This window comes from Streptomyces sp. NPDC031274 (assembly GCF_055570235.1).
Map to the genome: position 1 here is coordinate 121,135 of NZ_JBVIHP010000009.1, position 115,343 is coordinate 236,477.

Annotated in this window: 94 protein-coding genes, 1 tRNA gene and 2 pseudogenes (1 of these 97 running past the window's edge); 50 read left to right on the plus strand and 47 right to left on the minus strand. The window is 69.5% G+C overall.

Going from position 1 to position 115,343, the window contains the following annotated elements; genetic code table 11:
- Positions 1 to 176 precede the first annotated feature (176 nt).
- On the minus strand, positions 177 to 1,010 hold the full coding sequence (locus ACZ5CR_RS16765; protein ID WP_468857978.1) for an aldo/keto reductase: 834 nt from the start codon (positions 1,008 to 1,010) through the stop codon (positions 177 to 179).
- A gap of 288 nt (positions 1,011 to 1,298) precedes the next feature.
- On the opposite strand from ACZ5CR_RS16765, the gene ACZ5CR_RS16770 reads away from it, so the two are divergent.
- The gene (locus ACZ5CR_RS16770; RefSeq protein WP_468857979.1) at positions 1,299 to 2,327 is read left to right on the plus strand and encodes a chitinase; all 1,029 of its coding nucleotides are present in this window, start codon (positions 1,299 to 1,301) and stop codon (positions 2,325 to 2,327) included.
- A gap of 12 nt (positions 2,328 to 2,339) precedes the next feature.
- On the opposite strand, the gene ACZ5CR_RS16775 is transcribed toward ACZ5CR_RS16770, so the two are convergent.
- The 5 genes from ACZ5CR_RS16775 to ACZ5CR_RS16795 form a co-directional block, all read right to left on the minus strand.
- Complete coding sequence (locus tag ACZ5CR_RS16775; RefSeq protein WP_468857980.1) at positions 2,340 to 3,164, minus strand: ABC transporter ATP-binding protein; 825 nt, start codon at positions 3,162 to 3,164, stop codon at positions 2,340 to 2,342.
- The gene (locus ACZ5CR_RS16780; RefSeq protein WP_468857982.1) at positions 3,161 to 5,992 is read right to left on the minus strand and encodes an ABC transporter permease subunit; all 2,832 of its coding nucleotides are present in this window, start codon (positions 5,990 to 5,992) and stop codon (positions 3,161 to 3,163) included. The genes ACZ5CR_RS16775 and ACZ5CR_RS16780 overlap by 4 nt, the downstream gene beginning before the upstream one ends.
- Positions 5,993 to 6,007: 15 nt before the next feature.
- On the minus strand, positions 6,008 to 7,270 hold the full coding sequence (locus tag ACZ5CR_RS16785; protein ID WP_468857984.1) for an ABC transporter substrate-binding protein: 1,263 nt from the start codon (positions 7,268 to 7,270) through the stop codon (positions 6,008 to 6,010).
- Between the two features lie 133 nt (positions 7,271 to 7,403).
- Positions 7,404 to 9,227 carry an AMP-dependent synthetase/ligase gene (locus tag ACZ5CR_RS16790; protein WP_468857985.1) on the minus strand — a complete coding sequence of 608 codons (1,824 nt, stop codon included), beginning with the start codon at positions 9,225 to 9,227 and terminating at the stop codon, positions 7,404 to 7,406.
- Between the two features lie 204 nt (positions 9,228 to 9,431).
- The gene (locus ACZ5CR_RS16795; protein WP_468857987.1) at positions 9,432 to 10,988 is read right to left on the minus strand and encodes an MFS transporter; all 1,557 of its coding nucleotides are present in this window, start codon (positions 10,986 to 10,988) and stop codon (positions 9,432 to 9,434) included.
- A 111-nt stretch (positions 10,989 to 11,099) separates the two neighbouring features.
- Here ACZ5CR_RS16795 and ACZ5CR_RS16800 point away from each other — a divergent pair, with 111 nt between their 5' ends.
- Positions 11,100 to 12,113 carry an Lrp/AsnC family transcriptional regulator gene (locus ACZ5CR_RS16800; protein ID WP_468857989.1) on the plus strand — a complete coding sequence of 338 codons (1,014 nt, stop codon included), beginning with the start codon at positions 11,100 to 11,102 and terminating at the stop codon, positions 12,111 to 12,113.
- A gap of 6 nt (positions 12,114 to 12,119) precedes the next feature.
- Here ACZ5CR_RS16800 and ACZ5CR_RS16805 read toward each other — a convergent pair whose 3' ends face one another.
- Positions 12,120 to 13,004 carry a LysR substrate-binding domain-containing protein gene (locus tag ACZ5CR_RS16805; RefSeq protein ID WP_468857990.1) on the minus strand — a complete coding sequence of 295 codons (885 nt, stop codon included), beginning with the start codon at positions 13,002 to 13,004 and terminating at the stop codon, positions 12,120 to 12,122.
- Positions 13,005 to 13,130: 126 nt separating this feature from the next.
- Between ACZ5CR_RS16805 and ACZ5CR_RS16810 the strand changes: the two genes are divergently transcribed.
- Positions 13,131 to 14,198 carry a bile acid:sodium symporter family protein gene (locus tag ACZ5CR_RS16810; RefSeq protein ID WP_468857992.1) on the plus strand — a complete coding sequence of 356 codons (1,068 nt, stop codon included), beginning with the start codon at positions 13,131 to 13,133 and terminating at the stop codon, positions 14,196 to 14,198.
- Here the strand turns inward: ACZ5CR_RS16810 and ACZ5CR_RS16815 are convergent.
- The 3 genes from ACZ5CR_RS16815 to ACZ5CR_RS16825 form a co-directional block, all read right to left on the minus strand.
- Entirely contained in the window at positions 14,134 to 15,390 is a 1,257-nt protein-coding gene (locus tag ACZ5CR_RS16815) for a DUF4185 domain-containing protein (RefSeq protein ID WP_468857994.1), read from the minus strand. The genes ACZ5CR_RS16810 and ACZ5CR_RS16815 overlap by 65 nt on opposite strands.
- Positions 15,391 to 15,400: 10 nt before the next feature.
- The gene (locus ACZ5CR_RS16820) at positions 15,401 to 17,302 is read right to left on the minus strand and encodes an exo-alpha-sialidase (protein WP_468857995.1); all 1,902 of its coding nucleotides are present in this window, start codon (positions 17,300 to 17,302) and stop codon (positions 15,401 to 15,403) included.
- A gap of 511 nt (positions 17,303 to 17,813) precedes the next feature.
- A complete protein-coding gene (locus tag ACZ5CR_RS16825) occupies positions 17,814 to 18,419 on the minus strand; it encodes an RNA polymerase sigma factor (RefSeq protein WP_468857997.1) in 606 nt (201 codons plus the stop codon).
- A 693-nt stretch (positions 18,420 to 19,112) separates the two neighbouring features.
- Between ACZ5CR_RS16825 and ACZ5CR_RS16830 the strand changes: the two genes are divergently transcribed.
- From ACZ5CR_RS16830 to ACZ5CR_RS16840, 3 genes and pseudogenes are all read left to right on the plus strand, one after another.
- Positions 19,113 to 19,787: an alpha/beta hydrolase gene (locus ACZ5CR_RS16830; protein ID WP_468857999.1), complete on the plus strand. Its 675-nt coding sequence runs from the start codon at positions 19,113 to 19,115 to the stop codon at positions 19,785 to 19,787.
- Between the two features lie 83 nt (positions 19,788 to 19,870).
- Positions 19,871 to 21,151, plus strand: coding sequence for an alpha/beta hydrolase (locus tag ACZ5CR_RS16835; RefSeq protein WP_468858001.1), 1,281 nt, complete (start codon positions 19,871 to 19,873; stop codon positions 21,149 to 21,151).
- 29 nt (positions 21,152 to 21,180) lie between these two features.
- Positions 21,181 to 21,390, plus strand: a pseudogene (locus ACZ5CR_RS16840) (MarR family winged helix-turn-helix transcriptional regulator); the annotation flags it as partial.
- 112 nt (positions 21,391 to 21,502) lie between these two features.
- Here ACZ5CR_RS16840 and fdhD read toward each other — a convergent pair.
- The 5 genes from fdhD to ACZ5CR_RS16865 are packed head-to-tail and all read right to left on the minus strand — an operon-like array spanning position 21,503 to position 28,129.
- Positions 21,503 to 22,366: a formate dehydrogenase accessory sulfurtransferase FdhD gene (gene fdhD, locus ACZ5CR_RS16845; protein ID WP_468858003.1), complete on the minus strand. Its 864-nt coding sequence runs from the start codon at positions 22,364 to 22,366 to the stop codon at positions 21,503 to 21,505.
- 5 nt (positions 22,367 to 22,371) lie between these two features.
- Positions 22,372 to 23,232: a 2Fe-2S iron-sulfur cluster-binding protein gene (locus ACZ5CR_RS16850; RefSeq protein ID WP_468858005.1), complete on the minus strand. Its 861-nt coding sequence runs from the start codon at positions 23,230 to 23,232 to the stop codon at positions 22,372 to 22,374.
- Positions 23,229 to 25,193 carry an NADH-ubiquinone oxidoreductase-F iron-sulfur binding region domain-containing protein gene (locus ACZ5CR_RS16855; protein WP_468858007.1) on the minus strand — a complete coding sequence of 655 codons (1,965 nt, stop codon included), beginning with the start codon at positions 25,191 to 25,193 and terminating at the stop codon, positions 23,229 to 23,231. Before ACZ5CR_RS16855 ends, ACZ5CR_RS16850 begins: the two co-directional genes overlap by 4 nt.
- 13 nt (positions 25,194 to 25,206) lie before the next feature.
- Positions 25,207 to 27,129, minus strand: a complete 1,923-nt coding sequence (locus ACZ5CR_RS16860; RefSeq protein WP_468858009.1) for a molybdopterin oxidoreductase family protein — start codon at positions 27,127 to 27,129, stop codon at positions 25,207 to 25,209.
- A gap of 22 nt (positions 27,130 to 27,151) precedes the next feature.
- Positions 27,152 to 28,129, minus strand: a complete 978-nt coding sequence (locus ACZ5CR_RS16865) for a 2-dehydropantoate 2-reductase (RefSeq protein WP_468858011.1) — start codon at positions 28,127 to 28,129, stop codon at positions 27,152 to 27,154.
- Positions 28,130 to 28,347: 218 nt separating this feature from the next.
- On the opposite strand from ACZ5CR_RS16865, the gene ACZ5CR_RS16870 reads away from it, so the two are divergent.
- The 4 genes from ACZ5CR_RS16870 (at position 28,348) to ACZ5CR_RS16885 (ending at position 31,657) form a co-directional block, all read left to right on the plus strand.
- The gene (locus ACZ5CR_RS16870) at positions 28,348 to 29,685 is read left to right on the plus strand and encodes an OFA family MFS transporter (RefSeq protein WP_468858012.1); all 1,338 of its coding nucleotides are present in this window, start codon (positions 28,348 to 28,350) and stop codon (positions 29,683 to 29,685) included.
- Positions 29,654 to 29,797, plus strand: coding sequence for an MFS transporter small subunit (locus ACZ5CR_RS16875; protein WP_468858014.1), 144 nt, complete (start codon positions 29,654 to 29,656; stop codon positions 29,795 to 29,797). Before ACZ5CR_RS16870 ends, ACZ5CR_RS16875 begins: the two co-directional genes overlap by 32 nt.
- Positions 29,798 to 29,919: 122 nt before the next feature.
- Positions 29,920 to 30,867, plus strand: a complete 948-nt coding sequence (locus ACZ5CR_RS16880) for a beta-ketoacyl-ACP synthase III (protein WP_468858016.1) — start codon at positions 29,920 to 29,922, stop codon at positions 30,865 to 30,867.
- 109 nt (positions 30,868 to 30,976) lie between these two features.
- Positions 30,977 to 31,657, plus strand: coding sequence for a GntR family transcriptional regulator (locus ACZ5CR_RS16885; protein WP_468858018.1), 681 nt, complete (start codon positions 30,977 to 30,979; stop codon positions 31,655 to 31,657).
- Positions 31,658 to 31,661: 4 nt separating this feature from the next.
- Here the strand turns inward: ACZ5CR_RS16885 and ACZ5CR_RS16890 are convergent.
- Positions 31,662 to 32,079, minus strand: a pseudogene (locus ACZ5CR_RS16890) (PaaI family thioesterase).
- A gap of 267 nt (positions 32,080 to 32,346) precedes the next feature.
- Here ACZ5CR_RS16890 and ACZ5CR_RS16895 point away from each other — a divergent pair.
- The 16 genes from ACZ5CR_RS16895 to ACZ5CR_RS16970 all read left to right on the plus strand — a co-directional run bounded on the left by ACZ5CR_RS16895 (position 32,347) and on the right by ACZ5CR_RS16970 (position 52,671).
- Positions 32,347 to 33,528, plus strand: a complete 1,182-nt coding sequence (locus tag ACZ5CR_RS16895) for an ROK family transcriptional regulator (protein ID WP_389900718.1) — start codon at positions 32,347 to 32,349, stop codon at positions 33,526 to 33,528.
- A 218-nt stretch (positions 33,529 to 33,746) separates the two neighbouring features.
- Positions 33,747 to 35,264: a sugar ABC transporter ATP-binding protein gene (locus ACZ5CR_RS16900; protein ID WP_468858020.1), complete on the plus strand. Its 1,518-nt coding sequence runs from the start codon at positions 33,747 to 33,749 to the stop codon at positions 35,262 to 35,264.
- Entirely contained in the window at positions 35,261 to 36,280 is a 1,020-nt protein-coding gene (locus ACZ5CR_RS16905; protein WP_468858022.1) for an ABC transporter permease, read from the plus strand. Before ACZ5CR_RS16900 ends, ACZ5CR_RS16905 begins: the two co-directional genes overlap by 4 nt.
- Before the next feature lie 50 nt (positions 36,281 to 36,330).
- The gene (locus ACZ5CR_RS16910; protein ID WP_468858024.1) at positions 36,331 to 37,380 is read left to right on the plus strand and encodes a substrate-binding domain-containing protein; all 1,050 of its coding nucleotides are present in this window, start codon (positions 36,331 to 36,333) and stop codon (positions 37,378 to 37,380) included.
- A gap of 48 nt (positions 37,381 to 37,428) precedes the next feature.
- Positions 37,429 to 38,646: a Gfo/Idh/MocA family protein gene (locus ACZ5CR_RS16915; RefSeq protein WP_468858026.1), complete on the plus strand. Its 1,218-nt coding sequence runs from the start codon at positions 37,429 to 37,431 to the stop codon at positions 38,644 to 38,646.
- A 12-nt stretch (positions 38,647 to 38,658) separates the two neighbouring features.
- Positions 38,659 to 39,660 carry a sugar phosphate isomerase/epimerase family protein gene (locus tag ACZ5CR_RS16920; protein ID WP_468858028.1) on the plus strand — a complete coding sequence of 334 codons (1,002 nt, stop codon included), beginning with the start codon at positions 38,659 to 38,661 and terminating at the stop codon, positions 39,658 to 39,660.
- A 343-nt stretch (positions 39,661 to 40,003) separates the two neighbouring features.
- A complete protein-coding gene (locus tag ACZ5CR_RS16925; protein ID WP_468858030.1) occupies positions 40,004 to 42,499 on the plus strand; it encodes a PQQ-dependent sugar dehydrogenase in 2,496 nt (831 codons plus the stop codon).
- Between the two features lie 18 nt (positions 42,500 to 42,517).
- On the plus strand, positions 42,518 to 43,888 hold the full coding sequence (locus ACZ5CR_RS16930) for a ThuA domain-containing protein (protein WP_468858032.1): 1,371 nt from the start codon (positions 42,518 to 42,520) through the stop codon (positions 43,886 to 43,888).
- A gap of 152 nt (positions 43,889 to 44,040) precedes the next feature.
- Positions 44,041 to 45,210, plus strand: coding sequence for an inositol-3-phosphate synthase (locus tag ACZ5CR_RS16935; RefSeq protein WP_468858034.1), 1,170 nt, complete (start codon positions 44,041 to 44,043; stop codon positions 45,208 to 45,210).
- Positions 45,207 to 46,352, plus strand: a complete 1,146-nt coding sequence (locus tag ACZ5CR_RS16940; protein ID WP_468858036.1) for an SCO3242 family prenyltransferase — start codon at positions 45,207 to 45,209, stop codon at positions 46,350 to 46,352. The genes ACZ5CR_RS16935 and ACZ5CR_RS16940 overlap by 4 nt, the downstream gene beginning before the upstream one ends.
- Entirely contained in the window at positions 46,349 to 47,281 is a 933-nt protein-coding gene (locus tag ACZ5CR_RS16945; RefSeq protein ID WP_468858038.1) for a sugar phosphate isomerase/epimerase family protein, read from the plus strand. Before ACZ5CR_RS16940 ends, ACZ5CR_RS16945 begins: the two co-directional genes overlap by 4 nt.
- Positions 47,278 to 47,979 carry an EboA domain-containing protein gene (locus tag ACZ5CR_RS16950; RefSeq protein ID WP_468858040.1) on the plus strand — a complete coding sequence of 234 codons (702 nt, stop codon included), beginning with the start codon at positions 47,278 to 47,280 and terminating at the stop codon, positions 47,977 to 47,979. Before ACZ5CR_RS16945 ends, ACZ5CR_RS16950 begins: the two co-directional genes overlap by 4 nt.
- Positions 47,979 to 48,827, plus strand: a complete 849-nt coding sequence (locus tag ACZ5CR_RS16955; RefSeq protein WP_468858042.1) for a TatD family hydrolase — start codon at positions 47,979 to 47,981, stop codon at positions 48,825 to 48,827. The genes ACZ5CR_RS16950 and ACZ5CR_RS16955 overlap by 1 nt, the downstream gene beginning before the upstream one ends.
- A gap of 3 nt (positions 48,828 to 48,830) precedes the next feature.
- On the plus strand, positions 48,831 to 50,000 hold the full coding sequence (gene eboE / locus ACZ5CR_RS16960) for a metabolite traffic protein EboE (RefSeq protein ID WP_468858044.1): 1,170 nt from the start codon (positions 48,831 to 48,833) through the stop codon (positions 49,998 to 50,000).
- A complete protein-coding gene (locus ACZ5CR_RS16965; RefSeq protein WP_468858046.1) occupies positions 49,997 to 51,373 on the plus strand; it encodes a nucleotide pyrophosphatase/phosphodiesterase family protein in 1,377 nt (458 codons plus the stop codon). Before eboE ends, ACZ5CR_RS16965 begins: the two co-directional genes overlap by 4 nt.
- Before the next feature lie 134 nt (positions 51,374 to 51,507).
- A complete protein-coding gene (locus tag ACZ5CR_RS16970) occupies positions 51,508 to 52,671 on the plus strand; it encodes a sugar phosphate isomerase/epimerase family protein (protein ID WP_468858048.1) in 1,164 nt (387 codons plus the stop codon).
- A gap of 119 nt (positions 52,672 to 52,790) precedes the next feature.
- Here the strand turns inward: ACZ5CR_RS16970 and ACZ5CR_RS16975 are convergent, their stop codons facing one another.
- From ACZ5CR_RS16975 to ACZ5CR_RS16995, 5 genes are all read right to left on the minus strand, one after another.
- Positions 52,791 to 54,167 (minus strand): OFA family MFS transporter, encoded by a 1,377-nt coding sequence (locus tag ACZ5CR_RS16975; protein WP_468858050.1) that lies wholly within the window; start codon positions 54,165 to 54,167, stop codon positions 52,791 to 52,793.
- Between the two features lies 1 nt (position 54,168).
- Positions 54,169 to 55,557, minus strand: coding sequence for an OFA family MFS transporter (locus tag ACZ5CR_RS16980; RefSeq protein ID WP_468858052.1), 1,389 nt, complete (start codon positions 55,555 to 55,557; stop codon positions 54,169 to 54,171).
- Positions 55,558 to 55,672: 115 nt separating this feature from the next.
- Positions 55,673 to 57,817 (minus strand): acetate--CoA ligase family protein, encoded by a 2,145-nt coding sequence (locus ACZ5CR_RS16985; protein WP_468858054.1) that lies wholly within the window; start codon positions 57,815 to 57,817, stop codon positions 55,673 to 55,675.
- A gap of 3 nt (positions 57,818 to 57,820) precedes the next feature.
- Positions 57,821 to 59,053: a formyl-CoA transferase gene (frc, locus tag ACZ5CR_RS16990; protein WP_468858056.1), complete on the minus strand. Its 1,233-nt coding sequence runs from the start codon at positions 59,051 to 59,053 to the stop codon at positions 57,821 to 57,823.
- Positions 59,054 to 59,065: 12 nt separating this feature from the next.
- Entirely contained in the window at positions 59,066 to 60,760 is a 1,695-nt protein-coding gene (locus tag ACZ5CR_RS16995) for a thiamine pyrophosphate-binding protein (RefSeq protein WP_468858058.1), read from the minus strand.
- A 200-nt stretch (positions 60,761 to 60,960) separates the two neighbouring features.
- Here ACZ5CR_RS16995 and sucC point away from each other — a divergent pair, with 200 nt between their 5' ends.
- The 4 genes from sucC to ACZ5CR_RS17015 all read left to right on the plus strand — a co-directional run bounded on the left by sucC (position 60,961) and on the right by ACZ5CR_RS17015 (position 65,084).
- A complete protein-coding gene (gene sucC, locus ACZ5CR_RS17000; RefSeq protein WP_468858060.1) occupies positions 60,961 to 62,100 on the plus strand; it encodes an ADP-forming succinate--CoA ligase subunit beta in 1,140 nt (379 codons plus the stop codon).
- An 11-nt stretch (positions 62,101 to 62,111) separates the two neighbouring features.
- Entirely contained in the window at positions 62,112 to 62,990 is an 879-nt protein-coding gene (gene sucD / locus ACZ5CR_RS17005) for a succinate--CoA ligase subunit alpha (protein WP_468858062.1), read from the plus strand.
- A 134-nt stretch (positions 62,991 to 63,124) separates the two neighbouring features.
- Entirely contained in the window at positions 63,125 to 64,678 is a 1,554-nt protein-coding gene (locus ACZ5CR_RS17010; protein WP_468858064.1) for an aldehyde dehydrogenase family protein, read from the plus strand.
- A gap of 318 nt (positions 64,679 to 64,996) precedes the next feature.
- Positions 64,997 to 65,084 (plus strand) — tRNA-Leu (locus ACZ5CR_RS17015).
- An 88-nt stretch (positions 65,085 to 65,172) separates the two neighbouring features.
- Here ACZ5CR_RS17015 and ACZ5CR_RS17020 read toward each other — a convergent pair.
- Positions 65,173 to 66,444, minus strand: coding sequence for a tyrosine-type recombinase/integrase (locus ACZ5CR_RS17020; RefSeq protein WP_468858066.1), 1,272 nt, complete (start codon positions 66,442 to 66,444; stop codon positions 65,173 to 65,175).
- Between the two features lie 5 nt (positions 66,445 to 66,449).
- A complete protein-coding gene (locus ACZ5CR_RS17025) occupies positions 66,450 to 67,016 on the minus strand; it encodes a hypothetical protein (protein ID WP_468858068.1) in 567 nt (188 codons plus the stop codon).
- Positions 67,017 to 67,186: 170 nt separating this feature from the next.
- On the opposite strand from ACZ5CR_RS17025, the gene ACZ5CR_RS17030 reads away from it, so the two are divergent.
- From ACZ5CR_RS17030 to ACZ5CR_RS17050, 5 genes are all read left to right on the plus strand, one after another.
- Complete coding sequence (locus tag ACZ5CR_RS17030; RefSeq protein WP_468858069.1) at positions 67,187 to 67,357, plus strand: helix-turn-helix domain-containing protein; 171 nt, start codon at positions 67,187 to 67,189, stop codon at positions 67,355 to 67,357.
- 781 nt (positions 67,358 to 68,138) lie between these two features.
- Entirely contained in the window at positions 68,139 to 68,399 is a 261-nt protein-coding gene (locus ACZ5CR_RS17035; RefSeq protein WP_468858071.1) for a hypothetical protein, read from the plus strand.
- Between the two features lie 134 nt (positions 68,400 to 68,533).
- Positions 68,534 to 69,232, plus strand: coding sequence for a hypothetical protein (locus ACZ5CR_RS17040; RefSeq protein WP_468858073.1), 699 nt, complete (start codon positions 68,534 to 68,536; stop codon positions 69,230 to 69,232).
- Positions 69,233 to 70,163: 931 nt separating this feature from the next.
- Positions 70,164 to 70,397, plus strand: coding sequence for a helix-turn-helix domain-containing protein (locus ACZ5CR_RS17045; RefSeq protein ID WP_468858235.1), 234 nt, complete (start codon positions 70,164 to 70,166; stop codon positions 70,395 to 70,397).
- 48 nt (positions 70,398 to 70,445) lie between these two features.
- Entirely contained in the window at positions 70,446 to 71,360 is a 915-nt protein-coding gene (locus tag ACZ5CR_RS17050; RefSeq protein WP_468858075.1) for a phage major capsid protein, read from the plus strand.
- 859 nt (positions 71,361 to 72,219) lie between these two features.
- Here ACZ5CR_RS17050 and ACZ5CR_RS17055 read toward each other — a convergent pair.
- The 4 genes from ACZ5CR_RS17055 to ACZ5CR_RS17070 all read right to left on the minus strand — a co-directional run bounded on the left by ACZ5CR_RS17055 (position 72,220) and on the right by ACZ5CR_RS17070 (position 74,907).
- A complete protein-coding gene (locus ACZ5CR_RS17055; RefSeq protein WP_468858077.1) occupies positions 72,220 to 73,050 on the minus strand; it encodes a helix-turn-helix domain-containing protein in 831 nt (276 codons plus the stop codon).
- The gene (locus ACZ5CR_RS17060; RefSeq protein ID WP_468858082.1) at positions 73,047 to 73,547 is read right to left on the minus strand and encodes a DUF6879 family protein; all 501 of its coding nucleotides are present in this window, start codon (positions 73,545 to 73,547) and stop codon (positions 73,047 to 73,049) included. The genes ACZ5CR_RS17055 and ACZ5CR_RS17060 overlap by 4 nt, the downstream gene beginning before the upstream one ends.
- A complete protein-coding gene (locus ACZ5CR_RS17065) occupies positions 73,531 to 73,737 on the minus strand; it encodes a hypothetical protein (RefSeq protein ID WP_468858085.1) in 207 nt (68 codons plus the stop codon). Before ACZ5CR_RS17065 ends, ACZ5CR_RS17060 begins: the two co-directional genes overlap by 17 nt.
- A gap of 402 nt (positions 73,738 to 74,139) precedes the next feature.
- On the minus strand, positions 74,140 to 74,907 hold the full coding sequence (locus ACZ5CR_RS17070; RefSeq protein WP_468858087.1) for an SDR family NAD(P)-dependent oxidoreductase: 768 nt from the start codon (positions 74,905 to 74,907) through the stop codon (positions 74,140 to 74,142).
- A 137-nt stretch (positions 74,908 to 75,044) separates the two neighbouring features.
- On the opposite strand from ACZ5CR_RS17070, the gene ACZ5CR_RS17075 reads away from it, so the two are divergent.
- The 4 genes from ACZ5CR_RS17075 (at position 75,045) to ACZ5CR_RS17090 (ending at position 79,869) form a co-directional block, all read left to right on the plus strand.
- Complete coding sequence (locus ACZ5CR_RS17075; protein ID WP_468858237.1) at positions 75,045 to 75,521, plus strand: MarR family winged helix-turn-helix transcriptional regulator; 477 nt, start codon at positions 75,045 to 75,047, stop codon at positions 75,519 to 75,521.
- 166 nt (positions 75,522 to 75,687) lie between these two features.
- Positions 75,688 to 77,919, plus strand: coding sequence for an MMPL family transporter (locus tag ACZ5CR_RS17080; RefSeq protein WP_468858089.1), 2,232 nt, complete (start codon positions 75,688 to 75,690; stop codon positions 77,917 to 77,919).
- 64 nt (positions 77,920 to 77,983) lie between these two features.
- Positions 77,984 to 79,165 (plus strand): sensor histidine kinase, encoded by a 1,182-nt coding sequence (locus tag ACZ5CR_RS17085; protein WP_468858091.1) that lies wholly within the window; start codon positions 77,984 to 77,986, stop codon positions 79,163 to 79,165.
- Between the two features lie 23 nt (positions 79,166 to 79,188).
- On the plus strand, positions 79,189 to 79,869 hold the full coding sequence (locus tag ACZ5CR_RS17090; RefSeq protein ID WP_468858093.1) for a response regulator transcription factor: 681 nt from the start codon (positions 79,189 to 79,191) through the stop codon (positions 79,867 to 79,869).
- A gap of 57 nt (positions 79,870 to 79,926) precedes the next feature.
- On the opposite strand, the gene ACZ5CR_RS17095 is transcribed toward ACZ5CR_RS17090, so the two are convergent.
- Complete coding sequence (locus ACZ5CR_RS17095) at positions 79,927 to 80,787, minus strand: hypothetical protein (protein WP_468858094.1); 861 nt, start codon at positions 80,785 to 80,787, stop codon at positions 79,927 to 79,929.
- A gap of 166 nt (positions 80,788 to 80,953) precedes the next feature.
- Between ACZ5CR_RS17095 and fes the strand changes: the two genes are divergently transcribed.
- Entirely contained in the window at positions 80,954 to 82,231 is a 1,278-nt protein-coding gene (gene fes, locus ACZ5CR_RS17100; RefSeq protein WP_468858096.1) for an enterochelin esterase, read from the plus strand.
- On the opposite strand, the gene ACZ5CR_RS17105 is transcribed toward fes, so the two are convergent.
- The 9 genes from ACZ5CR_RS17105 to ACZ5CR_RS17145 all read right to left on the minus strand — a co-directional run bounded on the left by ACZ5CR_RS17105 (position 82,216) and on the right by ACZ5CR_RS17145 (position 92,164).
- Positions 82,216 to 82,359, minus strand: a complete 144-nt coding sequence (locus tag ACZ5CR_RS17105) for a hypothetical protein (protein ID WP_468858098.1) — start codon at positions 82,357 to 82,359, stop codon at positions 82,216 to 82,218. The two genes, fes and ACZ5CR_RS17105, sit on opposite strands and share 16 nt — an antisense overlap.
- The gene (locus ACZ5CR_RS17110) at positions 82,356 to 82,571 is read right to left on the minus strand and encodes an MbtH family NRPS accessory protein (RefSeq protein WP_468858100.1); all 216 of its coding nucleotides are present in this window, start codon (positions 82,569 to 82,571) and stop codon (positions 82,356 to 82,358) included. The genes ACZ5CR_RS17105 and ACZ5CR_RS17110 overlap by 4 nt, the downstream gene beginning before the upstream one ends.
- Complete coding sequence (locus ACZ5CR_RS17115) at positions 82,568 to 86,491, minus strand: amino acid adenylation domain-containing protein (RefSeq protein ID WP_468858102.1); 3,924 nt, start codon at positions 86,489 to 86,491, stop codon at positions 82,568 to 82,570. The genes ACZ5CR_RS17110 and ACZ5CR_RS17115 overlap by 4 nt, the downstream gene beginning before the upstream one ends.
- Positions 86,488 to 86,718, minus strand: a complete 231-nt coding sequence (locus tag ACZ5CR_RS17120) for a phosphopantetheine-binding protein (protein ID WP_383271642.1) — start codon at positions 86,716 to 86,718, stop codon at positions 86,488 to 86,490. Before ACZ5CR_RS17120 ends, ACZ5CR_RS17115 begins: the two co-directional genes overlap by 4 nt.
- A 1-nt stretch (position 86,719) precedes the next feature.
- Positions 86,720 to 87,352 carry an isochorismatase family protein gene (locus ACZ5CR_RS17125; RefSeq protein ID WP_468858104.1) on the minus strand — a complete coding sequence of 211 codons (633 nt, stop codon included), beginning with the start codon at positions 87,350 to 87,352 and terminating at the stop codon, positions 86,720 to 86,722.
- Positions 87,353 to 87,450: 98 nt separating this feature from the next.
- Positions 87,451 to 89,106 (minus strand): (2,3-dihydroxybenzoyl)adenylate synthase, encoded by a 1,656-nt coding sequence (locus ACZ5CR_RS17130; protein WP_468858105.1) that lies wholly within the window; start codon positions 89,104 to 89,106, stop codon positions 87,451 to 87,453.
- Complete coding sequence (dhbC, locus tag ACZ5CR_RS17135; RefSeq protein WP_468858106.1) at positions 89,103 to 90,323, minus strand: isochorismate synthase DhbC; 1,221 nt, start codon at positions 90,321 to 90,323, stop codon at positions 89,103 to 89,105. The genes ACZ5CR_RS17130 and dhbC overlap by 4 nt, the downstream gene beginning before the upstream one ends.
- A gap of 39 nt (positions 90,324 to 90,362) precedes the next feature.
- Complete coding sequence (locus tag ACZ5CR_RS17140) at positions 90,363 to 91,148, minus strand: 2,3-dihydro-2,3-dihydroxybenzoate dehydrogenase (protein WP_468858107.1); 786 nt, start codon at positions 91,146 to 91,148, stop codon at positions 90,363 to 90,365.
- The gene (locus tag ACZ5CR_RS17145) at positions 91,145 to 92,164 is read right to left on the minus strand and encodes an ABC transporter substrate-binding protein (RefSeq protein ID WP_468858108.1); all 1,020 of its coding nucleotides are present in this window, start codon (positions 92,162 to 92,164) and stop codon (positions 91,145 to 91,147) included. Before ACZ5CR_RS17145 ends, ACZ5CR_RS17140 begins: the two co-directional genes overlap by 4 nt.
- A gap of 156 nt (positions 92,165 to 92,320) precedes the next feature.
- Here ACZ5CR_RS17145 and ACZ5CR_RS17150 point away from each other — a divergent pair, with 156 nt between their 5' ends.
- The 3 genes from ACZ5CR_RS17150 to ACZ5CR_RS17160 all read left to right on the plus strand — a co-directional run bounded on the left by ACZ5CR_RS17150 (position 92,321) and on the right by ACZ5CR_RS17160 (position 95,477).
- Positions 92,321 to 93,409, plus strand: a complete 1,089-nt coding sequence (locus ACZ5CR_RS17150) for a FecCD family ABC transporter permease (protein WP_468858110.1) — start codon at positions 92,321 to 92,323, stop codon at positions 93,407 to 93,409.
- Between the two features lie 131 nt (positions 93,410 to 93,540).
- Positions 93,541 to 94,611: a FecCD family ABC transporter permease gene (locus tag ACZ5CR_RS17155; protein WP_468858239.1), complete on the plus strand. Its 1,071-nt coding sequence runs from the start codon at positions 93,541 to 93,543 to the stop codon at positions 94,609 to 94,611.
- Positions 94,612 to 94,616: 5 nt separating this feature from the next.
- The gene (locus tag ACZ5CR_RS17160; RefSeq protein WP_468858112.1) at positions 94,617 to 95,477 is read left to right on the plus strand and encodes an ABC transporter ATP-binding protein; all 861 of its coding nucleotides are present in this window, start codon (positions 94,617 to 94,619) and stop codon (positions 95,475 to 95,477) included.
- On the opposite strand, the gene ACZ5CR_RS17165 is transcribed toward ACZ5CR_RS17160, so the two are convergent.
- The 3 genes from ACZ5CR_RS17165 to ACZ5CR_RS17175 all read right to left on the minus strand — a co-directional run bounded on the left by ACZ5CR_RS17165 (position 95,455) and on the right by ACZ5CR_RS17175 (position 98,966).
- A complete protein-coding gene (locus ACZ5CR_RS17165) occupies positions 95,455 to 96,591 on the minus strand; it encodes a M20 family metallopeptidase (RefSeq protein WP_468858113.1) in 1,137 nt (378 codons plus the stop codon). The genes ACZ5CR_RS17160 and ACZ5CR_RS17165 overlap by 23 nt on opposite strands.
- A 63-nt stretch (positions 96,592 to 96,654) precedes the next feature.
- On the minus strand, positions 96,655 to 98,109 hold the full coding sequence (locus tag ACZ5CR_RS17170; protein ID WP_468858115.1) for a VWA domain-containing protein: 1,455 nt from the start codon (positions 98,107 to 98,109) through the stop codon (positions 96,655 to 96,657).
- Positions 98,106 to 98,966 (minus strand): AAA family ATPase, encoded by an 861-nt coding sequence (locus ACZ5CR_RS17175; RefSeq protein WP_468858116.1) that lies wholly within the window; start codon positions 98,964 to 98,966, stop codon positions 98,106 to 98,108. Before ACZ5CR_RS17175 ends, ACZ5CR_RS17170 begins: the two co-directional genes overlap by 4 nt.
- 223 nt (positions 98,967 to 99,189) lie before the next feature.
- On the opposite strand from ACZ5CR_RS17175, the gene ACZ5CR_RS17180 reads away from it, so the two are divergent.
- From ACZ5CR_RS17180 to ACZ5CR_RS17190, 3 genes are all read left to right on the plus strand, one after another.
- Positions 99,190 to 99,687, plus strand: coding sequence for a winged helix-turn-helix transcriptional regulator (locus ACZ5CR_RS17180; protein WP_468858118.1), 498 nt, complete (start codon positions 99,190 to 99,192; stop codon positions 99,685 to 99,687).
- Between the two features lie 181 nt (positions 99,688 to 99,868).
- Positions 99,869 to 100,462: an SRPBCC family protein gene (locus ACZ5CR_RS17185; RefSeq protein ID WP_468858120.1), complete on the plus strand. Its 594-nt coding sequence runs from the start codon at positions 99,869 to 99,871 to the stop codon at positions 100,460 to 100,462.
- Positions 100,462 to 101,556 (plus strand): LLM class flavin-dependent oxidoreductase, encoded by a 1,095-nt coding sequence (locus tag ACZ5CR_RS17190; RefSeq protein WP_468858121.1) that lies wholly within the window; start codon positions 100,462 to 100,464, stop codon positions 101,554 to 101,556. Before ACZ5CR_RS17185 ends, ACZ5CR_RS17190 begins: the two co-directional genes overlap by 1 nt.
- On the opposite strand, the gene ACZ5CR_RS17195 is transcribed toward ACZ5CR_RS17190, so the two are convergent.
- Together ACZ5CR_RS17195 and ACZ5CR_RS17200 are read right to left on the minus strand one after the other, a co-directional pair.
- A complete protein-coding gene (locus ACZ5CR_RS17195) occupies positions 101,462 to 102,673 on the minus strand; it encodes a methyltransferase (RefSeq protein WP_468858123.1) in 1,212 nt (403 codons plus the stop codon). The two genes, ACZ5CR_RS17190 and ACZ5CR_RS17195, sit on opposite strands and share 95 nt — an antisense overlap.
- Positions 102,674 to 102,806: 133 nt before the next feature.
- Positions 102,807 to 102,950, minus strand: coding sequence for a hypothetical protein (locus ACZ5CR_RS17200; RefSeq protein ID WP_468858124.1), 144 nt, complete (start codon positions 102,948 to 102,950; stop codon positions 102,807 to 102,809).
- 159 nt (positions 102,951 to 103,109) lie between these two features.
- On the opposite strand from ACZ5CR_RS17200, the gene qcrB reads away from it, so the two are divergent.
- Both qcrB and ACZ5CR_RS17210 read left to right on the plus strand, forming a co-directional pair.
- Positions 103,110 to 104,759, plus strand: a complete 1,650-nt coding sequence (gene qcrB / locus ACZ5CR_RS17205) for a cytochrome bc1 complex cytochrome b subunit (RefSeq protein WP_468858126.1) — start codon at positions 103,110 to 103,112, stop codon at positions 104,757 to 104,759.
- 102 nt (positions 104,760 to 104,861) lie between these two features.
- On the plus strand, positions 104,862 to 105,722 hold the full coding sequence (locus ACZ5CR_RS17210; RefSeq protein ID WP_468858128.1) for a metallophosphoesterase family protein: 861 nt from the start codon (positions 104,862 to 104,864) through the stop codon (positions 105,720 to 105,722).
- A 43-nt stretch (positions 105,723 to 105,765) separates the two neighbouring features.
- Here ACZ5CR_RS17210 and ACZ5CR_RS17215 read toward each other — a convergent pair whose 3' ends face one another.
- The 5 genes from ACZ5CR_RS17215 to ACZ5CR_RS17235 form a co-directional block, all read right to left on the minus strand.
- Positions 105,766 to 107,988, minus strand: a complete 2,223-nt coding sequence (locus ACZ5CR_RS17215) for a terpene synthase family protein (RefSeq protein ID WP_468858129.1) — start codon at positions 107,986 to 107,988, stop codon at positions 105,766 to 105,768.
- A gap of 101 nt (positions 107,989 to 108,089) precedes the next feature.
- Positions 108,090 to 109,661, minus strand: coding sequence for an AbgT family transporter (locus ACZ5CR_RS17220; protein ID WP_468858131.1), 1,572 nt, complete (start codon positions 109,659 to 109,661; stop codon positions 108,090 to 108,092).
- A gap of 71 nt (positions 109,662 to 109,732) precedes the next feature.
- A complete protein-coding gene (locus ACZ5CR_RS17225) occupies positions 109,733 to 110,683 on the minus strand; it encodes a CE1 family esterase (protein WP_468858133.1) in 951 nt (316 codons plus the stop codon).
- A gap of 104 nt (positions 110,684 to 110,787) precedes the next feature.
- Positions 110,788 to 111,639 (minus strand): creatininase family protein, encoded by an 852-nt coding sequence (locus ACZ5CR_RS17230; protein WP_468858135.1) that lies wholly within the window; start codon positions 111,637 to 111,639, stop codon positions 110,788 to 110,790.
- A complete protein-coding gene (locus ACZ5CR_RS17235; protein ID WP_468858136.1) occupies positions 111,636 to 112,331 on the minus strand; it encodes a FadR/GntR family transcriptional regulator in 696 nt (231 codons plus the stop codon). Before ACZ5CR_RS17235 ends, ACZ5CR_RS17230 begins: the two co-directional genes overlap by 4 nt.
- Before the next feature lie 219 nt (positions 112,332 to 112,550).
- Here ACZ5CR_RS17235 and ACZ5CR_RS17240 point away from each other — a divergent pair, with 219 nt between their 5' ends.
- Both ACZ5CR_RS17240 and ACZ5CR_RS17245 read left to right on the plus strand, forming a co-directional pair.
- Positions 112,551 to 113,810 (plus strand): alpha-L-fucosidase, encoded by a 1,260-nt coding sequence (locus ACZ5CR_RS17240; protein WP_468858240.1) that lies wholly within the window; start codon positions 112,551 to 112,553, stop codon positions 113,808 to 113,810.
- A gap of 50 nt (positions 113,811 to 113,860) precedes the next feature.
- A protein-coding gene (locus ACZ5CR_RS17245; protein ID WP_468858138.1) for a beta-N-acetylhexosaminidase family protein crosses the window boundary here: on the plus strand, positions 113,861 to 115,343 show its 5' portion. 455 nt of this gene lie beyond the right edge of the window; 1,483 of the gene's 1,938 nt are visible here — the first part of the coding sequence; the start codon lies at positions 113,861 to 113,863; the stop codon falls past the right edge of the window.

The window sequence follows — 115,343 nt, forward strand, 5'->3', positions numbered from 1 at the left end:
TGGCGGCGGCCGGGAGATCGTTCCCTCCCGTGCGGGGGGTTGCGCCCCCCCCCCCCCCCCCCCCCCTCCCCCTCCCCCCCCCCCACCCCCCCCCCCCCCCCCCCCCGGGCCAGAATTTCGTACGAGAGCACGAGGGAAAGCCTCAGACCTCAGACCTGAGACCTCAGACTCAAGCCTCAGACCACGTCGAACTCAGCCGGATCCGCTCCCAGCCGCCGGTCCTCGTTCAGCGCGCTGATCGCCGCCATGTCCTCGGGGTCGAGCTCGAAGCCGAAGACGTCGATGTTCTCCTTGATCCGCGACGGCGTCACGGACTTGGGGATCACCACGTTGCCCAGCTGGATGTGCCAGCGCAGGACGACCTGCGCGGGCGTGCGCCCGTGCTTCCGGGCGATCGCGACGATCGCCGGGACGTCCAGGAGGCCCTTGCCCTGGCCGAGCGGGGACCAGGCCTCCGTGGCGATGCCCTGTTCCGCGTGGAACTCGCGGGATACGCGCTGCTGGAGGTGCGGGTGGAGTTCGATCTGGTTGACCGCCGGGACGACCGACGTCTCGGCGAGCAGCTGCTCCAGGTGCTCGGGCAGGAAGTTCGAGACGCCGATGGACTTCGCGCGGCCGTCGGCATGGATCTTCTCGAACGCCTTGTACGTGTCGACGGCGAGGCCCTTGGAGGGCAGCGGCCAGTGGATCAGGTACAGGTCCACATGGTCGAGGCCGAGCTTCTCCAGGGACGCGTCGAAGGCGCGGAGCGTGGAGTCGTAGCCCTGCTCGGCGTTCCAGAGCTTCGTCGTGACGAAGAGCTCTTCGCGGGCGATGCCGGAAGCGGCGATGGCCTTGCCGGTGCCCTCTTCGTTGCCGTAGATGGCCGCGGTGTCGATGCTGCGGTACCCGGCCTCCAGCGCCGTCGCGACGGCTGTCTCGGCCTCGGCGTCCGGCACTTGCCAGACGCCGAAACCGAGCTGCGGCATCTCGACGCCATTGTTCAGGATGATCGGGGGGACCTTGCTCACGAGCTCTCGATCCTTAAGTCGTCGGGTGGTGCTCCCATGGTCAACGATCAGATGCGGTGCTGCATTCCATGACCACTCCCGGGTGAAGCCCGGGTGTTTTTTGGTCCGCACCATTGACCGCGTTCCGTCATGCCGCGACTCTATTGCACGTCACTGAACGCAGAACACTCATGTGAACGCCTGGTGAACTCCTCACCGCACCCCCGCTCCATCCCCTTCACCAGGGCCTCCCGCGTTTTCAGATCGTTAGGAACCCTTCCTAACAACGCAAAGGAGAACACACCCCCCATGTCACCCACCCCCCGCAAGGCGGCCACCGCGCTGGCCGTGGCCGGAGTCCTCGCGACGACGGCGTCCCTCGCCCTGGCCGCGCAGTCGTCGGCCGCACCCCTTCGGGCGGCAGCCGACGCGCCGGCCGTCAAGGCGTCCGGCACCATCCACGCGGCCCCGTACGAGTACCTCGGCTGGGGCAGCCCCCAGAAGCCCACCGACGTGATGGCCGCGACCGGCGTCAAGTGGTTCACGCTCGCCTTCATCCTGTCCGACGGCGGCTGCAACCCGGCCTGGGACGGCAGCCGCCCGTTGAAGGGCGGCTCCGACGAGTCCGCCATCAAGTCCATACGCGGCGCCGGCGGCGACATCGTCGTCTCCGTCGGCGGCTGGAGCGGTGCCAAGCTCGGCGAGAAGTGCGCCAGCGCCTCCGCGCTGGCCGGGGCGTACCAGAAGGTCATCGACGCCTACAAGCTCAAGGCGTTCGACATCGACATCGAGGACACCGAGTTCAGCAACGCGACCGTGCGCCAGCGCGTGGTCGACGCCCTCAAGATCGTGAAGCAGAAGAACCCCGGAATCGTCACCTACGTGACCATGGGGACGACCCCGAGCGGTCCTGACGCCACCGGCAAGGACCTGATCAAGCGCGGCGCCGCGGCCGGTCTCGACAACAACGCCTGGGTGGTCATGCCGTTCGACTTCGGCAGCCACAGCGGTTCCATGGGCGACGCCTCGGTCAGCGCCCTCGAAGGCCTGAAGGGTGCGGTCAAGAGTGCCTACGGCTACAGCGACGCCGACGCGTACAAGCGCATCGGCATCTCCTCGATGAACGGCAAGACCGACGTGGCGGGCGAGACCGTCACCACGGGCGACTTCAAGAAGATCCTCGCCTACGCGCAGCAGCACCACATCGCGCGGTTCTCCTTCTGGGCCGTCAACCGCGACCGCGACTGCTCGTCCGGCGGAAGCGCCGGGGACTCGTGCAGCGGCGTGTCGCAGGCTCCGTACGACTTCACCAAAATCGTCGCTCAGTACGGAGGCTGAGGGCGCCGACCGTCAGGCCGTGGTGGTGCCGAGGTAGGCGTCCCGCACTCTCGGGTCCGCTCGCACCTCGGCCGCCGTGCCCTGGGCCAGGACCTTGCCCAGGTCGAGGACGACCACGCGGGCGCAGAGCTCCATCACGAAGGCGACGTTGTGCTCGACGAGGAGCACGGCGCAGTCTTCCTCGTCCGTGAGATGCCGGATGACGGCCGACAGTTGGCCTCGCTCGTCGGCCGTCATTCCGGAGGCGGGCTCGTCCAGGAGCAGCACCCTGGGCGGGTCCGCCACCGCGCGCGCCAGTTCCACCATGCGGGCCCGGCCGACGGGGAGGGCTCCCGCGTAGTCCTCGGAGAGGTTCTCAAGTCCGCATTCACGCAGCACAGTTGAGGCGCGGGCCCGCCTCTCCCGCTCGTGGGTGCGCCGGGTGGGCGCCGCGAGCAGATCGGCGGTGAACCCGCCACCACCGCCCCGCCACTCCTGCGCGACGAGCAGATTGTCGGCCACCGTGAGCTGCCCGAAGAGCTGCTGACGCTGGAAGGTGCGGCGCATGCCGTGTCGGGCGCGCCAGACGGGGGAGCGGCGGGTGACGTCCACGCCGTCCAGCAGGACGCGCCCCTGGTCGGGGCGGCGGATGCCGGACACGACGTCGAACAGCGTGGTCTTTCCTGCCCCGTTGGGGCCGATGAGGCCGCAGACCTCGCCGGAGCCCAGGCTCAGGTCCACGTGGGCGAGGGCGTGGACACCGCCGAAGCGGACGCCGATGCCGGTGGCTTCGAGTACGTGGTCGCCCGTGGCTTTGAGTACGTGGTCGCCCGTGGCTTCGAATGCGCCGTCGCTCATGCCGTGCCCACTCCTTCGGTGTGGCCCGTCGCGGCCATGCCCAGATAGGCCTCGGTCAGCTGGTCCGCCCGGACCTCGGAACGCGGGCCGCACCAGGAGACCCGGCCCTGCGCGAGGTAGGCGACGGTGTCGGCGATGCCGAGGATCTCGGCGGCCTTCTCCTCCACCAGGAGCAACCCCGTTCCCGCGTCACGGAGTTCGGCGAGGAGACGGAAGACCTCCTCGACCACCCGGGGCGCGAGGCCCAGGGACGGCTCGTCCGCGATCAGCACCTTGGGCGGGCGCTGGAGGAGGGGTGCGAGGGCGAGCATCTGCTGTTCGCCTCCGGAGAGGGAGCCCGCGGTGACCTTGCGCCGTGCGGCGAGGCCGGGGAAGCGGTCGTAGACGGCCTCGCGGGCGTGCCCATCGGGGAGGTGCAGAGTGAGGTTCTCCTCGATGGTGAGGGAGGGGAAGATACCGCGGCCTTCGGGGGCGAGGACGACTCCCGCTCGGGAGCGGTGGACGGGGCCGTTCTTCGTCGCGTCAGCTCCAGCGACGTATATCTGCCCCTCGGTGGGGGCGAGGAGTCCGGCGGCCGCCCTGCACGTCGTCGATTTGCCTGCCCCGTTGGGGCCGAGCAGGGCGAGGATCTCGCCGGGGTGGACGGCGAGCGTCACTCCGTGGAGGACGGGGGTGCCGTCGTATCCGGCGTGGACGTCACGCAGGGCGAGGGAGGGCGGGGTCGGCGGTGTCGGCCGGGTCGGCGGGGTCGGCGGGGTCTTCTCCCCGGGCCCGCCCCTTCCTGATACCGGCTCCGCCGTCACCGGCGGCCGTAGATCACCGCCTCCGCCGAGTTCGTCCTCAAGCGCCGGACGGGCTGAAAGCTCTCGCCCTCCGGGGTCCGGAAGCGAACCGCCGGAGGCAGCCCCAACCCCCACCATCCATACCCGCCTCCGATGCAACCGCACCGAAACCGCCGCACAGTACCCATCAGGATCATTGGCCAACGCAAGCCCCGCCAACCCGAACAGAATCACCGGCAACTGCACGGACTCCGTCACGTAGTCGGCGACCAGATGCGGCACGATCGCGAAGACAAGCCCCGCCACCACCGCGAACTGCGGCCTGCGCACCCCCGCCGCCACCACCACCGCCAACCAGATGAGCCCCGTCATCGCGGTGAAGTCCGTGGCCGTGATCCGGGTGTTGAACGACGCGTACATCACGCCGCCGAACCCCGCGAGCCCCGCCGACAAGGTGAACACAAGCAGCTTCGTCCGCACCACCGAGACCCCGGAGGCCATCGCGGCGGCCGGAGCGGACCGCACCGCCAGCATCGCCCGCCCCGTCGCGGAACCCCGCAGCGCGCTCAACGCGGCCACGGTCACCGTCACCAGGACGACCATCGCCACGCCCATCGCGCGATCGTCGCTCAGGTCGACGGGGCCGAAGACGGCCCGCGGGATCTCCCATCCGGTGTCGCCGTTCCTCAACCAGCCCATCTGGAAGAGGACTTGATCGGCGAGGAAGGCAAGGGCGAGCGTGGCAAGCGCGAGCGACCGGCCGCCCAGACGCAGCGCCGGCAGCGCGACAAGGGCGCCGAGCACCGCCGCCCCGCACGTCCCGACCAGCGCCGCGGCGATGAACGGCCACCCATGGCTCATCAGCAGCCCCGCCACGAGGGCCGCGCCCGTCACGAACGTCGCCTGCGCGAGGGACACCATCGCCCCGAGACCTGTCACCACCGTGAAGGAGATGAAGACCAGCGAGATCGCCAGCCCCTGGGCCAGGATGCCGCTCCAGAAGGGTGTGGTGACCGTGTAGAAGGACAGCGCGAGCAGCACACCACCCACCGCCCACGGGCCCCACCTGCGTACCCACGACTTCCCGGCGAGATAGTCGATCGGCGGCGCGTCCACCGCCGCCGTGCCCGCGGTCCGCTGCCGCCGCGTCATCAGGAGCAGCCCGGCGAAGAGGATCAGGAACGGTACCGCCGTACGGAAGCCCGTGATCTTCTCCGCGAAATCGGCGTACCCGGCGACCAGATTCTGCAGGACACCAAGGCCGAGTCCGCCCGCGAACGCCAGCGGAATCGACATGAAGCGCCCGAGGACGGCGGCCGTGGCCGACACGAACAGAAAGAGGGTGAAGTCGTGTGACGACAACCCCAGCAAGGGAGTTGCCAGCACACCGGCCAGGCCCGCGAGAGCCGACGACAGCATCCACGCCACCGACGAGAGCCGGTCCGCGCTCATGCCCCGCAGCTCCACGAGGGAGCGGTTGTCCACCGCGGCCCGCAGCCGCAGTCCCAGCGGCGTGTGCCGCATCAGGATCCACAGGCCGACCGCGACCACGGCCGTCGCGACCCACGTGATCAGCTGGTCGGAGTCGATGCCGACGCCGTCCAGCAGCTGCCAGTTCTTGGCGGGGCTGGGCCCGACGCCCGGCAGGCCGAACTGGTTCTCGGCCGGTTTGACGGACGCTCCCGCGTCCTGAAGGAGCTCCACCACCCACAGGCCCAGCGCGGGCAGCGCGACGAGCAGCCCGATCGTCGCGACGATCTGCGCGGTCTCGCCCACCCTCGCCAGCTTGCGGAACATCAGCCGGTCGAGGCCCCAGCCGAGCGCGGGCGCCACGACGCAGACGAGAAGCAACGCCGTCGGCACGGCGGGCCAGCCGAAGCCGGAGTGGAGTTCGTAGAAGGCGAGCGCGCAGAGGTAGCCGGTCGCGCCGTGCGCGAAGTTGAAGAGCCCTGAGGCGGAGTAGGACAGGACGAGGCCCGTCGCGAGCAGCGCGTACAGGGCGCCGGAGACGAGACCGCTCAGCACGAATCCCAGCAGGTCGGACATGGCTGCCCCGCCCTTCTACTTGAAGGGGATGGGTTCGTAGCACGTGAAGGGCGAGGACACCGAGTACTTCCCGTCCTTCAGCTGGACGAGGGCGCCGCAGCCGAACGACTCCTTCTGCCCCTTGGGCAGGCTGCGGTCGCCGACCATCGTGCCCTTGTCGAAGAAGCCGTTCGCCGCCTGCTGGAAGGAGTCGACGGTGAGGTCCTTGCCCGCCTTCTCGGCGATCGAGAGGAAGAGGTCCGCCGACATGTAGCCGGTCATCATGTGCATGTTGAGCGGGACGTCCTCGCCCGCCGCCTTCCTGATGTCCGCCTTGAACTGCCGCATCGCCGCGGTGTTCTGCTCGAACGGCTGGAAGGACAGGAGGATGTGCACGCCGTCGAGCGCCTTCTTCGTCGCGCTCTTGGCGAGGAGGCCCGGGTCGTAGTCGGTCGGGTCCGTGATCACGCCCTGGAAGCCGGAGCGCTTGACGGCCGTGAACAGGCCGATGTTGTACGGGGTCTGCATCACGGAGACGACGACGTCCGGCGCCTTGCCGCCGTCGGAGCGCAGGATCTCCTTCGTGTACGCCGACCAGTCGCTCGGCACGGAGGTCGCGGGCACGGTCGACTTGGCGTACGTCACCTTGTAACCGGCCGCCGCGAAGCTCTGCTTGTAGGTGCGGACGGCGAAGGTGCCCGCGTCGTTGTCGTTGGCGAGGATCGCGACCGACTTGCCCTTCGAGCCGTCCGTCACCTTCTTCAGGCCCTCGGGCCAGCTCTGGGTGATGGTGCCGCCGGGCATCGGCACCATGCAGCCGCCGAAGCCGTACATGTAACTCGGCCCGCAGAACGGCGGGATGGTGCCCCAGCCGAACGTCGGGACCTTCTGCTTCTGGAGGAAGTCGGCGCCGGAGAAGGTGACCGAGCTCATCGGGGAGACCGCGAACACCTTGTCCCGCTGGACGAGCTTGCGAGCCGCCGCGAGATTCTTGCCGGGGTCCTGGCCGTCGTCCTCCGCGCCCAGATAGTCGATCTTCCGCCCGTGTACGCCGCCTTCGGCGTTCGCGCGGTCGTAGCGGGCTCTGGCCCCGAGGTCGGTGTCCTTCTTGCTGTAGCCGCTCGCGGTCGTCATGGAGACGATGCCGCCGACCTTGATGGAGTCGGCGCTCACACCGCGTACGGAGCCGCCGTCCTTGCCGTCGCCGCTCGAACCGCTGCTGTTGGAGGCGGAGTTGCAGGCAGTGGCGAGGAGCAGTGCGGCCACGGCGGCGGTGATGGTGCGGAACGATCGCGACACGGGTGAGCCCCCTCCGACGAAGTGAGGGTGATTCTGTGCGCGACCTGATGAACCGTCAATAAGCGACGCCACGGTAATTGATGAACCGTCAGAAACCTTCCGGGTCAACTCAAGGGCTACCTCAAGGGTCACCTCAAGCGCGGTACAGCGCCTCGACCTCGGCTGAGTAGGCCGTCTCGATCGCCTTGCGCTTGAGCTTCAGCGAAGGCGTGAGCAGCCCGTGCTCCTCGGAGAACTGGTGAGCCAGTATCCGGAACGTACGGATCGACTCGGCCTGCGAGACAAGGGTGTTGGCGGCCACCACGGCCCGCCGCACCTCGGTCTCCAGATCCGGGTCGCGTACCAGGTCGTTCGGGGACATCGACGGCTTGCGGCGCATGGTCAGCCAGTGTTCGACGGCCTCGCCGTCCAGCGTGACGAGCGCCGCGATGTAGGGGCGGTCGTTGCCCACGACGATGCACTGCGCGACCAGCGGATGGTCGCGCACCCGCTCCTCCAGCTGCCCCGGCGAGACGCTCTTGCCGCCGGACGTCACCAGGATCTCCTTCTTGCGCCCGGTGATCGTGAGGTAGCCGTCCTCGTCGAGGGCGCCCAGGTCACCGGTGGCGAGCCAGCCCTCGTACAGGGTGGCGTCGGTGGCCTTGGGGTCGTTGAGGTAGCCCTGGAAGACGTTGCCGCCGTTCAGCCAGATCTCGCCGTCGTCCGCGATGTGCACGGTGGTGCCGGGGATCGCCTGGCCCACCGTGCCGTAGCGGGTGCGCTCGGGCGGGTTGGCGGTCGCGGCTGCCGTGGACTCCGTCAGGCCGTAGCCCTCGTAGATCTCGACGCCCGCGCCCGCGAAGAACAGGCCGAGGCGCCGGTCCATCCCGGAGCCGCCCGACATCGCGTGGCGCACACGGCCGCCCATGGCGTCGCGCACCTTGGCGTAGACGAGCTTCTCGAAGAGCGAGTGCTGCATGCGCAGGGCCGCCGAAGGTCCGGGCCCCGTGCCGAAGGCCTTGGCCTCCATCGCGTCCGCGTACCGCACGGCGCACTCCACGGCCCTGTCGAAAGGACCCGACTTGCCGTCCTTCTCGGCCTTGCGCCGTGCCGCGTTGAAGACCTTCTCGAAGATGTACGGCACGGCCAGGATGAAGGACGGGCGGAACGCCGCCAGGTCCGGGATGAGCGCCGCCGCGTTCAGGCTCGGCTGGTGGCCCAGCTTGACCCGGCCGCAGACCGCGGCGACCTGCACCATCCGCCCGAAGACGTGGGCCAGCGGCAGGAAGAGCAGCGTCGTCGCCTCGTCGCCGCGCCGGGAGTGGAAGACCGGCTCCCAGCGGTGGATGACCGTCTGGGCCTCGAACATGAAGTTCGCGTGGGAGATGAGGCAGCCCTTGGGGCGACCCGTGGTGCCCGAGGTGTAGATGATCGTGGCGATCGAATCCGGGGTGACGGCGCGGCGGTGGCGGTTGACCACCTCGTCGTCGACGTCCTGGCCCGCCCGGTACAGCTCGTCCACGGCGTCGGCGTCCAGCTGCCACAGCCTGCGCAGCTGCGGCAGCCGGTCGATCACCGAGCCGATCGTCATCGCGTGGTCCTCGTGCTCGACCATGGCGGCCGACACCTGCGCGTCGTGCAGCATCCAGAAGACCTGCTCGGCGGAGGACGTGGGGTAGACCGGCACCACTTGGGCGCCGACCGTCCAGAGCGCGTAGTCGAAGAGCGTCCACTCGTAGCGGGTGCGGCACATGATGGCGACGCGGTCGCCGAAGCGCACGCCCTGGGCGAGCAACCCCTTGGCGAGCGACATCACCTGGTCGCGGAACTCCGCCGAAGTGATGTCGCGCCACACGCCGTCGGTCTTGCGGCCGAAGGCGATGTGGAGCGGATCCTCAAGGGCATGGTCGAACACGACGTCGGCAAGGCCGCCCACCAGCGGCGCCGACGCCATCGGAGGGTTCGTGAACTCGCGCAATGATGCTCCTTGTGGCGCTCCGCACAGCGCCGGTGACGGTACCCCACCGCGGAGCCGGGCGGGAGAGGGGTGAACTACCCCTCGGTACGTACCATTCACGCTGGTCAGCCGGTGAAATCCGGCCACAAGGGGAGAGGCGGGACAGATTACTTACGGTTGAGTAAGTTTCGGTGGCGTAATCTCCACCGAATCTGTACGCAGCGGTTACGGCTGTGACGCCCCTTCGGAGACCCGCTCGACGGGCGCCGGAATCTTCGCTTCCGGTGTCTCCGTACCCGTACCCGTACCCGTGCCCGTGCCCGTGCCCGTGCCTGTGCCTGTGCCCGTACCCGAGCGTGCGGACCGCACCATGACGAGTACCGCCGCCCCCGCCACCAGACCCACCACACCCGCGACGACCGCCGCCGAGTTCAGACCGGAGGCGAACGCCGTCCGCACCGCATGATCGGAAAGCGTGCCACGCATGGCCGACGCACCGCCTCCCGCGACGGTGTGAGCCGCGTCATGGCCGAGTGTGTCCTGCATGCGCGAGGTCATGACCGTGCCGAAGACGGCGACGCCGAGCGCGTACCCGAGCTGGCGGAACGTGTTGACCGCGCCGCCCGCCATCCCCGAGTTCGCCGGCGGCACCGCCGCGAGGGCCGCGCCCCCGAGCGCGGGCGAGACCAGGCCGGTGCCGACGCCCGCGAGCGTGAGCCCGGGGATGAGCGCACCCCAGGACGATCCGGCGTCGAGCACCGCGAGTGCGACCCCGCCCGCGCCGATCAGGAGCAGACCCACGCCGATGGTCAGCCGCGCGGGTACCCCGTGAAGGAGCCGTCCGCCCAGCGCGGCGACGACGAACGAGGTCGCGGCCAGCGGCAGCATGACGAGGCTGCCGTGCACCGGGCTCATGCCGAGCACCGTCTGGAGCCAGATCGAGAGGTAGGGCATCAGGCCGAACGCGGCCGCGTTGTAGCCGATCGCGCCGACCAGTACGCCCGTGAAGGCGGGCATGCGCAGGAGCTTCAGGTCAAGGAGTGGGTGCGCGACGCGACGTTCGACGGCCACGAAGGCGGCGAGCGCGAGCACCGCGACCGTCAGGGTCAGCACGGTGGGCGTCGACGTCCAGCCCTCCGAACCGGCCCGCACCACTCCGTACGTCAGCCCGCCCGCGAAGAGCGCGAACGTCACCGTGCCCGCCCAGTCGACCCGGCGGCCCGCCTGTCCCTTCGACTCCGGCACCACGCGCAGCGTCAGCCACATCGACGCGACGCTCACCGGCAGGTTCACGAAGAAGATCCACCGCCAGCCCGGCCCCTCGGTGAGCAGCCCGCCGACGATCGGCCCCATCGCCGCCGCGGCCCCGCTGACCGCGCCCCAGACGCCGAGCGCGACCGACCGGTCCCGCCCCTGGTAGGCGGCGCCGAGCAGTGGCAGGGTCGTCGCGAACATCGCTGCGGCGCCGAGCCCCTGCAACGCGCGGGCGGCCACCAGGACCTCCGCGTTCGTGGCGAGCCCGCAGCCGAGCGAGGCGAGCGCGAAGAGCGCGGTGCCCGCCACGTTGAGCCGCCGCCGGCCGAGCACGTCCGCCGCGGCCCCGACCCCGAGCAGCAGCGCGGCGAGCGCGAGGGCGTAGCCGTCGATCACCCATTGCAGATCGCTCAGCGAGGCGTTCAGCGCCCTCGCCATGTCGGGCAGTGCCACGACCACGATGGTCACGTCCAGCAGCAGCATGAACGTCCCCAGGCATACCGCTGTGAGCGGCCCCCATGTACGCATTGTCAACTCTCCTCGTGCGATTTCTACGACGCGTGTGCGTTCCTCGTACGATGGAGTCCGTCCGGACGATCCAAGTCATCAGTCACGAGAGATCGAAGGAATTCGACACTGATGGGCAGTACAGCAACGGAATCCCCCACGTCGGCCATGCAGGACTCGCTCGACGTCAGACTGCTCCAGGCGCTGGAGATCGACGGCCGCGCGCCCTTCAGCAAGATCGCCGCCGTCCTCGGCGTCTCGGACCAGACCGTCGCCCGCCGCTACCGCAGGCTGGTCTCCGACGGCAGTCTGCGGATCGTCGCCGTCCGGGACCACGAGAAGCTCGGCCAGGACCAGTGGATGCTGCGGCTGCGCTGCGCTCCCGAAGGAGCCGACGCCATCGCCACCGCCCTGGCGCGGCGCCCCGACACCTCATGGATCGGCCTCACCTCCGGCGGCACCGAGGTCGTCTGCTGCACCCGGCCCCGCACCCGCACCGACCAGGACGAACTGCTGCTCGCCAAGCTCCCGCGCACCCCGCACATCGTCGACATCCGCGCCCAGCAGATGCTGCACCGCTTCTTCGGCGGCCCGGACGGCTGGCTGATGAAGCACGGTCCGCTCGACGCGGAGCAGATCGCGGCCCTGCGCCCCGCGCAGCAGCCCGCGTCCGCCGTCCGCACCGACGTGCCCCAGCGGATCGAGCCGGAGGACGAGCCGCTGGTCGCCGCGCTCGAACAGGACGGCCGCGCGACCTACCCGGAGCTTCAGCAGGCCACCGGGCGTTCGGAGTCGGCCGTCAAGCGCCGCCTCGGCGCGCTGCTCGCCTCGGGTGCGCTCTACATCGACATCGAGTACGCCAACGCCCTCATCGGTCTGCACGTCGGGGCGATGCTCTGGATCACCACCGCTCCCTGGGCCATGGAGTCGGTGGGCAACGCCCTCGCGTCGCATGCCGAGATCGCCCACGCCACAGCGGTGGCAGGCCCCTCCAACATCATGGCGACGGCAGTGACCCGCGACATTCCCGCGCTCTACACCTATCTGAGCGGAAAGCTGGGGCAGCTCGACGGCGTCCAGCACGTCGAGACCGCGCCGTTCATGCGCCGCGTCAAGCAGCTCACCTACCGGCCCTATCCCCGCTGACGGCCCCTACCTCCGCTGACGCCGCCGGTGCAGCCGGTCGCCGCCCGCCAGGATCGAGGCGGCGAGCGCGTCCGCCGCGCCCTGCGCCCCTTGGGCGGGAGCCCGCCGCTCGCCGTGCAGGAGCACGAAGTCGACCGCGCCGAGCTCCGGAAGGCCCGCCCGCTCCGGGACGCGGACCAGGCCCGGCGGGATCAGGCCGTGGGAGTGCGCCATCACGCCGAGTCCCGCGCGGGCCGCGGCGACCAGGCCGTTCAGGCTGCCGCTCGTACAGGCGATCCGCCACGCACGGCCGCGCCGCTCCAGGGCCTCCAGGGCGAGGGCGCGGCTGATGCCCGGCGGCGGGAACACGATGAGCGGCACCGGCTCATCGGGGTCGAGCCGCAGCCGCTCGGCGCCGATCCAGACGAGTTCGTCGTGCCAGACCAGCTCGCCGCGCGGGTCCTCCGGGCGCCGCTTGGCAAGGACCAGATCGAGCTTGCCCGCGTCCAGCTTCTCGTGCAGCGTGCCGGACAGCTCGACCGTCAGCTCCAGATCGACGTCCGGATGGTCGTGCCGGAAGGACTCGAGGATGTCGGTGAGCCGGGTCAGGACGAAGTCCTCCGACGCCCCGAACCGCAGCCGCCCGCCGAGCCGCGTCCCGGTGAAGAACGCCGACGCCTGCTCGTGCACCTCAAGGATCCGCCGCGCGAAGCCGAGCATGGCCTCGCCGTCCTCCGTCAGCTCCACCGAGTGCGTGTCACGCGCGAAGAGCTGGCGTCCGGTGGCGTCCTCCAGGCGGCGCACGTGCTGGCTCACCGTGGACTGGCGCAGACCCAGGCGCCGGGCGGCCTGCGTGAAGCTCAACGTCTGGGCCACGGCGAGGAACGTACGGAGCTGGGCGGGGTCGTACATGGTCACGAGGCTATCGCAGGTTATCGCGGAACGTGATGACAGTCAGTGCGGTATCCGGGATTCCCGATTGCGGTGATCAGGAGGATCATCGAGAGGGCACGACATGAACCGAACCGATGGAGCGAAGTGAAACGCCCGAGCTGGCCCACCTGGATGCCGATCGACCCCTACATCCTGGCGTTGCTCGGCACAGTGGGCGTCGCCGCGCTGCTGCCCGCGCGCGGCGTCGGCGCCGACATCGCGGGCGGGGCGTCCACCGCGGCGGTCGCGTTCCTGTTCTTCCTCTACGGAATGCGGCTCTCCACCCGCGAGGCGCTTGACGGGCTCAAGCACTGGCGGCTCCATGTCACCGTCCTGGCCTGTACGTTCATCGCCTTTCCGCTGCTCGGTCTCGCGGCCAAGGGCCTCGTTCCGTACGTCCTGACGCCCGCCCTCTACAGCGGGTTCCTCTTCCTGACGCTGGTGCCCTCCACGATCCAGTCGTCGATCGCCTTCACCTCCATGGCGCGCGGCAACGTACCCGCGGCGATCTGCGCGGGCTCCTTCTCCTCGCTGGCCGGCATCGTCGTCACACCGCTGCTCGCGGCCGCCCTGCTCGGCAACAGCGGGGGCGGGTTCTCCACGGATTCGCTCGTGAAGATCGTGGCTCAACTCCTTGTGCCGTTCCTGGCCGGTCAGCTTCTGCGCCGGTGGCTCGGTGGCTTCATCGCACGGCACAAGAAGGTGCTCGGCTACGTCGACCGGGGCTCGATCCTGCTCGTCGTCTACACCGCGTTCAGCGAGGGCATGGTGGAAGGCATCTGGCACCAGGTGACGCCGCTGCGGCTCGGCGCGCTGCTCGGCGTGGAGGCGGTGCTGCTCGCCGCGATGCTCGCCCTCACCTGGTACGGGGCCAAGCGGATGGGCTTCGACCGGGGGGACCGTATCGCCATCCAGTTCGCCGGGTCCAAGAAGTCGCTCGCGGCCGGACTTCCCATGGCGAGCGTCCTGTTCGGGGCCCAGGCCTCACTGGCCGTGCTGCCCCTGATGCTCTTCCACCAGATGCAGCTGATGGTCTGCGCGGTGATCGCCAAGCGGCGCTCGCGCGACGCCACGGACGCCGAGGACGCCACGGACGCCGAGGACTTCGTCACCCAGCCGTCGCAAGCCGAAGAGACACGAACCGCGGTCGGTACAGGGACACGTTCCGGCTGACGTTCGCCTGCGCGCTCGCGGGCGCCGCGTCCAGCCAGTTGACGTCGTAGCTGAGCAGCAGCCGCCCGTTCCCGCTGAGCGCCGGATGGGCCTGGGGGTTGTACGCGGCCATGTCCTGCTCGGCCGAGCCGTCCTTCGGCAGCGGCGGCGAGAAGCCCTTCGCGGGGCCGTGCCAGGGACCGGTGGGCGAACACGCCCAGTAGGAGGTCACATCGGTCAGACCCTGGGTGCCCGCGGCCATGGTGAACAGGACGTACGTCCCCTTCACGCGCACCACCGTGAACGCGCTGCCCACACCCTTGCGTTCACCGTCACCCAGGACGTGGCGCGGCTTCCCGGACTCCGTCCAGCCCGTGCCGTCCCAGTACCGCCACGCGCCGGGCTCCGCGAGCCTGCCCTTGGGGACGCGCGCCACATAGGCGTGCGAGGCGGGGCGCGCGGCGGCCTTGCCGTCGTTGCCGCCGAAGACGTACGTCCAGTCCCCGTCGTCGACCGTCGTCGTCCCGTACAGGACGCGCTTGTCCGGGTCCGGCACCGCTTGCTGGTCGGAGACCTTGACGATGCCCTCGACGCGCAGATCGGGCAGGGAGAGCGTGGCGACCTCGGTGGCGAGCGGGACGCCGTAGATCCACGGGCCCGTCCCGGTGGCGCGGGTCCACAGCAGGACACGTACGACGTTCTCGGACGAGCCGGGGGAGCGGGGCTCGACCTTCGCGGCGACCGGCCAGCGCCACTGCTGCGGCGCCGGGTCGGGGAAGAGCGGGGCGGGCAGGGTGTTCTGCAGGGTGCCCGAACGTGACATCACCACACCCGAGTTGCGGACCATGGGGGTGGTCGCGTCCCGCCATGTGTGGGGCTGGCCCACCGGGTTGGGCGGCGCGTGCACCTGGCCGAGGAAGGTGTCGGAGAACAGCCAGAGCAGCCGCCCGTCCGGCAGGCGCACCGAATGCGTGCCGTCCCCGCCGGTCCAGTCGTCGGCCCGTGCGGTGTCGTCGCCGTAGCGGGCGAACGCCCCGGTGACCTTGTCGTCGGCGGCCCAGGACGAGACGGTGCGCGCCCGGCATGCCACGCCGCCCTCCCGGTCGTCCGGGAGGGCGGTGAGCAGCACGGCCGCGCAGGCCAGGACGAGCAGCAGGACGATCCAGATCCTGCGCGCGCTCGGGCCGCCGCGTGGACCTTGGTCGGCGGGCACGTGCGGGACGTTAGTTGCTCGCGCGCACGTGGTCCATGGGGAGCCACGCCACGGTGTCCCGCGTCACAGGAGTCTTGGACCCGCTGTCCCCGCCGAGCCGTGTCAGCTCGGCGTCACTCAACGCCCGGTCGTATACGCGCACTTCATCGATGGAGCCCGTGAAGTGAGCCCGGCTGTCGACCCGTTGACCGACATGGAAGCCGTATCCGGAGTTGCGGGTGACCGAGCCGGGGACGTCGGCCGTGGTGATCCGCGTGCCGTCGATGGACAGGGTGAGCTGCCCCGCGCCGCGGCGCAGCGCGATGTGGTGCCACTGCCCGTCGTTGTACGCGCCCGTGGTGCGCACGGACGCGGACCTCGGGGCGGTGGCGCCGTCGCGCGTGGTGATCAGGCCCGTGACGCGGTTGCTCGCGGGTTCACCGCGCAGCCACACCTGGGGCTGGTTGGTGCCGATGCCGCCCATCCACAGCAGTGGCTGTTCCCCGCTCGTCGCGGAGTAACGGAACCACAGGGAGGCGGTGAAGTCCTTGGTGCCGAGCGGGAGTTGATCGCGGTAGGGCAGGCGTACGGCGTCGTTCGTCCCGTCGAAGGAGATAGCTTTGCCGAACCGGCCTTCGGTCGTGGACGCCCCGCCGAGCACGGCCGCGGGCTTCGCGCGCGGCGCGCGGTCGGCGGTCGTCGGGTCGGGGCCCCTGCGCGGCTGCAGCCAGTCCTCGGTGAAGCGGGCGAAGCGGATCTCGTCGCGGGCGTCGACCGCCCCGCCCTCGTACATCAGGCCCACGTGTTCGCCGTCGGCCCGCACCATGTCCGAGTAGCCGGACCAGTCCGTGGTCACCGTCGTGCCGCGGTCCACGCTGTCCCAGGTGCGGCCGCCGTCGTAGGAGGAGCGGATCTGCATCGTGCGGCGGCGGTCGGGGTCACCGGGGCAGGCGAGCAGCATGCGCTTGCCGAACTGGAGCGTGGAGCCCTGCACTTGGGGTGTGTAGAGATCGGGGATGGCCTTGAACGGCGCGACGAAACTCTCGCCGCCGTCGCGGCTGACCGCGTGGGTGCGGTGCCCGAGATCGGTGCCGTCCTGCTCGCGCCCGCTGACGTAGAGGGCCCCGTCCGGGCGCTCCGTGACGGTCATCTCCGACGGCTTCTGCCGGAAGGTGCCGTCGGCCGCTATCGGATACGAGTCCGTCGCGCCGATCCTCCAGTTGTCACCGCCGTCGTCGCTGACGACCAGCGCCGCGTGGTTCGCGGTGACCCGACTGCCGTTCCAGGTCTCGGTGTTGACGGTGAAGACGAGCCGTCCCGCGTGCCGGCCGCGGGTCAGCTGGAGTCCGTGCACGGGGCCAGTCGCGTACCAGGAGTTCCAGTCCTTCGGCAGGATCTGATCGCTCAGGTCACGCGGCGCCGACCAGCTGCGGCCGTCGTCGTCGCTGTACTGGAGGTGCGGGGTGCGGTCGCAGGGTATGGCGCAGTTCTGCCCGTCCGTGCGGCCCGTGTTGTACGTCTGGGCCAGGAGGATGCGGCCGGTCCTGCGGTCCACGATCGGGGCGGGGTTGCCGTGCGTGTCGCCCGCGCCCTCGTTGACGACCTGGAGCGGACTCCAGGTGCGGCCGCCGTCCTGCGACCGCTTGACCACGATGTCTATGTCGCCCGCGTCGCTGCAGTCGTTCGTCCGCCCCTCGGCGAAGGCGAGGAGCGTGCCCTTGACCGTCTTCACGACGGCGGGGATGCGGTAGCAGGCGTACCCGGGGTCCTGCGAGGCCTTGAAGAGCACCTGCTGCTCGAACCCGGTGGCGCGGGTGTCCGGCGCCGCCTGCGCCGCGGGCCCGGGGAGCAGCACCCCGAAGGCGACGACGGTCAACGCGGCGGCGGTGGCGGTGCGGAGGGATCTGAGGCGTACACGGAGAGCTGATGGCATGGCGCGGTCCACCCTTCGAGGTGACTGGACATCCTGACATCCCACGTCCAACGTTCGCGCCTCAGACGCTACTGGGACGGCTCGACACCTCACAAGAAGCGTGCGTGGCACGAATGGGTGTGGCCTGGTCGGCCGGGTGCTTGTATCTCCCGGAGGGCGTGAGGCAGACAGCCGCAGCCCCGGCTGCGGCTGCGGTTGCGGCTCTTCTACGGTGCGACTGGTCTAGGCGCCTCGTCCGGTGGGGAAGTGGCGGGTGAAGGTGACGTGCTGTGGCTCGGGCTGGCTGGTGGGGGAGTGTCGGCGGGGACTGACGGGTCGTCCCGTGAGAGGAGTCGTGGCAGCACGAGGAGGACGGCTGCCAATGCTGCGGCCAGAAGGACTACCGCGGCCTTGCGCAGTCCGGGGTGGATGGCCATCCGTGCGCGGATCGATGGTGGGGAGGCCGGGCGCAGGGTGGTGACTTGGTTGGCCCGGGCGTGCAGTGCGGCGCGAAGGCGGTCCTCGACGGCTGTCATGGCGTCTCCTTCAGTCTTCTGGCCAGAGCCGTGAGTGCCCGGCTCGCTGTGGACTTCACCGCACCCCGGGACAGGCCCAGGGTCGCTGCGATGTCCGCTTCTGACATGTACGACCAGTACCTGAGGACGAGGACCTCCCGCTGGCGCACGGTGAGCAGTCTCAGGGCGCGCAGCACTTCCTGGTGTTCTTCCTTGAGGAGGATCTCTTCCTCCGGTGGTGGTGCGGGGAGGATGCGCGGGGGGATGTAGGCGCGCACGGTGCGCCTCCTGCGCAGGACGTCCCTGGAGGTGTTGACCACGCTGCGCCGTACGTAGGCTTCGGGGTCGGCGATGCTGTCGAGCGTGTTGCCGTGACGCCGGTAGAGGCCTGCGAAGGCTTCCTGGACGACGTCCTCGGCTGTGGGGATGTCGTCGACCAGGAGGACGGCCAGGCGCACGAGGTCGAGCCTGCGCCGGCGGTACAGCATGTCGATTTCTTCCGGCACTGTGACGGACGAGCGGCCCTTGAGGTCTGCTCTCCTTCCGCCCTGGGAGAGGCGGGCCAGGAGCCATCGCCACCGGCTGCGCGGGACAGCACCTTCACAGGTGAGAACGGCAGCCATCAGCGCCCTTCCCCAGCCGACGGCATGGTGACGTTCTGACGGTGTGCGTGTCGGCCGTCATCCGACCCGGGGCGCCGGGGGGACGCCGGGAAGGTGCCGCAGCCGGTTTCCCGGCGGGTCTTTTCTGGCATGGGGGTCAATTACCTGTCGAATGATTCGAGCGGTTCGAGGCCTTCAGAGGATGCCCTCCACTGACAAAGACGTGTGAGGCTCCCACAGGTTGCAGTTCACCTCGCGCTGTGAGCGTGCGGCTGTGGCCTGGCCTGGCCTGGCCCGTCTGCCGCCTCCGGAACCTAACTCGTCGGCAGCGTCCTGCAACCTCGGGCGGACCCGCACGTCTGTCAGGTCGTGAAGGGAAGTTCCGTCCTGGCACGGAACCCGTGTGCCTTGCTTGTGTACGGCACACCGACGTGCAGGTTGAACCTGAGGATTACTGTGCTGAGAGTCAGAGTCGTTGCCGCTGTCGCGCTGGGCTGTCTGGGCCTGGTATCGGGCTGTTCGGGCCCGGCTGACAAGCCGGCGCGTGACCCGGAGGCGGGGGCGTCGATGTCGTCGACGTCCTCCGCGCCGGCGCCGTCCGGGACAGGGAGCCGTGCTCCCGCGCCGCCGCCGGATCATGAGCCGGTCTCGTACAAGCCGAGCTGGCCCGACCGGACCGCGCGCACGGCTCGGGGACATCGCGTCAACACGTGTGTGCCGAAGGACCTGAGGAGCAAGGCCACCACGCTGACGACCAGCGACGGGGTGCATCTGTCGGCGCTGGTCCTGGGGGACGGGCCCGACGGTGTTCTCCTGGATCACGAGCAGGGCTACAACATCTGCTCGTTCGTCGACATCGGGCGGAAGCTGGCGGAGCGTGGCTACCACGTGGTGATCCCCGAGTACCGCAATCACGGTGCGTCCGAGCACGTGGCCGACAACGAGCACATCGACCGCGACGCCCGGGCCGGACTGGCTGAACTGCGCCGTGTCGGTGCGAAGAGGGTGTTCTTGGCGGGTGCGTCGTGTGGCGGTACGACGGCAGCTGTCGCCGGCGTGGACACACCTCTGCGAGTGGTGGGCCTTCTGATGATGTCCTCGCCTGCCCGGTGCCTCGGGGCGGACGGCGGGGCGGACGGCGTGACGGCGGTGCGGAAGCTGAGGGTTCCGACGCTGTTGGTGGTGTCGCCCGGTGACATGCAAGGCGCGGTGGAGAAGCAGGTCCGTGAGGTCTACGCGGCCTCCGCTGCCGGCAAGAAGAAGGAGCTCGTCATCAACAAGAGCGGTTTCCACGGAACAGACATGATCAGGCGGGCCGGTGCCTCAGGGGCCGCGTTGCAGGACCGGGTCATCCAGTTCGTGGTGGATTCCTACGACGCCGCCCGCTGAGGACGGCCTTCACCTGTACCCCGGGCGACGGCCACGAGTGGGACTGGACGCTCCGGGCCGGACCTGTACTCACCGAGAGAGACATGATGAAGCGACACAGACGTACGAGGACTTCGGCTCGTCTGCTGGGCCTGTCGGCAGCGGTGCTGTCCGCCGCGGCAGCAGCCTTCACGTATACGGCCGCGACCGGTGTCGCGGCACAGACCGAGGCGACGGGACGGAACGCGGTACCTTCGTCCGGGGCCACCAGGACGGTCCGCTACGACCTGGGCGATAAGGCCTGGCGACTGCCACAGACCGGTCAACCGGGCGAGCTGACCGGGGTGGTGCACTACCCCGCCGACCTGGGCACGGGGCGGCATCCACTGATCGTGATGCTGCACGGCCTGCACGACACCTGCGCCGACCGGAAGGCGGACGCGGCGCGCACAGCTGCCGAGCACGATGGTGACGACGCCGCGTACGAAGCTGCCAATGCCAAGCTGTCCGCCTGGCCGTGTGCGTCGGGAACACCCGCGTTGCCCAGTGAGCGCGGATACGACTATCTGGGCCGCAGGCTGGCCGCCCAGGGGTTTGTCGTGGTCTCGGTCGGCGCCAACGGCATCAACGCCTCCTCCGTGACAGGGGATGACAACGCTGCCGCGCGCGCGGATCTCATCAACCGGCATCTGCGCATGTGGCAGGAGCTCAGCTCCAAGGACAAGGGCGAGCTCGCCGGGAAGTTCACCGACACGGCGACCGGAGCGGCGCGACGTGTCGGCTTCGCCCACCACGTGGACATGGGCAACGTGGGGATCATGGGGCATTCCAGGGCAGGCGCCGGGGTCACCTGGCAAGCGGCTGACAGCCATCGGGGGCAGTGGCCCAAGGGCGTCGAGGTCAAGGCGGTGGCCGCTGTGGCGCCCGCCTACAACGTGATGACGGAGGACATGTCCAACTACACGATCACCAAGACCCCCTTCGCCTCCTTCCGGGGAACATGCGACGGACAGGTGGGCGGTGAGGCACTCTGGTTCGCGGCCGACGCGGCCAAGGGGAACCGGAGTGGCTTCTACCGGTTCGCGATCCACGGGGCGAACCACAACTACTTCAACACGCAGTGGTCGCCCCAGAGCCGTCAGGTCGCGGCCTCCGACGACGCCATGCCGGTGGAAGGACACCCCGGGCAGTGCACTGACCGTGAGGGTGCGGCGCCGACCAGGCAACTGACGGAGCCGCAGCAGCGTCATGTCGCCGCCACGTACCTCGATGCCTTCTTCCGCCGCCACCTCCTCGGCGACACCGGGCAGGACCAGGTCCTGACGGGGGCGCGGCATCCCGACGCGGCCATCACGGAGGTGGACGTCACCACCGCTGCTCCCTGAACGGCAGCCGTCTGCGTAAAGGGGGCAGCCTTCAGGAGGCCGGACTCGTCCTGCGCGCGCCCGACCCCGCCGACCGCCGCAAGAACGCGGTCACGATTACGGAGGACGGCGAGCGGACCCTCGTCCGCTGTGCCGAGGCGGCGCGGCGCGCCAACGATGAACTCCTGGCTTCTCTTTCGGCTGCCGAGCGTGAGCAGTTCCTCTCACTGCTCACCCGGATCTCGGGCACCGAGGCGTAAAGGGGCAGAGACATCTAGAAGTACGGAGACGGAGCGGGACCGGGACCCCGCCGGCGCAGGGGGCGCTCCCCGCCGGTCGGGATCCCGCCGCCGTGCAGCGGGGAGCAGCCGGTCAGCCCTTTGAGGCCGAGGCCCGCACGGCGATCCGGTGCTCGCCCGCGTACACGTTCATGGAGGAGCCGCGCAGGAAGCCGACCAGGGTCAGACCCGTCTCGGCGGCCAGGTCGACGGCGAGGGAGGAGGGTGCGGAGACGGCGGCGAGCACCGGAATGCCCGCCATCACCGCCTTCTGTGCCAGCTCGAAGGAGGCGCGCCCCGACACGAGGAGCACGGCACGCGACAGCGGCAGACGGCCCTCCTGGAGGGCTCGCCCGACGAGCTTGTCGACCGCGTTGTGCCGGCCCACGTCCTCCCGTATGTCCAGGAGTTCACCGTCCTCGGAGAAGAGCGCCGCCCCGTGCAGGCCCCCGGTCCGGTCGAAGACCCGCTGCGCCGCGCGCAGCCGGTCGGGGAGGCACGCGAGCAGGTCGGTCCCGAGCCGGACCGGGGGAGCGCTGCCGCCGTCCGTGTCGTCGATCGCCCAGCGGGCCGTCGTACGGACCGCGTCCAGGCTCGCCTTGCCGCACAGGCCGCAGGACGAGGTGGTGTAGACGTTGCGTTCGAGGGTGATGTCGGGCAGGACGAGTCCCGGGGCGGTCTTCACGTCGACCACGTTGTACGTGTTCGAGCCGTCCGCCGTCGCCCCCGCGCAGTAGACGATGGACTGGAGCTCGTCCGCGGAGCCGAGCACCCCCTCGCTCACCAGAAATCCCGCCGCGAGCGCGAAGTCGTCACCCGGAGTGCGCATGGTGATCGCAAGCGGCTTCCCGTTGAGCCGGATCTCCAGCGGTTCCTCCGCGACGAGGGTGTCGGGCCGCTCGGTGACGGCCCCGTCCCTGATGCGGATGACGCGGCGGCGCTCCGTGACTCGTCCCATGTCGATCAGTCCCGGTTCTGTACGTGCTGGTAGCCGAAACGGCCCTTGATGCAGAGGTTGCCGTGGGTCACCGGATTGTCGTGCGGTGAGGTGACCTTCACGATGTCATTGTCCTGCACGTGCAGCGTCAGGTTGCAGCCGACTCCGCAGTACGCGCACACCGTCGTCGTCTCGGTCTGCTGCTCCTCGTCCCAGGTCCCCGCGGCCCGCATGTCGAACTCGGACTTGAAGCTGAGGGCTCCGGTCGGGCAGACCTCGATGCAGTTCCCGCAGTACACGCACGCGGAGTCGGTCAGCGGTCCGTCGTGCTCGACGGCGATCCGGGCGTCGAAGCCGCGGCCCGTCACGGAGATGGCGAACGTGTTCTGCCACTGGTCGCCGCAGGCGTCGACGCACTTGTAGCAGAGGATGCACTTGTCGTAGTCGCGGACGTAGAGGTCGTTGTCGACCTTGGGCTCCTCATTGAGGCGTGCGGCGTCGGGGCCGAAACGGTCGGGCTTGGCGTCGTACTCCTTGAGCCAGCCCGCGACCTTCGGGGTCGTCGACATGTCGACGGACGAGGCGAGGAGTTCAAGGACCATTTTCCGGCTGTGCCGCGTGCGCTCGGTGTCGGTGAGAACGGTCATGCCCGGTTCGGCCGTGCGCGAGCAGGCCGGGGCCAGAGTGCGGGCGCCCTCCACCTCGACGACACACACCCGGCAGGCGTTCTTCGGGGTGAGGGTGTCGCCCTCGCAGAGGGTCGGGACGTCCTTGCCCGCGACCCGGCAGGCGTCCAGGATGGTCGACCCCTCAGGCACTCTGGCGTCCTGCCCGTCCAGCGTGAACTCGATGAGTCGGCGCGGGATTCCCAGCGGTACGGCGGTCACTTGTACGCCCCCAGGCGGTCGATGGCGGATTCCACGGCGTTCCACGCGGTCTGGCCGAGCCCGCAGATGGAGGCGTCCCGCATGGTCCGCCCCACCTCGCGCAGGAGAGCGATGTCACCGGCGGCCTCGGCCCCGGTCCGGTCGACGATGCGGTGCAGGGCCTCCTCCTGCCGGACGGTGCCGACCCGGCAGGGCACGCACTGTCCGCAGGACTCGTCCCGGAAGAACTCGGCGATGCGCACAAGGACGCGGGGGAGCGGCACGGTGTCGTCCAGGGCGAGGACGACGCCGGAGCCGAGGGTGGTGCCCGCCTCCCTCGTCCCCTCGAAGGTGAGCGGGACGTCCAGCTCGTCGGGGCGTACGAAGCCTCCGGCCGCGCCGCCCAGGAGGACCGCGCGGAGGTTGTCCGGCATCCCGGCGATGCCCAGGAGCTCGCCGAGGGTGGCCCCGAAGGGGAGCTCGTAGACGCCGGGGCGTTCGACGCTTCCGGAGACGCAGAAGAGCTTGGGTCCGGTGGACTTCTCCGTGCCGATGGCGGCGTACGCCTGCGCGCCCATGGTGAGGATGGGAAGCACGTTGACGAGGGTCTCGACATTGTTCTCGGCGGTGGGCTTGCCGAAGAGCCCCTTCTCCACGGGGAAGGGCGGCTTGGACCGCGGCTCTCCTCTGTACCCCTCGATGGAATTGAAGAGGGCGGTCTCCTCACCGCAGATGTAGGCGCCCGCACCACGCCGGATCTCGATGTCGAAGGCATACCCCTGCCCCAGGACGTCGTCCCCGAGCAGCCCACGCGCGCGTGCCTGCGTGATGGCGTGGCGCAGCCGTTCCAGGGCGCGCGGGTACTCGCCGCGGAGGTAGAGATAGCCGAGGTGGGCGCCGGTCGCGTACCCCGCGATGGTCATCGACTCGATGAGTGAGTACGGATCGCCCTCCATGATCACCCGGTCCTTGAAGGTGCCGGGCTCGGATTCGTCGGCGTTGCAGACGAGGTAGTGGGGGTGGTCGGGTTGCGAGGCGGTGGCCTGCCACTTCCGTCCCGTGGGGAAGGCGGCGCCTCCTCGGCCGAGGAGGCCGGAGTCGGTCACTTCACGGATGACGGCGGCGGGACCCATGGCGAAGGCGTTCCGCAGGGCGGTGTAGCCGCCGTGCGCGCGGTAGTCGTCCAGGGAAGACGGGTCCAAGGTGCCGATTCTGCTGAGGAGCAGGAGGCCTTCTTGGCCTGCTTGGGGGACGGCGAGGGCCGCGGGCGGCTCCGCGGGGGCGGTCTCCGGGGCGAGGGCGGCTCGGGTGAGGGTGTCGGGTGTGGCGGGGGCGAGGGTTGCGGTGACGTAGGTTTTCTCCCCGCTCCTCAAACGCCGGAGGGGCTGAGAATCAGCCCCTCCGGCGTTTGAGGACGAGCCGTCAAGGCGATGGGCGGTAACACCAGGCCCCCGCGCCAGCGGGTTTTCGGGAGGGGGCGGGGTGGGGGACAGAAGCGCCGCAGGCTCACCCGCCCGCACCACCAGCGCAGCCGGAGCCCGCTCGCACAAGCCCAGGCAAGGGCTCTGCTCGACAGCGACCCCGGGCTCCGGGGCGAGCCGCGCCTCCACCTCCCCGCAGAGCGAGGCCCCGCAGACGAGGTCCGTACACACCCGCACCACCGTCGCGGGACGCGGCCGCACCGAGAACATCGAGTAGAACGTGGCCACCCCGTACCCCTCCGCCGGCGGCACCATCAGCCGCCGGCAGAGGTAGTCCAGACCCCCCGCGCTCACCCACCCCACGCGGTCGTTGAGCGCGTGCAACCCCGGCAACAGCTCATCCCGCCGCTCCCGCGCCGCACGGCCTCCCCGTGCCCACCGCAGGTCCGCGTCGCTGCGGTCGTCGGAGCCCTCCCACGCCGACTCGGGCGGGCCGAGCAGCGCGTCGACGGCCTCCCGCTCCTCGTCCGTCGGCTTGCTGTCACCGAAGTGCAGATCCATACGTCACGTCACCTCACGTCGCGGGCACGGTCAGCTTGTCGATACGTATCGCCGACGCCTTGAACTCCGCCGTGCCCGCGATCGGGCAATTGGCCTCGATCGTGAGCTGGTTGGTGTCGACCTCGTCGGGAAAATGCATGGTCATGAAGGCCAGGCCGGGGCGCAGCCCGGTATCCACCCACACGGGCGCCGTCACCGCACCGCGCCGCGAAGACACCCGGACCTGCTCGCCGACCACGACCCCGTACCGCTCCGCGTCCTCCGGGCACAGCTCGACGAACTCACCGCGCCGCAGCGGCGAGGCGAAACTCCCGCTCTGCACACCGGTGTTGTAGGAGTCGAGCCGCCGCCCCGTCGTCAGGCGGATCGGATACACGTCGTCCGTGAGATCGACCGGCGGGTCGTGCGCGACGAGACCGAAGGGCGCGAGTACGCCCCGCCGCGCCGGGTCCGCGTCCCACAACCGCCCGTGCAGGTAGGTCGGTTCGACCCGGTCCTCCGACGGGCACGGCCACTGGATGCCCTGAAGGGATTCGAGGCGGTCGTACGTCATGCCCCAGTGGTCCGGCGACACCGACCGCAGCTCGTCCCAGACGGCCTGCGCGTCCGCGTACTTCCAGTCGTGGCCGAGCCGCTCGGCGAGATCGCAGAGGATGTCGATGTCCTCACGCGCCTCACCGGGCGGCCGCACGGCCTTGCGCACCCGCTGCACGCGCCGCTCACTGTTGGTCGTCGTGCCGTCGGTCTCCGCCCAGGCGGCGGTCGCCGGGAGGACGACATCGGCCAACTCGGCCGTCTTCGTAAGGAAGATGTCCTGTACGACGAAGAAGTCCAGGGCCCGCATCCGCCGCGTCGCCTGCTCGCTGTCCGCCTCCGACTGCGCGGGGTTCTCGCCGATGCAGTAGACAGCCTTGAGCGCCCCCTCTTCCATCGCCTCGAACATCTCCGTCAGGTTCAGTCCGTGGCGCGGCTCGATGACCGTGTCCCAGGCCGTCTCGAACTTCAGCCGCGATTCCGGGTCGAGGATGTCCTGGAAGCCGGGCAGGCGGTTGGGGATCGCGCCCATGTCGCCGCCGCCCTGCACGTTGTTCTGGCCGCGCAGGGGTTGCAGGCCCGAGCCGTAGCGCCCCACGTGGCCGGTCAGGAGCGAGAGGTTGATCAGGGCGCGGACGTTGTCCGTGCCGTTGTGGTGCTCGGTGATGCCGAGCGTCCAGCACAGCTGCGCCCGCTCGGCACGCGCGTAGGCGTGCGCCAACTCCTTGATGGCGGCGGCGGGTACGCCCGTCACCTTCTCGGCGAGCGAGAGCGTCCACGGCTCGACCAGGGCCGCGTACTCCTCGAAGCCGGACGTCGCCCGCTCGACGAACGCCCGGTTGGCAAGACCCGCGTGGATGATCTCGCGGCCGATCGCGTGCGCCATCGGGATGTCCGTGCCGACGTTCAGGCCGAGCCAGCTCTCCGCCCACTCGGCGGTCTTGGTGCGGCGCGGGTCGACGGCGTACATGCGGGCGCCGTTCCTGATCCCCTTCAGGACGTGCTGGAAGAAGATCGGGTGCGCGAAGCGGGCGTTGGAGCCCCACATCACGATCAGGTCGGTGTGTTCGACCTCTTCATAAGAAGACGTGCCGCCGCCCGACCCGAAGGCGGCGGAGAGGCCCGCGACGCTCGGGGCGTGGCAGGTGCGGTTGCAGGAGTCGACGTTGTTCGTGCCCATCACCACGCGGGCGAACTTCTGCGCCACGTAGTTCATCTCGTTGGTCGCGCGGGCGCAGGAGAACATCCCGAACGCGCCGCGCGCGGCCCGCAGCCCCGCCGCCGTCCTGGTCAGCGCCTCGTCCCAGGTGGCCCGGCGCAGCGGCTCGTCGCGCGCGTCGCGGACGAGGGGGTGGGTGAGCCGGGTGTACGTCTTGGGCACCCGGTCCCGTTTCCTGCTCATGCCGCGCTCCTCATGTTCTCGCTCATGCCGCGCTCCTCATACGGTCGGCCAGCAGGTCCGAGATGGCGTGGACGGTGCGGAGCGTCGGCACCGGGACCCCGGTGATCTCCGCGAGCTCCACGACGGCCGCGAGCAGCACGTCGAGTTCCAGCGGTTTGCCGCGCTCCAGGTCCTGGAGCGTCGAGGTGCGGTGGTCGCCCACGCGCTCGGCGCCCGCGAGGCGCCGCTCGACGGAGATGTCCGGGCGGCAGCCGAGGGCCGCCGCGACGGTGAGCGTCTCGGTCATCATGATCTCGATGACGCGGCGCGTGCCGCCGTGCAGGCACATCTCGCGCATCGTGGCGCGGGCGAGCGCGCTGATCGGGTTGAAGGAGATGTTGCCGAGCAGCTTGATCCAGATGTCGCCGCGCAGTTCGGGTTCGACGGGGCACTTCAGGCCGCCCGCCCGCATGGCGTCGCTGAAGGCGAGACAGCGCGCCGAGCGCGAGCGGTCGGGCTCCCCGATGGAGAACCGGGTTCCTTCCAGGTGCCGGACAACTCCGGGCCCCTCCAGTTCGGTTGCCGCGTACACCACGCATCCGATGGCCCGCTCGGGCGCGATCACCGCACTGACCGCGCCGTCGGGGTCCACGCTCGCGACGCGGTGACCGTCGTGCGGGCCGCCGTGCCGGTGGAAGTACCACCAGGGGATTCCGTTCTGGGCGGCGATCACCGCCGTCCCCTCGTGCAGGAGAGGCTCGATCAGCGGCCCGCACGCCGCGTACGAGTTGGCCTTCAGGCCCAGGAAGACGAAGTCGACGGGGCCGATGTCGGCCGGGTCGTCGGTGGCGTGGGCCCGCGCGGTGAAGTCGCCGCGCGGGCTGTGGACACGTACTCCGTGCTGCCTCATGGCCGCGAGATGCGGTCCACGGGCGACGAGATGGACATCGGCTCCGGCGCGGTGCAGCGCGGCTCCGACGTAGGCGCCGATCGCACCGGCGCCGAGGACTGCGACTTTCACGGTGGCGCGCTCCGTTCGGTTGAGGGATCCGAAGAAGGCTCGAGAGATGCGGAGAGAGAAGGCTCAGAATCGACATCGCACACATGAAGTGTCGACGGAATATTGTCTACAGTATGGAAGTTGAGCCAGCAAGAGGTCGCGCGGCACATTGCATACCGTCGACGGAATCGGCTCGACCCCCTTCACAACCGCTCACATGATTCCTACTGTTCGGGATCATGAAGCCTCCCGTCGCACCTCCGGGATGGAGTCGCTGGCTCGTACCGCCCGCCGCCCTGTCCGTGCACCTCTCCATCGGCCAGGCCTACGCCTGGAGCGTCTTCAAACCCCCGCTGGAATCAGCCCTCCACCTCAGCGGCACGCAGAGCGCGCTCCCCTTCCAGCTCGGCATCGTGATGCTCGGCCTCTCGGCGGCCTTCGGCGGCACGCTCGTCGAGCGCAACGGGCCGCGCTGGGCCATGACGGTCGCCCTCGTCTGCTTCTCGTCCGGCTTCCTGATCGCGGCACTCGGCGCGGCGACCAGTCAGTTCTGGCTGATCGTCTTCGGCTACGGCTTCGTCGGCGGCATCGGCCTCGGCATCGGCTACATCTCGCCCGTGTCGACACTGATCAAGTGGTTCCCCGACCGCCCAGGCATGGCGACGGGCATCGCGATCATGGGCTTCGGCGGCGGCGCGCTCATCGCGTCGCCGTGGTCGGCGCAGATGCTGGACTCCTTCGGCAGCGACAACGACGGCATCGCGCTCGCCTTCCTCGTGCACGGCCTCACGTACGCCGTCTTCATGGCGCTCGGCGTGTTCCTGGTGCGGGTCCCGCGTACGGAGGGGGCGCGGGCGCCCGGTGCTCCCGGTGTGCTCGACGGGCCGCAGGTGTCCGCGCGGGCCGCCGTGCGGACACCCCAGTTCTGGTGCCTGTGGATCGTGCTCTGCATGAACGTGACCGCGGGCATCGGCATCCTGGAGAAGGCGGCGCCGATGATCACCGACTTCTTCTCCGACACCTCGACGCCGGTCTCGGCCGCTGCGGCGGCGGGCTTCGTCGCTCTGCTCTCCGCCGCCAACATGGCCGGACGCATCGGCTGGTCGTCGGCGTCCGACCTGATCGGCCGCAAGAACGTCTACCGCGTCTACCTGGGCGTCGGCGCGCTGATGTACCTGCTGATCGCCCTCTTCGGTGACGCGTCGAAACCGCTCTTCGTCGTCTGCGCGCTGGTGATCCTCTCCTTCTACGGAGGCGGCTTCGCGACGATCCCGGCATACCTGAAGGACCTCTTCGGGACGTACCAGGTCGGCGCGATCCACGGGCGTCTCCTCACCGCCTGGTCCACGGCGGGCGTCCTCGGACCGCTGATCGTCAACTGGGTCGCCGACCGCCAGGAAGAGGCGGGCAAGCACGGGGCGGGGCTCTACGGACTCTCGCTGACGATCATGATCGGGCTGCTGATCGTCGGCTTCGTCGCGAACGAGTTCGTCCGTCCCGTCCACGTCCGCCATCACATCGCCGCCCCGAAGGAGGCCGCCACCCATGACGACACCGACGAGCACGCCGCAAAGTAGTCCGCCTCGCCGCCGTGCGCTGATCGTCGGCGCCTGGCTCTGGGTGGGGCTTCCGCTCGCATATGGGGTGTATGAGCTCGTACACAAGGCCACTCAGCTCTTCACCGGGTGACGCGATGATGAGAAGTGTCCAAACCCCGCGCCCGTTTCCTGTTGCTTTACCTGTCTCGTTACTGGTGAGTCGCTGACCAGACTGGACCGTCCCGCATCTCCGGCACCAAGGGGGACCCGTTCATGCACGGCTCACGCATCGCCGCCGTCGGCCACTACCAGCCCGCCAAGATCCTCACCAACGAGGACCTGGCGGGCATGGTCGACACCAGCGACGAGTGGATCCGCTCCCGCGTGGGCATCCTCACCCGTCACATCGCGGGACCCGAGGAGCCGGTCGACGAGCTCGCCGCGCACGCGGGGGCCAAGGCCGTCGCCGCCGCGGGCCTCGCGCCCGACGACATCGACCTCGTCCTCGTCGCCACCTCCACCGCCATCGACCGCTCGCCGAACATGGCGGCGCGGGTGGCGGCCCGCCTCGGCATCCCGTCACCGGCCGCCATGGACATCAACGTCGTGTGCGCGGGCTTCACGCACGCGCTCGCCACGGCCGACCACGCCGTGCGGGCCGGGGGTGCCACCCGTGCCCTGGTGGTCGGCGCGGACAAGATGTCCGAGGTGGCCGACTGGACGGACCGCACCACGTGCGTCCTGGTCGGGGACGGTGCCGGTGCGGCCGTCGTCGAGGCGTGCGAACCGAGCGAGGTCCCCGCCATCGGCCCCGTGCTCTGGGGCTCGGTGCCCGAGATGGGCAACGCCGTCCGTATCGAGGGCACGCCCCCGCGGTTCGCGCAGGAGGGGCAGAGCGTCTACCGCTGGGCGACGACGCAGCTGCCGCCGCTCGCCCGCAAGGCCTGCGAGCGGGCCGGTCTCACACCGGCGGACCTGGCGGCTGTCGTGCTGCACCAGGCCAACCTGCGCATCATCGAGCCGCTCGCCGAGCGGATCGGCGCGGTCAACGCGGTCGTCGCGCGCGATGTCGTGAACTCGGGCAACACCTCGGCGGGCAGCATCCCGCTCGCCCTGTCCAAACTGGTCGAGCGCGGCGAGATCGTCCACGGGGATCCGGTGCTGCTCTTCGGCTTCGGCGGGAACCTGTCCTACGCGGGCCAGGTCATCCGCTGCCCGTAGCGGGCGGATCACCGCTGTTGGGCTGTGTGACGGGCCCAACTCCCCCTGGTGCTGGCCATTGTGCTCGGTAGACTGTAGACAAAAGGCAATCGTCGACGAGGGGACCGCGATGTTGTCCACAGGACTGCCGCAGGGGGCGGTGCCCAAGCTCGAACGGCCAGGTCCGCTCCGTGAGCGGGTCTACGAGGCGCTGCTCGAGCTCATCACGACCCGCGCGCTGCAGCCGGGCCAGCACCTCGTGGAGAGCGAACTGGCCGGGCACCTGGGGGTGTCACGGCAGCCGGTGCGCGAGGCGCTGCAGCGGCTCAACACCGAGGGCTGGGTCGATCTGCGCCCCGCGCAGGGCGCGTTCGTGCACGAGCCCACCGAGGAGGAGGCGGACCAGCTGCTCACGGTCCGTACGCTCCTGGAGGCGGAGGCCGCCCGGCTCGCCGCGGCGAACGCGGGGACCGCCGGGATCACCGCCCTGGAAGTGCTGTGCGCCAAGGGTGAACAGGCCGTCGCGGACGGCGAGGTGGACCTGGTGGTGACCACCAACGCGGCCTTCCACGCCAAGGTGATGGAGCTCGCGGGCAATGTCGTCCTCGCCGAACTCGCCGGGCAGGTGGACCGCCGGGTGCGCTGGTACTACACACCGGTGGCCCGTCGGCGCGGCAAGCAGTCCTGGATCGAGCACCGCGCGCTGATCGCGGCGATCGCCGAGCGCGACGAGCGCCGGGCCACGGAGATCATGCGCGCGCACACGGAGCACACGCGGGAGACGTACCACCGGCGCGAACGCGAAGCCTGACGCGTCAGCCCGTCCGGGCCGCGAGGACGGCCTGGGTCTGCGTCGTCTGCCCGGCCGGGCGCCCCTTGTCGTCATGGACGTCGGTCTGTACGACGACGAAGGAGCGGCCCACGTGCAGCGGGCGGGCCACGGCGCGGGCGCCGCCCGCGCGCACGGCGCGGAAGAAGTTCGTCCTGGACTCCACCGTGGACGTGGCCGCCCCCCGCCGGCAGATGGAGAAAGGCGCAGACCGCGCCCATGGTGTCGGCGAGCGTCATGAGCGCCCCACCGTGCAGAACACCGTCCACCGTGCACAGCTCCGCCGACCAGGCCAGGGCGCCGGTGGCACGGTCGGCCGTGGCTTCGTCGAGGGTGATGCCCAGGCGCCCGGCGAAGGGCAGGGCGGCCAGGAGAGCGGCTGTACTCACGGTGCCGGAAGGCATGCGGTCGCTGTGCCCGCGATGCCGCGGGGCGGCCATGACCTCGGAGGTAATGGGGCGCGCGCGTGCCCCTCGCGGCGGAGCCTTGCCCGCCTCTTTGTCCTGTGACTGGAGAAAGTCATGGGTAATTCCTGCGCAACTTCTTCCCACTCCCGGCAGGCGCTGCTACGTTCCCCTCGAAAGCCCGACGCGACGGCGAGAATCCGCCGCTGCGGGACGAGTGGGACGACATGAGTTGCCCAAAGAGGCGGGGAGGGGCGCGTGAGACGTATGACGGCTCGACCCGCCAATGCGCACCAGGCGCGACTGCTGCGGCTGCTGCGTGACGGAGGGCCCAACTCCCGTGCCCAGCTGGGCGATCAGGTCGACCTCTCCCGGTCGAAACTGGCCGTCGAGGTGGACCGGCTTCTGGAGACCGGACTCGTGGTCGCCGACGGACTCGCCGCCTCGCGCGGCGGCCGCCGCTCCCACAACATCCGCCTGGCCCCCGGCCTCCGCTTCCTCGGCGTGGACATCGGCGCGACCTCGGTCGACGTAGCGGTGACCAATGCCGAGCTGGAGGTGCTCGGCCACATCAACCAACCCATGGACGTGCGCGAAGGCCCCGTTGCCGTCTTCGAGCAAGTCCTCGCCATGGCGGCCAAGTTGAAGGCCTCCGGGCTCGCGGAAGGGTTCGACGGCGCCGGAATCGGCGTCCCGGGCCCCGTCCGCTTCCCCGAGGGCGTCCCGGTCGCCCCGCCCATCATGCCGGGGTGGGACGGCTTTCCCGTACGGGAGGCCATCAGTCAGGATCTGGGCTGTCCCGTCATGGTCGACAACGACGTGAACCTGATGGCGATGGGGGAACAGCACGCGGGCGTCGCACGCTCCGTGGGCGACTTCCTCTGCGTCAAGATCGGTACGGGCATAGGCTGCGGAATCGTCGTCGGCGGTGAGGTCTACCGAGGGGTGACCGGCAGCGCGGGCGACATCGGCCACATCCAGGTCGAACCGGACGGGCGGCCCTGCGCCTGCGGCAACAAGGGCTGCCTAGAGGCGTACTTCAGCGGCGCGGCACTCGCCCGCGACGCGGAGGACGCCGTCGGCCAAGGGCTTCTCCAGGAGCTCGCGACCCGGCTTGAAACCGCGGGCAGGCTCAGCGCGGTCGACGTCGCCGCGGCCGCCGCCGCCGGGGACGCCACCGCACTCGACCTCATCCGCGCGGGCGGCAACCGCACCGGCCAGGTCATCGCGGGCCTCGTCAGCTTCTTCAACCCGGGCCTCGTGGTGATCGGCGGCGGTGTGACCGGCCTCGGCCACACGCTGCTCGCCGCGATCCGTACGCAGGTCTACCGCCAGTCGCTGCCTCTGGCGACCGGCAACCTCCCCATCGTCCTTGGCGAGTTGGGGCCCACCGCCGGTGTCATCGGCGGTGCCCGGCTCATCAGCGACCACCTGTTCTCACCGGCCTGACCGGTACGTTCTCGCCCGGCCGACCGGCACGCACGACCCGTAGCACTGTCCGTGCATACGTACGACCCGTAGCACTGCCCGTACGACGCCACGCACCACACCCCACCCAGTACAGCGCGCTGCCTCGCCCTGCTCCGAAACAGGCTCTGCCCCCCATGGGCCGTCGCCCTACCCCGCCCTGCCCTGTAACCGGCCGCACCCGCCTTAGGGAACCTGTCATGGCACCAGAACCACCGCTGCTCACCATGTCCGGCATCACCAAGTCGTTCCCCGGTGTCCGCGCCCTCGACGGCGTCGACCTCCAGGTCCAGGCCGGTGAAGTGCACTGCCTCCTCGGTCAGAACGGCGCCGGGAAGTCCACGCTCATCAAGGTCCTCGCGGGGGCCCACCAGCCCGACGACGGCGAGATCACCTGGCGCGGCGAGCCCACCACGCTCAAGTCGCCCATCGCCGCCATGCGCCTGGGCATCGCCACCATCTACCAGGAGCTCGACCTGGTGGAGGGCCTGTCCGTCGCCGAGAACGTCCACCTCGGACATGAGCCGACCGCGGCCGGTTTCGTCGTCAAGGGACGCGAGGCGAAGGCCTCGACCGCCGCTCTGCTCAAGCGACTCGGGCACGCCGAGATCGACCCGGCAACGCTCGTCGGCGACCTCTCCGCCGCCCATCAGCAGATCGTGTCCATGGCCCGTGCGCTCTCCCACGAAGTACGTCTCATCGTCATGGACGAGCCGTCGGCCGCCCTCGACCCGGACGAGGTCGACAACCTCTTCCGTATCGTCGCCGCTCTCACGGCGGACGGCGTCGCCGTCGTCTACATCTCCCACCGCCTCGAAGAGATCCGCCGCATCGGCGACCGCGTCACCGTCCTGAAGGACGGCCGGGCGGTCGCGGGCGGACTCCCCGCGAAGGAGACCCCGACCAGCGAGGTCGTCGCCCTGATGACGGGCCGCAACGTCGAGTACGTCTTCCCGGACCGCCCCGCAGGACCACCCACGACCGAGCCGGTGCTGAAGGCTTCAGGGCTCGCCCGCGAGGGCGAGTTCGAACCCATCGACCTCGAACTGCGCCCCGGCGAGATCGTCGGCCTTGCCGGACTCGTCGGCTCCGGGCGCTCCGAGATCCTGGAGACGATCTACGGGGCTCGCAAGCCCTCCGCCGGTCAAGTGACGGTGGACGGGCAGGTGTTGCGGCCCGGCAGCGTACGCGCCGCCGTGCGCGCGGGGCTCGGCCTCGCCCCCGAGGAGCGCAAGGCGCAGGCCCTGCTGATGCTGGAGTCCGTCACCAACAATGTGTCGGTCTCCACCATGTCCCGCTTCTCGCGCGGAGGCTGGCTCGACCGGGGCGCCGAGAAGAAGGCCGCACAGGCCGCGACCCGCGAGCTCTCCCTGCGCCCCGACAACCCCTCCGCCCCGGTCCGCACGCTCTCCGGCGGCAACCAGCAGAAAGCCGTCCTGGCCCGCTGGCTGCTCCGCGGCTGCCGCGTCCTGCTGCTCGACGAGCCGACCCGCGGCGTGGACGTCGGCGCCCGCGCCGAGCTGTACGCCGTGATCCGCCGCCTCGCCGACGACGGCCTCGCCGTCCTGCTCGTCTCCAGTGAAGTGCCCGAAGTCCTGGGCCTCGCCGACCGTGTCCTGGTCCTCCGCGAGGGCCGCGTCGTCCATACGGCGCCCGCCCGTGACCTCGACGAACACCGCGTACTCGACCTCGTACTCGAAGGGAGCCCGGCGTCATGACGCAGCCCGCATCGCCGCCACGGCCCGCCGCATCGAAGGCTCAACCGGCGGACGGAGCAAGCCCGTTGCGGTCGCTCGTCGCACGTGCCGACGTGCGGACGCTGTCCCTGCTCGGTGTGCTCGCCGTCCTCGTCGTGATCGGCGGCATCACCCAGCCCGACTCGTTCCTCGACACCGACAACGTCCAGCTGATCCTCACTCAGTCCTCTGTCATCGGCGTCGTGACGGTCGGCATGACCTTCGTGATCATCTCCGGCGGCATCGACCTGTCGGTCGGCGCGATCGTCGCGCTCGCCTCTGTGTGGGCGACGACGGTGGCGACCCAGGAGTACGGCTTCGCGGGCATCCTCTTCACCGCGGTGATCGTCGGCATGGCCTGCGGCCTGGTCAACGGAGTGCTCATCGCGTACGGCAGGATGGTGCCCTTCATCGCGACGCTCGCGATGCTGGCCGCGGGCCGGGGTCTCGCCCTGCAGATCACCGACGGCAAGACCCAAATGGTCACCGTCGACGGGGTGTTGAAGCTCGGCGAGCGTGACTCGTACATCCTCGGCATCCCGCCGCTCGTGCTCGTCTTCGCGGCCGTCACCGTCGTCGGCTGGCTGCTCCTGAACCGCACCACCTTCGGGCGCCGCTCGGTCGCGGTCGGCGGCAACGCGGAAGCGGCGCGGCTCGCAGGCATCGACGTACGAAGGCAGCGGCTCTATCTCTACCTGCTCTCCGGCCTCTGCTGCGGGATCGCGGCCTTCTTGCTGATCATCCTTTCCGGGTCGGGCCAGAACACCAACGGCAACCTCTACGAGCTCGACGCCATCGCTGCCGCGATCATCGGCGGAACCCTGCTCAGCGGCGGCCGCGGCACCATCACCGGCTCCGTGCTCGGCGTGCTGATCTTCATGACGATCCAGAACATCTTCGCGCTGAACAATCTGGAGACCGCGACCCAGCAGATTGCCAAGGGGGCGATCATCGTCGCCGCGGTGCTCGTGCAGCGACGTACGGCCTCAACTCCCTGACCCGCAGACCCGCAGACCCGCAGCCCCGCAGACCCGAAGGGTTCACCGCCATGCCAGAGACATCACCATTCGCGAGCCGCAGAGGACTGCTCTTCGGAGCCGCCGCTCTGTCCACCGGCGCCCTCATCACGGGGTGCACCAGCAATGACCCCAAGGACGAGGGCTCGGACGACAAGTCCCAGCAGGTCGCCGACGACAAGCCCGGCAAGAAGGTCACCATCGGCTTCGCGGGACCGCAGGCCGACCACGGCTGGCTGAACGCGATCAACGAGAACGCCCAGGAGCGGGCGAAGAAGTACGCGGACGTCACGCTGGAGGCCACCGAGGGCTCGAACGACACCGCCGCCCAGATCGGCCAGGTCGAGACGCTGATCAACAAGAAGGTCGACGTCCTGGTGATCCTGCCGGCCGACGGCAAGGCGCTCACCCAGGTCGGCCTGAAGGCCATGAAGGCGGGCATCCCCGTCGTCAACCTCGACCGGGTCTTCGCATCGCCGCAGGCCTACCGCTGCTGGGTCGGCGGCGACAACTACGGCATGGGCCTCAGTGCGGGGCACTACATCGGCGAGAAGCTCAAGGACAAGAAGAGCGCCAAGGTCGTCGAACTCGCGGGCCTCGACAACCTCGAACTCACCAAGCAGCGCTCGAAGGGCTTCGACGACGCCCTGAAGAACTACTCGAACATCGAGAAGGTCGCCCGGCAGGCCGCCGACTTCACCGTCGAGTCGGGGCAGTCGAAGATGTCTCAACTCCTGCAGGCCCAGAAGAACTTCGACGCCCTGTGGAACCACGACGACGACCAGGGCGTGGGCGCCCTGCGCGCCATCAAGCAGGCAGGACGCGACGACTTCCTGATGGTCGGCGGCGCGGGCGCGCTCTCCGCGATGCAGGCCATCGAGTCCGACGACAGCGTGCTCAAGGCCACCGTTCTCTACCCGCCGACGATGGCCGCCTCCGCGATCGACCTGGCGCGCGCCCTCGGGCAGGGCAAGGGCGTCAGCGGCATGGCCGAGTTCGAGATCCCGGCCTTCATCACGCTCTACTCGGCCGTGGTCGACAAGGAGAACGTCGGCAAGTACATGTCCACCGGCTTCAAGTGATGCGCGCGTCCGCACCCCCCACCGAGCATTTACGAGGAGGAGTACCGCATGCCTGAGACGGAACACGAGGCTGAGACCGGTAAGCGGCCATTGGGGGTGGGCATGGTCGGATACGCCTTCATGGGCGCCGCCCACTCCCAGGGCTGGCGCACCGTCGGACGCGTCTTCGATCTGCCCCTGCGGCCGGTCCTCTCGGCGGTCTGCGGACGCGACGGCTCCGCCGTGCGCGCCGCTGCGGACCGCCTTGGATGGGCGGCCGCGGAGACCGACTGGCGCGCACTCGTGGCCCGTGACGACGTCGACATCATCGACATCTGCACCCCGGGCGACAGCCATGCGGAGATCGCGATCGCCGCCCTTGAGGCCGGTAAGCACGTGCTGTGCGAGAAGCCGCTCGCCAACACCGTCGAGGAGGCCGAGGCGATGGTCGAGGCCGCGGAACGGGCCCGCGCGCGGGGGCAGGTGGCCATGGTCGGCTTCAACTACCGGCGCGTTCCCGCTCTCGCGCTCGCCCGGCAGATGGTCGCCGACGGGCGGCTCGGCACGCTGCGGCACGTGCGGCTCACCTACCTCCAGGACTGGCTGGTCGACCCCGGCTTCCCGCTGACGTGGCGGCTGCGCAAGGACCGCGCGGGTTCGGGTGCGCTCGGTGATCTGGGCGCGCACATCGTGGACCTCGCGCAGTTCCTGGTGGGGGAGCCGGTGGCGGGGGTCTCGGCGCTGACCGAGACGTTCGTACGGGAGCGGCCGCTGCTCGAAGGGGCGTCGAGCGGTCTCACGGCGGAGGGGGGCGCCGCGGTCGGCCAGGTCACGGTGGACGACGCGGCGGTCTTCACGGGGCGCTTCCCGTCGGGCGCCCTCGCGTCCTTCGAGGCGACCCGGTTCGCCGCGGGCCGCAAGAACGCGCTGAAGCTCGAACTCAACGGCTCCGAGGGCTCGTTGGCCTTCGACCTGGAGCGCCTGAACGAGCTCTCCTTCCACGATCACACGGAACCCGCCACATCATCCGGCTTCCGCCGCATCCTGGTCACCGAGCCGGGCCACCCGTACCTGGAGGCCTGGTGGCCGCCGGGTCACGGACTCGGCTACGAGCACACGTTCGTGCACCAGGCCCGCGACCTGCTGCACGCCATCGCCACGGGCGAGCAGCCCGAACCGTCCTTCGCCGCGGGCCTCTCGGTGCAGCGGGTGCTCGCCGCCGTGGAGGAGAGCGCGGCGAAGAACTCGGTCTACACCTCCATAGCTGCCACCCCCGTCACGGTCTGAGGAGGCCTGTTCATGCCCCGCGACTTCACGCTCTTCACCGGCCAGTGGGCCGACCTGCCCCTCGAGGAGGTCTGCCGCCTCGCCCGCGACTTCGGCTACGACGGTCTCGAACTCGCCTGCTGGGGCGATCATTTCGAGGTCGACAAGGCGCTGAGTGACCGTTCCTATCTGGACTCTCGCCGCCAGCTGCTCGACAAGTACGGCCTCAAGTGCTGGGCCATCTCCAACCACCTGGTCGGGCAGGCCGTCTGTGACGCGATCATCGACGAGCGGCATCAGGCGATCCTGCCCGCCCGCATCTGGGGCGACGGCGAGGCGGAGGGGGTCCGGCAGCGCGCCGCCCGCGAGATCGAGGACACGGCACGCGCGGCGGCCGCCTTCGGCGTCGACACGGTCGTTGGATTCACCGGCTCGGCGATCTGGCATCTGGTGGCGATGTTCCCGCCGGTGCCGGAGACGATGATCGAGCGCGGCTACGACGACTTCGCCGAGCGCTGGAACCCGATCCTCGACGTCTTCGACGTACAGGGCGTGCGCTTCGCCCATGAGGTGCATCCCTCGGAGATCGCGTACGACTACTGGACGACGCGGCGCGCTCTGGAGGCGGTCGACCACCGCACGGCCTTCGGCCTGAACTTCGACCCCTCGCACTTCGTCTGGCAGGACCTGGACCCGGTCGGTTTCCTCTACGACTTCAGGGACCGGATCTACCACGTCGACTGCAAGGAGGCCAGGCGCCGCCTGGACGGCCGCAACGGCCGCCTGGGCTCGCACCTCCCGTGGGGCGACCCGCGCCGCGGCTGGGACTTCGTGTCGGCGGGTCACGGGGACGTCCCCTGGGAGGACGTGTTCCGGATGCTGCGCTCGATCGCGTACGAGGGTCCGGTCTCTGTGGAGTGGGAGGACGCGGGGATGGACCGCCTTCAGGGGGCGCCGGAGGCGCTGAAGCGTCTGAAGGCCTTTGACTTCGAGCCGCCGACGGCGTCGTTCGACGCGGCGTTCGGAGGCAATTAGCCCGCCCGGCGATCGACGACGAGCTCGGCGAAGCCGGTGATCGGGCGACACCCTGGGCCTTCGCGGTCCAGGGTGCGGCCCCCGGCTACGGCAGGGGGGGTGGGGCGGGGCGGTTCGCCCTGCCCGCACGCACCCACCCGCTCACCCACCAATCATCCACTTTGTCCCGCGCAAGGCAAAAGCCGAACTCTGATGCAGTGCAAGGGCTTTCCGCCACGGACAAACGTGGCTACCGTCCCTGATGTGTACAGGACATGAATCTTCCCGGGGTGACGGCGCACCCCGGCGCCCGGCGTCACCGCACCACACCCGCGTACGACCGTCCCCCTTCCGGAGGAACCCCGTGCACAGGAAACGCCTGAGACTCCGCAAGACCCTCGCGCTCTTCACCGGCACCCTGCTGGCCGGCGCCAGCCTCACCCTCGCCGCCCCTCTCGCGAACGCCGCCGACCCGGAGGCCGTCCGCGCCGCCCAGGCGCAGGCGGACAAGGCAGCCGACGGCAAGGCCGCCGCCGCCGAGGACTTCCAGCAAGTGACCCTCGCCAAGGGCGGTACCGAGACGGGCGAGCCGATGACGCTCGCGGTCATGCCCGACCGTTCGGTCCTGCACACCTCCCGTGACGGCACGCTCCGACTCACGGACGCCGCGGGCAACACCAAGATCGCGGGAAAGATACCGGTCTATTCGCACGACGAAGAGGGCCTCCAGGGCGTGGGCCTTGACCCGAAGTTCAGCGAGAACCGCGCGATCTTCCTCTACTACGCGCCTCCGCTCGACACCCCGGCGGGCGACGCCCCGGAGAACGGCACGGCCGAGGACTTCAAGAAGTTCGACGGCGTCAACCGCCTCTCCCGCTTCGTCCTGAAGGCCGACGGCACCCTCGACAACGCCAGCGAGAAGAAGGTCCTCGACGTCCCCGCGAGCCGCGGCACCTGCTGCCACGTGGGCGGCGACATCGACTTCGACAAGGACGGCAACCTCTACCTCTCGACCGGCGACGACTCCAACCCCTTCGCCTCGGACGGCTTCACGCCCATCGACGAGCGCGCGAGCCGCAACCCCGCCTTCGACGCGCGGCGCAGCGCGGGCAACACCAACGACCTGCGCGGCAAGATCATCCGCGTCAAGGTCGCCGACGACGGTTCGTACACGGTCCCGGACGGCAACCTCTTCGCGCCGGGCACCGAGAAGACCCGCCCCGAGATCTACGCGATGGGCTTCCGCAACCCCTTCCGCATGAGCGTCGACAAGCCGACCGGCGTTGTGTACGTCGGTGACTACGGGCCCGACGCGGGCGCCGCCGACCCCAAGCGCGGCCCCGCAGGGCAGGTCGAGTTCGCCCGCGTGACCAAGCCGGGCAACTTCGGCTGGCCGTTCTGCACCGGCAAGAACGACGCGTACGTCGACTACGACTTCGAGACCAAGACGTCCGGCGCCGCCTTCGACTGCGCCGCGCCGAAGAACGAGTCGCCGCACAACACCGGCCTGACCGACCTGCCGCCCGCGCAGGAGGCCTGGATCCCCTACGACGGCGGCTCCGTGCCCGAGTTCGGCTCCGGCTCCGAGTCCCCGATGGGCGGACCCGTCTACCGCTACGACGCGGACAACACCTCCCCGGTGAAGTTCCCGGAGGCGTACGACGGCGACTTCTTCGCCGGAGAGTTCGGACGGCGCTGGATCAAGCGCATCGAGCAGAGCGCCGACGGCACGGTCCAGTCCATCAACCCGTTCCCGTGGACGGGCACGCAGGTGATGGACATGGAGTTCGGTCCCGACGGCGCGCTGTACGTCCTCGACTACGGCACGGCCTGGTTCGGCGGTGACGAGAACACCGGTCTCTACCGCATCGAGAACGCCACCGACGGACACTCCCCGGTCGCCGAGGCGAGCGCCTCCGTGACCAGCGGCCAGGCCCCGCTCAAGACCAAGTTCACCGCCAAGGCCACGGACGCCGACGGCGGGACCCTGACCTACGCGTGGGACTTCGGCGACGGCGGCAAGTCGACCCAGCAGAACCCCTCGTACACGTACAAGAAGAACGGCGTCTACACCGCGACCGTGACCGTCAAGGACTCCACCGGGCGCACCGGTTCGGCCAGCGCGCACCTCACCGTCGGCAACACGGCGCCCAAGGTGACCCTGGAACTCCCCGCTGACGGCCAGCTGTTCACCTTCGGCGACAAGGTGCCCTTCAAGGTGAAGGTGACCGACAAGGAGGACGGCCCGATCGACTGCACGAAGGTCAAGGTCACGCACATCCTCGGCCATGACAGCCACGGCCACCCGGTCACATCGGCCAACGGCTGCGAAGGCACCATCCAGACGTCGGCGGACGGCGAGCACGACCCGAACGCCAACATCTTCGGAGTCTTCGACGCCGAGTACACGGACAAGGGCGCGGGCGGCCAGCCGGAGCTGACCACCCACGACCAGAACGTCGTCCAGCCCAAGCACCGCCAGGGCGAGCACTTCGACGACTCCAAGGGCGTGTCCGTGGCCAACCACACCCCGGCACACGGTGGCAAGACGGTCGGCGACATCAACAACGGCGACTGGGTCTCCTTCAAGCCCTACGTCCTCGGCAACGCCACCAAGCTGACCGCGCGCGTCGCGTCGGCCGGCGCCGGAGGCACGCTCGAGGTCCGCAGCGGATCGGCCACCGGCAGGCTCCTGGGCAAGGCGAAGGTCGCGCCGACCGGTTCGTGGGAGACGTACGCGGACGTGAGCACCGCCATCAGCAAGGCACCCAGGACGACCACCACGCTCTTCCTGGTCTTCAAGGGCAAGGGCACCGGAGCCCTGTACGACCTCGACGACTTCACCTTCACCACGAGCTGAGAAAGGGGCCACCCCACCATGCGGGCATCCGCACGCATCACCATCGCCACCGCCACGGCCGCCCTGCTCATCGGCTGTGTGTCGGGTCCGGCCGCCTCCAGGCCGGAAGGGCCGAAGGGCAAGGCCACCGGCGAGAAGGTCCTGGTCTTCTCCAAGACCGCCGGGTTCCGGCACGACTCCATCCCCGAGGGCATCGCGGCCATCAAGGAACTCGGCGCGGCGAACGGCTTCGCCGTCGACGCCACCGAGGACGCCAAGGCCTTCACGGCCAAGAATCTCGCGCGGTACGACGCCGTGGTCTGGCTCTCCACGACCGGCGACGTCCTCGACGCCAAACAGCAGAGCGCGTTCGAGGGCTACATCAAGCAGGGCGGCGGGTACGTGGGCGTGCACGCCGCCGCCGACACCGAGTACGACTGGCCCTTCTACGGCGAGCTCGCGGGCGCGTACTTCCAGTCGCACCCCGCGATCCAGCCCGCGAAGGTCCAGGTCGAGGACCACGGGCACCCGTCCACCGCGCATCTGCCGGGGGTCTGGGACCGGACCGACGAGTGGTACAACTACCGCTCCAACCCCCGGGACCGCGCCCACGTCCTCGCCTCGCTGGACGAGTCGTCGTACACCGGCGGCTCGATGTCCGGCGACCATCCCATCGCCTGGTGCCAGGATTTCCAGGGCGGCCGCTCCTTCTACACGGGCAGCGGTCACACCAAGGAGTCCTTCGCCGATCCCGCCTACCGGACGCATCTGCTCGGCGGGATCCGCTGGGCGACGGGTGCGGTACAGGCCGACTGCCGCCCGGAGAAGGGCTACACGCCGATCTTCGACGGCACGGCCACGTCGTTGGACGCCTGGAAGCAGGCGGGCCCCGGCTCCTTCGAGCTGAACGAGAAGGACGGGACCCTCACGACCGTCGGTGGCATGGGCATGCTCTGGTACGGGGAGAAGGAGCTCGGCTCCTACTCCCTCAAGCTGGACTGGCGCATGGACGGCGACGACAACTCGGGGATCTTCGTGGGCTTCCCGCCGTCCGACGACCCCTGGTCGGCCGTGAACAACGGCTACGAGATCCAGATCGACGCCACCGACGTACCGGAGAAGACCACCGGCTCCGTCTACGGCTTCAAGTCCGCCGACCTGAAGAAGCGCGACAAGGCGCTGAATCCGGCGGGGGAGTGGAACACCTACGAGCTCCGGGTCGAGGGCGAACGCCTTCGGATCTATCTCAACGGAGTGAAGATCAACGACTTCACCAACAAGGATCCGGCCAGGAGCCTGAAAGACGGTCACATCGGCATCCAGAACCACGGTGCCGATGACCAGGTCTCCTTCCGCGACATCCGGGTGAAGGACCTGCCGGCCCGAAGCGCCACCGGCGTGGGCCGCTAGACGGCGGCGGGCGGAGGACGCCGGACCTCCGCCCGCCGTCTTATCCCTGTCCCTTCGTCCCTGTCCACCGTCCTCATCCCTGTCCGCCGTCCCATCTTCGTCCGCCGTCTTATCTCCCCGCGCGATCGCCGCGTGTACGACAGGAGGCAGCCGTGCCCCATTCCCCTTCTTCCTCTTCTACTGGTTCCTCTGATGCTCCGGGTGGCGGTCTTACGGGGGTGTGGCTGATCGGGGCACGCGGTTCGGTCGCCACGACGGCTGTCGCGGGGTGCGCGGCGGTGACGGCTGGTCTGCACCCGCCGACCGGCATGGTCACGGAGACCCCGCCGTTCGCGGACTGCGGTCTGCCAACGTTGTCGTCGCTCGTCTTCGGCGGCCACGACACGGTGGAGTGCCCGCTGCCCAAACGGGCGGAGCAGCTGGCCGCCGGGGGAGTGCTCCCGCACGGCGTCCCGTCGGCGGTGGGCGCGGAACTGGCGGCGGCGGACGCGGAGATCCGCACCGGCGGACCGCGCCGCGGGGACTGCGACAGCAGAACGGACGAGGAACTGATCGAGTCCTTCGCCGCCGACCTCCGCGATTTCGTACGCCGCCGGGGGCTCGCCCGTGCGGTGGTGGTGAACGTGGCTTCGACGGAACCGCTGCTGGAGGAGGGCGAGGGGCGACTGCCCGCCAGCTCCCTCTACGCGGCGGCGGCGCTGCGGGCGGGCTGCCCGTACGTGAACTTCACCCCGTCGACGGGGTTGCACCACCTGGCGCTCGCTGCTGAGGCCGCCTCGTCGGGGCTCCCCTACGCGGGCCGGGACGGCAAGACGGGGCAGACGCTCCTGCGCTCGGTGCTCGGGCCGATGTTCGCCCAGCGCGCCCTCGCGGTCCGCGCCTGGTCCGGCACGAACCTCCTGGGCGGCGGCGACGGCGCGGCCCTCGCGGACCCGGCCGCCGCGGCGGCGAAGAACGCGGGCAAGGAACGGGTCCTCGCGGACACGCTGGGCTCCGCCCCCGAGGGCGAGGTCCACATCGACGACGTCCCGTCCCTCGGCGACTGGAAGACCGCCTGGGACCACATCGCGTTCGACGGATTCCTCGGCGCGCGGATGGTCCTGCAGACGACCTGGCAGGGCTGCGACTCGGCACTGGCGGCGCCCCTGATCCTGGACCTGGCCCGCTTGGTGGCCCGCGCCCACGAGAAGGGCCTTTCGGGTCCCCTGGGCGAACTGGGCTTCTACTTCAAGGACCCGGACGACGGCTCCTCGTCGGCCCTCGCCGAGCAGTACGAGGCGCTTGTGGGCCTGGCGTCGCGGCTGCGCGGGGTGGGCGCGTGAGCGGCGGGGGCGTGAAGGGCGGTGCGGGTGCTGAGGGGCCGGGCGTGGAGGGCGCACGTCCGGGCGGCGCCGGACGTGACTGGGCCGAACTGCTGCGTGTCTCGGCCCTGTTCACCGTCCCCGGCGACGCTCTTGCCGGCGCGGCGGCCACGGGTCTGCGGCCCAACCACCGCACGCTCCTCGCCATCGGCGCCTCTCTCTGCCTCTACGAGGCGGGCATGGCCCTCAACGACTGGGCGGACCGGGAGGAGGACGCCATCGAACGCCCTCACCGGCCGCTGCCGTCGGGCCGTATCGCGCCGTCCGCCGCACTGGGCGCGGCAGCGGCTCTGACGGCGGGAGGCCTGGCCCTGGCCGCAGGCGCGGGCCGCCCCGCCCTGACGGTGGCGAGCGCCTTGGCGGCCACGGTGTGGGCGTACGACCTGGGCCTGAAACACACGCCGGCGGGACCGGCGGCCATGGCGGCGGCCCGCACCCTCGACCTGCTCCTGGGAGCGGCGGCAACGTCGGCGACGCCGACCGGTGCGAACCCCCCGGGGCAGCTCACCACCACTGGGCCCGGCGCGATACCTGCGCTCCGCGCGGCGGTGCCCAGCGCCCTCGTCCTGGGCGCCCACACCCTCGCGGTGACGGCGGTCTCCCGCCGCGAGGCACAGGGCGGCTCCACGGTAGCCCCGCTGTGCGCGCTCACCGCGACAGCAGCACTGACGCGGCTACTCGCCCGGCGCTCTGGCACCGGCAGCGTCACGGGTAGGGGCGCCGACACCGGCGCCGCTGCTCCCTCCGAACTCCCGGTAGGCCGTCGGGCAACAGCCAGCCGCGGCCTGCCGGTGTCCATCCCGGGGCGCCAGGGCGGCGGTGCGTGGCGGACCGGCGGCGGTGCCTGGCGGACCGGCGCCCGCGGTGCCGTCCAGGCCGCGCTCGCCGCCGCCTACGCCGCCACCGCGGCTCGCCCCCTCTTCCACGCCACGCTCAACCCGTCCCCTCAGCTCACCCAGCGTGCGGTGGGCGGTGGCATCCGAGCCATGATCCCGCTCCAGGCCGCCCTGTCCGCCCGCACGGGCGCCCTGGGTGCCGCACTACTGACCGCCGCTCTGGCACCGGCGGCCCGCAAGTTCGGCCGGAAGGTGAGCGTCACATGACGGCCACGAGCAACCGGGCAAGCGGCCCCTTCCGCTTCGGATACGGCACCAACGGGCTGACCGACCTGCGGCTCGACGACGCCCTCGGCCTCCTCGCCGACCTCGGCTACGCGGGCGTCGGACTCACCCTCGACCACATGCACCTCGACCCGCTCGCCCCCGACCTCGCCGCCCGCACCCGCCAGGTGGGCCGCACCCTGGAACGACTCGGTCTGACGGTGACCATCGAGACCGGCGCCCGCTACGTCCTCGACCCACGTCGCAAGCACGGCCCCTCGCTCCTGGACCCCGCCCCGGACGCGCGCGCCGCCCGAGTCCGCCTGCTGATCCGGGCCGTCCAGGTCGCCGCGGACCTGGGCGCCCACGCCGTGCACTGCTTCAGCGGCATCACCCCCGAAGACACCCCGGAGGACACCGCCTGGCAGCGGCTCGCGGAGTCTCTCGGCCCCGTCCTGGACGCCGCATCCGGCGCCGGTGTACCGCTGGCCATCGAACCCGAACCCGGCCACCTCCTCTCCACGCTCGCCGACTTCCACCGGCTCCGTCACCAACTGGGCGACCCCGAACTCCTGGGCCTCACCCTCGACATCGGCCACTGCCAGTGCCTCGAACCGCAGTCCCCCGCCGACTGCGTACGCGCCGCCGCCCCCTGGCTACGGCACGTCCAGATCGAGGACATGCGCCGCGGCGTCCACGAACACCTCCCGTTCGGGGACGGAGAGATCGACTTCCCGCCCGTCCTCGAAGCCCTGGCCTCCACCGGCTACCAAGGCCTCACCGTCGTAGAACTGCCCCGCCACTCCCACGCGGGCCCCCATCTCGCCTCCCACTCCATCGAGTTCCTGCGCAAGGCGGCGACCGAAGCGACCAGCACCGCCGCAGCTCCCGCCGCCCCAGCCCCCACGCCCGCCAGAGGAGGAACCCCGTGACCGACGCCCCCGTCATCGACGACCTCCGCACCCGTCTCGACGCGGCCCTCGCCGGGGCCGCCCGCGCCTGGCTCGACCAGGCCACCGCGGAGGCCGCCGCCCACCGCGGTCGGCCGGAGCAAAGAGCCACCCCCGTATGGGAGTTGCGCTTCGCCGAAGCCGGGCGACGCTGCGGCCAGGACCACGCCGACGACGCCCGTGTGCTGCTCCTGCACGCGGCCGACGCGGACCCGGCCACCCTCACCCGCGTCTACGAACAAGGCACCGCAGCCGAGCGCCGCGCCGTCCTGCACGCCCTGCCCCACCTGGTCCCGGGCTCGGACGCGCTGCCCCTGGTCGAGGACGCCCTGCGTACCAACGACACCCGGCTCGTCGCCGCCGCCGTCGGTCCGTACGCCGCCCGGCACCTCGCCCCGCACGACTGGCGCCACGCGGTTCTCAAGTGCCTGTTCACCGGCGTCCCCCTGGACGCCGTCGCCGACCTCGACCGCCGTGCCCGCGCCGACGCCGAGCTCGCCCGCATGCTCGACGACTACGCCGGCGAACGCACCGCCGCCGGTCGCACCGTCCCCAGCGACCTGCACCGCGTCCTGGCCCTGACCGCCCCTACGGCCCCCTCGGCCGCACCGGCCCCCTCGGCCGCACCGGCCCCCTCGGCCCCCGCGACCCCTTCCACCGGCGAGGAACAGGAGTCCTGATGCGCATCTTCGACCCCCACATCCACATGACGTCCCGCACCACCGACGACTACCAGGCCATGTACGCCGCAGGCGTCCGTGCCGTCGTCGAGCCCGCGTTCTGGCTGGGCCAGCCCCGCACCTCACCCGCCTCCTTCTTCGACTACTTCGACTCCCTCCTCGGCTGGGAGCCCTTCCGCGCGGCCCAGTACGGCATAGCCCACCACTGCACCATCGCCCTCAACCCCAAAGAGGCGAACGACCCCCGCTGCACCCCGGTCCTCGACGAGCTGCCCCGCTATCTCGTCAAGGACAACGTCGTCGCCGTCGGTGAGATCGGCTACGACTCCATGACCCCCGCCGAGGACGCCGCACTGACCGCCCAGCTCCAGCTGGCCGCCGACCACGAGCTGCCCGCGCTCGTCCACACCCCACACCGCGACAAGCTCGCAGGCCTGCGCCGCACCATCGACGTCGTACGGGAATCCGCACTGCCCCTGGACCGCGTCCTCATCGACCATCTCAACGAGACCACGGTCAAGGAGGCCAAGGACAGCGGCTGCTGGCTCGGCTTCTCCGTCTATCCCGACACCAAGATGGACGAGGACCGGATGGTCGCCATCCTGCGCGACCACGGGCCGGAGCGGGTCCTGGTGAACTCGGCCGCCGACTGGGGCAAGAGCGACCCGCTCAAGACCCGTAAGGTCGCCGACGCCATGCTCCGATCCGGGTTCAGCGAGGACGACGTCGACCTGGTGCTGTGGCGCAACCCGGTCGCCTTCTACGGACTCAGCGGCCGCCTCGCCCTCGATGTCACGGACACCGAAGCCACCCACGAGGGCAATTCCATCCTTCGCGGCGGGGCGTGAGCCATGCGCTTCCGGCACCCCGACGGCAGCGTCGTCCACCTCGCGTACTGCACCAACGTCCACCCGGCCGAGACCCTCGACGGCGTCCTCGCGCAACTGCGCGACCACTGCGAACCCGTACGCAAAAGGCTCGGCAGGGACCGCCTCGGCATCGGCCTGTGGCTCGCCAAGGACGCCGCGCACGCCCTGGTCACCGACCCGGCCGCACTGCGCGGACTGCGCACCGAACTCGACCGGCGCGGCCTCGAGGTCGTCACCCTCAACGGCTTCCCGTATGAGGGGTTCGGCGCGGAAGAGGTCAAGTACCGCGTCTACAAGCCGGACTGGACCGACCCCGAGCGCCTCTCCCACACGACCGATCTGGCCCGTCTCCTTGCCGCGCTCCTCCCGGACGACGTCGTCGAAGGCACCATCTCCACCCTCCCTCTCGCCTGGCGCACCCCCTTCGACACCACCCACGCCGAGTCCGCCCGAGCCGCCCTCACCGCACTCGCCCAACGCCTGGACGCGCTCGCGGAGCTGACCGGAAAATCGATCCGCGTCGGCCTCGAACCGGAGCCGGGCTGCACCGTGGAGACCACGGGTGACGCCATCGCCCCCCTCACCGCGGTCGGCCACGAACGCATCGGGGTCTGCGTCGACACCTGTCACCTCGCCACCTCCTTCGAGGACCCGCAGACCGCGCTCGACGCGCTCGCCGCCGCGGGCATCCCCGTCGTCAAATCCCAGCTCTCCGCCGCCCTGCACGCCGAACACCCCCATCTCCCCGGAGTCCGCGAGGCCCTCGCCGCCTTCGACGAACCCCGCTTCCTGCACCAGACCCGCACCCGCACCGCCGCCGGACTGCACGGCACCGACGACCTCGGCGAATCCCTCGCCGGCGACGTCCTGCCCGAGACGGCACCCTGGCGCGCCCACTTCCACGTCCCCCTGCACGCGGCCCCCGCGCCGCCCCTCACCTCCACGCTCGGCGTACTCAAGGACACCCTCGCCCACCTGGTCGGCGAGCCTGACCCCCGCACCCACCACCTCGAGGTCGAGACCTACACCTGGCAGGCGCTGCCGCCCGAGCTGCGCCCCCGCTCCCGCCCCCAGCTGGCGGACGGCATCGCCGCCGAACTCACCCTCGCCCGCGACCTCCTGACGGACCTCGGCCTCAAGGAACTCCCATGAGCCCCACACCCCTCCTCGTCCTGGACGTCGTCGGCCTCACCCCCCGTCTCCTCGACCACATGCCGCACCTCAAGTCCCTTGGCCAGTCCGGCTCCCAGGCGCCACTGGGCACGGTCCTGCCCGCCGTCACCTGCGCCGCCCAGTCCACCTTCCTCACCGGCACCACCCCCGCCGAGCACGGCATCGTCGGCAACGGCTGGTACTTCCGTGAACTCGGCGACGTGCTCCTGTGGCGCCAGCACAACGGCCTCGTCTCCGGCGACAAGCTGTGGGACGCGGCCCGCCGCGCGCACCCCGGTTACACCGTCGCCAATATCTGCTGGTGGTACGCCATGGGCGCCGACACCGACATCACCATCACCCCCCGTCCCGTCTACTACGCCGACGGCCGTAAAGAACCCGACTGCTACACCCGGCCCCCGGCCCTGCACGACGAACTCACCGAGAAACTCGGCACGTTCCCCCTGTTCCACTTCTGGGGCCCCGGCGCCGACATCGTGTCGAGCCGCTGGATCGCGGACGCCACGCGCCACATCATCAGCACCCGCCACCCCGACCTGGCCCTCTGCTACCTCCCTCACCTCGACTACGACCTGCAGCGCTTCGGCCCCGACGACCCGCGCTCCCACCAGGCCGCCGCCGAACTCGACAAGACGATCGCCCCCCTTCTCGACGAGGCGAAGGCCGAGGGCCGTACCGTCGTCGCCCTTTCCGAGTACGGCATCACACGCGTGGACCGCCCCGTCGACATCAACCGCGCGCTGCGCCGCGCGGGGCTGCTCGAAGTCCACACCCAGGACGGCATGGAGTACCTCGACCCGATGGCATCCCGCGCCTTCGCCGTCGTGGACCACCAGATCGCCCACATCTACGTGCGCAGGCCCGAGGATCTGGAGGTCACCCGCCAGGCACTCACCGACCTGCCCGGAATCGAGCAACTCCTCGACGACGAGGGCAAGAAGGCCAACCACCTGGACCACCCGCGCTCCGGCGAACTCGTCGCCGTCGCGGAGCCTGACGCCTGGTTCACGTACTACTACTGGCTCGACGACGCCCACGCGCCCGACTTCGCGCAGCTCGTCGAGATCCACCGCAAACCCGGCTACGACCCCGTCGAGCTCTTCATGGACCCGCTCGACCCGTACGTGAAGGTCAAGGCGGCGAAGGCGCTGGCCCGCAAGAAGCTCGGCATGCGCTATCGCATGGCGGTCGTGCCCCTTGACCCGTCACCTATTCGAGGCAGCCATGGCCGCCTCCCCACGAGCGACGACGACGGTCCGCTCATCATCAGCTCCACCCCCCATGCGTTTGGCGACCGGATCGCGGCCACCGCCGTGAAATCTCTCCTCCTCGACCTGGCGGGCCTGGGCTGAGGCACACCTCGCCCCACCGTCCGCCCGGTCAGGAGCAGTTACAGAGAGTGAATCACGCGTCACTGACAACACGCCAGTGGCGTCCGCCCGCACGTCGAAAAGCCCAAGAGTCAAAGAGTCCAGGAGAGGCACCCGTGACCGACTTCCACGACACTCCCGCCGCCGACGAGGCACTCAGACAGCGTCTTGGCATCAACCGCCGCCGCTTCCTCAGCACGTGCACCGCCGTCGGCGCGGGCGCGATCGCCGCGCCCGTGTTCGGCGCGGCACCCTCCTTCGCCCAGCCGCAGACGGGCCATGGTCACGGCCATGGTCACGGCCGCGAGCTGGTGCCGGCGAAGAAGCGCGGCATCATTCTCTACACGGTGCGTGACGCCACCGGCCGAGACCCGCTCGCCAGCGCCCTGCCCTCCGGTTTCCGCGAGGTGTTCAAGGAGCTGGCCCGCTACGGGTACAAGCAGGTCGAGTTCGCGGGCTACGGCCAGCACGCCAACGCTCCCGGCGGCGCCAACCTCGAGTCCGTGGCGGGCGCCAGGCTGCTGCGCTCATGGCTCGACGCGTACGGCCTGCGCGCCCAGGGCAACCACGGATTCATACCGGGGTCATGGCCGCTGACGCAGCCCGACCTCGACACGTTCAAGAAGCACCTGGAGATCGCCAACATCCTCGGCATGGATCACATGGGCACCGGCGGTGACCCCACCAACAGCTCGTACAAAGCCGATTGGGACGTTGCCGCTGACAAGTGGAACGCGCTGGGCGACATCGCGCGCAAGGCCGGTATCAAGCTCTACACCCACAACCACGACGCGGCGTACGGCTTCCTGCTCGACGGCGGTCCGCTCGACGCGCAGGGCCGCCCGACCCGCAGCTCCGGCATCCGCAGGCTGGAGTACTTCCTCAAGGCCACCGACCCGAGGACGGTCTGGCTGGAGATGGACATCTACTGGGCGCATGTCGCGCAGTACAAGTTCCACACGTACACCGCGCACGACGGCGCCCAGCGGAAAAAGGTCTTCGACCCGGCAGGGCTCGTCAGCCGCAACAACAAGCGCTACCCGCTGTTCCACGCCAAGGACGGCACCCGCAACGACACCAGTGGTGAGGGCTACGACATGGTCGCCTTCGGCGAGGGCGTCATCGACTACCGGACCTTCTTCAGCCGTGTCGGCGAGAAGAACTACCACAACCCCATGGTCGAGCAGGACAACGCGCCCAGCGGCACCGACCTCGGCCAGTCCCTGAAGCTCGCGAAGACCGGCTACGACAACCTGGCCGCTCTCCGTAAGAAGCACTGAAAGAAGCACTGAAAGAAGTACTGACAAGAAGCGCTGACAAGAAGCGCTGAAGCTCCCGCACACACAGCTGTCGCCGCGCTCAAGACGCGCGGCGACAGCTGTGTGTGACGTCGAGGGGATCACGCGTGCGCCGACGCCCTCTCGCGGCCCGGCTGGCGGAGCAGCAGCGCGACGGCCGCGGCCAGCATGGAGATGCCGCCGGCGAGGGCGTACGCGCCGTTGTAGCCCCACGCGGCCACCACCATCGAGCCGAGCCCGCCGCCGAACAGGCCGCTGATCAGCTTGCCGCTGTAGACGAGCCCGTAGTTGGTGGCGTTGTAGTTCTCCCCGAAGTAGTCCGGGGTCAGCGCCGCGAACATCGGGTAGAACGCACCGCCACCGAATCCCGAGAGGAACGCGAAGACCAGGAACAGCCACTCGCTGTGGATGTCGCCCGCCCAGATCACACCGAACTGCGAGAGCCCGAGGACCAGGATCACGAACACCAGGGTCGCTTTGCGGCCCCAGATGTCGGAGAGCCAGCCGACCACGCCGCGCCCGATGCCGTTGATGACGGCCATGAGCCCCATCGACGTCGCGGCGACCAGGGGGCCGAAGCCCACCTCCTTGGCGAAGTCCACCTGGAAGGAGATCCCGAAGATGGACACACCCGCGGTCATGACGAGGGTGAACCACATCAGGGGCAGCATTCCCGTCCTGATGGCCTCCTTCGGTGTGAACTGACGCACCGCGGGCGGATTCTTGGCCAGGCTCACCGCGTTCTTCGAAGTACCCGACTTCTCCAAGGGGTCCACGTCGGAGGGCCACCAGTTCTTCGGCGGGTCCTTGAAGAAGAAGGCACAGGCCAGCACGACGACCAGGATGTACGCGCCGATCAGGTCGAGGACGCGGTGATAATTGCCCGTGTCGAAGGCGTAGTTGAAGATGAAGATGAACGGCAGCGAGCCGTAGGCGAACCCGCCGTTGACGAACCCCGTCTTCGCGCCACGGCGTTCGGGGAACCACTTGGCGACCATGTTGATGCACGTCGCGTAGACGAAGCCGGAACCCACGCCGCCGATGACGCCGAACCCGATGATCGCGAGCCATACGTTGTTCAGGTGCGACAGGGCGAGGAATCCGATCAGGCACATGAACGACCCGGCGTACATGGCCCTCCGTGCCGTCAGGATGCCCTTCTCACGCATCCATCCGGCCGGGAACGCTATGCCGGCCTGGAAGAAGACCCAGACACTCAGAATCCAGAAGGTGTTGGACTGCGTCCAGCCATGGGCGTGGGACAGGGTGTCCTCCGCCGAGCCGAACGCGTACTCGAAGACACTGATGGCCATCATCGCGATCCACGGCAGGTACACCATGATCTTGCGGGAGTGGCCGAGGATGTCCCGGTCCGTCTCACCCACGCGATAGACGCGGCCGTGCTCGTCGGTGATCTCGCGATACGGGGTGCCGCTCTGAGGCGCCGTGCTGTCTGTGGCGATGGGCTCCGCCGTCATATCAGGCCATCTCCTCACCGATCGGGTGCGGGTTGGGAGTGATGTGCCGGGCGTGTGGTCTGCCCGGTGACTTGAGGAACAGTGCGAGCACGGCCGAGGCGAGGCCGATGCTGCCCGCGATGATGAACGCGCCCTCGTAGTCCCATGCGTGGACCACGACGCCGCCCACCCCGGAGCCGACCAGGCCCGAGATCAACTTCGAGCTGTAGACCATGCCGTAGTTGGAGGCATTGTTGTTCTCTCCGAAGTAGTCGGCCGTCATCGCCGCGAAGAGCGGGAAGATCGCGCCGCCGCCGAAGCCGGAGACCATCGAGCAGAACAGGAAGAACGGCATGGACCCCATGGAGCCCGATATCAGGACGCCGAACTGAGCGGAGCCCAGGACGAGGCAGACGATGACGAGGGTGTTGCGGCGGCCGTAGCGGTCGGAGATCCAGCCGATCACTCCGCGGCCCGTGCCGTTCACGATCGCCTTCAGGGACATCGCCGTGGCCACGATCCCGCCCGCGAACCCCATGTCCTTGCCGAACGGCACCTGGAAGGCGATGCCGAAGATATTGATTCCGGCCGTGCAGAGCAGACAGAACCACATCATCCAGAGAACAGGAGTACGCGAGGCCTCCCTCGGGGTGTACTGCTTCACCGCGGGCGGGTTCTTCTCAAGAGCACGGCGGACCCTGGGGTCGTCCGACACCTTCAACGGGTCGACGTTCGCGGGCCACCAGCCCTTGGGCGGGTCCTTGAAGAACCACCCGGCGAACGCCACGATCAGCGCGCAGATGACACCTACGGAGACCAGGACTCCCTGGTAGTTGCTCAGATCCATGTACGAGGTGAAGAGGAAGACGAAGGGCACCGAGCCATAGGCGAAACCGCCGTTGACCATGCCGGTCTTGCCGCCCTTGCGCTCCGGATACCACTTGCCGACCATGTTCACGCAGGTCGCGTAGACAAGGCCGGCGCCTATGCCGCTGAACATGCCGAATCCGATGTACGCGACGATCACATGCGGCGCGTAGGCGAGCGAGATGTAGCCGAGGATCGTGCCGGTGGCGCCGAGGAACATCGCGTACCGGGCGGGCAGCCTGCCGCTCTCGCGTAACTGCCCCGCGGGGAAGGCGACGGCGGCCTGGAAGAAGATCCAGACACCCATCAGCCAGAAGATGTGGCCGCTGTTCCACAGATGCGCGTCGTGCAGGGTGTCCTCGGCGGAGGTGAACGCGTACTCCGATGAGCTGATGCCCATCATGCCCATCCATGGGAAGAGGACCATGGTCCATCGTGGTCGCCCCATGATGTCCCGGTCGCTCTCGCCGATCCGGTACAGGCGGCCGTTGCGGTCCGTCACCTCCCTGTAGGGGGAGGGCTTCGATAGGTCGGTGGTTGTCATGTGTGTCGCACCCCTTGCGTCGAAGTTGGCCAGCGCCCCCTGTCCGTCCTTCGTGCGCGCACGGGTCCCGGGCCCGGCCGACGCGCACCGCCGGCCGGCCCCAACACCGGTCACCTCATCGACCGCCCCCCAACAGACCGGCCGCCCGGGCCCACCGGTACTTCGCGCCGAGCGCGGCCACCGGCTTCTCCGTGGTGTACGGGTACGCCACGACCCCCCGCTCGAAGAGGTACTGGCAGGCTTCCTCCACCTCGACATCGCCCGCCAGGGATGCCACGACGGGCTTCTCGATGCCACGCTCACGGAACTCCGCGACCACGCGGGCCGTCAGCTCGGCGAAGACCATGGGAGGGGTGACGATGGTGTGCCAGTAGCCCAGGACGAGCGCGTGGATGCGCGGGTCCTCAAGGCCGAGCCTGATCGTCGCCTCGTACGTCGACGGGGGCTCACCCCCGGTAATGTCGATGGGGTTTCCCGCTGCCCCGAAGGGCGGGATGAACGCCCGGAAGGACGCGTCCAGGTCGTCCGGGATCTCCATGAGGCGCAGACCGTTGTCGGTCACCGCGTCGGAGAGCAGTACGCCGGAGCCGCCCGCACCCGTGATGATCACGATGTTGTCGCCCTGCGGGGTCGGGAGCACGGGCAACGCGCGCGCGTACTCCAGCATCTCGTTGAGCCCCGGGGCCCTGATGACGCCCGCCTGCCTGAGGATGTCGTCGTACACGGCGTCGTCGCCCGCGAGGGCGCCCGTGTGCGATCCGGCGGCCTTCGCCCCGGCGGCCGTGCGTCCGGCCTTCAGGACGACGACCGGCTTCTTCGGAACGGTCGCCCGCGCGGCCTCCACGAAGGCGCGGCCGTCCTTGAGGTCCTCCAGGTGCATCGCGATGCACTTCGTGTGGGGGTCCTCGCCGAACCACGTGAGGAGGTCGTCCTCGTCCAGGTCGGACTTGTTGCCGAGCCCGACGATCGCCGAGACGCCTGTCTTCGTAGTGCGCGCGAAACCGAGGATGGCCATCCCGATGCCACCGGACTGACTCGTCAGCGCGACCCCGCCCTTGACGTCGTACGGAGTGCAGAACGTGGCGCACAGGTCCTGCCACGTCGAGTAGTAGCCGTAGATGTTGGGGCCGAGCAGCCGCACTCCGAGCCGTTCGCCGATCTCCACGATCTCGTCCTGGAGGGCCTGCTCACCGGTCTCGGCGAACCCGGAGGGGATCAGGACCGCATTGGGGATGCCCTTGCGGCCCACCTCCTCCAAGGCCGACGCCACGAACTTGGCGGGGATCGCGAAGACCGCCACATCCACCTCACCGGGAACGTCCGTGACACTCTTGTACGCCTTGCGGCCCAAGATGTCATCGGCCTTGGGGTTCACCGGATGGATCTCACCGGAGAAGCCGCCGTCGATGAGATTGCGCATCACCGAATTGCCGATCTTGCCCTGCTCGTTGGAGGCACCGATCACGGCGACCGAGCGGGGCTCCATGAGCCGCCGCATCGACGTGAGAATCTCCTCGCGCGTGTACGTACGGCGTTGCCTGGGAGCCCCTTCGGCGAGGATGACGCGGATGTCCGCCGCGATCGCGCCCTGGGGAGTGGCGATCACCGGGTTGAGGTCCACCTCGGCGATCTCAGGGAAGTCGGTGACCAGTTGGGACACCCGGCGTATCTGCTCGGCGACGGCCCAGCGGTCCACCGCCGGCGCACCGCGCACACCCCGCAGGATCTCGGCGGCGCGGATCGAGTCCAGCATCGACGCGGCCTCGTCGGCGTCGACCGGCGCGAGACGGAACGTGACGTCCTTGAGGACCTCGACGAGTACACCGCCGAGTCCGAAGGCGACGATCTTCCCGAACGTCGGATCGGTCACCGCCCCGACGATCACTTCCTGACCGGAGGGCAGCAGCTCCTGCACCTGCACGCCCTCGATGCGTGCTGCCGGCGCGTACGCGCGCGCGTTGTCGACGATTTCGCAGAAGGCGGCCCGTACGTCGGTGGCGCCCTCCACTCCCACGATGACGCCGCCCGCATCGGTCTTGTGCAGGATGTCGGGGGAGACGATCTTCATGACGACGGGCCCTTCGAAGCGGGCCGCGTGCGCCACCGCCTCGTCCATGTCCGCCGCGAGCTCCTCGCCGGGCACGGCGATCCCGTACGCGTCCGCGAGGATCTTGCCCTCCGGCGCCGTCAGCGACGTCCGCCCCTGGGCCCGCACGGTGTCGAGGAGCGCCCGCACCGTCAGTGCGCGGTCTTCGGCCATCAATCAGATCACTCCGTTCGACTTGAGCAGGCGCAGTTCCTCGTCGCCGAGGCCGAGCTCACCGACGAACACCTCCGCGTTGTGTTCGCCGAGCAGCGGCGAACTGACCACGTTCACAGGGGAGTCGGACAGCTTCAGCGGGGAGCCGACCGTGGTGAAGGAGCCGCGCTGCGGATGCGGGACCTCGACGACCATCTCGTTGGCGGCGAGGGAGGCGTCCTCGATGATCTCCTTGGTGGAGAGGATCGGGCCGCACGGGATGTTGTGGGCGTTGAGCCGCTCAAGGACCTCCCACTTGGGGAGCGTCGAGGACCACTCCTCGATCAGCTGGAACATCTTGCCGAGCTTGGGGAGCCGCGCCTCCGGAGAGGCCCACTCCGGGTCCTGAGCGAGTTCCGGGCGTCCGATGAGGTCGGTGAGCGGCTGCCAGCCGACGGGCTGCACGATGACGTACACGTAGTCGTTCGGGCCGCCGGGCGCGCACTTGACCGCCCAGCCGGGCTGTCCGCCGCCGCTCGCGTTGCCGGAGCGCGGCACGTCGTCCCCGAAGTCCTCGTTCGGGTACTCGGCGAGCGGTCCGTGCGCCAGGCGCTGCTGGTCGCGCAGCTTGACCCGGCACAGGTTGAGCACCGCGTGCTGCATGGCGACGTTCACGCGCTGACCGCGACCGGTGTTCTCCCTCTGGAAGAGGGCGGCGAGAATCCCGGCGACAGCGTGGATGCCGGTCCCGGAGTCACCGATCTGGGCGCCCGTGGCGAGCGGTGGACCGTCCTCGAAGCCCGTGGTCGACATGGAGCCGCCCATGGCCTGTGCCACCACTTCGTAGGCCTTGAAGTTGGTGTAGGGGCCGTCTCCGAAGCCCTTGATCGAGGCGTAGACGATCCGCGGGTTGATCTCCTGGATGCGCTCCCAGGTGAAGCCCATCCGGTCCACGGCGCCCGGGCCGAAGTTCTCGACCATCACGTCCGAGCGCCGGATCAGCTCCGTGAGGAGCTCCTTGCCGCGCTCGGTCTTGGTGTTGAGGGTGATGCTCCGCTTGTTGCAGTTGAGCATCGTGAAGTAGAGGGAGTCGACGTCCGGCAGGTCACGCAGCTGCTTGCGCGTGATGTCTCCGGAGGGCGCCTCCAGCTTCACCACGTCCGCACCGAGCCAGGCGAGCAGCTGGGTGGCGGAGGGCCCGGACTGGACGTGTGTCATGTCGAGGACGCGTACGCCCTCAAGAGCCTTGGTCGTCATCGCACGGGCTCCTCACTTGTACATGGTTTGGTTCATGGTTCCGGGGGCGTACGCGTCCGGATCGACCCACACATTGATCAGCGAGGGTTTGCCCGATTCACGCGCTCGCCGCAGCGCGGGTGCGATGTCCGCGGGGTCGCGGACCTCTTCGCCGTAGCCGCCGAGCATCTGGGCGAACTTGTCGTAGTGGACGTCTCCGAGGGTGTTGCCGATGCGCTCGCGCTCCTCGCCGTACTTGGCCTTCTGGCCGTAACGGATCTGGTTCATCGAGGAGTTGTTGCCGACGATCCCGACGAAGGGCAGGTTGTAGCGGACGAGCGTCTCGAAGTCCCACCCGGTCAGCGAGAAGGCGCCGTCCCCGAAGAGGGCCACCACCTCCTTGTCGGGCCGCGCCTGCTTGGCGGCGAGCACGAAGGGGATGCCGACGCCGAGCGTGCCGAGCGGTCCGGGGTCCATCCAGTGGCCCGGCGACTTGGGCTGCACGACCTGACCGGAGAAGGTGACGATGTCGCCGCCGTCGCCGATGTAGATCGAGTCTTCGGTAAGGAAGTCGTTGATTTCGCTGACGAGACGGTACGGATGGATCGGCGACGCGTCGGACTTCAGGTTCGGAAGGCGCTTCTCGATCGCCGTCTGCTCGGCGGCGCGCAGCTCGTCGATCCACTCCTTGCGCTTCGAAGCACCTCCGTTGAGACGCCCGGACGCGGCCTCGGTGACCGACTTCAGGATCAGTCCCGCGTCGCCGACGATGCCCAGGTCGATGTCCCTGTTCTTGCCGACGGTGCGGTAGTCGAGGTCGATCTGTACGACGGTCGCGTCGGGGGAGAGCCGCTTCCCGTAGCCCATACGGAAGTCGAAGGGCGTCCCCACGATGACGATGAGGTCGGCGTTGGAGAAGGCGTACCGCCGCGAGAGCTGGAAGTGGTGCGGGTCCCCGGGCGGCAGGGTGCCGCGGCCCGCGCCGTTCATGTAGGCGGGCACGTTCAGGGTCCGTACGAGCTCGATGGCGGACGCGGTGCCCCGCGTCGTCCACACCTGGCTGCCGAGCAGGATCGCGGGCTTCTCGGCGTGCACGAGCAGGTCGGCGAGCTTCTCGACGGCCTCGGGGTCGCCGGCCGAGCGGGTGGAGGCGCGATACCGCCCGGCCTGCGGCACCCGGGCCTTGTCCACCGGCACCTTGGCGTCGAGCACATCGCGCGGGATCTCCAGGAAGGACGGCCCTGGAGCGCCGTGATAGCACTCGCGGAAGGCCATCGACACCATGTCCGCGGCGCGCGCCGTGTCCGGCACGGTCGCGGCGAACTTGGTGATGGGCGTCATCATGTCGACGTGCGGAAGGTCCTGCAGTGACCCCATCTTGTGCTGGGTGTGCGCTCCCTGGCCGCCGATCAGCAGCATGGGTGACTCCGCGCGGAAGGCGTTGGCGACGCCCGTGACGGCGTCCGTGGTTCCCGGTCCCGCCGTGACCACGGCGCATCCCGGCTTACCGGTCAGGCGCGCGTAGCCGTCGGCCGCGTGGGCGGCGACCTGCTCGTGGCGTACGTCGACGACATCGATCCCCTCGTCGACGCAGCCGTCGTAGATGTCGATGATGTGGCCGCCGCACAAGGTGTAGATGACTTCCACACCCTCTGCTTTGAGTGCCTTGGCAACCAGATGCCCACCGGAGATGTGGGTCTGGTTCGTGTCGCTGCTGCCGTCGGGCATGGCGAAGTCCTGTCCCTTCGTAGGGGAGTTGGAGCGCTCACACGCTGCTCGTAGGTGCTCTCGCGGTAGATTGCATACAGTCGACGAATACTGTATGAAGCTTGTTATCCCGCATCCGGTCAGTGGTGTCCAGGGGGCGTGCGGCACTTTTCGGAGGCGGGGGGTTCGCTCCCCGCAACGACACGGCGTCAGGAGCCGGAATGGACCTGTTCGAGCACCAGGCAAGGGAACTCTTCGAGGAATACGGCATCTTGGTGCCGCGAGCGGAGGTCGCCGACACGGCGAAGGAGGCACGCGCGGGAGCCGAACGCCTGGGCGGGCGCGTCGTCGTCAAGGCCCAGGTGAAGACCGGCGGACGCGGCAAGGCGGGCGGCGTGAAGGTCGCGGCGGACCCGGCAGCGGCCGAGATCACGGCACGCCAGATCCTCGGCATGGACATCAAGGGCCACACCGTGCGCAAGGTGATGGTGGCCCAACCCGTCGAGATCGACAGCGAGTTCTACGTCTCGTACGTACTGGACCGTGCGGCAGGACGCTTCCTCGCGATCGCGTCCGCCGAGGGCGGCATGGAGATCGAGGAGGTGGCGGCGAGCCGCCCCGAGGCCGTCGCGCGCGTGGAGATCGACCCGGCCGCGGGAGTGGGCGAGGCGAAGGCGGCCGAGATCGCCGCGGCGGCGGGACTTCACGAAGCCGCCGCCGACGTCCTGGTCAAGCTGTGGCAGGTACTGATCCGCGAGGACGCGCTCCTCGTCGAGGTGAACCCCCTCGTCCGCACCGGCCGGGGGGAGATTCTCGCCCTCGACGGCAAGGTCACCCTGGACGACAACGCCCGCTTCCGCCAGGCACGCTGGGGCGCCGACGACTCCGCGCACGACGACCCACTGGAGTCCGATGCCGCGTCCAAGGGCCTCAACTACGTCAAGCTCGACGGCGAGGTCGGCATCATCGGAAACGGCGCGGGCCTCGTCATGTCCACCCTCGACGTGGTCGCGGGCTGCGGAGCACGCCCCGCGAACTTCCTCGACATCGGAGGCGGCGCCTCCGCCCAGATCATGGCCGACGGCCTCTCCGTCATCCTCTCCGACCCCGCCGTCAAGTCCGTCCTCGTCAACGTCTTCGGCGGCATCACCGCGTGCGACGCCGTCGCCGACGGCATCGTCCAGGCCCTGGAATCGGTCCAGTTGACCAAGCCGCTCGTCGTCCGCCTCGACGGCAACAACGCCGCACGCGGCCGCGTCATCCTCGACGAACGCTCCCATCCCCTCGTCCAGCAGGCCACCACCATGGACGGCGCCGCACGCCGAGCCGCCGAACTGGCGGGCCACACCAACGCAGCCTGAGGAGCGGGAACATGGCGATCTACCTCACCAAAGAGAGCAAGGTCCTCGTCCAGGGCATGACCGGCGCCGAGGGCATGAAACACACCCGGCGCATGCTCGCGGCGGGCACGGACGTCGTCGGCGGCGTCAATCCCCGCAAGGCAGGCCGCACCGTCGACTTCGACGACCGCGCCGTCCCCGTCTTCGGCTCCGTCCGCGACGGCATCGAGGCCACGGGCGCAGACGTCACCGTGGTCTTCGTGCCACCCGCGTTCTCCAAGGCGGCGGTCACCGAGGCCGCCGACGCCGGGATCGGCCTGGCCGTGGTCATCACGGAGGGCATCCCCGTGCACGACTCCGTCGCCTTCCACGCGTACGCCAAAGAGCGCGGCACCCGCGTCATCGGCCCCAACTGCCCGGGGCTCATCACGCCGGGGCAGGCCAACGCGGGCATCATCCCCGCCGACATCACCAAGCCCGGACGCGTCGGCCTCGTGTCGAAGTCCGGCACACTCACCTACCAACTCATGTACGAGCTGCGCGACATCGGCTTCTCCACCTGCGTGGGCATCGGCGGCGACCCCGTCGTCGGCACCACGCACATCGACTGTCTCGCCGCCTTCGAGGACGACCCCGACACCGAGCTGATCGTCCTCATCGGCGAGATCGGCGGCGACGCGGAGGAACGCGCGGCCGCCTACATCCAACGGGCCGTCACCAAACCCGTCGTCGCCTACATCGCCGGATTCACCGCACCCGAAGGCAAGACCATGGGACACGCGGGAGCCATCGTCTCGGGCTCGTCCGGCACCGCCCGCGCGAAACAGGAGGCGCTGGAGTCCGCCGGAGTGCGGGTCGGCGCCACACCGACGGAAACAGCCCGCCTCGTTCTTAACCAACTCGGGGCGTGATGTCACTCATAGGTGGCGGACCCCGGCTGTACTAGCGTCCCCCAGCACACACGCGCGGACCGCGGACCGAGCGGCGCCGACGCGAGCCATGCATCCCCCGCCCCGACTTGTGCACCGTGAGCGGAGACATTCGAATGGCACCCACCCTCACCAACCCCCTCGTCCTCAAAGCCGATACGGCCTGGACCGACGCCTGGCGGCGCTGCCTCGCCGTCGCGCCCGAGGCCTTCCGCGACGACCGCGTCCTGAACCTCTGGAACGGCACCTGGCAGGCGGACGGCCGGACCCTGTCCGCCACATCCCCCGTCGACGGCAGCCCCATCGCTGGCCCGCCACGCCTCGACGCTGCCACCGCCCACCAGGCCGTACGCGCCTCGCTCGACCAGCACCGGACCTGGCGCCACGTCCCCTTGACGGAACGGCGCGCCCGCGTCGCCGCCACCCTCGACGCCCTCACCGAACACCGCGAACTGCTCGCCCTCCTCCTGGTCTGGGAGATCGGCAAGCCCTGGCGGCTCGCCCAGGCCGATGTCGACCGGGCCATCGACGGCGTGCGCTGGTACGTCGACGGCATCGAGCCGATGGTCGAGGGCCGGACCCCGCTGGACGGTCCGGTGTCCAACATCGCGAGCTGGAACTACCCCATGAGCGTGCTCGTTCACGCAGTGTTGGTACAGGCACTCGCGGGCAACGCGGTCATCGCCAAGACCCCGACCGATGGCGGCGTCGCCTGTCTGACCCTGGCCTGCGCCCTCGCCGCCCGCGAAGGGATCCCCGTCACCCTCGTGAGCGGCAGTGGGGGACAGCTGTCCGAAGCGCTGGTCCGCGCACCGGAGATCGGCTGCGTCTCCTTCGTCGGCGGACGGGACACGGGCGCTGCCGTCGCCACCGCCGTCGCCGACCTCGGCAAGCGGCACATCCTCGAACAGGAAGGACTCAACACCTGGGGCATCTGGAACTACAGCGACTGGGACGCGCTCAGCGCCGTCGTCCCCAAGCTCTTCGACTACGGCAAACAGCGCTGCACCGCGTATCCGCGCTTCGTCGTCCAACGTGGCCTCTTCGACGAGTTCCTCGCCGCCTACCTCCCGGCCGTGCGCACCCTCCGCGTCGGCCACCCTCTGGCGGTCGAGCGCCCCGAAGACCCGTTCCCGCAACTGGACTTCGGCCCGCTGATCAACGCCGCCAAGGCGAAGGAACTGGGCGACCAGGTGACGGAGGCGATCAACCGCGGAGCCGTGCCGCTGTACCGCGGCGCCCCGGCGGCGGACCGCTTCCTGCCGGGCCAGGACACGGACGCGTACGTCCATCCCGTCACGCTCCTCAACCCGCCCCCGTCCTCCCCGCTGCACCACGCGGAGCCGTTCGGCCCGGTCGACACCATCGTCCTGGTCGACACGGAGGCGGAGCTGCTCGCTGCCATGAACGCGTCGAACGGAGCGCTGGTCGCCACGCTGTCGACCGACGACACCGCGGCGTACGAACGTCTCGCGCCGCAGATCCGTGCCTTCAAGACGGGCCGCGGGAAGCCCCGCTCGCGCGGCGACAGGGACGAGCTGTTCGGCGGATTCGGCGCGTCCTGGCGCGGCGCGTTCGTCGGCGGAGAGCTGCTGGTCCGGGCGGTCACACAGGGCCCGGCGATGGAACGACCGCCGGGGAACTTCCCCAGCTACCACCTGATGGCGTGAGGCTCCCCTTACCCACGGGAGCCATCTGACCGGCAGGTGACCGGCAGGTGACCGGCAGGGCGTCGGCGGCCTAGCGGCGGCCTGACCGATGCCCTGCCGGTCGAGCCGCATGGCGAACGCCCGGTCCGCGCCGCGCCCCCGTCTCAGCGGGCGCTCCCGTAATCAACCGGTCACTTGTGGTGAGGCTCCGGGCGGGCTGCCGGGAGCCGCCGGGTGGCCGCTCGTCGACGTACGGATATGCAGGTGAAAGGCACTCCGAAAGCTTGGTATTGTTGTCCATGTCGCCGCGGGGAACACCCCGCGAACGGCAGACACCTAGTCCGGGTGGCGGAATGGCAGACGCGCTAGCTTGAGGTGCTAGTGCCCTTTAACGGGCGTGGGGGTTCAAGTCCCCCCTCGGACACCAGCTGAGACCCCTGTTCATCAGGGGTTTTCTGCATTTCTGGGGTGTGGCGTGACCAACCACGTGACCAACAGCCCAGAGAATCCCCAGGTCAGACCAGGGATGACAGGCCGAGTCGGCCCGCACCGGAGGCGGCGAGCTTCCGCGCTCCGTCCTTACGAGAGTGGCCGTATCGGGCCATGGTGTAGCCCGGCGAGTGGTGCCGGACGTTGGCGGAAACCTCTACCGGGTTCTCCCCGGCCTCCAGATCGTTAGTGACCTTGCTGTGCCTCCAGTCGTGGATGCGGAACTCCTCGGGCAGCTTCAACCGGGTGCGCAGGGTGCGCCACCGTGCCGAGACCTTCTCAGGGTCCTGTGGGCCGCCTGCCTCGCCCCGGTAGAGCTTGCAGCCGTCGCGGGCGAACACCAGGTCGTGATCGACCCATGCGGAGCCGAGCCGCTTACGCTCGGCGTCCTGGCGCTCCTTCTGCCATTTCAGGACGTTCATCACGGACTGATCCACGTAGATCGCGGCGTTGTCGTCGCCATCCTTGGTGAGCTTCCGGAGGCGGTAAGTATTGCCCTCTTCGACCACAACCCAGCCCAGTTCAATGGCCCCCTCCTCCCAGCGGACGAGAGACCACTTCATGCCCAGGGCTTCACTGCGCCGGACGCCGGTAGCGGCGTAGACGGTCCACAGCGGAGCGTCCCTGAGGCAGTGGTGAGTCAGGCCGCCGTCACAGACCCGGTTGCCGCACGGCTCCCACACCGAGCCCAGGAACCGCCCCGTCTGGTCGTCGTCCATGGTCGGGTACTTCTGTTCCTGTGCCCGTATCTGACGGGCGGTGGGCGGGTGCGCCGTTGCTGCCGGGTTGGCCGGTATCAGCTTCGGCACGGCCGCCCCAAGAGCACCGGACAGGATGTTGTGAACGTGCCGGACCGACTTGGCCCCCAGCGGCTTCCCCTTGTTGGTCGGGCACGGGACCGTTTCCAGCAGCCGGTACAGATCGTCAAGGGTGTCGTCCGTGACTTCGCACAGCTTCACCCCGCCGATGTGCGGCCTGATGTGCAGACGGATCTTCGTTTCGTACCCGGCCACGGTCGTCCCCTCCTTCCGATGATTCGACAGCCACTTGTCGAGCCAGTCACCCAGCTTCATGTCTGAGCGGGCCGCGATCTTCCCCGCCTCGTAGCTGCTGTGCCATTCCCGCAACGACCTTTCCGCTGCGGTCTTGGTCGGGTACTCCCTGCCGATCCAGTAACGGATCTGCTTGCCCTGCGCCCTGTCGAAGCGGAGCGGGGTGCGCACACCCCAGGTGTTCGGTCTGCCCTTGCGCGGGATCTCCACCGGAGTCCCCCCGAGCCCGTTACCGCGCTTTGCCACGTGGGTTACTGCTCCTTCCTGTCACTGCTCAACCAGTCGTTGAGGATCGCTGTCGCCTTGTCCGTGAGCCGTTTGCCGTCCCACAACTCCAGTTCCTTTGCGCGCTTGACACGCTCGGACAAGGTGGCCTTGCCGACGCCTAGGCGAGCCGCCAATTCCCCCTGTGGGGCAGTGGTGTCCGTGGCTCGCAGTCGGGCCAACTCGGCCACCAAGAGGGCGTAGTCCAGCTCTGTCCGGCACCGCTCCGGCACCGGCCACGGTTCGCCCATGACCTGGTGCTGTTCCGGCTCCAATGCCGCGCGGAACTCTGCCTTGATCTGCGAGAAGGGGACCTGTCGCAGGAGGCTGGCCGGGATGCCGTCTGTCTCCAGAGCCTGATCCATGAGCCGGACAATCTCGTCCTCGTCAGGCCCTCCGATGCTGAGCCGGATCTTTAGTTCGATCGGGCCGGTGAACGGGGCGTTGGTGTCGGCGCGCGCGGAGACCTCCCATGGGCCGTAGTACCGGCGCCACACCAGCTCACTGCCTTCGCGGCGCCACTCGTTGACTGCGTCTGTCTCTTCTGTGCTCACAAGATCCACCATACGCGTAGCCGAACTGGATGCAACAGGTTCGGCCCTGTGGTGATGGTCACTGCTTCTGAACTTGACGCAACTGGTTCGGAAGGGGGCAAGATGAAGGTGGGCCGGACAGCAGCGGGCGGGAGCAACCACCCACCGGCCAGCAGAGCAGGGGAGACGCATTGACCAAGCTGATGACCGTTGACGACGTGGCCGCCTATCTGGGCAAGCCTCGTTCCTGGGTGTACGGGAATTGGAAGGGTGAGCAGATCCCGTTCCGGAAGGTGGGGCAGTCTCTCCGGTGTCGTCCGGCCGATCTTGACCGCTGGCTGGACGCACAGGGGGCGAAGTGAACGCGCCATGAATGGTGGCATTTTCCTGGCCTTCAAATCCACAAAGACCCGTACAGGATCTCGCTTGCTATCACGTCCCGATCAAAATAACGCGTCGGGGCGGGCCCCTCCCCCTACCCTCCGCGCCCTCAGACGTTTCGCAACGCGATCAAAATGCGCAGCCAGCCTTCGCGCAATCGTCATTGTTGCGATGGAATGTATCGTGGAACAGTCGACAATTAGGGTCGAGAGACTCTCGCAGATCCTTTTCTGACTCATCGTCGTAATTGACAACATTAACGAGGGTCCTGGTGCCGTCGCTGTGCACTGTGTAGACATCGACTCTCATCACCTCTGCACTTCCCTTCTGAGAGGCCCTGAGCGGCTATCTCGGCTCATGCCAAGCTGGCGGACGGGAGCCTCTGCTCTCATCGGCCCACAGGCGCCCTAACGGTGACTGGTGACCAGGGGTCTCAGGGCGCGAGCGGAGGACACGCCGAAGGGGCTAACGACCAAAGGCCGCTACCGATACCCCAGAGGTGTGAATGCCCCCACGGAGCACGGTGAGTCGACAACCAGGGGTCTTGCTGACCACGGGAGATCGTTAGTACAGCCGGATGGCCAAGGGAGGTACCCCCTCCCTTGCCTAGTCAGCTAACAGGCCGTGATCCAGGTCACCGCAATCTCATACAACCTTTTGCGTCGCTCCTCTGTCTCACCTGGGAGTCGGGCCTAGTGGTCGACCAGCACCAATCGCAATTCGGAGACGCTTTAGCCTGCCCAAAAATTGAGGGGATTTTGCATGATCGATGACTTTATCGAGAAGATCAGAGATGACAGTGATATCGAGCATGTGAAAAATGTCGGATACTGCTCCGACCCGGACCCGACCGGTCCCGTCACTCGCGGGCAAGTTTCCAGCGAAATTGCGCAGGCTATGCAGTATGCGATTTACTCCGATCAAGACTTGGAGCAGCGGATAGAAGCCCTTGAGAATGAGAACGCAGAGCTGAAGAAGCGCGTGGACGCTCTGGCGGATTCCATCAAGAGGCTGACTTCCTGACATCAGTCCGGCACTGCAACAAACGAAAGACCCGCCTCACCTAAATTGAGGCGGGTTTTTCTATATCCACTATCCCGTTCCAAGGGGTCCGACTTGAGTCGGGCCCCTTTCTCTATGTGTCGAAGGAGCTACCTGTGACTGCTTCTATTGATCCGTTCCATGATGTAAAGATTGAGCGGACCTTCATTAAGTTGGACTTGGTGACTGAGCGGGATCTCGGGTGCAACGACCCGTTCTGCTGCGGACCCTCGAATCAGCCTTGCCCCAGGAGAGTCACCAATGCGTATGGGTACGAGAAGCCTCAGGCCCCTGCTGTAGAACCTGAGTCGGGCGACTGCGGCCCTGTTTCCTCGCAGGAGATAGAGCCTGCTCCCTGGGATACCGACATTGAAAGCATAGAATCAGCCGACACGGGGCGCGGCCCGTGGCAAGGGGTGTCTATGTCCTACTGCGATGCGATCGGCCAGAACGCCGCCGGACTTTCCAGTGATTCCCGTTTGATCATGCTCGCCCTGGGCCGGGCAGACAAGTACGGGCACGCTGAGTTCGGACCCGGTGAACTGTCTCTCCTCCTGGGCGTCCAGGAGCCAGCCGTAGTGAAGCTGATAGCCAAGCTGGTGAAGGCTGGGCTTGCAGTGGAGGGGTCCAAGTCCCGATGCGTGTGGCTCGCCTACGAACTGCGTGGAGGGGGACGTACGCCGGTCAACCTGAAGTGGGGGTGTGAGGTCCATGGGCCATTGGGGGCGGGAACCGTGACCCCCGCTCCCGAGACGGCAGACCTGGGCTCGGACCTAGCTACGGGACTGCTGAGGGCCTACTCTCCAACATCATGATCATCGTTGTTTCCTCACAGGAAATGACCACTGTGACTGACCTGGGTTTTTGCTCCTGCCCCTATAAGAGACGCCTGGGGCAGATACGCCAGAGACCGGCCTGATCGCCCGTCGACTGAGAATAGAGAGTGATCGGAACCAAGGGAGATCACGACCGATCTATGTGCCTAGTAAGAGCCAGCCCCTCCCGGCTGGCGATTAGATTTCTTTATGTGGATAGGACCCCAGCTTTGGCGGCTGGGGTCTCACTTATCTCTACTCAGAGCGAGTAGCCGCTTGAGCGGCTAGATGAGTGAGGGCTTAGCTGGAGTACCAGATAGAACTAACCATCTGGAGTTACCTACTTCAGTCGGAACTAGATCCTGAGATTCACTTCGTTCATCACCAGGCGGATCTGTCCTCCTGATTTCACTACCTTGACACTCCGCCTACGGCTCCGTGCTCGATATGGACATCAGCACTTTAGCAACCTCACTACATGAATCCACCTACACCTCCTGCGCTGCACTCCGGTGCTTAACGGTGGATTCCTTACGCTCGGGCGTGCTGATGGCAGTTTCCTTTTCATTCCATCCACCGATGACCAGCCTTCAACATCCACCCCATAGCTTCGCGAGGGGGATGGATGTCTTGACTTTGGTCACGGCGTCTTGAATGTGGCCGCCGCTTTCGGGGCTGATGCAACAACTCCCTTTCATTCCTGCCTCTCACCGGCATGCGGAGAGGCGCCGGTATCTGTGACCGCCGGTCCTAATCAAGAGTCACAGCAGGATTGGTCCACCTGGGAGCAACGGACCCCTTTTTCTTGCCCATCGATGGGATTGATTCATCCCAATCAGCTGAAAGTGAAGTGATTCAAGTGATTCCAAATTTTGACCTCGCCCGGCGGCGCCGGAATCTCGGCCTGACTCAGGAAGATGTTGGCGATCTGGTGGGTGTTGACCGCCAGACGGTTGGCCGGTGGGAGTCGGGCCAGCACGCCCCTACTCACGAACACCTTGTGAAGTGGGCTCAGGCGGTCCGTATGCCTGTCTCGGTACTTCTTGCCTATGCGGGTGAGGAAGAGCGTGAGATTGCCGCTCTGTGCCCTGGTGGCTTCACTCAGCCGGAACACGGTGCTATCCGCCAGATCGTTACCCAGGCCCGCGTCACGAGCGCTGCCTGATCCTTTGATCACTAAGAACGGAGATTGAACATGGCTAACAATTTTGCAGTGACTGACAAGGTGGCTTCTGTCGCCGCCGCTTCCCTGGGTGCCTCTCTGGTTCTCGGTCGTACCGTCTTCCGCGATGTCGAGAAAGAATTCGAGGGTGGGTACGGTGACACCATTCGCATCCGAGTGCCTAAGGCGATTCCGGCCAGGCCTTTCATCGAAGGCACGACCACCATTACAGATATTGTCCAGACAGTGAATGAGGGCACTGTTCCTCTCAAGCTCAGTACTCACGCTGTCTCTGCGGTCTCGCTGAGCCCAAAGGACTACAGCCTGAACGTCTTCTCGACTCAGGTTCAGGCAGTCGTCCCGACTTCGCAGGGTGTTGCCGAGTACATCGAGAACGCGATTGCGACTGAATGCCTTAACCCGAAGATTGCTGCGGCTGACGCCCTGATTATCGATCCTGCCAATGTTCGTGATGCGATCCTGGACGCTGGTGTCATGCTTGATAAGGCCAAGGTTCCGGGTACCCGCTGGCTGGCTGTTTCCCCTGATGTTAAGAAGCTGCTCCTGGCTGACCCGATGCTTTCTGCGGTCAATTCCTCCGGCGGTGACGATGCTCTGGCCGACGCCGTTATCGGCAGGCTCCATGGCTTCAACGTCGTTGTTTCGCCTTACCTGGATGCCGGTGCAGTTGCTTACGCGCAGGACGCGTTCGCCGTTGCTATCCGTGCCCCGTACGCTCCGCCTGGCTCCAACGGTGCATCTGCCGAGTTCTCTGACTCGACTTCGAGTGTTGGATACGCGCTTACCGTGCTTCAGGCTTTCCATGACGACACTCTCACTCAGCGAATCATTGCTGAGGCTTTCGTCGGTACAGCTGAGATCGACCCGGCTCGTTCAGTTGGTCTGAAACTTTCTTCTGGTGCATTCAGCGCTGAGGCCCTGAGTGCCAAAACTGCGAAGAAGTAATGGCTAAGGATTGGCCGGATCACCCCCGGCCTAACCCAATTCCCGAGAAGGGAAAGCCCTGGACTGACTAGTTGCTATTCATCTAAGTACGACATGGATCACAGGACGCCGGTTAAGTGGCTCTCCTAGGACATACGAGAGCCCCCTACCAGCAGTAGTAGGGGGCCTCTCTTACCGGCTAGCGCGATACTCGCCAGGCTGGCCACCGTGCTCGTTCACCCACCACGCCACGGTGCAGTCAAGGCACCTGTAGCGCCATCGTGGATTACGTGTCGCTGGGTCATTGGGGCGCGACAGGATCACGTGAACGCTGCGGCATTGCACGCACCGAACAGTCTTCATGAACGAACTGACGGCGAGATACGCACGGCCTCCGCTATCCGTTGAACGTGCTCGGCCTTGAGCGCAGGCAGTGCGACATACGCGTGCCCCTGGGGGCGGCCCACCATGGGTCGGATGCCGTCGCAGACTTCTTGGGGGAGACCCAAGGCGGTTAGGGCTTCTCGGAGCGCGTTGCTGGCGTCAGCCGCTGTCCTGAGGCTGTCTCGCCATTTCTGCATTTCGATGTCCACGGGCCTCACCTGTGATCGTCTTGGTGGTGTTGCCTGAGTTCCACGTTCGCGTCAGAAACCGCGCTGTAGTTGCCAGTCGATCTGAAGTTCTCTCGCTTGTTGCAGAGTCCCAAACAGCGTTTACAGCCCGGTACTGCACGGGGCTCAGGGGGAAGCTCCGTCAGTCCGCTGTAGGTCTGTTGTTTCTGCGTCACGATGTGGCCTCCCCGCCATCCGTCCTGAACACCCAACTAGTGTCGTCCTGCGGATGACGGGGGCCTACGTTTATGCGCGCTCTGGACTAAAGATCATCGGAGGCTGTTTGCACACTGCCTGAGAAAGGTACGGGCGTCATCATCGAAGAGCGCCTTTTCGGCGTGAACGGCGAACTCTTCAAGGAGAGTTGTTACGTCCCGAGGGTCACGGAACACCATGACACCGGTCGACACTTCCACGGTCGCAATGCGGTCGTCGTACACAGTGAACGTGTTTAACGGAGCCGGGCCGACCTGAGACCCGAGGGGGAGCACGCCGAGCCTGACATTCGGTAGGTGTGTGAGTGATGCCAGGTGGTCAATCTGCACCGCTAGCGCGTCCGCGCCGACGAGCGGCCACCTGACGGCCTGTTCCGTCAGGAGGAACGTGAACTGTTTCGTCCGGTCGTAGAGGACCTGTTGCCGTTCGAGCTTTCGCCCAATGGCCTTGGAGTGGTCACCGGGGATGTGGGCGAGGCTGGCCCGGATGTACTCGGGTGTCGACAGAAGCCCCGTCACCATCGACAGCAGGAAGTACCGCAGCTCTCGCGAGGACTGTTCGAGCCCTGCTAGCTCAAGCTGCTTCTTGTCCAGCCCCTTGCGCCGCATGTCGCGCGCGCCCTGCCACTCTGTATTGGCCAGCCTGGCTAGCGCAGTGGCTTCCGCGAGGAGCTTGGGCGGGGCCTCAACGGCCCTGAGGATCTGTTCCACGTCCACCAGGGACGGCCGTACTCTGCCACTCTCAATACGGCTGATCTTGGATTGCGACATGTTGCAGCGCGCAGCGAGCCGGACCCCTGAGAGCCCGGACCGCTTGCGTAGTGCTTTCAGTAGGGCTGCCAGCTCTTCGCTGGACTGCCCTAGCTGCTCTGGCTCGACTGTCACCTAGCCGCGTACTCCAGGTACGGCACGGAGGCTTCAAGGGCTAGCCGCTGGTATTCGATGAACGGGGCAGGGTCGCCCTCGTACAGTTCGCGGCTAATCTGCTTCCCGTCCGGCTGATAGTGCATAAGCACGACCGTAGAGCGGTCGAACATCCAGAAGTCGCCTACGTCGTTAGGAAGAGGGTTGGTCCGGTCCGTCAGGTCGAGGATGCGAATGTCTTCCCCTGCGGGCGCCTGGTGCTGGTAGTACCTCTCGAACTCGAACCTGAGGTAGTCGCTCAGCGGCTGGCGGATGATGTGGACGCGTCCCACGTTGCGTGTGCGCACCATGTCGATCCAGGAGTCTTCGTACGGACCGGGGAAGCGGGCGCCGTTCTTGAACGCTGCGAACTCGTAGGCTTCCTGCGGCACGAGGTACTGCGGAAGAGTCTCAAGCCGCCATGCTTCGCTCTCGAAGTCGCGGAACTTGGCTTGCCACTCGTCACCATCCAAGAGCACGGATTGCCTCCCTGAGTACTGCTTCCGGGATCTCTACTAGTCCCTCGCCGGTCGGCGGAGCAAAGACTTCGGATACGTCGCCCTGGACGATGAACGAGCCGGACGCGGTCTGGTAGACGTTCGGGCAGTCGCCTTGTCCGCAGTCGCCGTTCCCGTTGCCTGTGAGCCGGGTCAGTTCCTCGCGTGCCATAGCCACGAACCCCCTCTTGAGGGCCCCTGTGAGGGCCGGTCGCCACGACAGTACGAGCGAGGCGGGCAAGCCGTCTATGCAGGAACACGACTATGCGCGTCATTGCATAGAGAGGGCGGCGGGCAGTTCAAGAGGGCCGGTTGGTTACGTGACCAACCCATGACCAACAGCGGTCCGAAACAGTCTGAAACGGGGGTGATGCATGACCAGCGCGAAGCTTCAACTATGCGGCGCATAGCGGGCGTTACCGCTGGTCAACTAACTAATGGGCTGGTGCCCGAGTGGAGAGTTCAAGTCCCCCCTCGGACACTTTTCAGTGAGTTTGTACGAGTGAGGGCCATGACCGGAAGGTCATGGCCCTCACTCGTGTTCCACCTCGAATCCGGTCAGGCGTGAAGCCGGTCAGACCGCCGACCAGCCCCCGTCCACCGGGAGAATCGCCCCGTTGATGTTGCCCGCCGCCTCCGACGCGAGGAACACGATGGCCGCCGCCTGCGTCTCGGCTCCGGCGGGGCGGCCGACGTTCCCCATGTACGGGGCCAGTGCCTGCGGGCCGAGTGCGTCCTTGTCGACGTCGAGCCGGATGTTGGTGATCGTGCCGCCGGGGGCGATCGCGTTGGTGCGGATTCCCTTGTCCCGGTAGGTCACGGCCAGCGACTTGGTCAGGCCCACGATGCCGTGCTTGGACGCGGTGTAGGCGGCTCCGGCCGCGCTGCCCCGCAGTGAGGCCTCGGACGCCGTGAAGACGAGGGAGCCCCGGCCGGCCTCGAGCATGTGCGGCAGGACGGCCCGGGCGAGCAGGAACGGGGCGGTGAGGTTGATGCGGATCACCCGCTCCCACTCCGTGTCCGTGACGTCCGCCGCGGCCGACATGCTGTCCATGATCCCGGCGTTGTTGACCAGGACGTCGATCCCGCCGAAGGCCTTCAGCGCGGTCGCCACGGCCTCGTCGACCACCGCCTGTTCGCTGAGGTCGCCCACGACCGCGACGGCCGTGCCGCCGTCCGACTCGATCTCGGCGGTGACCTCGGCGGCGCCCTCCGCGTTCAGGTCGGCGACGACCACCTTGGCTCCGCGCTCGGCGAAGGCGAGGGCGGTGGCCCTTCCGATGCCCGAACCGGCCCCGGTCACGATCACGCTGCGGTCGGTGAAGTCCATGACGCTGCGCATGGTTCCTCTTTTCTCGAGCTTGTCTCGGGCTGGAGATGACCGATCCTGGCGCCGGCTCTCGCGATATGCACTATACATACGAAGTGCATGATGCACGTTATGGGTAGAATGCGTGTATGGAAAAGCCCGGTCGTCGCATGGACACTCCCGTTGGCCGAACGGACAAGCCCGTTCGACAGGTCGAATTCGAGACGATGCTGCTCGGACGGCACTCGCACCTTTACAACCCCCGCACGCGCTCCTCCGGCGGGCGCCTGGACCGCAGCGCGTACGTCCTGCTCAGCCGCATCCAGATGGACGGCCCGATGTCCATCGGCCAGCTCACCGAAGCCTTCGGCCTCGACGCGTCCACCCTCAACCGGCAGACCGCGGCCATGCTGCGGACCGGACTCGTCGAGCGCATCCCGGACCCCGAGGGCGGCATGGCCCGCAAGTTCCGCATCTCCGCCGAGGGTGAGAGTCAACTCGACGCCGACCGCGCCGAGTACACCCAGGGCCTTGAGAAGGTCCTGGACGGCTGGTCGGCGGAGGACGTGGCGACGTTCGCCGGCTTCCTCCAGCGCTTCAACAGCGACATCGAGAGCCTGGAGGGGCATCCCTGGCCGCGCCCCTGAAGCGCACCGATCCGTAGGGGTGGGGTGTAGTTCCCGCGGATGACATGCCGGGCGCGTGTACTGCCACGTCAGTACGCCCGATTGTCATCAGGCGCACGACGACCGGACACCCCCCTTCCGGAGAGCCTGTGGAGGTACCCGAGACAAGATCTGGAGACCTCTGCCCGTGGCTACTCTTCTCTATCGCCTTGGCCGTCTGGCCTTCCGGCGGCGCTGGTACGTCGCCCTGCTGTGGGTGGCGGTCCTCGGTGTCGTCGGCTTCGGTGCGGTCACCGCGCCCGCCGCCCCCGACGAGAGCAACTCCATGCCGGGCATCGAGTCCCAGAAGGCGTTCGACCTGATGGAGCAGCGCTTCCCCGGGGCCGCGGCCGACGGGGCGAGCGCGCGGATCGTCTTCGTCGCCCCGGACGGGCAGAAGATCACCGCGACCGAGAACCGGGCCGCCGTCGAGGAGTTCGTCGAGAAGTTCGTCCAGGGGTCCGGGGACGAGGCGGCCGACGGGTCCCAAGTCACCCAGGCCGTCGACCCGTTCAAGGCGCGGGCGGTGAGCGAGGACGCATCGACGGCGTACGCGACCGTCACGTACAAGGTGAAGGCCGACGACCTCACCGACCGGACCAAGTCGACCCTCGAGGGCGCCATCGAAACGGCCCGTGACGCGGGCCTGACCGTCGACGTCGGCGGTACCGCCCTCGCGAGCCAGCCCGCCGCGGGCGGTGCGGCCGAGGTGATCGGCATCGCCATCGCGGCCGTCGTCCTGCTCATCACCTTCGGCTCGCTGGCCGCCGCCGGGCTTCCGCTGCTCACCGCGGTCATCGGCGTCGGCGTCAGCATGGCCTCGATCCTGGCCCTGGGCAGCGCCCTCGGCCTCTCCGCGACGACCGGCACCCTCGCCACCATGCTCGGCCTCGCGTGCGGCATCGACTACGCCCTGTTCATCGTCTCCCGCTACCGGGAGGAGCGGGCCAAGGGGCACACGCCCCAGGAAGCGGCGGGCCTGGCCGTCGGTACGGCCGGTTCGGCGGTCGTCTTCGCGGGGCTCACGGTCGTCATCGCACTGGCCGGACTCTCGGTGGTCGGCATCCCGATGCTGACCAAGATGGGTCTCGCCGCGGCGGGGGCGGTCGTCGTCTGCGTCGTCATCGCGCTCACCCTCGTACCGGCCCTGCTCGGCTTCTGGCCGAACGCCGTCCTCTCCCGCTCCGCCCGAAGGCGCGGCAGGGACAAGGGCAGCGGCGAGCGCAACGGCGGCAGCCGCTGGGCCAGGTTCGTCCTGCGCCGCCCCGTCCCCGTGCTCCTCGCCTCGGTCGCGGGCCTCGGCGCACTCGCCCTGCCCGTACCCGACCTCCAGCTCGGCATGCCGGGCGACGAGGCCAAGCCCACATCGACCACGGAACGCCGCGCCTACGACGCGCTCGCCGACGGCTTCGGCCCCGGCTTCAACGGGCCCCTGACCATCGTCGTGGACGCCAAGGGCGCCGCCGACCCGAAGGCCGCCGTGTCGACCGTCGAGCAGAGGATCGGCACCACGGAGGGGGTCGTCTCCGTGACGGGGGCACAGTTCAACCCCGCAGGCGACACCGCGATGTTCACCGCCGTATCGGCCGACGCCCCCACCGATCAGCGCACCAAGGACCTCGTCCACACCATCCGCGACGAACGTCCCGCGATCGAGTCCACCACCGGGGGAGCCACCTTCGAGGTCACCGGCACCACCGCCATGAACATCGACATGGCCCAGAAGGTCCAGGACGCCCTGCTCCCGTACCTCGCCGTCGTGGTGGGCCTCGCCGTGCTGCTCCTGATGGTGGTCTTCCGCTCCGTACTCGTGCCGGTCAAGGCGGCCCTCGGCTTCCTCCTGTCGGTCGGCGCCGCCCTCGGCTCGGTCGTCGCCGTCTTCCAGTGGGGCTGGGGCGCCGAACTCCTCGGCGTCGAGCAGACCGGGCCGATCATGAGCCTGATGCCGATCTTCCTGGTGGGCATCGTCTTCGGACTCGCCATGGACTACGAGGTGTTCCTCGTCGCGCGCATGCGGGAGGCGTACGTGCACGGGGACCGGCCGGGTCAGGCCGTCGTCAGCGGCTTCCGGTACAGCGCGCGCGTCGTGGTGGCCGCCGCGCTGATCATGATGGCGGTGTTCTCCGGGTTCATCGGCGCCGGTGAATCGATGATCAAGACGATCGGGTTCGGTCTCGCCGTGGCCGTCCTCTTTGACGCGTTCGTCGTCCGTATGGCGCTCGTCCCCGCCGTCCTCGCCCTGCTCGGCAAGGCCGCCTGGTGGCTGCCGCGTCCGCTCGACCGGCTGCTGCCCCGCGTCGACGTGGAGGGCGAGGCGCTGAGCCGGCGGTCCGCAGCCCTTCCCGCACCGGCCGCTGATCGCGAGACGGCGCGCGTCTGACGGAGCCGCGCGCGACACAGGGCCGCCTGTGACCATGGCTGTAGCACCCTGAACGGAGAACTCGATGCTCACCAGATGGCAGCGCCACGCGGAGGCCCACCCCCGCGCCGCCGACGCGGCCGTGGCGCTGCTGCTGTTCGGCGTCTCGTTCTCCGGCAGCATGCTCAGCACCACCGAGCCGTCCGACCGGCCCACGTGGTGGACCGGCGTACTGATCTCAGCCGTCGCCTGCACGGCCCTGCTGTGGCAGCGCGGCCGTCCCCGCACCGTTGTCGCGGTGACCACGGTCTGCGCCATGGGCACGAGCGCGCTGGGCTTCCTGCTCACGCCCCTGCTCCTCGGCCCGGTCATGTCGGCGCTGTACTGGCTGGCCGCCGGAGCCGACCGGAAGACCACCCGCCGCTACACGCTCGGCGTCGCCGTGCTGGTGGGGGCCACGGCCCTGTTCGCGGACCCCGTCAACCACTCACTCCTGCTCAAGACGCTCAACCCCATCGCCTGGGTCCTGCTGTCGGCGGTGTTCGGCAGTGGCGTCCAGCTGCGCCGCGCCTATCTGGAGGCCCTGCAGTCCCGTGCCGCGCACGCCGAGCGCATGCGCATCGCCCGCGAGTTGCACGACGTCGTCGCCCACCATCTGACCCTGGCCAACGCCCAGGCCGGTACGGCGGCTCACCTCGCCCGCACCCACCCCGACCAGGCCCAGCAGATGCTCACCGAGCTCACGGGCACCACCGCGTCGGCGCTGCGTGAACTCAAGGCCACCGTAGGGCTGCTGCGCCAGACGAACGACGTCGAAACCTCCCCGGAACTGGAACCAGAACCGGAAGCGGAACTGGAACTGGAACCGTCGCCCGGACTCGCCCGGCTCGACGGCCTCACCGCATCGTTCGCGTCCACCGGGCTCACGGTCACCGTCACCACTCAGGGTGAGCCGCAGCAGCTCTCGGCGGCAGTCGATCTGACAGCATTCCGGATCGTGCAGGAAGCACTCACGAACGTCAGCAAGCACGCCCACACCGAGACGGCGTACGTCCATCTCGCCTACGCCCCCGACGGACTGACCCTCAGAATCACCGACGACGGGCACCCCACAGCCCACACGGGCCACACCACCCCCGCTGTCGGCCACGGCTTCGGCCTCATCGGCATGCGGGAGCGCGCCCACTCGGTCGGCGGTCACCTGCACGCGGGCCACCGCCCCGAAGGCGGCTTCGAAGTCACCGCCGTACTGCCGCCACACCCATAGAACCCGGAAGAGAACCGCACCAGATGACCATCCGCGTCCTGCTCGCCGACGACCAGGCCCTCCTCCGGGCGACCTTCCGCATCCTCATCGACTCCTGCGAGGACATGGAGGTGGTCGCCGAGGCCACCGACGGCGAGGAGGCCGTGGCGCTCACCCGGGCCCACTGCCCCGACATCGTCCTCATGGACATCCGCATGCCCGGCACCGACGGCCTCGCGGCGACGGCCACCCTCTGCGCCGACCCGGATCTTCAGGCCACCCGCGTCCTCATCCTCACGACCTTCGAGACCGACGCGTACGTGGCCCGGGCCCTGCGCGCCGGCGCGAGCGGCTTCCTCGGCAAGGACGCGGGCGTCGACGAACTCCTCGGCGGGATCCGTACCGTGGTCGCGGGCGAGTCCCTGCTCTCACCGTCGGCCACCCGCGCCCTCATCACCCGCTTCCTCGCCACCCCCGACCTCGGGGGCCACCTGGCGCCGCCCGAACGCCTCGCCGCGCTCACCGCCCGCGAGCGCGAGGTGATGGCACTGGCCGCCGAGGGGAAGTCCAACGCCGAGATCGCCGACGTGCTCTTCGTCAGCCCCCTGACCGTGCGCACCCACGTCCAGCGCGCCATGACCAAGCTCGACGCGCGTGACCGCGCCCAACTGGTCGTCATCGCCTACCAGTCGGGCCTGGTCCGCCCAGCACCGCCCGCGTACTGAGTTCAAGACCCCAAGACTTGAGGACTGCAGGACTTGAGGACTTGAGGACTTCAGGGCTTAGGACTTCTTGAGCCCGTCCATCTCCGCGCGCGTGTCGGACATGAGCATCTCCTCGACCTCCGACGCCGTCGGCGGCTCGACCTTGTCGTCCGGGCCGCCGCCGTAGAAGCTCCAGCGCATTTCGATGGTGAACCAGCCCTCGCGCACAGCGAGCGTCATGCCGTTGAGGGAGTCCTTGTCCGTGCCGCTCGTCTCGGTCACCAGGTACGCCTCGTCGCCGATGCCGCTCACGGCCTTGGTCTTGTAGCCGTACGTCTTCTGCGACTGGTCCTCGTAAGCCTTCTGCTCCGATGCGAACTCGCCCGCAGGATCGGTCGCCTTGTGCCAGCGGGCCGTGGAGTAGACGTAGATGCTCGTATAGGTGTCCTTGTCCGCTTTCGGGTCCTTGAGCTGGCGGCTGCAGTAGCTCTGATCGAACCCCTTCTGCCGCGACCCGTAGTGGGTGGTCGCGGTGGAGTCCGTGTCGAGCTCGTACTTCTTCTTGAAGGCGTCCAGCGGGGAGACGTCGCAGAGGTTCTTCTTGTACTGGTATCCGGCGAGGTCCGCCTTCGCGTCGTCGCCGCTGTCGGAGCCGAGGTTGCCGGTGGCGAAGAGCGCCCCCGCCCACAGCGCCGACGCGACCACTACGCCGCCGATTCCCCACACCCAGCCCGGCGTGGGCTTGCGCGGACCGGCCGGGGGCGCGGGCGGGGCGGGCGGCTGGCCGTAGGGGCCCGGCTGTTGTCCGTACGGGCCGGGCGGCTGGCCGTAGGGCTGAGGTGAACCCTGGGGCGGGACCGCGCCCGGGGGCTGCTGGTAGGGATTCGGGGGCTGCTGGTACGGATTGGGCTGGTTGGGCTGGGGGTTCGGTATCGACATAGGCGGCAATGTACCGGTGGCCTGGGCCGGGAGGAGACGGTCCTGCCCTGGTCGACCCGGGGATGACCGGCTCAAGTAAGGTCACCCTTAGCTATATGCGTACGAAGTGCACCCGAAGCGCACCTCTGTACGTCCCTGTGCGCAGTGAACCCCTGGAGGCCTCCCCATGCCCGTCACCGCACCTCCCGACGGGGCGACCCGTCGGCCGCCCCGCATCCCGCGGCCGCGGCCCGTCGAGCTGGCGGACAGCGCGTGGGTGGCCCGGGCCGTGGAGCAGGGCGTGGAGCGCGGCGACTTCTGGGGCGCCGTACGGGCGGCCGGCGGGGCGCCGCTCGTCGAGCCCGATCCGCAGGGCGACGGCGCGTACCGGGTCGTCACCTTCCTGTGGCGGGGCACGGACGCGACCCGCTCCGTCCTCGTGATGCCGAACAAGATCGTCGACCCGCGTGACATGGCCCCCAACCTGATGGAACAGGTGCCGGGGACGGACATCTGGCACTGGTCGGTCCGCATGCGCGAGGACTGGCGTGCGACCTACAGCCTGTGTGTGGACGAGGGGGACGGTCCACGGCCAAAGGACGGCGCGTACTGGCCCTGGCTGCGGCGGCAGCAGCGGACTGATCCGCTCAACTCGCGCACGCTCAGCCGACGTTGGGGCGGAGATCCGGTCTCGTACGTCGAGCTGCCGCAGGCGCCCACCGGCGACGACTGGCGGCGCCGCGACGGCGTGTCGCGCGGCACGGTCAGCACGCACACCGTCCGCAGCGAACTGCTCGGCAACGAGCGGCAGGTGCACCTGTACGAGCCGCCGGGCGGCGGGCGCGACCTGCCCGTCCTGGTGCTCATGGACGGCGAGATGTGGCAGCCGGGGCTCGACGTCGCGACTCTCCTCGACAACCTCATCGCCGACGGCAGCATCCCGCCCCTGGCCGCCCTGCTGCCCGAATCCCTGAGCGCCGACCAGCGCTGGGAAGAGCTCGCCTGCAACGAGCGATTCGTCCGGTTCCTGGAGACCGAGCTGCTGCCCTGGGCGAGCGAGCGGCTCTCCCTGACCGGCGATCCCGCGCGGACCGTCGTCGCGGGCCAGAGCCTCGGCGGTCTCACCGCCGCGTACGCCGCCGTGATCGCACCGGGGCGGTTCGGCCGCGTCCTGGCGCAGTCGGGTTCCTTCTGGTGGCCCGACGGACCCGACCTGGAACGCTCCGAGTGGCTGACCGGACGCATCGCCGCGAGCGAGAAGCTGCCCGTGCGGTTCTGGCTCTCGGCCGGTGAGCAGGAGTGGGTCGCGCTGCCCGCCATGCGCAGGCTGCGCGCCACGTTGCGGGAGAAGGGGTACGACGACGCCGTGTACCGCGAGTTCAACGGCGGACACGACTACTTGTGCTGGCGCACCGAGCTCGCGGACGGGCTCGTCGGGCTGCTCGGCGATCAGTCCGTCGCGTAGCCCGCGGGGAGGCCACCGCGCAGCGGGCGCGGCAGTCGCACTACTTCCACCGCCGCCCGGCCTCGCTCATCGGTGTCGAGGAGCGACACGTCGAGCGGGTCCGGGCGGACGAGGTTGATCTCCGTCACGCGGGCGGATCCTGGAGGCGGGCCACACAACGGCCGTACGTCTCCGGGCCGTACACGGTGGTCCAGCCCTCGGGCGCGTGGCGGAAGAGCGGCCACAGGGAGTACTCCCCGAGCGCGTTCTCCAGGACCAGATGGGTCGGCTCGGTGCCGGTGCCGGTGCCGGTGCCGGTGTCGCTGCCGACCGGGTCGAACGGGCCGGGCGTGGTCGTCATGCGTGGTCCAGCTCCTTGAGGTGGGTGGCGAGGACGGCGCAGACCTCGTCGAGGCGGCGCGGCTGGGTCAGCTCCGGGTGCAGGCAGTCCACGTCGTGGTTGGCGATCGACCCACTGACGTACGGTGCCCAGGCCTCCCTCGTCAGCCAGTCCTCGGCGCGTGGCGCGGAGGCCGTGAAGAACAGGGCGTCGCCGTCGAAGGTGCGGTGCTCGTGCTCGCGCATCAGACGGGCGTTGTTGATCACGATGTCGAGGACCGCCGACAGCGTCCGGTCGGGCAGCCCCGCCAAGGCGCTGCCCTCGCGTTGCAGGGTGGCGAGGACGTCCTCGCGGGTCAGCTCGTCCGTCAGGTCGTAACCGGCCATCCGCAGAAGCGCCTTCAGGGCGTCCGCCTCTGCCGGGACCGCCGCATCACGCCACTGATCGGACGGATAGGCGTCGAGCAGCGCGAGCAACTCGACCTCTTCGCCCGCCTCTTGGAGGAGGACGGCGACCGTGTGGGCGAGAACGCCGCCCACCGACCAGCCGAGCAGCCGGTATGGCCCGTGTGGCCGCACCGCGCGCAGCGACTCGACGTACTCACTCGCCATCTCCTCCATCGTGGACGGGAGTTCACCATCACCGTGCGAGCCGTCCGAGCCGTCCGAGCCGTCCGAGCCGTGCAGGCCGCGCGCCTGAAGGCCGTACACCGGCTGGCCCGGGTCGAGCCGCGAGAGCAGCCCCGAGTAGCACCAGCTGATGCCGCCCGCCGGATGGAAGGTGAACAGCGGGGTGCGGTCGCCGCCCGCACGCAGGGCGAGCAGTACGTCCAGGGAGCGGTCGGCCTCGCTGTGGTCCGCGTCCAGATGGGCGGCGAGCGCCGCCGGGGTCTGCGCCTGGAAGAGCGTGCCGATGGTGAGCTCGGCGCCCAGGGTGTCGCGGACCCTGGAGACCAGGCGGGCCGCCAGGAGCGAGGTGCCGCCGAGGTCGAAGAAGGCGTCGTCCACGCCGAGTTGTGGCACTCCGAGGATCTCGGCGAAGAGCCGGGTGAGCGTCTCCTCGCGGTGGCCGCTCGGCACCCGGCCGCCGTCGGCTGAGCCCTCGAAGGCGGGGGCGGGCAGAGCGCGCCGGTCCAGCTTGCCGTTCGGGCTGAGCGGGAAGTCGTCCAGGACGAGGATCGCGCCCGGCACCATGTAGTCGGGCAGCGTGCGGGCGAGTCGGGCGCGCAGCTCCTCTGGGTCCGCGACGGCTCCGGTGTCGGAGGGCGTCACGTACCCGACGAGCCGCTGGTCGCCCGGCCGGTCCTCGCGGACCAGGACACTGGCCGCGCCCACCGCCGGATCGGCTGCCAACGCGGCCTCGATCTCGCCCAGTTCGATACGCAGGCCGCGCAGCTTCACCTGGTGGTCGGTGCGGCCCAGGTACTCGATCTCGCCGTGCTCGGTCCAGCGCGCCAGGTCGCCCGTGCGGTACATGCGCGTTCCGGGCGGACCGTAGGGATCGGCGACGAAACGGGCCGCGGTCAGTTCGGGCCGCCCCAAGTACTCGGCTGCCAGCTGGGTGCCCGCCAGGTACAGCTCGCCCTGGATGCCGGGCGGGCACGGCTGGAGCGCGGCGTCCAGGACGTACAGGCGCGTGTTCCAGACGGGCTTGCCGATCGGCACCGGGCCCGTCCCTCCGGTGGCGCACGCGTGGTACGTCACGTCGACGGCGGCCTCGGTCGGACCGTACAGATTGTGCAGCGGTACGCCGTCGAGCACGCGCCCGAACTCCCGTACCGTCTCGCGAGGCAGCGCCTCGCCGCTGCAGAAGACGTGCCGCAGTCCCGCGCAGTCGGCCGCGGCCGGTTCCGACAGGAAGACCTGGAGCATCGACGGGACGAAGTGGCAGACGGTGACGTCCTGTTCGCGGATGACGCGCGCGAGGTACGCCGGGTCCTTGTGGCCGCCGGGCTCGGCGACGACGAGCGTCGCGCCCACCCGCAGCGCCCAGAAGAACTCCCACACCGACACGTCGAACCCGGACGGCGTCTTCTGCAACACCCGGTCACCGGGAGCGAGTTCGTACTGGCCCTGCATCCAGCGGAGCCGGTTGTCGATCGCCGAGTGCGGCACGACGACGCCCTTGGGGCGGCCGGTCGAACCGGACGTGTAGATGACGTAGGCGGCGTGGTGCGGGGTGAGCGCGCGCGGCGGGTCGTACGTGCCGTACGGCGTCGTGTCCAGGCGGTCGAGGGCGACGAGCGGAACATCCGACGCGGGCACGCGGTCGGCACGGTCGGCGATCACGCAGGCGGGGCCCGCGTCCTGAAGCATGTACGCGAGGCGGTCCGCCGGATAGTCCGGGTCCAGGGGGAGGTAGGCGCCGCCCGCCTTGAGCACGGCGAGCAACGTGATCACCAGGTCCAGGGAGCGGGGCACGGCGACCGCCGCGAGCGCGCCCGGACGCACGCCGACCTCGATGAGATGGTGGGCCAGCCGGTTCGCGCGGGCGTTCAGCTCGGCGTACGTCAGCTCCTGGTCGCCGAAGACCAGGGCGGTGGCGTCCGGGGTGCGGACCACCTGGCCCTCGATCGGGCCGATCAGCGTGGTGGGCGGCACCGGGCGCGCGGTGGCGTTGAACTCGTCCACCACCAAGGTGAGTTCGGCCCGGCGGGCGATCGTGTGCTCGGCCAGCGGGGTGTGCGGTCCCGCCTCCGCGATGCGCTCCAGGAGCTCCATGAACCGCGCCTGGTGAACTCCGAGCTCCTCCGGCTCGTACAGGGCCGGATTGCCGTCGTAGTCGATGCGCAGGCCGCTGCCGTCGGCGCGGTCGTAGACGTTGACCGTCAGGTCGTCGACCGGGCCCGCCGACAGGTTGTGGGCGTCGGTGCGGGCGCCCGCGAAGGTCAGGCCGTAGTCGAACGGCATGACGTTGATCAGCGGCCCGACCAGGGACCGGCCGTCGCCGAGGAGGCCCAGATCGCGGCGGATGTCCTCGTAGCGGTAGCGCTGGTGGCGGCGGGCGGCACGGATGCCGAGCACCACCTGCCGGGTCAGCTCCGCGAATGACGCCTGCGGGGTCACGGTGAGCCGCAGCGGAAGCACGTTCATCACCATGCCGGGCACGCGGAGCGCCACCGACCCCATGCGGCCCATCATCGGCAGACCGAGCACCACCTCGGCGGAGCCGGTGGCCCGGGAGACGTAGAGCGCCTGCGCGGCGATCAGCACCTCCGGCCAGGTCGCCCGCATCGACGACGCGGACTCCCGCAGCCGCGACGTCGCCTCGGGGGAGAGGCGGGCGCTGCGGCGGTGGAAGGTGCGGGACGGCAGCGCGGTGCGCCCGGCCAGGTTGGGGGCGTCGGGCCGGTCGGCGAAGGCGCCGCCCCAGTGGCGGCGGTCCGTCTCGTACGTCTCCGAGGCGCGGTACGCGGTGTCCTCGGCGACCAGGTCCGCGAGGCGCCCGAAGGGGCTTGCTCCCGGCGCCTCGCCCGCTGCGAGCGCGGTGTAGACCTCGGCGGTGCGACGGGCGAGCAGCGAGTAACCGAAGCCGTCCATCACGATGTGGTGCACCCGCTGGTACCACAGCCAGCGCTCGTCGCCGACGCGGAACAGCGCGTGCGCGAACAGCGGCCCGGCCGCCAGGTCGAACGGCGTGGCCAGGTCCTCGCGCATCCACGCCTGCGCTTCGGCGTCCGGGTCGGACGCGGCACGCAGATCGCGCACCTTCAGCGGCAGCGTCGGGTCGGAGACCTCCAACTGGCTCGGCCCGTCGGCCCCTTCGATGATCCGTACGCGCAGGGAATCGGCCTCAAGGACCACCTGACGCAGCGTCCGCGCGAACAGGGACGGGTCGATGGGGCCGTGGATCTCCAGGCACTCGGCCGTGTTCTGGGCCGGGCTTCCCGGGTCGAGTGCCTGCGCGAACCACATGCCCGACTGGGCAGCGGTGAGCCTCATGCCGAGGCTCCCAGAATCGGCGCCCAGGCCTCGATGGCGGGCTGCTCGGCCAGGTCCACGAAGGTGGCCGTGATGTCGTGCTCGCGGCGCCAGCGCTCGATGAGCGACATGATGCGCACCGAGTCGAGGCCGTAGTCGACGAGGTTCTCGTCGAGGGGGATGTCGGCCGGGTCCTCGCCCAGGACATCAGCCACGTCGGCCCGTATGAGTTCCACGCTGAGCGCCATGTCAGATGCCCTTCAGAACCGTGTCGGTGGTGGTGACGACCGCGCACCGTCCTGCCGCGTAGCGCAGCGCCATGTCGTGGTCCTCGCGGGAGAAGTCGGCCACCGCGTCCGCGACGACGAACGCCTGCACGTCACGCATCCACGCGTCGCAGGCCGTCATCAGGACGCCGATGTGCGCGTACACACCGACGATGACGATCTGGTCCCGGCCCGCCTCGCGCATGCGCTCCTCGAGATCGGTACGGACGTACGCGCTGTACTTCCACTTCGTGAGCACGGTGTCGCCGGGCTCCGGCGCGACCGGGCCCGCGATCGCCTTCGCGTGTTCGTCGTCGGGAAGGCCGGGACCCCAGAAGTCCTGCTGGAGTCCGCGCTCGGCCGGCGACTGGCCGCCCGGCTGCGCGGAGTACAGGACGGGGATGCCGGCCGCGCGGGCCGACTTCGTCAACTCACCCACATGGGCGAGGAGTTCGGTGGTCGGCGACGTGTCGGGGGTGTAGGCGGTCAGGAAGTGGTTCTGCAGGTCGTGGACGAGGAGTACCGCCCGCTGCGGGTCGATGGTCCACGCGACCCGGTTGTCGGGCAGCTCGTCGGACGAGGGCATCGCGTACGGCGTGACGGCGGGGAGCGCCATGGTGGGGGCCTTTCGGGGAATTCAGGAAAGCTGGGTGGATCGGGGCTGTCCGCCGGGCAAGGGTCAGCTGCCCGGAGGTCAGCCGCGGAGATGCCCGGTCAGTTGCCCGGAGCGGCGGCGGTCGACCGCTGGTCCTTCTTGCTGATCTTGCCGATGCCGGTCTGCGGGAAGACGGTCACGAACTCGACCCGGTCGGGGACCTTGTAGGCGGCGAGACCGCGTTCCCGTACGAACTTCTTGATGACGACGGGCGTCAGCGGCTCGGCGTCCGCGCGCAGGATGACGTAGGCGAGGGTCCGCTCGCCGAGGTACTCGTCGGGCACGGCGACGACCGACACGTCATGGACGTGGGGGTGGGCGAGAATGATGTTCTCGACCTCCTCCGGTGCGATCTTCTCGCCGCCGCGGTTGATCTGGTCCTTCGCCCTGCCCTCCACCACCAGATGCCCGGTGGGGGTGCGGCTCACGATGTCGCCGGTGCGGTAGAAGCCGTCGGCGGTGAACGAGCGGGCGTTGTGATCGGGGGCGCGCCAGTAGCCGCGGATGGTGTACGGACCGCGGGTCAGCAGATGGCCCGGCTCGCCGTCCGGCACTTCCTGGTCGAGGTCGTCGACGATGCGGACCTCGTCGTCCGGGGAGATCGGGCGGCCCTGCGTGGTGACGATGAGCTCGGCCGGGTCGTCCAGACGCGTGTAGTTGACCAGGCCCTCGGCCATGCCGAAGACCTGCTGGAGGGTGCAGCCGAGCGCCGGTGTGACCCGGCGCGCCGCCGACTCGCTGAACTTGGCGCCGCCCACCAGGAGCACCTCCAGGCTGGAGATGTCGTACGGCGTCGAGCGCCCCGCGTCCGTCCACACCAGGGCGAGCGGCGGGACCAGACCCGTGATTGTCACCCGCTCCCGCTCGATGAGAGGGAACGCGGTGTCCGGATCGGGCTGCGGGCACATCACGACACGGCCGCCCGCGTAGAGCACGCCCAGCGAACCCGGCGACGACAGAGGGAAGTTGTGGGCCGCGGGCAGCGCCACCAGGTAGACGGAGTCCTCCGTCACACCGCAGATCTCGTTCGAGCCCCACAGCGAGTACATGTAGTCGTCGTGGGTGCGGGGGATCAGCTTCGGTACGCCCGTACTGCCGCCCGACAGCTGAAGGAACGCGAGGTCGGACGGCACCGGGGCGTCGATCGGGGTCGGCTCGCACGGCACGTCGGACAGCGCCGTGTGCACTCCGGGGTCGCCCACGACGAACACGTCGCGCAGCGTGGGGACTTCGGCGCGGACCTTCGAGGCGAGGTCGCGGTGGTCGAAGCCGCCGAGGCGGTCAGGGATGACGTAGGCGACGGCCTCGGTGAACTCGCAGAAGTAGTGGATCTCCGTCTCGCGGTGCGCGGGCAGCGCGAAGACCGGCAGGGCGCCGATCCGGAAGAGCGCGAAGATCACCTCGAAGAACTCGGCGACGTTCGGCAGCTGGACGACGACCCGGTCACCCTTGGTGATGCCGCGGGCGGCGAATCCGGCAGCCAGCTGATCGGCGCGTACGTCCAGTTCGCCGTACGTCCAGGACCGGGCCCCATCGGTGATCGCGACCCGGGCGGGGTGCGCGTCGGCGCGCTCGCGGAGCATGCCGCCGAACGTCTCGCCACGCCAATACCCGGCGGCGCGATACCGCTCGGCGAAGACCTCGGGGATACGTGGCGCGTCCCTGCGGCTGTCTGCCCTCAGGCCGTCCGCCCTGTGGCTGTCTGTCGTCGTCATCGGTCGACCCCCACCGCATCCAGGAACGTACGGAACTTGGCGCCCGTCTCGGCGCGTTCGGCCTCCGGCGAGGAGTCGGCCACGACACCCGCGCCCGCGAAGAGCCGCAGCCGTCCGCTGCCGCTCTCCGTCTCCTCGGCCTCCGCGCAGCGGATCGTGACGACCCACTCGCCGTCGCCGCGCGCGTCGCTCCATCCGACCATGCCGGTGTAGTGCCCGCGGCCGAACGGCTCCAGCTGGCCGATGACGTCACGGGCGTGCCCGGTCGGGGTGCCGCACACGGCCGGGGTCGGGTGCAGGGCGGTGGCCAACTCCAGTGCGGACACGGCCGGTTCGGCGAGCTCGCCGGTGACGGTCGTCGACAGGTGCCACATGGTGGCGGTGCGGACCAGGGTGGGCCGCTCCGGCACATCGAGGTCGGTGCAGAAGGGTGCGAGGGCCTTGTGCACGGCGTCCACGACCACGGCGTGCTCGTGCAGGTCCTTCGCCGATTCGAGCAGCGCGGCGGCCCGGCGCACGTCCTCGGCGAGGTCCGCGGAGCGGGGCGTCGAACCTGCCAGGGGGTTGGCGGTCAGGCGGGTTCCGTGCCGCGAGACGAGCAGTTCCGGGCTCGCGCCGAGGAGAGTGCGGCCCGCGCCCGTGGGCACGGCGAACGAGTAGCCGCGCGGATCGCGGCGGGCCAGGCGCTGAAGCATGGCGGGCAGGTCGAGCGGGCTGTCCGTGGACAGCTCCAGAGTGCGGGCGAGGACGACCTTGTCGAACTCGCCGCCCTTCATGCGCGCCACCGCCGACTCGACCGAAGCGGCGTACTCCTCGCCCGACGGCACTTCACGCACCTGCCAGCCACCGGCCGTGGCGGGCGGCTCGGTGGGCAGCGCGACGAGCGGGTCGGTGCGCAGCGCGGGCGCCCAGCGTGCCGCTTCGGGCACGGCGAGCACGGCGGGCGCGGTGGGGTCGAAGGGGATGGAGCCCACCACGACGGGGGCCTGATTGCCCGCGCGCCGCTGTGCGTCGAGCGTTGCGGCGACCCGCTCCGTCAACGGCCGCTCGTCGTGCGGTACTTCGGCAGCCGTGCCGTGGGCGAGGAGAGTGCGGGTGGGCGACGCGAAGAACCGGGTGTCGCCGGGTCGGTAGGCGTCGAGCAGCGCGGTTGCCGCGCCGACGGCCCCGGGGGTGGTGGGGGCGGCGAGTGCGACCACGTCGTTGGGGGGTGTCACGGGTGACTCCTCGTCAAGTAGGGGAGGGCGGCGCGGCTTTCAGGCGCGCAGGGTGGCGCCGCCGTCCACGTACAGGTCGTGCAGGGTGATGTGCCGCGCCCGGTCGGAGACCAGGAAGGCGACCGCGTCGGCGATGTCGGAGGGGTCGGCGATCCGGCCGAGCGGAATGCCGACCCGGTACGAGGCCGAGTCGCCCTCGATGACACGGGCGGCGGCCTGCTCGTGGTCGCCCGTCCACAGCTGCCGCTGCATGTCGGTGTGGGTGGAGCCCGGTGACACGACGTTGCAGCGCACGCCGTCGCGGGCGACCTCCAGGCCCAGACATTTGGTGAACATCGTGGCGGCGGCTTTCGACGCGGCGTACGCGGCCATCCGGGTGCGGGGCACCCCCGCTGCGTTCGAGCCGACCGTCACGATGGATCCCCTGCCCCGCGCGGTCATGCGGCGGGCCGCGGCGCGCGAGGTGTGGAAGACACCGTTCGTGTTGACGGCGAAGGTCTCCGCCCAGTCGGCGTCGGTGAGTTCGACGACCGGGGCGGGCCGCAGGATGCCCGCCACATTGACGAGAATGTCCAACGGCCCCGCGGTGCGCTCGACTTCCTCGAACGCCGCGTCCACGGCCGCCGCGTCGGTGACGTCGAGGACCGTGCCGGTGATGCGGCCGCCCTCAGTCTGTTCCTTCACGTCGGGCGACCGGTCGGCGGCCACGACCCGCGCGCCGCGTTCGGCGAGCGCGCGGGCCACTGCCTGTCCGATGCCCCGGCCCGCGCCGGTGACCAGGGCCACCCGCCCCGCGAGCTCCAAGTCGGCTATGCCGGAGGTCACTTGCCCATCGCCTTCTCTACGTCCTGAAGGACGGAGACGGCGGCCTGCGCGCCGCCGAGGCTGGTCCACTTCGAGCCGTCGATCTCGGTGGTGTGGTCCTTCTTGACTGCGTCGAGCTGCTTGTAGGCGGCCTTGCCCTTCAGTTCCTTGAAGAGGTCGGCGTCCGGACCCGCGGAGCCGAGCGTGCCGATGAACAGCCAGTCGGCGTCGATCTGCTTCAGGTCCTCGTCGCTGAGCGGCGTCGAGTGACCCTCGCCCTTCTTGTTCTGGATGCCGGGCCGCTTGAAGCCCAGGTCCTTCAGGACGTCGGAGATGAACACGCCCTGCTGCATCACGGCAGTGCCCTTGGCGGAGTAGCGCGCCACGGAGACGCTCGCGCCCGAGTTGTCGCCGAGGTTCTTCTTCACCGCGGCGGCCTTGGTGTCGTAGTCCTTGAGGAACGCGCTCGCCTCGTTGGACTTGCCGAGCACCTCGCCGGTGAGCTCCAGGGACTTCTTCCAGTCCTTGGTCCTGTCGATCGTGACGACTGTCGGTGCTATCTCCTTGAGCTGTCCGAGCACCTGCTGGTCGGCGAGCTGTCCGGCGAGGATGACGTCCGGCTTGGCCTGCAGGACCTTCTCGATGTCCGGTCCGGTGACAGCGCCCACGACCGGGATGTCCTTGGCCTGGTCGGCCAGATACTCGGGGGCGCCCTTCTGGCCTCTGCCCGCGGAGAGGCCGACGGGCTCGACCTTCAGGGCGAGGGCGGAGTCAAGGTCCATCTCGCTCAGCGCGACGACCTTCTTCGGATTGGCCGGAACCTTCACCTCAGCGCCGGAGGCGTCGGTGACGGTGACGTTCTTCGCGCCGTTTTTCGCCTTGTCGCTGGAGCTGGAGCCGGAGCCGGAGCCGGAGCCGGAGCCGGAGCCGGAGTCGTCGGACGAGTCGGAACCGCAGGCGGAGAGGGCGAGCGCGGAGGCCAGAGTGAGGGCCGCGATCGCGGTCAGCCGGGTACGCGGGGCGTGGTTCGAGGACATGTCCGTGATCTCCATGCTTCTGAGTCCGGGGGTCAGTCCGGACATAAGGGTCATCCCTGGCCGTGTCGGGGCATGACGAATTACCCCTGCAGGGGCAGGGAGTTCGCCGACGCCTCGACTCGGGGCTCCAGGTCAAGGTTAGGTTAGGCTAACTTCATGTTGGTTGCGCAAGAGGGCAGGGATCCAACGTCCGGATCCAGACCTCCGATACCGGGCTTGGCGAACACGCACCGCCCCACGCTGTGGGCGGCTGCCGCCCTCGTCGTCCTGTTCCTGCTGCTCGGTCTGCTCTCCCTCCTGGTCGGGTCCGGGTCGACGCCGATGGGCCGCGCCTGGGACTTCCTCACCGGGGACCCGTCCGCGCGGGACGACGCCCAGATCCGGCTCGCCGTCATGGACGTACGCCTTCCGCGTACGCTCGCCGGCGCCCTGGTCGGCATCGCCCTCGGCGCTGCGGGCTGTCTCCTGCAGGCCGTCACGCGCAACCCGCTCGCCGAGACGGGCCTCCTCGGGGTCAACTCGGGGGCCGCGCTCGGCGTCGTGATCGGCCTGACCTACTTCGAAGTGACCTCGGCCTACGGCGTGTTGGTGTGGGCCCTGGCCGGCGGCATGGCCGCGAGCGCGGTGGTCCTGCTGCTCGCCGCGTCCGGGCGTGCCGCGGGCTCGCCGCTGCGGCTCGTCCTCGCCGGATCGGCGCTCGGAGCGACGTTCCACGGCATGACGTCGTACGTCCTCCTTGGTGAGCAGGCCACCTTCGACACCTACCGCTACTGGACCATCGGTTCGCTGGCGGGGATCAAGACGTCGGAGACCTGCCCCTTGATCCCGCTGATCGCGGTCGGACTCCTGATCGCCTTCTGCTGCGTACGCCCGCTCTCCGCCCTCGCGCTCGGCGACGACAGCGCACGCTCCCTTGGCCACCACCCGGGGCGGATCCGCCTGGTCGTCGCGGCGGCGGTGACCCTGCTCGCGGGGTCGGCGGTCGCCCTCGCAGGGCCCATCGCCTTCCTCGGCCTGCTCGCCCCGTACGCGGCACGCGCCGTCACCGGCCCCCGTATGGCAGGCCAGTTGGTGCTCTCCGCGCTGGTCGCCGCGAACGTGATGATCGCCGCCGATCTCCTCGCTAGGATCGTGATCCGTCCCTGGGAGACCCCGGTGAGTGTGCTTCTCGCCTTCATCGGAGGCCCCTTGCTCATCTGGATCGCGCGGTCGCAGCGGATGTCCACGGCGGGGGTCGCCGCGTGAGCACCCAGGAGATACCGGAGGCGGGAGCTCCGGAGACAGAGGGCGCCGAGTCGGGAGCTCCGGAGACAGGGGGCGCCGAGTCGGGGACTCCGGAGGCAGAGGGCACGGAGTCGGGGACTCCGGAGGAGGTTCTGAAAACCGCCCAGGATCGGGCCGACGTCACCCCGCCCGACTCCACCGCCGTCCGCGTCGGGACCTTCTCCTGGCTCTTCCCGTACCGCAGCGCCCTCGCCGCCGTCGGACTCACGCTGGCGATCGGGATGGTCGTCGCCCTCGCCACCTTCGCGAGCTCCACCGGAATGAGCTTCTCCGACAGCCTCTCCGGGCTGCTCGGAACCGGCGACTCCGCCACCGTCATGCTGGTGCGGGACTTCCGGCTCCCGCGGATCGCCGTGGGGCTCATGGTCGGCGCGGCGCTCGGAATCGCCGGGTGCCTGACCCAGACGCTCGCGGGCAACCGGCTCGCCACCCCCGACATCATCGGCGTCAACGAAGGAGCCACCGCGGCCGTCGTCGCCTCCGTCGTCGGCTCGTCCACCGGCATGATCGGCGACTGGTGGCTCGGGCCCCTCGGCGCCGCCGTCGCGGCCATGGTCGTCGTCGCCTGCGCGGGCGGCGCCGGCAGCGGGGGATACCGGATCCTCGTCGTGGGCATCGGCGTCTCCACCGTCATCGGCGCCGTCACCGACCTCGTCATGTCCCGCGAGAACGACAACACCGCGGGCGGCGTCTTCCTCTGGACCGTCGGCTCGCTCAGCGGCCGCGACTGGAGTGTCGGCACGCCGCTCTCGCTCATCCTGCTCGTCCTCGTACCGCTCTCCCTCGTCGCCGGAAGCCGCCTGCAACTCCTGCGGTTCGACGACGACATGGCTGCCACCCTCGGCGTCAACGTCCGCCGCGTCCGCGCCGTGACCCTCGCGCTCGCCGTCGCCCTGTCCGGCGTGGCCGTCGGCATCGGAGGACCGATCGCGTTCGTCGCGCTGGCCGCACCCGTCGTCGCCACCCGGCTCAGCGGCCCGACCCGTGTCCCGATCATCGGCTCGGCCCTGGTCGGCGCGGCTCTCGTGGGCGCCGCCGACGCACTGGGCCGCGTCGTCGCCCCCGTGGAGATCCCGGTGGGCGTCATCACCAGCGTCCTCGGCGGACCCTTCCTCCTCTGGGTCCTCTTCGGCAAAAACTCCGAGCAGACCGGAAAGGCCTGACCCCCGTGCAACTGACCGTCGAGGCGCTCACCTCCGGCTACCCCGGCCACACGGCCGCCGTGGACGGCGTCGACCTGACCATCGCCAGCGGACAGGTCGCCGCCATCGTCGGCCCCAACGGCTGCGGCAAGTCGACGCTCCTTCGCTCCATCTCCCGGCTGCACAAGCCGAGTTCGGGAACGGTACGCGCCGGGGACGAGGACGTGTGGCAGCTCACCCAGCGCCGCGCGGCCCACCGCATCGCGCTGCTCGCCCAGTCGCCGCAGGCCCCCGAAGCGGTCACGGTCGCCGGACTCGTCCGCTACGGCCGCCACCCGCACCAGGGCCTGTTCCGCCAGTGGTCGCGCGATGACGAGGACGCCGTGCGCGAGGCCCTCGTAGCCACCGGCACCGCGGACCTCGCCACGCGCCGCCTCGACCACCTCTCCGGCGGCCAGCGTCAGCGGTGCTGGCTCGCGATGGTCCTCGCACAGCAGACGCCGATCGTGCTCCTCGACGAGCCGACCAGCGCCCTGGACCTCGGCCACGCCGTCGAAGTCCTCTCCCTGGTGCGGGAGGTGGCCGCCGCGGGCCGCACCGTCGTCATGGTCCTGCACGACCTGGCCAGCGCCGCCCGTTACGCCGACACCGTCATCGCCATGAACGCGGGCAAGATCGTCGCGAACGGCCCGGCCCGCGATGTGGTGACCGCCGAGCTGGTCAAGGAGCTGTACGGGATCGACGCGGACATCCTTCAGGCGCCGGGCGACGGCTCCCCGGTGGTCGTACCGACGATGACCGCGAAGCCGACGACGAAGACGACCACCCAGACGCCGACGACGAAGACGACAAACCGAACGCCGACTACGAAGACGCCGACCGGCTGACGGCGAAGTCCGCGGCAGTCCACGCGAGCCCCACCGCCCCGTCGACCATGGCCTGTTCGGCGATCGGGGTGGCGGCCGCCGCGGCGAACTCCGGCTGGTGCGGGCCGCAGCCGCCCCCGCTGATGTCGAGCACGGGGTGGATGGACGGCACGACGTGCGAGACGTTGCCCATGTCCGTGGACGCGAAAGGCCCGCGCCGCTGCGGTTGGGGCCGCCCCAGGGCGCGCGCGTTCGCCTCCCACAGCGCCACGAGCCCGGCGTCGGACCGGAAGTCGAGATAATCGGGCGCGGGCTGCTCCAGCTCCACCGCGCACCCGGCCGCGAGCGCCCCCGCCCGGAAGCAGTCCGCGACCCGCTCCCGCAGCTCGCGGAGTTCCTCCACGGACGGCGTCCGCAGCGCGTACGCGGCGGTCGCCCGCTCCGGAATCGCGTTGAGCGCCGTCCCGGCCTCGGTGGTGATCCCGTGCACCTTCCACTCCCCGGGCAGCTGCTGCCGGAGCAGTCCGACGGCCACCTGCGCCACGGTCAGCGCGTCGGCCGCGTTGCGTCCGTCCTGCGGGTTGAGTGCGGCGTGCGCGGACTTGCCGGTGTACGTCACCGACAGCGCCCCCATCGCGTACGAGTGGAAGTCGGCCACCTCGAACGGGCACGGATGCACCATCATCGCCGCGTCGACCCCGTCGAAGGCCCCGGCGTCGAGAAGGAGCGCCTTCCCGGCACCGCTCTCCTCGGCAGGAGTCCCCAACACGCGTACGGTGAGCCCGAGTTCATCGACGACCGGAGCAAGACCGAGGGCGGCCCCCACGCCCGCCGCGGCGATCAGATTGTGCCCGCAGGCATGCCCCATGCCGGGCAGCGCGTCGTACTCGCAGGCCAGCGCCACGGTCACGGGCCCCGAGCCCAGCGTCGCCTCGAAGGCGGTGTCGAGCCCGTACGCCGGAGCGGTCACCGCGAACCCGTGCCCGCGCAGCACCTCCGCGCACCACCCGGCCGCCTGCCGCTCCTCGAAGGCGATCTCCGGATGGGCGTGGATCCGACGGCTGAGCCCGACGAGCTCTTCCCGCACCTCGCCGATCCGCGCCCGGATCTCCTCCTTGAGCCCGTCGCCTGCCACGCGTCCTCCTCGCCACTGCCGCCGACCCCCGTCCGGACAGCCTACGGTCGGCCGCACACCAGGTCAGACCGGCAGCAACCGCCCGATCAGAGCGCTGAGCTGCCGCGCGTTGCGGCACTCGTACATCTCGACGAGCTCGGCGTAGGTGCCGGCCGCCGAGTCGCCCGTCTGCCACTGGGCGTGGCGCTCCGGGTTGAGCCAGTACACGCGGCGGGCGCGGGACGCGAGGGTGCGCAGGGCGGGGACGTTCGGGTCGCTCATGTTCGTGCGGGCGTCACCGAGAACGAAGACCGTGGAGCGCGGAGAGACCGCTTCGGCGTAGCGCTCGGCGAACTCGCCCAGGGCGGAGCCGTAGTCGCTGCTGCCGTGGTACCCGGTGACCGCCGCTCCCGAGACGATGCGGCCGCTCAGACCCTCGGGGTCGGCCGTGCCCCGCGCGATGAGGTCGGTCACCTCGTCGACGCGGTTGACGAAGGCGAAGACCCGCACCTTGCTGAACTGGTCGTGCAGCGCCTGGACGAGCAACATCGTGAAGTTGGCGAAGCCCGCGACCGAGCCGGACACATCGCACAGGAGGACCAGTTCGGGCCGTGCGGGGCGTCGCCGCCGCAGGACCGGGCGCATAGGGATGCCGCCCGTGGAGAGCGACCCGCGCAGCGTCCTGCGCAGGTCGATCCGGCCGCGTGCGGCGCGGCGGCGGCGCGCGGCGAGACGCGTCGCCAGTTTGCGGGCCAGGGGCTGGACCGTCCGGCGCAGATCGTCGAGCTGGGCGCGGCCCGCGATGAGGAAGTCGACGCGGTCGGCGGTCGGGGCGATGGCGCGCCGGGCGATCTCGTCCGCGCCGCGCCGCTCGGCGACCCGGCGGCGCGCTTCGGTGCGTACCGCGTCGCGGAAGCTCTCGATGCGGCGGCGGATCTCGTCGGCGGTGAGGCGGTCGGTGAACTCGTCCTCGTCGGTTCCCTGGCGGATACCGGCCAGGATGCGGGCGAGCAGGGTCTCCGGGCGGAGCCGGGAGAGTGTCTGGTGCGACGACCACCCGTCCGAACCGCTCGAACCGCTTGAACTGCCCGACTCGCCCGCCCCGCCCGCCCCGCCCGTCCCTCCGGAGCCCGGACGCGTTCCGTATCCGCCCATGCCGTCGACCGCCTCGGCCGCCAACTGGGCGAGCAGCGCCTGGTCGTTGGCGGCGAGCGCGGCGGCCAGGCGATCGCGCAGGTCGTCCCTGTCGAACTCTCGCCCCGGGCCGGAGAAGCCGTCCAGCGCGTCCGGAGTGCCTACCGCCCGCGGAAAGTACAGATCGAAGACGGGATCGAACACAGGGCGCTGCCCCTCGCTGTGCAGCAGAGCGGCGGCGAGTCCCTCCCGTACCCGCTCCCGGTCGGCCAGACCGAGCGCCTCCAGGGCGAGACCGGCGTCCACCGTCTCGCCCGTGCCGATCCGGATGCCGTGCGAGCGCAGCGCCTGCACGAGCGCGGTGAGACGCTCCGGGACTCCGGCTCCGGTGGCCGTCGCGCTCACACGGAGTCCAGGTCCAGCTTGGCCGCCGCCTTCAGTATGTCGTCCTGATGCTTGAGGACGACGCCGAGACTGTCTCGTACGACATCTTCGTCGAGGGAGTCGGCGCCGAGGGCGAGCAGCGTACGGGCCCAGTCGATGGTCTCGGCGACCGACGGCACCTTGCGCAGGTCCATCGCGCGCAGCGCGCCGACCACGCGGACGACGGACCGGGCGAGCGCGTCGTCGAGTCCGGGCACCTTCAGGCGCACGATGCGGCGCTCCAACTCCTCTTCGGGGAAACCGATGTGGAGGAAGAGGCAGCGGCGGCGCAGCGCCTCGGAGAGCTCGCGGCTCGCGTTCGAGGTGAGGACGGTGAAGGGGCGGCGCGTCGCGGTGATGGTGCCCAGTTCGGGGACCGTGACCTGGAAGTCGCTCAGGACTTCGAGGAGAAGGCCCTCGACCTCGACGTCCGCCTTGTCGGTCTCGTCGATCAGGAGCACCTTCGGCTCGCTGCCGCGGATGGCGGTGAGCAGCGGACGCGGGAGCAGGAACTCCTCGCTGAAGATGTCGGTGCGCGTCTCGTCCCACGACTCGTCGCGGCCCGCGGTGATGCGCAGGAGCTGTTTGGCGTGGTTCCACTCGTAGAGCGCGCGGGACTCGTCCACGCCCTCGTAGCACTGGAGCCGGACCAGGCGCGCGTCCGCGACCTCGGCGACGGCCTTGGCGAGCTCGGTCTTGCCGACGCCCGCGGGGCCCTCCACGAGCAGCGGTTTGCCCAGGCGGTCGGCGAGGAAGACGGTGGTGGCGACGGCCGTCGAGGCCAGATAGCCCGTCTCGGCGAGCCGCGTGGCGACATCGTCCACTGATGAGAAGAGCAACGGGGCCTCCGGCTTGTGCGGGTGAGATGCGATCGCTTTTCGGGCGTCGGGCAGAGCGGCTCCCGCCACTCGATCAGTCCGTCGGGCCCCTCCACAACGGTGCCGCCGCGTTTGCGTCGAACGTCACGTGGGCCCGCGTCGGTACCCGCTCACCCGCTGCGGTCTGCTGAGTCCGGTTCCGAGACCCACTTCAGTTCGTGGTCCCTTCTCGTATCCTTGCGGCATGAGGCGGACCTCCTTTGCCGACTGGCCCTGCTCCATCGCCCGCACCATGGACCTGCTCGGCGACTGGTGGACCCCGCTCGTGCTGCGCGAGGCGTTCTACGGGATCAAGCGGTTCGATGTCTTCCAGCAGGAGCTGGGCATCGCGCGCAACACCCTGACCGACCGGCTGCGCCGCCTCGTCGACGAGGGTCTCATGGAGAAGCGCGCTTACCAGAGCGAGCCGGTCCGCTACGACTACGTGCTCACCGAGAAGGGCCGCGACTTCTTCGGCGTGCTCGCCGTGATGAACAGCTGGGGCAACCGCTGGCTGAGCGGTGACGACGGGGCGCCGGTCGTCTTCGAGCACGACCGCTGCGGGCACGAGGGCGAGGCCGAGGTGGTCTGCGGTCACTGCAAGGAGCCGATGTCGGCCGCCGACACGCGTCCGCGCCTCGGCCCCGGCTACCCGGCGCGCCTTGCCGAACGGCCGGACATCCGGGAGCGCTTCAACCGCTGACTCCGGCTGACCTCCCTGTCACCCGCTGTCACTCACTGTCTTCCTCTGGCCGCCTCACCCTTGACGAGTGAGTCTATCTACGCAACTCTCATGGTCAGCCGCTACAGGAGCGATCACAGGCACGATCACAGGAACGATCACGGGATCGACTACAAGAACGACTGCAGAGAGGCGAACCACGATGGAGTGGACAGGCGCGCGCTACGCGGACAGGCCGACGGTCGAGGTGCGCACACGGATCGCCGCGTCACCGGAACGCGTGTGGGAGCTCGTCTCCGACATCGGCCTGATGCCCGCGCTGAGCACGGAACTCACGTCGGTCGAGTGGCTGGACGGGACGGCCCGGCCCGCGCTCGGCGCCCGGTTCACCGGCCACAGTGAGCATGCGTCGTTCGGAGCGTGGCAGACCACGTCGTACGTCGTCGAGTGCGAGGCCCCGCGCGTGTTCGCCTGGGCGGTCGAGGACCCCGAACAGCCCAGCGCCGTCTGGCGGTTCAGCCTCACCGCGACGGACGACGGCGGCACCGAGCTCACCCAGTGGATGCGGATGGGCCCTGGCCGCTCGGGTCTGTCGTACGCGATCGAGCGGATGCCGGAGAAGGAACAGAAGATCGTGTACGTACGGATGCGGGAGTTCGAGCAGAACATGGCGGCCACGCTGGAAGCGATCAAGAAACTGGCCGAGGGCGCCGCTCCCGCTGCTACCGCTGCTCAGGCCACTCCCGCCGCTTCAGCCGCTTCAGCCGCTCCCGGTTCCGGAGAGGTGGGCGCCTGATGCGCACGTCGACGACCATCGAGGCGTCCGGCGCGAACTGGCGGGAGACCGTCGACTTCGTCACCGAGGCCGAGAAGCTGGGGATGGACATCTGCTGGGTGGCCGAGGCCTGGGGCTCCGAAGCGCCGTCCCCGCTCGGCTACTTGGCCGCGCGCACGGAACGCATGCTGCTCGGCTCCGGCATCATCCAGCTCGCGACCCGGACCCCGGCGGCCATCGCCCGCGCGGCGATCACCCTCTCGAACATCTCCGACGGCCGCTTCCTCCTCGGGCTCGGCCCGTCGGGACCGCAGGTGATCGAAGGCCTGCACGGAGTGCCGTTCGCGCGGCCGCTCACCCGGATGCGGGAGACCGTGGAGATCGTCCGCCGGGCGGCCACCGGGGAGAAGATCTCGTACGAGGGACGGGAGTTCACGCTCCCGTTGCCCGGCGGCGAGGCGAAACCCATGCGCCTTTCCATGCGGGCCGAGCACGAACTCCCCGTCTACCTGGCCACCCTCTCGCCCAAGATGCTCCGCCTGACCGGCGAGATCGGCGACGGCTGGCTGGGCACGAGCTTCGTCCCCGAGGGCGCGAAGGAGGCCTACTTCGACCACCTCGACGCGGGTCTCACCGCCTCCGGCCGCACCCGCGGCGACCTGGACATCTGCCAGGGCGCCGAAGTGGCCTTCGCCGAGGACGAGGACGCGCTGCGCACGATGGTCGCGGCCCGGAAGAAGGAGCTCGCCTTCAGTCTGGGCGGCATGGGCTCCGCCACCACCAACTACTACAACAACGCCTACAGCAGGCAGGGTTGGGGCGATATCGCAGCCGAGGTCCACACCCGCTGGCAGTCGGGCGACCGCGACGGCGCCGCGTCCCTGATCACCGACGACATGGTCCTCGCCACCACCCTCATCGGCACCGAGGACATGGTCCGCGAGCGGCTGAGGGTGTGGCGTGACGCGGGGGTGGACACGGTCCGTTTCTACCCGGCGGGCGAGAGCCTGGAGGCGCGGCTCACGACGCTGGGACGGGCGATCGATCTTGTGCGCGATGTGGAGGGGCAGGGGAGTGCTCAGGCCGCTCCGGCGTCAGGCGCCACAGTGACGTGACCTCGGCGGCGCGGGCCGCGTGCAGGGGGTCCGTGGCGTCGGAGGCCCGGGGGTGGTCGGGCCGGGTGTCGATGCGGTCCGCGACGTGCAGGCCCGCCGCCGTGATGGCCGCGCGGAGTTCACCGGGAGCACGCAGACCCAGGTGCTCGGCCAGGTCCGACATGATCAGCCAGCCTTCGCCGCCGGGCAGCAGATGGGCGGCCAGGCCCGTCAGGAAGGCGTGGAGCATGCTGCCCTTGGGGTCGTACACGCCTTGCTCAAGCGCCGAGTTGGGCTTTGCGGGAAGCCAGGGGGGATTGCATACGACGAGGCCCGCGCGGCCCGGCGGGAAGAGCGTGTCGCCGCCTGTGATCTCCACCTGCCGGGTCAGGCCGAGTCGGCTCATGTTGGCGAGCGCGCAGGCCACCGCGCGGGGGTTGTTGTCGGTGGCCACGACGCGGCTCACACCTCGGTGGGCCAGGACCGCGGCGAGGACGCCGGTGCCGGTGCCCAGGTCGAAGGCGGGGCCGCCGTGCGACGCGGGGCGGGGCAGGGGTGCCCGCGCCACCAGGTCGACGTACTCGCCCCTGACCGGTGAGAACACCCCGTAGTGCGGGTGGATCCGGGCGCCGATCGCAGAGACGTCCACGCCCTTCGTACGCCACTGGTGCGCGCCCAGCACGCCGAGCAGCTCCCGCAGTGACACCACCGAGGGCGTCGGACCTTGCGGGCCGTACGCCTCCTCGCAGGCGGCCCGGACGTCCGGCGCCCTGCGCAGGGCGAGCGTGTGGTCCGCGCCCAGCGGCACGAGGAGCCTGCCGAGCACGCGGGCCCGGTGGCCACTGGCGCGGCGCTGGAGGTGGAAGGCCGCGTTCGCGGACGAGGTCTCCGATGGAACCGCGGGCGCCGTGCGGTCGATCCGGCGGCCGAGCGCCCGCAGCAGCTGGCGCGCCTGGTGGTAGTCGCCCTGCCAAAGGAGGGCGGTGCCTTCGCAGGTCAGGCGGTGGGCGGTGGACGCGTTCATGCGGTCGTCGGCGGGGACGACATGGCGGGGTGCCGGCATTCCGGTCTCGGATTGCCAGCGGGCGGTGTGTTCGCCGTCGCCGTCGATCCAGTGGATCCAGCGGGTCTCGGACACAAGTACTCCTCAGGGAGTGAACGTGCGGGGGCACGATCAGCGCTTCGACGAGGAGCGGGGGTGGTCCGGCTCAGGGCCGGGCCGGTCAGATGACGGGCCGGTCAGACCACAGGGCTATCAGATCACAGGCCGGTCAGGTCAGGTGGTGCGGCTCCCGCGTCGAAGCGCGGGAGGGGTCGCCGAGCACCAGGCCGGGCACCGTGCCGAGTGTCATGACGGACTCCTTGAGGAGGCGGGCGTCGAACAGACGCGCCGCGCGGAACAGTGAATCTCTCATGGGGAAACACAGCCGGGCAATCGATTTATCCGCCCTCGAAGCGACCACCCGCAGCGGGCCGACCAGCGGCCCCGAAGATCGTCAACCACCAGTCCAGAAAGGCCTGTTGGCTCCGGAGGCCCGCCGATCTAACCTGAGAGCCGCCTGAGGGGGAGACGAATGAGTGAAAGCGTCGAGCACACCCGGGACAGCAAACGGCGGGCTCCGGCCGGCAAGGGAGAGCGGCTCGCCGACTGGGCGGACGGCCGCCTCGGCATCCACACCCTGGCCAAGAGCCAGATGCGCAAGATCTTTCCGGATCACTGGTCCTTCATGTTCGGGGAGATCTGCCTCTACAGCTTCCTGATCCTGATCCTCACCGGGGTCTACCTGACGCTCTTCTTCGAGCCGAGCGGCTCCGAAGTCATCTACGACGGCGTCTACACGCCGCTCAAGGGCATCCAGATGACCCGGGCGTACGAGTCGACGGTCGACATCAGCATGGAGGTGCGCGGCGGTCTGCTGATCCGGCAGATCCACCACTGGGCCGCGCTCGTCTTCGTCGCCGCGATGCTCGTGCACATGATGCGGGTGTTCTTCACCGGCGCGTTCCGCAAGCCGCGTGAGCTCAACTGGGTCTTCGGCTGGACACTGCTGTTCCTCGGCCTCATCACCGGGCTCACCGGGTACTCGCTCCCCGACGACCTGCTCTCGGGCACCGGCATCCGCTTCGCGCAGGGCGCGATCCTGGCCATCCCGGTGGTGGGGACGTACATCTCCCTCTTCCTCTTCGGCGGAGAGTTCCCCGGCGACGCCATCATTCCGCGGCTCTTCAGCGCGCATGTGCTGCTGTTGCCGGGGATCATGCTGGGGCTCGTCGTCGCCCATCTGATCCTGGTCTTCTACCACAAGCACACGCAGTTCGCCGGGCCCGGGAAGACCGAGAAGAACGTGGTGGGCGCGCCCTTCATGCCCATCTACATAGCCAAGGCGGGCGGCTTCTTCTTCCTCGTCTTCGGCGTCCTCGCGACCATGGGTGCGGTCGCCACCATCAACCCCGTGTGGCTGATGGGCCCCTTCCGTCCCGACCTGGTCTCCACCGGCGCCCAACCCGACTGGTATCTGGGCTTCTCGGAGGGGCTCATCCGGGTGATGCCCAGCTGGGAGATCAACGTCTGGGGCCACACGCTCCAACTCGGCGTCTTCCTGCCGTTCTCGCTCTTCCCGCTGATCATGGCCGCGATCGGGGTCTATCCGTTCATCGAGGCCTGGGTCACCGGCGACAAGCGGGAGCACCACATCGCGGACCGGCCGCGCAACGCGCCCGTGCGCACCGGCCTCGGTGTGGCATGGCTGACGCTGTTCGGCGTGCTGATGGTCGGCGGCGGCAACGACCTGTGGGCCACGCACTTCCATCTCTCCATCAACGCGATCACGTGGTTCGTGCGGATCGCCTTCTTCGTCGCACCGGTGCTCGCGTTCTTCGTCGCGCACCGATGGTGCATGGGGTTGCAGCACCGCGACCGCGAGAAGGCGCTGCACGGCCGGGAGAGCGGCACGATCAAGCGGCTGCCGCACGGTGAGTACGTGGAAGTCCATGTGCCGCTCTCGCAGGGCGAGCTGTACACCCTGACCGCGCACGAGCAGCCCAAGCCGTACGAGATCGGTCCGGTGGTCGACGCGCACGGCGTGGCGCGCAAGGTCACCCGGGGCGAGAAGCTGCGGGCACGCCTCGGCCGTGCCATGTACGGTCCTTCGGCGCAGGTGCCCAAGGCGACTCCCGAGGAGTATCTGGAGATCCAGCAGAGCGGCGGGGACGGGCACCACTGAGGCACGCCCCCTCCTCGCCTCCGCTCCCACCCCGGCACCTACCGGACGTCGAAGGAAGCTGATCACGCCACGCGGCACAAGCGCTGCGGTTAGCCTCACGGAGTGACACAAGCACGCGAGAAGACACCGAAGTTGTACGCCATCAGTGATCTGCACGTCGCGTACGACGACAACCGCACGTTCCTCGAGTCCCTGCGCCCGGAGACCGACGAGGACTGGCTGATCGTCGCGGGGGACACCGCCGAGCGCATGGCCGACATCGAATGGGCGATGCGCACCCTCACCGAACGCTTCGCCAAGGTGGTGTGGACGCCGGGCAACCACGAACTGTGGACGCCCCGCGACGACCCCAACCAGCTGCGCGGCGAGGCCCGATACCGCCATCTCGTCGATCTGTGCCGCTCCTTGGGCGCCGCGACCCCCGAGGACCCCTACCCGGTGTGGCGCGGCGAGGGCGGCCCGGTGACCGTGGCGCCGCTGTTCCTGCTCTACGACTACACGTTCCGCCCCGCGGGCACGTACGCCAAGCGGGACGCCCTTGAGGCGGCTCACGAGGCGGGTGTCGTCTGCACCGACGAGATACTCCTGCACCCCGACCCCTACCTCGGCCGCGACGACTGGTGCCGCGCCCGCGTCGCGTTGACCGAGGAGATGCTCGCCCGGCGGACGCCCGACATCCCCACGGTCCTGATCAACCACTGGCCGCTGGTGCGCGACCCCACCCGGATCCTGCACTACCCGGAGTTCGCCCTGTGGTGCGGCACCGAGCTGACCGCCGACTGGCACGTGAAGTACGACGCGGCGGCCGTCGTCTACGGCCATCTGCACATCCCCCGCACCACCTGGCACGACGGAGTCCGCTTCCAGGAGGTCTCGGTCGGCTACCCGCGCGAGTGGCGCCGCGACCGGCATCCCGACCCGGGGGTCCGCCAGATCCTGCCGGAGCCGCGGGACGCCGGATAGTCCGGTATCGGTCTCTTGGCCGGTCGGCCTCGGGCGGACTCCCTCAGCCCCGCCCGAGACCGGCGGCGAGACCGAACTCCCTGAGCCAGTCGGGACGTACGGCCGCCATACCGAAACCCGACGGGGTCGGCAGCGGGCCGTGCGACAGGTCCTCCTCGCGGTAGCGGCGGCAGTCGCGGTGCCAGGTGTAGATGCCCGCCATCCAGTTCTCCAGCTCGCGCACATAGCCGTCGAGGATGTCCCGCGTCTCCTGCGGCAGGTCGAAGTCGTCGTACAGAACCGGAAGTTCGTGTGCTGCGACGTGCTGGAACTGGCTCAGCCGCGACTTCATCAGGTCGTCGATGATGCCGAGCGCCGTCGGATAGTCGCAGCCGAAGAAGTTCTGGACGACGAGGATGCCGTTGTGGATCTCGCCCTCGTACTCGATCTCCTTCTGGTACGAGAAGACGTCGTTCATCAGGGCCGAGTAGTCACCGGCCGCGTTCTCCAGGCTCCGCATGGGGCCCGTGCGGTAGATCTCCTGCGGGACCCGTGGGCCGTTGCCCAGGCGGCACAGGCTCATCGTCAGCGGGGCGCCGAAGGTGAGGCGGCGCATCTCGATGTAGTCGACGGGGTCGGGGATACGGTTCTGCGCCTGGTTGTCCAGCTCCCAGAGCCAGGCGGCCGTCATGACCTCGATGGCGCTGCGCAGCGTGCGACGCGCCTCCTCGACCATCGGCCCCGCCGTGCGCTCCCACAGATCGGCGAGGCCCCGCTCCAACGCGCTCGTCGGCACCGGCATGTCGGCCAGGTCCAGCGGCATGAAGAGTGAGAGCCGGTCGTTGCACAGCTTCGCCCCCGCGAGGTCGCGGGTCCTGCCGAAGACCACGGGGAAGTAGTCGTCCCCGTACGTCCCCCAGGTCAGCCACCGCGAGCTCAGGTCGAGGGCTTCGAGGTCCGCGTCAGGGTGGATGCCCGCGGAGCAGAGCGGGAAGTCGTAGCCGTACAGCTTGCGCGCGTTCCAGATGTCCGAACCGGGCACTCCGGCCTGAGGTCCGAGCATGCCCATCCGGTCGGCCCACTCCACGGTGCGGGGGCGGCACGCCGCCAGATGGGGCGAGAGACTCGTCTCGAACGGCAGGTCGAAGTCGGGCAGCAGGGAAGGACCCACCCGCTGGAAGGGGATGTGGGTGTGGCCGCGCAGCCGCTCGGCGCCCGTGGCGGCGATCAACGCCTTGATCCCGGCGGCCGACGTGCCGGGTCCGGTGGGTCCCGCGAGCGGCGAAGGGGTGGCCCCGCCCTTGTTCATGTAGCGACTGGACACCATGTGCCACTCGTGCCCGCCGGACTGCCAGTCCTGGAGGCCCTTGGTGTACGCGAGCACGTCCGCGCACTCCTTCGGGGGCAGCCCGGCCTCGGCGAAGAGCGGGGCCAGTTCGGTCAGGGCCGTGTTCTCGAACTGCTGCATCCGCGAGGTCAGGAGGTCGTTCACGGCGTCCGCCGCCTCCTGCGTCGTGCAGTGGAGGAACTTCTCCAGGACAAGCACGCCGTTGGAGAGTTCACCCTCCTCCTCGATCTCCCGCTGGTACGAGAAGAGGTCGTTGCGCAGGTGGACGGCGTCGGAGAACGACTCCTTGAGGACGCGCAGCGGCCTGGACCCGGCGACGGCCGCGGGGACCTCCGCACCCGTCGCATACTCGACGAGCCCCGCCGACCAGGGCGCGCCGCCCACCTTGCGGCGCATCTCGATGTACTCGACGGGGTTGGCGACCCGGCCCTCGTTGATGTTCGAGAGCTCCCACAGGGATTCGTTGAGCAGGTTCTCCGTGCTCTCGGCGAACCGCGCCCGCCAGTCCCGCGACATGTGCGGCACCGTCCGCGCCCACAGGTCGGCGAGACCCGCCTCGACCGGATTCGTCGGTTCCGGCACGGGCGCCGACAGATCCATCGGCATGAAGGCGGGCAGCCGGTCGAGGTAGGCCTTGCCGCCCGCACGGTCCTGGGTCCGCTTGAACAGTTCGAGGAAGTGGTCGTCGAAGAAGAACACCCACACATACCAGTCGGTGATCAGCGACAACGCGGGTGCGTCACAGTCGGGGTGGGTGTACGCGCACAGCAGCGCGTAGTCGTGGGCGTCCAGATCACGCTGCTCCCAGACGCCCGAACCCTCCAGCATCCCCATGCCACGCGCCCACTGCCTGGAGTGCTCCCTCGCCTCTTCCACATGGGGGTTGAGACTCGCGGGATGCGCCATGTAGAAGCTGGGCAGTTCGAAGGGCTGTGGCATGCGGCGTTCTCCTCGCGCGGTGGCTTTACGGGCAGCGGAGCGCTACCCACGTGGGAGAGGCCGATGCGATCATCGCGCCAGCGTCACACCATCGTGTGACGTCAGCGCACCGGTGCGCCGGGACCGAGCGGGATGCCGAGCGCCCACCAGGCGAGGAACAGCAGCGTCCAGGCCGCGGTCATCGCGACGGCGAGCGGCAGTGTGTACGAGGCGAGGGTGCCGAGCCCCGCCGACTTGCGGTACCGCTGCAGGAAGCCGAGCGCCATCACGAAGTAGGGGCTCATGGGCGTGATGGCCGTCGAACCGGAGTCGGCGATGCGGAAGAGCGCCTGCGTGGTCTCGGCCGGGACGTCCACGAGCATCAGCATCGGTACGAGGACGGGCGCGGCCAGGGCCCACATCGCGGACCCGCTGGTGACCATGACGTTCACGACGGTCAGGAGCAGCAGGACGAGCAGGAAGACGAACACGATCGGCAGCCGGCTGTGTTCGAGCGCCTCGGCAGCCTTGACGGCCAGGACGTCGCCGATGTGCGTCCAGTCGAAGTAGGCGAGGAACTGGGCGATCGCGAAGAACAGGACGAGCACCGGAGCCATCTGCTTGACGCCTTCGACCATCAGCTTCGGTACGTCACCCGGCTTGCTGATCGACCCGGAGCGGGCCCCGTAGACGGTGCCGACCAGCGCGAAGAGGAAGGCGACGATCGCCGCGATGCCGTCCAGGAGCGGCGACTCGACGATACTTCCGCCGTCGCCGCGCAGGGGAGAGGCGGCCGGTACGACGGCGGCGGTGAGGGCCGCGACGGCCACCAGGAAGGTGACGCCCGCCCGGCGCAGGGCGGAGCGCTCGCGGTCGCTGAGGCTGAGCGCGCCGAGGTCGTCGAGGTCGGCGTCCGGGTCCGCGTCGAGGTCGGGGCGCTTGCTCAGGACGAAGCGGGTCACGAGGGTGATGACGGCGGCGAGCAGGAGGGAGGAGGCGATGTTGAAGAACCAGTTGCTGAGCGGCGAGACGTACGCGTCGTCGCCGCCCGCGATCTTCGCGGCCGCCGTGGTGATCCCGGCGAAGATGGCGTCGTTCGGCGTCGGCACCGGGCTCGCGTCGTAGCCCGACGCGATGGAGGTGTAGGCGACGACGATGCCGAGGACGGGGGAGCGGCCCACGGCGCGGAAGGCGAGCCCGCCGAGCGGTACGAGGATGACGTAGGCGGCGGCCGACGCGACATGGGCCACCGTGCCCGCGAAGGCGACGGCGAAGACCACCCAGGACGCGGGCACGCGGGAGACGCCGACCCTCATCAACGCGGCCAGGAATCCGCTGCGTTCGGCGACCGCGACGCCCATGATGACCACGACGATGGTCGCCATCGGCGGGAACGCGGCGAAGTTCTCGATCATCGTCGACACGGCCATCGCGAGCCCGTCACCGCTGAGCAGGCTCTGTACGGCGACGTGCTTGCCGTCGCCGGGCGCGATGACGGAGACGTCGAACCCGGCGAGGACCGCGCTGATCACGGCGAGGATGCCGGAGAGGATCCAGAACAGCCAGAAGGGGTGCGGCAGCGCGTTGCCCGCGCGTTCGACGACGGCCATCGCGCGGACGGTGCGGGGCAGCGGCGGATCGGTGGAGGGTGGTGGGGGTGGTGCGTCCGGCAGGGCAGGGGGCGGGGAGGACATGGCGGCTCCGCGGGGATGGGTGGTGAGGGGTGGTGAAGAGGGGAGAGGGGCGAGAGGACGGGCGGCGCGGCTCAGCGCAGGTGGTGGCGGCGCAGGAAGCTCCAGAGGACCTCGTGGGCCTCGATGCTCTGCGTGGTGTAGCCGCCGCCGCTGTAGCTGTCGGCACCGGGCCAGGTGTGACCGCCGTCCGTGACGGCCACGTGCCGGACTTCGGCGCCGCTCGCGCAGCCGGTCCAGCGGGACTCGGTGATGTCGGGGACCGTGACCCGGTCCGGGGTACGGGTGCGGCAGCCGTTCCGGTCGGCCCAGGTGGTGAGCCAGTCATGGAGTGCGGGCAGGCCGCGGTCGGGGTCTCCGCCGTACGGGATGGTGGCGTCCCCCGTGCCGTGGAAGTCGATGACCGGGACCGGGCGCGCGGGGCGGCGGTTCTCGCCGGTACCGGGATAGAAGGCGCCGGCGACGGGGGCGATCGCGGCGATGCGGTCGGACATCCGGCAGGCGAGGAGCGCGGTGAACCCGGCGCCGTTGGACTTCCCGGTGGCGTACACGCGCCGGTCGTCCACGCAGAGGCGGGCCTGGAGGGAGTCGAGCAGATCACCGGTGAACGCCACGTCGTCCACGCCGGGCGCGGCGTACGGAGCGCCCTGCCACGCCTGCCGCTGCCCGTCACCGGTGCCGACGACACCTTCCGGGTACGCGATGATCGCGGGCAGCGACGACAGCTTGCTGAACTCCTCCGTGCCGCTGCCGGTGTTGCCCCGCCCGTGGAAGGCGAGGACGACGGGCCAGTCACGGGCGCCGGTGTACTCATCGGGCAGGTGGAGCTGGTAGGTCCGGGTCAGGCCTCCGCTGGTCAGGGTGTGCGGGGCGGTGGTGCCGGGAGGCTGCGGGGAGTCCTGGCGGCAGCCAAAGACACCTGGGGCGCCGTCGTGAGCGTACGAGGGTGAGGACAGGCCCACCCCCGCGAACAGGGCGAGACCGGCGATGACAGAGGCGGCCGTGCGGGGCAGTGCGCGTTTCAAGGCAGGCTCCTTCCGCCGACGGCGCGGGGCGCGGCCGGCTGATGGGGGGGGAGGGGGGCGAGGGAGGGACTGGGGAGGCGGTGGAAGAGATCGGTGACGGGGTGTCAGCCGGTGGCGTCCAGCCACTCCTTGGCGAAGGTGACGATGCGGTGGACGGCGGCGTCGGCGATCGCGCGGCCGTCCTCGGGCGTGGCGCGGCGCGGATCGCCGAGTACGCCGTTGGGGCTGAGCCGGTCGTACGGCAGAGTCAGGGCGGGGTGGCCGCCGCGGCGTGCGACTCGGGAGAGCGGATCGAGGTCGTCCTGGGTGAGGGACCCCGGGGCGAGGCGGTCGCGGTGGACCAACTCCGGTGCCAAGTGGAGCATTTGAGCGGTCTCCGCCTCTCCGCTGTGCCCATGGACCTCGCTGGGCCGCATGGCCGCGACGGCGTCCGGGGCCAGTGAGGTCAGCGGCGTCCAGGCGAACCGCAGGCCGGGATGGGTGACGAGCAGGTCCTGCGCGACGGTGGTGAGCGTGGCGTTGTTGCCGCCGTGCCCGGTGATCACGAGCACGTTCCGCCAGCCGTGCCGGTGCAGGCTGTCGACGTAGTCACGGACGAGCGCGGCCAGCGTCCCCGTCGACAGGCTCACCGTGCCCGCGAAGGCCAGGTGGTGCGGCGAGACCCCGATGCCGAGCGTGGGCCCCACCACGGCACGTCCGGCCAGCTGCGAGGCGACCAGGTCGGCGACATGATCGGCCCGGATGGTGTCGGTGGCGAGCGGCATCCCGGGCCCGTGCTGCTCGAAGGCGCCCGCGGGGATGATGACGAGGGGGCTGGCGCGGACCGCTTCGGAGGCTTCGAGAGTGGTCATCTCGCCCAGGCGGTACGGGTGTTGGGGATGCTGGGGGCTCGCAGATCCCGTGTCACCGGAGGTCTGCGGACGCGGCGCTCCGGCGTGGACGGGGGTGTCGTTCATCGGGAGCCCTCTCCGGGGAAGTCCGCCGCCAGTACGGCGTCGCGGATCGACGTCAGATGTTCGCGGGTGAGGCGCTCCGCCGCCGTCGCGTCGCCGGACCTCACCGCCTCATAGATCTCCACGTGCTCGGCGTGGTCACGCTCGCGGTCGTTGTAGCGGTGCCGGATCTCCACCTGCTCGCGTGCCCGCACGTACAGCAGGGCTTCGACCGCCTCCCGGAGCAGCGTGTTGCCGCTGGCCGCCGCGAGCGCCACGTGGAAGTGCACGGACTGTCGCAGGGACTCCTCGGGCGGGAGCAGGGCGTTGCCCGCGGCGGAAGCCAACTGCTCGACCCCGTCCTTGACTTGGGAGCGCGCGGCGGCCGCTGCGATCGCCGGTTCCAGGACGAGGCGGGCCCCGACCAGTTCGAGGACCGATGCGCGGTCGCTGCGCGGCTGATGCGGGTTGGCGAGGAGCCTGCGGTCCACGCCAGGACCCACGTACGTCCCTGAACCGTGCCGGAACTCCACGACCCCGGTCGCCTCCAGCCTGCGCAGCGCCTCGCGCACGGTCGGCGTGGTGACCTCGAAGCGGCGGGCCAGCTCGCGGGACGAGGCCAGCGCGTCGCCGGGGGTGAGGTGCTCGGTGCGGATGATCTCGACTATGTCGTCCGCCAGGCGCTCGGACAGGGAGGGATGACTGCCGTAACTCATGAAGTGAATAAATCACTTGGTCTCTCGACCGGTCAATGGTCGCGACGGGATCGGTTCGCACGAGCGTCCCCACGCCCTCTTGTACATGGCATCTTTCTCGATCTAGCCTGCTCGCGATCAAGCGCTTCTGCCCGGACAACGTTGTCAAAACGGACACGCGTACGTGGACACGCACATCGACACGCGTGTCGATGTGCGTGTCGAGGGGAACTGCCTGTGATTCAGCCGTGGTTCACGGACGCCAAGCTCGGGATCTTTCTCCACTGGGGCGTCTACAGCGTCGACGGGGTCGCCGAGTCCTGGTCCTTCTTCGACGACCGGGTGCCCTACGACCGCTACATGGCGCAGCTCGACGGCTTCACCGCGTCCGCGTACGACCCCGAGGCCTGGGCCGATCTCTTCGTCCGCGCGGGCGCGCGCTACGCCGTCCTCACCGCCAAGCACCACGACGGGGTCGCCCTCTGGGACACGGCGGCGAACGACCTGTCCGTCGTCAAACGCACCCCCGCGGGCCGCGACCTCATCACCCCGTACGTCGCCGCCCTGCGCGCCCGGGACATCAAAGTCGGCCTGTACTACTCGCACCTGGACTGGTCGCACCCCGACTACGCCACCGTGCGCCCCGAAGGACAGGACCCCGCCGAGCGCGGCAACCGCTACTCGATGCCCGCCGTCGGCGAGGAATCAGAGGAGAGATGGGCGGATTTCCTCGCCTTCCACCGCGTACAAGTGCGGGAACTCATCGAGCGCTTCGAGCCGGACCTGCTGTGGTTCGACGGGGAGTGGGAGCGCAGTGCGGAGCAGTGGCGGATGGCGGAACTCGCCGAGGAGATCCGCGCGCTCTGTCCGCACACCGTCGTCAACGGCCGCCTCACCGGGCACGGCGACTACGCCACCCCCGAACAGGGCGTACCGATCGAACCCCCCGCACAGCCATGGGAGTTGTGCCTCACCGTCAACGACTCCTGGGGCTACCAGCCGCAGGACACCCACCACAAGTCACCGCGCCAGCTCGTCCGCATCTTCGTCGAGGCCATCGGAGGCGGCGGCAATCTGCTCCTCGACGTCGGCCCGAAGGAGGACGGCACGCTGCTCCCCGCACAGATCGAGCGCCTCGAAGCGCTGGGGGAGTGGACGTCTCGGCACGCCGACGCGGTCTACGGAACGGGACGCGGCCTTCCGCACGGCCACTTCTACGGCCCGTCGACGCTCTCCGCCGACCGCCGCACCCTGTATCTGTTCCTCTTCGACCGGCCCAACGAGTACGTGGTGCTGCGGGGCGTGCGCAACGCGGTGACGTCCGCCCGCGTGCTCGGCACGGACACCGTCGTCCGCCGCGAGCGGGTCGGCGGCCTCGGTGACGTACCGGGCTGGGAGTACGTCCATCTCACCGACGACCAGCTCGATCCGCTCTGCACGGTCATCGCCCTGGAACTCGACGGCGACCTCGACCTGTACGGCGCGCACACACGGGACTGACCTGCCTGTCCTCCTGTCCCCGCACCCCCATCCCGAAGTTCGGAGGCCCCATGCCCCGCACCACACGCGCTCTCAGGCCCGGGACGGCGCTCCTCGCGCTGGCCGTCCTCGCGATCCCCCTGGCGCCATCGGCCGCCGCCGCGCCTGTGCCGGCGCAGAAGGACACCGCGGCCCGCCGGCTTCCCGTCGTATCGCCGACCCCGCAGCACATGGCCCGTGCGGGCGACGACGTACCGCTCGCCCGGCGCGCCGAACTCGTCGTCGGGGGCGACACGGACGAGGCGGCCCGGCGTCGCGTCACCGAGACGCTGCGCGCCCATGGGGTGCGCGACATCGACGTACGCGCGAAGGCGTCGGGCCGTGCCCCGCTGACCGTTCTGCTCGGCCCGGCGGCCCGGCCCGACATCGCGAAGGCGCTCGGCGGGACGAAAGTGCCCGAGCAGGCGGAGGGGTACGCGCTGCGGGCGAAGCACCGCACCGTCGCGCTCGGCGGCAAGGACGCGACCGGGCAGTTCTACGCGGCGCAGACCCTCGGGCAGCTCGTCTCGCACGGTCGCATAGCGGGGGCGGCGGTCTCCGACTTCCCGTCCATGCCGCTGCGCGGCAGCATCGAAGGGTTCTACGGTCCGCCCTGGACCGAGGCCGAACGCCTCGACCAGCTGGACTTCCTGGGCGACACCAAGGCCAACACGTACGTCTACGCGCCCAAGGACGATCCCTACCACCGCGAGAAGTGGCGCGACCCCTATCCGGCGGAGAAGCTCACCGAACTCGGCAAGCTGATCGACCGCGCGAGCGCCAACCATGTGCGCTTCACGTTCGCGGTCTCGCCGGGCGGCTCCATCTGCTACTCGGACCCGGCGGACGTCAAGGCACTGACGGCGAAGCTCCAGGCGATGTACGACCTGGGGGTGCGGTCCTTCTCGGTCCCGCTCGACGACATCAGCTACACCAAGTGGAACTGTGAGGGCGACAAGGCGAAGTTCGGCGAGCCCGGCCGCGGCCCCGCGGCGAAGGCGCAGGTGGGGCTGCTCAACGCCATCCAGCGGGACTTCATCGCCAAGCACGAGGGAGCCAACCCGCTGCAAATGGTGCCCACGGAGTACGGGGACCTCACCGACACCGCGTACAAGCAGACGATGCGGGCGGAGCTCGACGGCGCCGTCGAGGTGATGTGGACGGGCACGGACGTGGTGCCGCCGGAGATCACCAACTCCCAGGCGGAGAAGGCAGCCGAGCTCTTCGGGCGGAAGGTGTTCGTCTGGGACAACTACCCCGTCAACGACTTCGCGCGTACGGCGGGCAGGCTGCTTCTCGCGCCCTACGACAAGCGTGAGCCCGGCCTGTCAGGGCACCTGAGCGGGATCGTGTCCAACCCGATGAACCAGGAAGGGGCCAGCAAACTGGCCGTCTTCACCATGAACGACTTCTCGTGGAACGACCGGGGCTACGAGCGGGCGCGGTCGGGGCGGCAGGCGGCGCTGTATCTCGCCGGGGGCGATCAGCGGGTCGCCGACGCGGTGCAGACGTTCG

Coding starts and splice junctions, on each gene's coding strand:
- ACZ5CR_RS16770 (WP_468857979.1), top strand. CDS start 1,299: ATGTCACCCACCCCCCGCAAGGCGGCCACCGCGCTGGCCGTGGCCGGA.
- ACZ5CR_RS16900 (WP_468858020.1), top strand. CDS start 33,747: ATGGCACCAGAACCACCGCTGCTCACCATGTCCGGCATCACCAAGTCG.
- sucC (WP_468858060.1), top strand. CDS start 60,961: ATGGACCTGTTCGAGCACCAGGCAAGGGAACTCTTCGAGGAATACGGC.
- ACZ5CR_RS16870 (WP_468858012.1), top strand. CDS start 28,348: ATGAAGCCTCCCGTCGCACCTCCGGGATGGAGTCGCTGGCTCGTACCG.
- ACZ5CR_RS17180 (WP_468858118.1), top strand. CDS start 99,190: ATGAGGCGGACCTCCTTTGCCGACTGGCCCTGCTCCATCGCCCGCACC.
- ACZ5CR_RS17095 (WP_468858094.1), bottom strand. CDS start 80,787: ATGTCGATACCGAACCCCCAGCCCAACCAGCCCAATCCGTACCAGCAG.
- ACZ5CR_RS16880 (WP_468858016.1), top strand. CDS start 29,920: ATGCACGGCTCACGCATCGCCGCCGTCGGCCACTACCAGCCCGCCAAG.
- ACZ5CR_RS16780 (WP_468857982.1), bottom strand. CDS start 5,992: ATGTCCGACCTGCTGGGATTCGTGCTGAGCGGTCTCGTCTCCGGCGCC.
- ACZ5CR_RS17010 (WP_468858064.1), top strand. CDS start 63,125: ATGGCACCCACCCTCACCAACCCCCTCGTCCTCAAAGCCGATACGGCC.
- ACZ5CR_RS17065 (WP_468858085.1), bottom strand. CDS start 73,737: ATGGCACGCGAGGAACTGACCCGGCTCACAGGCAACGGGAACGGCGAC.
- sucD (WP_468858062.1), top strand. CDS start 62,112: ATGGCGATCTACCTCACCAAAGAGAGCAAGGTCCTCGTCCAGGGCATG.
- fdhD (WP_468858003.1), bottom strand. CDS start 22,366: ATGGGACGAGTCACGGAGCGCCGCCGCGTCATCCGCATCAGGGACGGG.
- fes (WP_468858096.1), top strand. CDS start 80,954: ATGCCCGTCACCGCACCTCCCGACGGGGCGACCCGTCGGCCGCCCCGC.
- ACZ5CR_RS16895 (WP_389900718.1), top strand. CDS start 32,347: ATGACGGCTCGACCCGCCAATGCGCACCAGGCGCGACTGCTGCGGCTG.
- ACZ5CR_RS16930 (WP_468858032.1), top strand. CDS start 42,518: ATGCGGGCATCCGCACGCATCACCATCGCCACCGCCACGGCCGCCCTG.
- qcrB (WP_468858126.1), top strand. CDS start 103,110: ATGAGTGAAAGCGTCGAGCACACCCGGGACAGCAAACGGCGGGCTCCG.
- ACZ5CR_RS17190 (WP_468858121.1), top strand. CDS start 100,462: ATGCGCACGTCGACGACCATCGAGGCGTCCGGCGCGAACTGGCGGGAG.
- ACZ5CR_RS16875 (WP_468858014.1), top strand. CDS start 29,654: ATGACGACACCGACGAGCACGCCGCAAAGTAGTCCGCCTCGCCGCCGT.
- ACZ5CR_RS16795 (WP_468857987.1), bottom strand. CDS start 10,988: ATGCGTACATGGGGGCCGCTCACAGCGGTATGCCTGGGGACGTTCATG.
- ACZ5CR_RS16945 (WP_468858038.1), top strand. CDS start 46,349: ATGACGGCCACGAGCAACCGGGCAAGCGGCCCCTTCCGCTTCGGATAC.
- ACZ5CR_RS16805 (WP_468857990.1), bottom strand. CDS start 13,004: ATGTACGACCCCGCCCAGCTCCGTACGTTCCTCGCCGTGGCCCAGACG.
- ACZ5CR_RS16855 (WP_468858007.1), bottom strand. CDS start 25,193: ATGGATCTGCACTTCGGTGACAGCAAGCCGACGGACGAGGAGCGGGAG.
- ACZ5CR_RS16980 (WP_468858052.1), bottom strand. CDS start 55,557: ATGACAACCACCGACCTATCGAAGCCCTCCCCCTACAGGGAGGTGACG.
- ACZ5CR_RS16915 (WP_468858026.1), top strand. CDS start 37,429: ATGCCTGAGACGGAACACGAGGCTGAGACCGGTAAGCGGCCATTGGGG.
- ACZ5CR_RS17130 (WP_468858105.1), bottom strand. CDS start 89,106: ATGACGACGACAGACAGCCACAGGGCGGACGGCCTGAGGGCAGACAGC.
- ACZ5CR_RS16910 (WP_468858024.1), top strand. CDS start 36,331: ATGCCAGAGACATCACCATTCGCGAGCCGCAGAGGACTGCTCTTCGGA.
- ACZ5CR_RS17120 (WP_383271642.1), bottom strand. CDS start 86,718: ATGGCGCTCAGCGTGGAACTCATACGGGCCGACGTGGCTGATGTCCTG.
- ACZ5CR_RS17070 (WP_468858087.1), bottom strand. CDS start 74,907: ATGCGCAGCGTCATGGACTTCACCGACCGCAGCGTGATCGTGACCGGG.
- ACZ5CR_RS16825 (WP_468857997.1), bottom strand. CDS start 18,419: ATGGCTGCCGTTCTCACCTGTGAAGGTGCTGTCCCGCGCAGCCGGTGG.
- ACZ5CR_RS16955 (WP_468858042.1), top strand. CDS start 47,979: ATGCGCATCTTCGACCCCCACATCCACATGACGTCCCGCACCACCGAC.
- ACZ5CR_RS16860 (WP_468858009.1), bottom strand. CDS start 27,129: ATGAGCAGGAAACGGGACCGGGTGCCCAAGACGTACACCCGGCTCACC.
- ACZ5CR_RS16820 (WP_468857995.1), bottom strand. CDS start 17,302: ATGCCATCAGCTCTCCGTGTACGCCTCAGATCCCTCCGCACCGCCACC.
- frc (WP_468858056.1), bottom strand. CDS start 59,053: ATGACGACCAAGGCTCTTGAGGGCGTACGCGTCCTCGACATGACACAC.
- ACZ5CR_RS16985 (WP_468858054.1), bottom strand. CDS start 57,817: ATGGCCGAAGACCGCGCACTGACGGTGCGGGCGCTCCTCGACACCGTG.
- ACZ5CR_RS17115 (WP_468858102.1), bottom strand. CDS start 86,491: ATGAGGCTCACCGCTGCCCAGTCGGGCATGTGGTTCGCGCAGGCACTC.
- ACZ5CR_RS17235 (WP_468858136.1), bottom strand. CDS start 112,331: ATGAGTTACGGCAGTCATCCCTCCCTGTCCGAGCGCCTGGCGGACGAC.
- ACZ5CR_RS16975 (WP_468858050.1), bottom strand. CDS start 54,167: ATGACGGCGGAGCCCATCGCCACAGACAGCACGGCGCCTCAGAGCGGC.
- ACZ5CR_RS17075 (WP_468858237.1), top strand. CDS start 75,045: ATGGACACTCCCGTTGGCCGAACGGACAAGCCCGTTCGACAGGTCGAA.
- ACZ5CR_RS17090 (WP_468858093.1), top strand. CDS start 79,189: ATGACCATCCGCGTCCTGCTCGCCGACGACCAGGCCCTCCTCCGGGCG.
- ACZ5CR_RS17150 (WP_468858110.1), top strand. CDS start 92,321: ATGTTGGTTGCGCAAGAGGGCAGGGATCCAACGTCCGGATCCAGACCT.
- ACZ5CR_RS16905 (WP_468858022.1), top strand. CDS start 35,261: ATGACGCAGCCCGCATCGCCGCCACGGCCCGCCGCATCGAAGGCTCAA.
- ACZ5CR_RS16995 (WP_468858058.1), bottom strand. CDS start 60,760: ATGCCCGACGGCAGCAGCGACACGAACCAGACCCACATCTCCGGTGGG.
- ACZ5CR_RS17200 (WP_468858124.1), bottom strand. CDS start 102,950: ATGAGAGATTCACTGTTCCGCGCGGCGCGTCTGTTCGACGCCCGCCTC.
- ACZ5CR_RS16885 (WP_468858018.1), top strand. CDS start 30,977: ATGTTGTCCACAGGACTGCCGCAGGGGGCGGTGCCCAAGCTCGAACGG.
- ACZ5CR_RS17035 (WP_468858071.1), top strand. CDS start 68,139: ATGATCGATGACTTTATCGAGAAGATCAGAGATGACAGTGATATCGAG.
- ACZ5CR_RS16800 (WP_468857989.1), top strand. CDS start 11,100: ATGGGCAGTACAGCAACGGAATCCCCCACGTCGGCCATGCAGGACTCG.
- ACZ5CR_RS16775 (WP_468857980.1), bottom strand. CDS start 3,164: ATGAGCGACGGCGCATTCGAAGCCACGGGCGACCACGTACTCAAAGCC.
- ACZ5CR_RS17220 (WP_468858131.1), bottom strand. CDS start 109,661: ATGTCCTCCCCGCCCCCTGCCCTGCCGGACGCACCACCCCCACCACCC.
- ACZ5CR_RS16965 (WP_468858046.1), top strand. CDS start 49,997: ATGAGCCCCACACCCCTCCTCGTCCTGGACGTCGTCGGCCTCACCCCC.
- ACZ5CR_RS17085 (WP_468858091.1), top strand. CDS start 77,984: ATGCTCACCAGATGGCAGCGCCACGCGGAGGCCCACCCCCGCGCCGCC.
- ACZ5CR_RS17215 (WP_468858129.1), bottom strand. CDS start 107,988: ATGCCACAGCCCTTCGAACTGCCCAGCTTCTACATGGCGCATCCCGCG.
- ACZ5CR_RS17145 (WP_468858108.1), bottom strand. CDS start 92,164: ATGTCCTCGAACCACGCCCCGCGTACCCGGCTGACCGCGATCGCGGCC.
- ACZ5CR_RS17185 (WP_468858120.1), top strand. CDS start 99,869: ATGGAGTGGACAGGCGCGCGCTACGCGGACAGGCCGACGGTCGAGGTG.
- eboE (WP_468858044.1), top strand. CDS start 48,831: ATGCGCTTCCGGCACCCCGACGGCAGCGTCGTCCACCTCGCGTACTGC.
- ACZ5CR_RS17230 (WP_468858135.1), bottom strand. CDS start 111,639: ATGAACGACACCCCCGTCCACGCCGGAGCGCCGCGTCCGCAGACCTCC.
- ACZ5CR_RS17125 (WP_468858104.1), bottom strand. CDS start 87,352: ATGGCGCTCCCCGCCGTCACGCCGTACGCGATGCCCTCGTCCGACGAG.
- ACZ5CR_RS17110 (WP_468858100.1), bottom strand. CDS start 82,571: ATGACGACCACGCCCGGCCCGTTCGACCCGGTCGGCAGCGACACCGGC.
- ACZ5CR_RS16835 (WP_468858001.1), top strand. CDS start 19,871: ATGATGAAGCGACACAGACGTACGAGGACTTCGGCTCGTCTGCTGGGC.
- ACZ5CR_RS16920 (WP_468858028.1), top strand. CDS start 38,659: ATGCCCCGCGACTTCACGCTCTTCACCGGCCAGTGGGCCGACCTGCCC.